We start from the raw sequence: 112829 nt of genomic DNA, 5'->3' as shown, positions 1-112829 counted from the left end.
CATGCGGCATGGCCCTCACCCCGTCCCGGATGCCACCCTTCGCCGGCCTGCTGGCCTTCGACGCGACGCTGCGGCACGGCAGCATGACGCTGGCGGGCGACGAACTCGGCCTGACGCAGAGTGCCGTCAGCCACCGGATCCGGGCGCTGGAGGAGTTCTTCGGCGCCGCCCTGCTCGAACGGCTGAACCCCGGCCTGCGCGCGACCGAAGCCGGCACGCGGCTCGCCCGCGAGCTCGCTCCGCTGCTCGGCACGCTGGCTGGGATGCGCCGGCGGATCGCCGCCTCGCCGGAGCCGCGCGGCTTCCGGCTCGGTCTCGGCACGTCGCTGCTGGCGTGGTGGCTCTCGCCGCGCCTTCCCGCCCTGTGCGAAGCCTTTCCGGATCTGGTGATCGACGTCGTCACCTGGGACACGACGGCCGAGGCCGCACGGTCGGAGGTCGACCTGTCGCTCCTCTGGCTGCCGCAGGAGAGCGGCACCGCCGGCGCGGGCGAGGTGACGTTCCCGGTCGAACACGTCTTTCCGGTCGCCTCGCCGACGCTGTTGCGGACGATGCGCCCGGGGTCGGACTGGCGGACGCTGCCGCTGCTCGCGAAGGGGCGTCGCGGCGAGGAGACCGGGCGGGAATGGTCCTGGGCGACGTGGCGGGCGCCCGGGCGGGAAGCCATGCGCTTTCGCGACATCGGCAGTTCGCTCCAGGCGGCGATGGACGGCAACGGCGTGGCCCTGGCGCGCTCCCTCCTCGTCGCCGACGCCCTGCGCCAGCGACGCCTGGTCAGGCTGGCGGGAGAGAACGAGGCGTTCGCCTGCACCAAGTCGCAGGTCGCGCGCTGGCACGACCTCCATGATGGAACAGCCGCGCGCATGGCGGCGTGGCTCGTGTCGTCCGCCGGTCGGGAGGGGGCGAGCGAAGGCGTGGCGACCGTCGCGGACTCGTCGAGAGATTAGGCGTAAACGGCGCGCTGGCGGCCCCCGCCCGTGGTCTTCCGCACGATCAAGCCGGTCGGGCTGGAACCACCGGATCCACCGGGCGCTCCGCCACATAAACGACATGCCGCCGCAACGGGTGCCCGTCCGGAAACCGCGGGTGGTCGAAATCGAGGTCCGGCCGGCGCACCATGCCGAGGCGGACCATCAGCCCCCACGACGCGCGATTGGCCGGCACCGTCCAGGCGCTGATGCGCGGGCGCGTGGTGTTCGCCCATCCCCAGCGCAGGCAGGCCGCGGCCGCCTCGCGGGCGAGGCCGCGGCCCCAGAAAGCCTCGCCGAAGCGCCAGCCGATCTCCAGTTCGTCCGCGACCCCGGTGCCGGGATGGCCGCCGAGGCGCAGGCCGCACAGGCCGGCCAGAGCCCGGTCCTCCAGGCTCTCGACCGCCCAGAACGACAGCCCGTGCCGGGCCTGCATCGCCCTGTGGGCGTCGATCATCGCCTCGAAGGTCTGCCGATCCTTCACCCCGTCGAGATGCACCGTCGCGGCGGGCGTGTTGAGGAGCGCGGCGGCCGCCGGCTTGTCGTCCTCGCGCCAGGGGCGCAGGTGCAGGCGGGGCGTGCGGATCACGGCGCGCTACCCGACCCGCTCCAGCACCTCCGGCGAGGGTGCCACCGCCGCGTCGCCGATCCGGTAGGCCGCCTGCACCGCCGCGACCGCCGCCTGCGCCGCTGCCTCCTCGCGGGCATGGACCCGGGCGAGGGGCGCGCCGGGCCCGACCGCGGCGCCGAGGGACGCGAGGCCGGTGAGCCCGACCGCGTGGTCGATGCCGTCCTGCGGCCGGGTGCGGCCGCCGCCGAGGCCGATCACCGCCAGACCGAGGTCGCGCGTCGCGATTCCCGCAACGGTGCCGGAGCGCGGCGCCGGCACGTCGCAGACCACCGGTGCGGCCGCGAGGTGGCGTTCCGGCGCCTCGATCAGGTCGGAGGGGCCACCGAGGGCGGCGACCATCCGTGAAAAAATCTCGGCCGCCCGGCCGGAGGCGAGGGCGTCCTCGACCCGCGCGGCGGCGTCGGTCGCGTCGGGGCTCAGCCTGCCGAGCACCAGCATCTCGGCGGCCAGCGCCGTCGTGACGGCGTGGAAGCGCGGCTCGCGCCGGGCGCCCGTGAGGTAGTCGATGGCGTAGACCACCTCGACGGCGTTGCCGGCGGCCGAGGCGAGCGGCTGGTCCATGTCGGTGAGCAGCGCCCGGGTCGGCAACCCGGCGCCGTTCGCCACCGTGACGAGGCTGTCGGCGAGCGCCCGGGCGCCCTCGCGCTGCGTCATGAACGCGCCCGAACCGCACTTGACGTCCATCACGAGGCCGCCGAGCCCGGCGGCGAGCTTCTTCGACAGGATCGACGAGGTGAGCAGGTCGAGGGATTCGACCGTGCCGGTCACGTCCCGGATCGCGTAGAGGCGGCGGTCGGCCGGGGCGAGGTCGGCGGTCTGCCCGATGATGGCGCAACCGACCGATCGGGTGACGGCCCGGAACTCGTCGAGGCCCGGCGTGGTGCGGTAGCCCGGAATGCTGTCGAGCTTGTCGAAGGTGCCGCCGGTATGGCCGAGGCCGCGGCCGGAGATCATCGGCACGTAGCCGCCGCAGGCAGCCACCAGGGGGGCGAGCGGCAGGCTCACGGTGTCGCCGATGCCACCGGTCGAGTGCTTGTCGAGCACCGGGCCGGGCAGGTCCCACGCGAGCATCGCGCCGGATTCCGCCATCGCCCGGGTCAGCGCCACCCGCTCGGGCAGCGACAGGCCGCGGAAGAACACCGCCATCGCGAAGGCCGCCACCTGCCCCTCGGTGACCCGCCCGTCGGTGAGGCCGGCGATGAAGTCGGCGATCGTCTCGGGCGCCAGCTCGGCGCCGTCGCGCTTGGCCCGGATCGTCTCCTGCGGCAGCGGCATCATGCGGGGTCTCCGGTGTCGAGGGCCGCCAGCAGGGCGGCGTGCAGGCTGCTCGCGCCGAGGCGGACGGTGGCGGGCGCGGCCCGGTCCGGCCCCATCGCCCGGCCGGCGGGGGCGCGGAGCGGCAGGGCCCGGCGGGCGGCCGCGGCGAGGGAGGCGGGGGACATCACGGGCTGGGGGCGAAGCCGGGATCGGCCAGGAGGGCGGCGAGGAGGCGGGCGACGTCCTGCGCCGCCAGGGCGGCGACGCGCTGCGTCTCGCCGTGGCTCGGGGTGCCGTCGGAAAACCCCTCGGCGTGGTTGGTGACGAGGGACAGGGCCGCGACCCGCAGGCCGAGGAAGCGAGCCAGGATCACCTCCGGCGCCGTCGACATGCCGACGAGGTCGGCGCCCAGCCGATGCGCCATCCGCACCTCGGCCGGGGTCTCGAAGCTCGGCCCCGAGAACCACGCATAGACGCCCTCGTGCAGGACGACGCCGCTTCGCCCGGCCGCCGCCGCCAGGGCGGTGCGCAGGGCCGGGTCGTAGGCGTCGCGCATCGGCACGAAGCGGGCGTCGGACGGCTCGCCGATCAGCGGGTTGAGGCCCGACAGGTTGATGTGGTCGGTGATGAGCGCGAGGCTGCCGGGACCCGCCGCCGGCAGCATCGAGCCGGCGGCGTTGGTGAGGAGCAGCGGCGGCGCGCCGAGCGCCCGCACCACCCCGAGCGGCACCCGCATCGCCGCCGCGTCGCCGTGCTCGTAGGCGTGGGCGCGGCCCTGGAACAGCAGCACCGGCCGCCCGGCGAGGTGCCCGGCGACGAGGCGGCCGGCATGGCCCGACACGCCCGCCGCCGGAAAATGCGGGATTTCGCCGTAGGGGACGATGCGGGGCGCCTCGATCGCCTCGGCGAGGCCGCCGAGCCCGGTGCCGGCGACGAGCGCGAGGGCGAAAGGCCCTTCGACGCCGCGCGCCCGCAGAACGGCCGCCGCCGCGACGACGCGGGGATCGTCGGGCGCGCTCACGCGAGGTTGTCCGGGCCGAACGAGGCCGGCAGCAGTTCGTCGAGGGTGAAACTGCGGCGCAGTCCGCCGGGGCCGGCGACGTGGACCGGCGTGTCCGGCGCGGCGAATTCGCGGATGCGCTGGCGGCAGGCGCCGCAGGGCGTCACCAGGGCGTCGCCGTCGCCGAGGACCAGGATCGCGGCGATCCGGCGCCCGCCCGCCGCGACCATCGCGGCGATCGCCCCGGCCTCGGCGCAGGTGCCGACCGGGTAGGCGGCATTCTCGACGTTGCAGCCGGCATGGACCGCCCCGGCCTCGTCCAGGATCGCGCTGCCGACCCGGAACCGGGAATAGGGCGCGTGGGCGCGGGCCTGGGCGGCGCGCGCCGCGTCGAGCAGCGAATCGAGGACGGTCATGCCGGGACCGGGTGCGGGATCATCACCGGACTGTGCGGCCTCGCTCGTGGCCTGTCGAGCCCTGTCGCAGCCAGGGCCATCGCTTCAGAGCGGTGTCCCTTGCTTCCTGCTTGGCCTCGGAGAGTGTTTGACTCCCGATCGAAAGAACAACCGCCCCTCTCCCGGGCGTATGCAGCGTCAGCGGAATGCGACCCGGGATCCAGCACAAGAAGTCGCGAAGCGTCATTGCCCATCGACAGTGCTGGCACACGGAGCCGCTCCGCGGCACATCTGACGTCTGGATCCCGGATCTCCTTCCGCTGACGCTCTAGTCGTCCGGGAAAGGGTGCTTCGCGCGGTCAACACTGTGGATAGCGACGCGAACAGTCTCTCAGGCGCCGGTGGCGGTGCGCGACACGCAGTGTCGCCAGCGGCCTTGGCTCCCACTCCTCGCGCCCGGCATCAAGCGTCGCCCGCAAGGCCGTGTCGACAAGCCGGCACCGGGCCCGTAGACCGGCCGCACGACAGCGGCGACGGGGTGGAGCGATGCTCGGGCGTTACGATCGGGGCGGCAACGGCGGCGAGGCGGTGGTGGAGTACGGCGACAGCAACCTGCGGGTGGTGCGGCCGGGCCGGTTCGTGCGCTGCGGCGTCACCGGCGCCGAGATTCCCCTCGACGAGCTGCGCTACTGGAGCGTCGCCCGCCAGGAGGCCTATGCCAATCCCGAGGCCGTGATGGTGCGCCTGCGCGAGGGATCAGGCGCCCAGGGCTGAGTCGGACAGGCACGCCCGCAGGCGGTCCGGCTCGGCGAAGGCGAGGGTGACGGGCAGCGCCGCCACGGCGAGATCCGCCGGCAGGCGCACCCGGTCCTTCTCGGTGGTGACGAGAGCGAGCCCGTCGCGCCGGGCCTCGGCCACGAGGCCGGCGATCTCGGGCGCGGTGAAGCGATGGTGGTCCGCGAAGGCGCGGGTCCGCCGCAGGTCCGCCCCGGCCTCCGCCAGCGTCGCGAAGAATTTTTCCGGGCGGCCGATCCCCGCGAAAGCCAGCACCGGGCGCCCGCGCAGGGCCGCAGCCGCCTCCAGGTCGGGCACCAGGGCGGCGCGCAGCACCGGCAGGCCGCGGCCCGCCGCCTCCCGCGCCAGCCGCTCGCCGGGCTCGCCGTCGCCGATCACCACCAGCGCCGAGACGTGCGGCCATTGCGCGGGAAGCGGCGCCCGCAGCGGCCCGGCCGGAAAGCTCAGCCGGTTGCCGGCGCCGGTCGCGGCATCGACGACCGCGAGGACGAGGTCCTTGCGCAGTGCCGGGTTCTGCAACCCGTCGTCCATCACGACGACATCGGCGCCGAGCGCCGCGCACAGGGCCGCCCCCGCCACCCGGTCGCGGGCGACCACCGCCGGCCCGGCCCGGGCGAGGAGCAGCGGCTCGTCCCCGACCGCGTCGGGCCCGTGCCGGGCCGGATCGACCGCCACCGGGCCGGGCAGGCGCCCGCCGTAGCCCCGGCTGAGGAAGGCCGGGTTCTGGCCCATCGCGCGCAGCATCGCCGCCACCGCGAGGGCGGTCGGGGTCTTTCCGGCGCCGCCGAGGGTGAAGTTTCCGATGCACACCACCGGCACCGGACCGATCACGCCGGGACGGCCCATGCGGCGGGCGACGCGGCCGCCGTAGAGCCGGCCCAGGGGGGCGAGGAGGCGCGCGGCGGGGCCGGGGGTGTCGTGCCACCAGAAGCCGGGCGGGCGCAGGCTCATACGAAATCCGACTGATTGCTTCGCAATGCGGATTTCAGCTTCGCTCAAGCGCCGCGCGGGCTGGTGATATGAAATCCGGAAGGGATCTTCCGGATTTCATATCACGCGCCGAACCGCCCGGCGAGCTTCATCTGACAGATGAACGGCTCGATCGCCGCCAGCGCGCGCTCGACCGCGCCGGCCCCGGTCGCCACCGCCTCGGCGCCCGCCTGCGCCATCGCGCGCGCGCGGGCCGGGTCGGCGAGAAGCTCGCCGACCGTGCGGGCGAGGTCGGCGCCGTCGCGGACCCGGCGGGCGCCGCCGCCGCGCTCCAGCGCCGCGCAGACCGACGCGAAGTTGCGGACATGCGGGCCGTACAGCACCGCGCAGCCGAGGCGGGCCGGCTCGATCGGGTTCTGGCCGCCATGCGGCACCAGCGAGCCGCCCATGAACGCCACCGGGGCGAGGCGGAAGAACAGCCCGAGTTCGCCGATGGTGTCGGCGACGTAGACGTCGACCCGCTCGCCGGGCAGCCCGCCCGCCGCCCGGCGCGCCGGGCGCAGGCCGGCTGCCTCCGCCTGCTCGGCGATGCCGGCACCGCGGTCGGGATGGCGCGGCACCACGATGGTGAGAAGGCCGGGGATCCGCCCGGCGAGGCTGCGGTGCGCCGCGAACAGGGCCGCCTCCTCGCCCGGATGGGTGCTGGCGGCGAGCCAGAGCGGACGGGTGCCGACGAGGCCGGCGAGCTGGTCCAGGGCCTGCGGGTCGGCCGGGGGCGGCGCGGCGTCGAACTTGAGGTTGCCGCCGACCGAGACCCGCGGCGCCCCGAGCCGGGCGAAGCGCTCGGCCTCCTCGGCGGTCTGGGCGAGACAGACCGCGATCCGCGACAGCAGCGCCCCGGCGACGCCGGGCAGGCGGGCCCAGCCCCGGGCGGTGCGCTCCGACATCCGCCCGTTGACCAGGATCAGCGGCACCTCCCGCCGGTCGAGCGCCATGATGGTGTTGGGCCAGATCTCGGACTCGGCCACCACGGCGAAGTCCGGGCGCCAGTGGTCGAGGAAGCGGGCGAGGTAGCGCGGCGCGTCGAGGGGCACGAACTGGTGCAGGGCGCCCCGCGGCAGCCGCGGTGCCAGCATTTCGGCCGAGGTCCGGGTGCCGGAGGTGACCAGCACCGTGAAGCCGCGCCGGGTCAGGCCCTCGACGATGCCGAGCAGCGACAGCGCCTCGCCGATGCTGGCGCCGTGCGCCCAGACCAGCGGGCCGGCGGGCCGCGGGCGGCCGGGACGGCCGGTGCGCTCGCCGAGCCGACCCGGGTCCTCCTTGCCGCGCCGCCGGCGCCAGGCGAGCAGCCCGGCGAGCGCCGGCTCGGCGGCGATCAGCCCGTAATGGTAGGCGTGCAGCAGCGCCGGCAGCGGGCGGCGGCTCACCGCTGCGGCTCCACGGCCGGTCGCCGGCCCCGGACCGGATCCTCGCGCCCGACGCGGGCGAAGGCGCGGGCGTGGACCGCGTTCAGCCCGGCCTCGATCGCCAGCCGGACCGCCTCCAGCCCGTCGGCGTCGAGGTCGCGCGCGACGGTGATCGGTTCGCCGAACGCCATGACGCCGCGACCGAAGGGCAGGCCGAGGCTGGCCCGGTCCCAACTGTCGAATTGCAGGTAGCGGGTGGTCTGCACCGCCACCGGCACCACCGGCCGGCCGGAGATGCGCGCCAGCATCACGATGCCTTCGCCGCAGCGGCGCGACACCTTCGGCACGTCGGCGCTGAAGGCGACGTTCTCGCCGTCGGCCAGCGCCTTGATGCAGCCGCGCAGCGCCGGGATGCCGCCTTTCGACCAGACGTCGCTGGCGCGCCGGGCCCCTGAGCCGCGCATCACCCGCACGCCCATCCGGCGCAGGACCACCGTGTTGACCCCGCCATCGGCGGATCTCGACACCATCGTGGCGACGCGGTCCTGCGGCCGGCGCACGAACGGCACCATCAGGTGCTGGCCGTGCCACATCGCGGCGATGAAGGGACTGAGTGGGGAAACCCGCTCGTAGGCGTCGGGCGGGTCGAGATCGAAGCGGTTGGTGTGCCGCACGAGCTTGAGATAGCTCGCTCCGAGGAAGCCGAGGCTCTCCTGGGCCGCGCGGCTGCGGCCGATGCGTTTGAAGACGCTCATCGAAACTCTTGTCGTGATGGCCGGTCCCGAGCCGCGCCGGGCTCCGGCGGCGAGGCCCGGCCCGGCCGGGTCGCCCCCGTCCGACCGGCGGGCGTGGTCCGCGGATCCCGGCGCCTCATGCGCCGTCCGGGGGTGGGACGCAACTGTGGCCGGACGGGGGCCACCGGGTCTTGTTTGGAATCGTTCCAGATAATAGATTGGAACCATTCCAAGGAGATTGCCATGCCCGGACTGACCGATCTCGGCGAGCGCGAGGTGCTCGCCCTCGCCATCGCGAGCGAGGAAGAGGATTCGCGCATCTACCAGACCTTCGCCGACGACCTCGGGGCGGAGTTCCCGGGGTCGGCGGCCCTGTTCGCCGGGATGGCGGCCGAGGAGCGCGGACACCGCGACGCGCTGGCGGCGGCCTATCGCGCACGGTTCGGCGAGCACCTGCCGCCGATCCGCCGCGAGGACGTGAGCGGCTTCCCGCGCCGGCACTCGCTGTGGTGGGCGGGGCTCGACCTCGCAGGGATGCGCCGGGAGGCCGAGGCGATGGAGGCCCGCAACGCCGCCTTCTACGACCGGGCGGCCTCGCTCAGCCGCGACCTCGGCATCCGCGACCTGTATCTCGGCCTCGCGGCGGCCGAGCGCGACCATGGTCGCCGGGCCGGCGACCTCGCCGCCCTGCATCTCACCGAGGCGGCGACGGCCAGCGAGGCGCAGGCGCAGTCGCGGCTGTTCGTGCTGCGCTACGTCCAGCCCGGCCTCGCCGGACTGATCGACGGCTCGGTCTCGACCCTGGCGCCGCTCTTCGCCGCCGCCTTCGCCACCCACAACAACGGGCAGACCTTCCTGGTCGGCCTCGCCGCCTCGGTCGGCGCCGGCATCAGCATGGGCTTCACCGAGGCCTTGTCGGACGACGGCAGCATCACCGGGCGCGGATCGCCGGCGATGCGCGGGCTCGTCTGCGGTGCGATGACGGCGCTCGGCGGCCTCGGCCACACGTTGCCCTACCTCGTGCCCGATTCCTGGCCCAACGCCTTCTGGATCGCCACGGTGCTGGCGGCCCTGGTGGTGGCGGTGGAACTGCTGGTGATCTCGACCATCCGCACCCGCTACATGGAGACGCCGTTCTGGCGCGCGACCCTCCAGGTGGTGCTCGGCGGTGCCCTGGTGCTGCTCGCGGGCGTGGCGATCGGGAGCGCGTGAGGGTGGACTCGCCGCCGTCCCCGCCCGTAAGCCGGAGCGAGCGGCCGGCACCCGGCCCGCACAACCGGGGCGCTTCCCGCGCGTTGCCGATCCGATGTTCCGCCTCGCCCACCTCACCGACCCGCATGTCGGGCCGATCTCCCGCCCCCGCCTGCGCCAGCTCCTGAGCAAGCGCGCCACCGGCTGGGTCAACTGGAACCGCGGCCGGCGCCTCGGGCACGACATGGACGTGCTCGCGGCCCTGGTCTCCGACATGCAGGGGCTGGCGCCCGACCACGTCGCCTGCACCGGCGACCTGTGCAACATCGGCCTGCCGAGCGAGTGGGAGACCGCGCGGCTGTTCATGGAACTGCTCGGCGATCCCGGGCAGGTCAGCTTCGTGCCCGGCAACCACGACGCCTACGTGCGCGGCTCCCTCGACGGGCTGCTCCAGGCGGTCGGCGCCTGGACCCGGGACGACGCCGGCGCCTCGAAGGCGTTTCCGTACCTGCGCCGGCGCGGGCCGGTGGCGCTGGTCGGGCTGTCCTCGGCGATCCCGACCGCGCCCTTCGTCGCCACCGGGCGGCTCGGACGCCGGCAACTCGCCGCGGCGGAGCGGATGCTGGCCGGGCTCGCCGCCGAGTCCCCGGCACCGTGCCGGGTGGTGATGATCCACCACCCGCCCCATGTCGGCGGCGCCAAGCCCGGGCGCCAGCTCACCGACGCCGCCGCCTTCGAGGCGATGATCGGCCGGGCCGGCGCCGACCTCGTCCTGCACGGCCACAACCACGTCGGGTCGATCGCCTTCCTGATGGGACCGCGCGGGCGGCGCATCCCGGTGGTCGGCGCGCCCTCGGCCTCGGCCGCGGCGCATGGCCGCGCGTTCAAGCACGGCGCCGGCTACCACCTCTACACCGTGTCGCCGACCGACTCGGGCTATCGCATCGAGGCGCTGATGCGCGGCCTGACCCCGGACGGCACGATGGCGGATTTCGCCACCCTGACCCTCAGCGGCTGACCACGCCGCGGTGCAGCGCCTCGGTCTCGGCGGTGAAGCGGCCGTCCGGGCCGTGCAGCACCAGCGGCGCCTCCAGGCTGAAGCCGGCCCGGCTGCCCTTGACCGCGGCGATCATCACCCGGGTCGCCGGCGCCCCGGCCCGCGGCTGCACCGGCCGCACGCCGACCCCGCCGAAGCGGCGTTCCAGCCCGGCGAGGCAGGCCGGCAGCGCGTCGGCGCGGTGGATCAGCACCAGCCGGCCGCGCGGGCGCAGCACGTCGGCGCAGGTCCGCAGCCACGAATCGAGCCCGCCCGCCGGGAAGGTATGGGCCGACACCTTGGCGGCGACCGGCGAGGCCCGGTGCGTCCCGGCCTCGAAGAACGGCGGGTTGGTGAGGACGAGGTCGGCCGTCTCCGGCTCCAGGCCCCGCGCGCGCCGCGCGCGCCCCGGGGCGAGGATGTCGGCCTCGATCACCCGGCCGCGGTCGGCCAGTCCGTTGATCGCGAGGTTGGCGCGGGCGAGCGCCGCCGCCTCCGGGTCGCGTTCGACCAGCACGAGGCGGCAGCCGGGCCGGTCGAGGGCGGCGGCGAGGCCGGCCGCGCCGGTGCCGGCGCCGAGGTCGCAGATCGTCCCCTCGGCCGGCGGCCCCGCGAAGGCGGCGAGCAGCACGGCGTCGGTGCCGGCCCGGTGGCCGCCCCGGGCGGGCTGGCACAGGCGCAGGCGCCCGCCGAGCCAGGATTCGGCCGGCGGGTCCGCGTCAGGATGTCCGGGCATCGCGCAGCTCGTGCGCCAGCCCGGCCTCGGTGAGCAGGCGGCGGGCCTGCCGCTCGTGATCCGCCGGCACCAGGAGGCGGCGCGGGAAGGCGCCGGTCATGCCCTCCAGCCCGCTGATGTGGCGATCGGCCACGAGGACCGGAATGGCGGCGCCCTCGAGCAGCGACTCGACGAAGCCCATCAGCACGAGGTCGTTGGAGCGGATCAGCTCGATCATGGCTGCAACCTTAAAGCAGCGATCGGCGCAACTGTCACATGCAGGACCGCAGGGGGCCGCGGCGCCCCCCTTGCGGCAGCTTGCGTGTTGCCGCCGGGGGCGCTCGCGTGCCAAAGGGGGCCGGTGGGCTGGCGGGGGCCGCCGTCAAGGAGATTTCGCGCGCGTGGGCGTCGTTCTTCCCATCCAGGACCGGCCGGCGGACTCGGAGGCCAGCCTCACCGATCTCGTGGGCCTCGTGGCCGGCGGCATGGAGCGGGTGAACGCGATGATCCTGTCGCGCACGGGCTCCGACGTGACGATGATCCCGGAGGTGGCCAATCACCTGATCGCCTCGGGCGGCAAGCGCCTGCGGCCGATCCTGACGCTCGCCACCGCGCAGCTCTGCGGCTACGACGCGAACCGCGACGGCGATGTCAAGCTCGCCGCCAGCGTCGAGTTCATGCACACCGCGACGCTGCTGCACGACGACGTCGTCGACGAGAGCGACATGCGCCGCGGCCGTGTCGCCGCCCGCATCAAGTGGGGCAACCAGGCCAGCGTGCTGGTCGGCGACTTCCTGCTCGGGCAGGCGTTCAAGATGATGGTCGAGGTCGGCTCGCTGCGCGCCCTCGACATCCTGTCCTCGGCCGCCGCGGTGATCGCGGAAGGCGAGGTGATGCAGCTCACCGCCGCCAAGAACATCGAGACCCGCGAGGACGAGTACCTCGCGGTGATCCGCGCCAAGACCGCCGAGCTGTTCGCCGCCGCCTGCGAGGTCGGCCCGGTCCTCGCCGGCCGCCCCGACGCCGAGGTCGCGGCCTGCCGCGACTACGGCATGAATCTCGGCATCGCCTTCCAGCTCATCGACGACGCCCTCGATTACGGCGGCACCAGCGCCAGCCTCGGCAAGAACGTCGGCGACGATTTCCGCGAGGGCAAGATCACCCTGCCGGTGGTTCTGTCGGTGCGGCGCGGCAGCGAGGAGGAGCGGGCGTTCTGGCGCCGCTGCCTCGAGCGCGGCGAGATCGACGAGGCCGCCGGCGACCTCGAGACCGCCCGCGCCACCATGCGCCGCCACCGTGCCCTCGAGGACACGATCGCCCGCGCCCACCATTACGGCGATCTCGCCCGCCGCTCCCTCGACATCTTCCCGGCCTCGCCGATGCGGGATGCCCTGCTGCAGGCGGTGGAGTTCAGCATCGCGCGGGCCCACTGAAGCGGGAGCTCCCATCCGAACCCTCCCCCCTCTGCGGGGGAGGGTGGCGAACGCAGTGAGCCGGGAGAGGGGAACCACGCTGCCGGACGTGGCACCCGTCGGACCGCTCCCGAACTCTCTGGAAACGGCGTCCCCTCTCCCGCCCCGCATTCGCGGTGCACCCTCCCCCGCAAAGGGGGGAGGGCTGGGACGCAGCGGAGCCCGATGGACGCCCCGACCCGCTACCACGCCAAGTCAGGACTCCCGCCGTCCCACCGCTCCACCCGGCCTGAACTGCCGGTCGTAATCCGCAGAGTACAGCGCGCTCTCGCGAAAATCCTCGGCGCCCAGCGCCGGCCCGACCAGGATCAGGGCGGTGCGGCCGATGCCGGCCTGCGCCACCTGCCCGGCGATGTCGGCGAGCGTGCCCCGCAGCACCCGCTCGTCGGGCCAGGAGGCGCGGTAGACCACCGCGGCCGGGCATTCCGCGCCGTAGAACGGCAGCAGGTCTGCGACCACCCGCTCGACGACGTGGATCGACAGGTGGACCGCCAGCGTCGCGCCGGTCGCCGCGAAGGCGGCGAGGCGCTCGCGCTCCGGCATCGCCGAGGCCCGGCCCGGCGTGCGGGTGAGCACCACCGACTGCGCCACCTCCGGCACCGTCAGCTCGCGCCGCAGCGCCGCCGCGGCCGCCGCGAAGGACGGCACCCCGGGCGTCACCGTGTAGGGGATGCCGAGCGCGTCGAGCCGCCGGGTCTGCTCGGCGAGCGCGCTCCACACCGAGAGGTCGCCGGAATGCAGCCGGGCGACGTCCTCGCCGCGGTCATGCGCCGCCGCGATCTCGGCGGTGATCGCGTCGAGGTCGAGCGGCGCGGTGTCGATGATCCGGGCGCCGGGCGGGCACCACGCCAGGATCTCGGGGGCGACGAGCGAGCCGGCATGGAGGCAGACCGGGCAGCGGGCGATGAGGTCGCGGCCCCGCACCGTGACGAGGTCCGGCGCGCCGGGCCCGGCGCCGATGAAGTGCACGGTCACGACGGATCTCCGGAGGCGGCGAGGGCGCAGGTGGCGCCGGGACTGGCGATGCGGGCGAGGACGAGACGGCCACCCGGGCCCGACGCCGCGAGCGCCGCCGCCTCGGCGAGGGAGCCGACGCCGCGCAGGGCCTCGATCCGGGCCGAGCGGGTGACGCCGCGGCGGCCGGCTTCGCGCAGGGCCTCGACCGCCACCGCGGCCAGCGGCACCCCGAGCTGCGCCGCGGCCGTGCGGATCGCCGGGTCGCCGGCGCGGTCGTCCGCGGTGGCGAGGAGGCCCAGGCGCCCGGCCGCGACGCCCGCCTCGTCGAGCGCCCGGCGCACCAGGGCGACGATCTCGTCCGCCCCGGTCGCGTGGCGAAAGCCGATCCCCGCCACCAGGGCAGGGCCGGACGCGGCGAGCGGGTCGCAGCCGGGTGCCGCCTCGCGGTCGCCGCCTGTTTCCGGGGCGGCGGTGCGGGCGAGCAACGGAGCGGGCCCCTCCATCACGGCTTGGTCAGCGCCCACTGCGTCACCGGCATCGCCGGGCGCCAGCCGTGCATCGTGCCGACCGGATCGGCCCGGGCGACGCTGAGCCGGCGCAGGGTGCCGCCGTGGCGGGCGTAGGCCGCGAGCAGCACCGCCTCGCTCTCCAGCGTCACCGCGTTGGCGACGAGGCGCCCGCCGGCGGGCAGGGCCGCGAGGACGTCTGCGAGGATCGCCGGGTCCGAGACGCCGCCGCCGACGAAGGCGGCGTCGGGGGTGGGCAGCCCCGCCAGTGCCTCCGGGGCGCGGCCGCGCACCACGGTCAGGTCCGGCACGCCGAGCGCGAGGGCGTTGCGGCCGATGCGTTCGGCCCTGACCTCCGAGGCTTCGACCGCCACGGCCCGGTTGGCCGGGTGACGCAGGCACCACTCGATCGAGACCGAGCCCGAGCCGGCGCCGACGTCCCACAGGGTCTGGCCGACCCGCGGCCGCAGGGCCGCGAGGGTGACGGCGCGGATCTCGGACTTGGTGAGCTGGCCATCGGTCTCGAACCAGTCGTCGTCGATGCCCGGCGCCAGCGGGACGACCCGCGCGCCCGGACCCGCCACCACCTCGACCGCGACGGTGTTGAGCGGATCGACCGCCTCGACGTCGAAGGCGGCGGCGACGGCGCCGCGGCGGCGCTCGCGCGGCCCGCCCATCGCTTCGAGTACGGTGAGGCGCGACTCCGGAAATCCGCGGGCGGCCAGCAGGGCGGCGAGCTGCCCCGGCGTGGTGCCGTCCCAGGACAGCGCCAGCAGCCGAGCGCCGGGCTGAAGATGCGGGATGATCCGCTCCAGCCGGCGCCCGTGCAGGGTGAGGCAGGCGCACTCCGCCAGCGGCCATCCGAGTCGCGACGCCGCGAGGCTGAAGGCGGAGGGTTGCGGGTAGCCGATGAACTCCTGTGCCGGCACCAGCCGGGCGAGGTCGGCGCCGACGCCGTAATGGAACGGGTCGCCGGTGGCGAGCACGCAGGTCGGCTGCCCGCGCCGCGCGAGGATCGTCGGGTAGGCTCCGTGCAGCGGGCTCGGCCAGGCCAGCGTCTCGGCGGCGAGCGGCCCGGCGAGGTCGAGATGGCGCCGGCCGCCGACCACCAGGGTCGCGGCATCGAGCGCCCGGGCGGCGGCCGGCGACAGGCCGGCGCGGCCGTCCTCGCCGATGCCGACGATCGCCAGCCACGGCGCCCTCGACACAGGCGGTCCGTCAGGGGAGAAGGCGGCCATGCGCATCCTCCTGCTTGGCGGCACCACCGAGGCGAGCGGCCTCGTACGCCGCCTCGCCGGCCGGCCAAGCTTCTCGCCGGTCCTGTCCCTCGCCGGCCGCACCGCTGCGCCGGTCGCGGCCCCGTTCGAGACCCGCATCGGCGGCTTCGGCGGCGCCGACGGACTCGCCGACTGGCTGCGGCGGGAGCGGGCGGAGGCCGTGATCGACGCCACCCACCCGTTCGCCAACCGCATCTCGCACAACGCCGCCGCGGCCTGCGCCGCCGCCGGGGTGCCGCTCCTGGCGCTCCGCCGCCCGGCCTGGGCGTGCGCGCCCGGCGATTGCTGGCACGAGGTCGAGACCGTGGCAGGGGCGGTGCCGGCTCTGGGCGACGACCCGCGCCGGGTTTTTCTCACCGTCGGCCGGCTCGAACTCGCCGCCTTCGCGGCGGCGCCCCAGCACGCCTACCTCGTGCGCACCATCGAGCCGGTCGGCGACGCGCTGCCGGTGCCCGACCTGACGACGCTCACCGCCCGCGGGCCCTTCGATGCCGAGGCCGAGGCCGCGCTGATGCGCCGGCACCGGGTCGAGGTGGTGGTAACCAAGAACTCCGGCGGCGCCGCGACCTACGGCAAGATCCTGGCGGCGCGGGCGCTCGGCCTGCCGGTCGTGATCGTGCGCCAGCCGCTCCCGCCGGCGGTCGCGACCGTGGCCGGGCCGGACGCGGCTCTCGATTGGCTGGAGGCTCACCGCGCCGCCTCGACGCTGCGCGGCGTGTAGACGTACGGCGTCGCGCCCTCGCGCGGGATCAGCCGGGTGCTCTCGGCCCCTATGATGACCAGGGTCGCCATGTCGGCCGGGGCGTCGGCGGCCTCGGCGAGCGGCAGCACGCGGACCGATTCGTCGTCGCGCCCGACCGCGCGGGCGAGGACCACCGGCGTCTCGGATCCGCGATGCTCCGCGGCGAGCCGCAGGGCGGCGCCGAGCTGCCACGGCCGCGCCCGCGAGATCGGGTTGTAGAGCGCGACGACGAGGCCGGCGCGCAGGACGGCCTCCAGCCGGGCGGTCACCACCTCCCACGGCTTGAGGTTGTCCGACAGCGAGATCGCGCAGAAATCGCCGCCGAGCGGCGCCCCGACCCGCGCCGCCGCGGCGAGCATCGCGGTGATGCCGGGCTCGACGGTGATCGTCAGCCGGCGCCACGCCGGGTCGCCGGCCTCCAACGCCTCGAACAGGGCCGCCGCCATGGCAAACACGCCGGGATCGCCCCCCGACACCACCGCGACCCGGCGGCCGGCGGCGGCGAGCGCGAGGGCGTGGGCGGCGCGCTCGACCTCGACCCGGTTGTCGGAGGCGTGGCGCACGAGGCCCGGCCGCTCCGGCACCCGGGCGACGTAGGGAAAGTAGCCGATCAGATCCTCGGCCTCGGCCAGGATCGCGGCAGCGGATGGCGTAAGGTAGCGCGGATCGCCGGGGCCGAGGCCGACCACCGCGACCCAGCCGCGGCCGGGAGCCGGTGCGTCGGTCACGGCCGGCGGCCTTCGCCGGGGATCAGCACCATGGAAAAATACGGCGCCGCGTCGTCGGGCTTGTCGGCCAGCATCACGACGTGCTCGCCCTTCATCGTGCCGCGCTCGACATAGACCGCGCGGGCGAGCAGGCCGGCCTCCTTGAGCGCCCCGCGCACCTTCGGCAGGTGGCGGCCGAGCTTCATCACCACGGCGGCGTCGGTGTCGCGCAGGCGCCGGGCGAGGTCGGCGGCGGGCAGCGTCGCGGGCAGCACCGTGAGCACGTCGTCGCCCCAGGTGATCGGCGTGCCGGCGCGGGTCCAGCAGCCCGACATGCCGGTGACCCCGGGCACGACCTCGACCGGGAAGCGGTCCTTGAGCCGGCGCCACAGATGCATGAACGAGCCGTAGAAGAACGGGTCGCCCTCCGACAGGATCGCGACGTCGCGCCCGGCGCCGAGCTCGTCGGCGAGCTTTTGGGCCGCGTCGTCGTAGAAGGCGGCGAGCGCCGCGAGGTATTCGGGCGAATCGGCCGGGATCTCGGTGGTGTAGGGATAGGCCAGCGGCCATTCCCGGGCCGGATCCCGCACCACCGCGTCCGCGATGGTGCGGGCGTTGCCGCGCCGGCCGGCCTTGCAGAAATGCACGAGGTGGTGGGCGCGCTCCAGCACCCGCACCGCCCGGACGGTCAGGTAGTCGGGATCGCCCGGCCCCATGCCGACGCCGTAGAGAGTGCCGGTGACGGCGGCGCGGTGTGGCGCGGGTGCCTCCTCGGCCAGCGGCGTGAAGTCGGGGGCGGCGTCCATCACTCGGCCTCGCTGGCGAGCGCGTTGATCGCCGCCGCCGCCATGGCGCTGCCGCCGCGGCGGCCGTGCACCACGACGAACGGCACCCGGCCGTCGGCGGCGAGCGCCTCCTTCGATTCCGCCGCGCCGACGAAGCCGACCGGCACGCCGATGACCGCGGCCGGCGGCGCCACGCCCTCGTCGAGGAGTTCGAGCAGGCGAAACAGCGCCGTGGGCGCGTTGCCGACCGCCACGACGGCGCCGGGCAGGCGCTCGCGCCACAATTCCATCGCGGCGGCGGTCCGCGTGGTGGCGAGGTCGCGGGCGAGGTCGGGCACCCGGGGATCGTGCAGGGTGCACACCACCTCGTTGCCGGCGGGCAGCCGGGCGCGGGTGACGCCGTCCGCCACCATGCGGGCGTCGCACAGGATCGGGGCGCCGCGGCGCAAGGCGGCCTCGCCGGCCTCGGCGAAGTCGGGCGACGCCACAACGTCGGCGGGCAGGTCGGTCATGCCGCAGGCATGGATCATCCGCACCACCACCCGCTCGGCGGGGCCGTGGAAGCGCGACAGGTCGGCCTCACTGCGGATGATCGCGAAGGACTTGGCGTAGATGGCCGCGCCGTCGCGGATGTAGTCGAGGCGCGTGCTCATGCGGGCTCCCGGAACCGCCCGCTCCACTCGTCGGGCTCGGCGCTGTGTAGCCGCTCCAGCACGTCCTCGAAAGGCAGCACCCGAGCGGGCGGATCCCCGGCACTGCCGCCGGGCACCACCCCATAGGCGCCCCCGGGCATCCCGACCAGGGTGAGGTCGGCCGCACCCGGATGGGCGCAGCCCTTCGGGCAGCCGGAGACGTGGACCCGCACGGGTCCGATCACCCCCGCGAGCGCGGCGGCGAGGCGGTGCGCGTCGGCCTGGGCCGGGACGCTGCCGGAGCCGCAGGCGGGCGCGCCGGGGCAGGCGGCGACGGCGCGGCGGGGGTCGCTCCCCGAGACGATCAGCCCGGCGGCGCCGGCCTCGGCGAGGAGGCGGTCGGCGTGGTCGGCGTCGCGCGCCGCCAGGACCACGCCGCGCGAGGGGGTGAGCCACGCCCGGCGGTCGCCGTGGCGCTCGCTCCAGCCGGCGAGGCGGTCGAGGAGGGCCGCGTCGCAGCGGCCGAAGGGGAATTCGGCGGCGAGAAGAGTAGTGCCGGGCGACCGGGGAGGCGCGGGATCGCTGCTCCCGAGAGGCGCAGTGGATCGATGCGACGGACTTCGTGCATCTCCTCGTCCCGCTTGCGGGGAGAGAGCTCCGGCGACCTTGCAGTCGACGGAGCGAGGCGGCGCATCGATCCCGGAGGGATCGACCCGATGGTGAGGGGGCGGTGCCGGATGAGGCTCCTCCGGAACCACCCCCTCACCCTCGCGACGATCCTGGTGGATCGCGCTCGCGCCGCCCCCGGCAAGGGGGGCGTCGCCCTCTCCCCGCCCGCGGGGAGAGGAGAGCCCGCGCGTCTCCTGCACCCTGTTCGCTGCATGAAGCCCCGGCACCAGCCCCAACCCGGCCGCTGGCGGATCGCTCGCCATCAGCCCGGCCGCCGCGACCAGCGCGTACCGCTGCCCAGATTCGAGCCCCCGCATCCGCCGAGCCCCACTCGCCGCGAGGCCGCGCAGCAGGACCGTCAGCGCCGGCTCCAACGCCGCCGCCCGGTGCCACGCCACGCCCGCCGCCGCCGCGAGCCCGAACCACAGGCCCTCCGGCCCGACCCGCAGCCGCAGATCCGCCTCGGTGTCGGGAAAACCGAGATCCGGCCCCTCGATCACCACCAGGGTCTTCGCCGGCAGGCCCGGCACCGCGAGCCCCGCCGCCTCGACGGCATCCGCCAGGGCGGCATGGGCCGGCCCCGACAGCGTCAGGCGCTGCGGACCGCCGTCGTGGCGGCGGTCGCCGAGGCCGGCGGCCATCAGCGGGGCGAGCAATCCGGCATGGCTCTCGGGCGTCACGCCGCGGATCTGGAGGTTCGCCCGCGCCGTCACGTCGACGAGGCCGTTGCCGCCCGCCCGCGCCGCCGTCGCGACCGCGCGCATCTGCGCGGCAGTGAGCCCGCCGCCCGGCGGATGCAGCCGCACCAGCAGCCCGTCGCCGGTCGGCATCGGCCGGGCGAGGCCGGGGCACCAGCCGCGGCGAGGCGCGGGAATCATTCCGCCGCCTCCCGGCTGACGCCGGAAGGTGCCTCCCGGCCCAGGTCGGAGGGTGCCATCCGCTCGTCCAGCGCTGCCAAAGAATTGCGCCGGCTGCGCCACAGGCCGCGGCGGCGCAGGTCGTCGAACCGGTCGAGGAGCGCCCGGGCGACGCCGGGATTGGCCGCTTCGATCGTCTCGAACACCGCGAGGTCGCCGATGCAGGCGCCGTAGAGCCGGTCGAGGTCGGCGTCGCTCACCGCGTCGCTCGCGGCGGCGAGCACGAACACCGCGTCGAGCCCCTGGGCCAGTTCCTGGGCCCCGCGCCAGCCGTGGCGCAGTTGCGCGGCGATCCAGCGCGGATGGGCGAGACGGCCGCGGACCAGCCGGGCCACGTCCTCGCGGGCGGTGCGGGCGCGGGGCGTCTCCGGCCGGCTGGTGTCGAGGGCGTAGAGAGCGGGCGCGCGGCCGGCGGAGTCCGCCGCGGCGGCGAAGCCCCCCATGGCGTCGGCGGCGGCGTCGCCGTCGAGGAGGTCGCGCTCGGCGGCGTCGAAGGCGTGGACGTAGGCATCGGCCGCCGCGACCCGGGCGGCGAAGTCGGCGCCCTCGTCGCCGGCCGCCTGGGCGGTGGCGTCGAGATAGGCGCGGGCGAGGTCGCCGCGGCGCTCCCACGCCCCGTCGAGGGCGAGGCCGGCGGTGCCGGCGCCGTAGCGGCCCGGCGCCGCGCCGAACACCCGTGCCACCGTCTCGCCGCGGCGGCGGGCGGCGGCGAGCGGGTTGTCGGCGTCCTCCTCCTCGCGGGAGGCGACCGCCCGGGCGGCGCGGTCGAGCAGCGCCAGGGCATCCGGGAAGGTATCGCGGAAGGCGCCCGAGACCCGCACCGTGACGTCGATTCGCGGCCGGTCGAGGAGGGCGAGCGGCAGCACCTCGAAGCCGGTGACCCGGGTCGAGGCGTGGTCCCAGGTCGGGCGCACGCCCATCAGGGCGAGGGCCTGGGCCAGATCCTCGCCGCCGGTGCGCAGGGTCGGGGAGGCCCACAGGTCCATCACGATGCGGGCCGGATACTCGCCCTCGTCCTGGAGGTAGCGCCGCACCACCTCCGCGGCGGCGCGCTCGCCGAGCAGGGCGGCGGCGCGGGTGGGCAGGGCGCGCGGGTCGAGGGTCGCGAGGTTGCGCCCGGTCGGCATCACGTCGCGGCGGCCGCGCGACGGCGAGCCGGACGGGCCGGGGGGCACGAAGCGGCCGTCGAGGGCGGCGACGAGCCCGGCGCGCTCGCCGGCGGCGCACGCCTCCGGCCCGGTCGTCCCGAAGACGTGCAGCCCGTCGCGTCCGGTCACCTCGGCGAGGTCGCACAGGTGGGCGTCGAGGGCGGTGAGCGCGTCCTCGACCGGGGCATCGCGAGACATGCCGGCCGACGCCAGCAGCCCGGCCTCCTCGGCGCGGGCGAGGATGCCCTCGGCGATCAGTCCGGCTCGGCGCGGGTCGAGCACGGTCGCGGCGGAATACTCTTCCACCAGTTCGCGCAGGGCGGCGGCGTCCGGGTCGAGCCCGGCGGCGGCGGTCTCGGGCGTCATGTGCCCGACCGTCACGGCGCCGAGGCGGCGCTTGGCCGGGGCCGCCTCGCCGGGATCGTCGACGATGAACGGGTAGATCACCGGCAGGGCGCCGACCGCCAGGGCCGGCCAGCAGCCGGGCGACAGCGCCACCGCCTTGCCGGGCAGCCACTCGGTGGTGCCGTGGGTGCCGAGATGGATCAGGGCGTCGGCCTCGGCCCGCAGGCCGAGATGGAAGGCGAGGTAGGCGTGGGCCGGCACCGCCTCGGCATCGTGGTAGCCCGCCTTGCGGTCGCCGCCGCGGCCGCGGTCGGGCTGGAGCGCCACCAGCACGGCGCCGGCCCGCACGGCCCGGAACCGGAAGGCGCCGTCGCGGCAGGCGGGATCGTCCTCCGGCGCGCCCCAGGCGGCGGCGAGGGCGTCGCGATGGGCCGCCGGCAGGCGGTCGAGCCAGTCGCGATAGGCGGCGAGCGGCACGGCAAAGCCGGGCTCGCCCCCGGTCAGCGCCCGCATCAGCGCCTCGGGTTCGGGCGCGTCGGCGACCGAAAAGCCCTCCGCCGCGAGGTGGTCGAGGATCGCCCGGGCGCTCGCCGGAGTGTCGAGGCCGACCGCGTAGCCGGCCCGGCCGCCACGGGCGGGATAGTCCGACAGCACCAGGGCGAGGCGGCGCTTGTCGCGGGGCTTGCCGGCGAGGCGGGCCCAGGCGGCGGCGCGGTCGGCGGTGGCGGCGAGGCCGGCGAAGTCCGGCACCGCCCGGCGCTCGGCGAAGCCGTCGCGGGTCGCGCCCTCCTCCTTGAACGCGACCGGGTGCCCGGAGAGCCGGCCGTCGAATTCCGGCAGCGCGACCTGCATCGCGAGGTCGGCCGCGCCGAGCCCCCGGGCGGAGGCGGCCCAGGCCGCCCGCGGGGCGCCGACGGAGAATGCTTGAATCACCGGGCAGCCGGCGGCGTCGAGGACGAAGCCGGCATCCTCGCGGGCCGAGAAGGCGGTGGCAGCGACGATCACGTCGGGCCGGTGGACCGCGACGGCCTCCCGCACCGCGGCCACCGCCTCCGGGTCCTTCAGGCTCGACACCGCGACGACGGCCGGCGCGAGGCCGCGCTCGTGCAGGGCGGCGACGAGGCCCGCGGCGGGCGCCGTGTCGCCACCGAGGACCGCCGAGCGGTAGACGAGGACCAGGGCGCGGGGCAGGGGTGCGGCCGCCGGGATCGCGCCGGCCGGGCCGCAGGCCGGGCACCAGACGAAGCCGCGCGGCAGCGCGCGGGGCGGCGCGGCGGTCAGCGGCCGGCCGGTCTCGGCGGCGATGCGGCGCAGGCACTGGCGCAGGTTGTCCGGCCCGCCGGCACGGAAATAGCCGTCGAGGGTCGCGAGCAGGTCGGGCGCCACCGTCGAGGCGGCGTCGAGGCGCGGATCCGGCCGATCGTCGCCGGGCAGCACCGCCAGCGGGATGGTGTGGCGTCGGCAGGTCTCGGCGAGGCGTTCGACGCCGTAGCGCCAGTAATCGAGCCCGCCGAGGCAGCGCACCAGCACGAAGCGGGCCCGCGCCACGACCTTGTCGGCGTAGAGGTCGACCGACATCGGATGGCGCAGCACCGCGAGCCGGGCGAGGCGCAGGCTCGGCAGGGCCTCGCCCTCGGCGGCATGGGCGGCGGCGAGCCCGGCGAGGTCGGAATCGGTGAACGATAGGGCCACGACGTCGCCGGGCGCCTGGTCGAGGTCGACCGCCGCCTCGCCCTCATCGAGGGACACCGCATCGACGCGCAGCAGGTGCATGGGGGAGGGTGGGTCCTTTCGGTGGGGTCAACCGGTTGGAGGGGCGGTGTGTTTCGTGCGCCACCCCAACCCTCCCCCCTCTGCGGGGGAAGGTGCCCGGCGGAGGCCGGGCGGGAGAGGGGAAGCCGCTTCCGGAAAAGGCGCGACAGTGACGAGGGGCGCTACCTTCTGAAGCGTCGCGTTCCCCTCTCCCGGCTCGCTGCACTCGCCACCCTCCCCCGCAGAGGGGGGAGGGTTCGTCGCGCGCCTACCCCCTCAGCGCCGTCGCCACCGCGTCGCGGTCGAAGCCCTTGAGCCCGATCACCACCAGCCGGCCGTCGCGGAACTCGCCCGGGCGCCAGGGGCGGTCGTAATGGTGGGCGATGCGCTGGCCGACGCCTTGCACGACGAGGCGCATCGGCTTGCCCTGCACCTCGCAGAACCCCTTGATCCGCAGCACTCCCGGCACCTCGGCGGCGCGGCCGACCCGGATCGCGAGGTCGTCGGGCGTGCCGGCGGTGCCGACGGAGAGCGCGACGCTGTCGAAGTCGTCGTGGTCGTGGCCGTCCTCGGAATCGTGGTGCGAGGGGCGGGCGGCGAGGTCGTCCTCGGCGGCGGCATTGATTCCGAGCAGCACCCGCGGGTCGAGGGCGCCGTGGGCGGTCTCGACCATCTTCACGGCGCGCGGCAGGTGGCCCTCGATCGTGGCGCGGACCGCGGCGCGGCCGGCCTCGTCGAGGCGGTCGGCCTTGTTGACCACCACGAGGTCGGCGCAGAGGAGCTGGTCCTCGAACACCTCCTCGAGCGGGTTGTCGTGGTCGACGCTGGCATCCTCGGCGCGCTGGGCGGCGAGGGCCTCGGGGTCGTCGGCGAACACGCCGGCCGCCACCGCCGGCCCGTCCACCACCGCCACGACGCCGTCGACCGTCACCCGCGAGCGGATCGCCGGCCAGTGAAACGCCTGGACCAGGGGCTTGGGCAGGGCGAGGCCCGAGGTCTCGATCAGGATGTGCTCGGGCGGTTCGGGCCGGTCGAGGAGCTTGTTGAGCGCCGGCACGAAGTCGTCGGCGACGGTGCAGCAGATGCAGCCGTTGGCCAGTTCCACCACCGCATCCTCGTCGCAGCCGGGCACGCCGCAGCTCGCCAGCAGCGAGCCGTCGAAGCCGACATCGCCGAACTCGTTGACGATGATCGCGAGGCGCCGGCCGTCGTTGTGCTCGACGGCGTGGCGCACGAGGGTGGTCTTGCCGGCCCCGAGGAAGCCGGTGACGATGGTGCAGGGGATCTTGCGCAGGAGGGTCATGCGGCGGGCTCCGGCGGCGGGGCCGCGGCGGGAGGGATGCGGGCGACGACGCCCTTGCGGAAGGCTTCGGGGCGGGCGCGCCAGGGCACGAGGCCGTCGGGCGCGTCGGCGTAGAGGCCGAGCCCGTCGAGGATCGTGCGGGCGGCGTCCGGCGCGGCGGCGAAGTCGCCGTAAACGTAGGTCCAGCGGCCCGGCGAGGCCACCGCGACCGTGCAGGGGCGCTTGCACACCGACAGGCACTCGACCGGTTCGAGCCGCACCGGGGCCGGCGCGGCGGCGAGCGCCTCGCCGAGGGCGTCGAACAGGCGCCGGCCGGCGCGCGGGCCGTCGGCCGGGTCGTCGGCCATCCGGCAGGTGGTGCAGACGTAGAGGGTGACGGGCTCCATCACGCGCTCCCCACGCCCGGGGCGGCCCGGCCGCGGGCGACCGCGTTCCAGGCCCAGCCGAAGCCGAGGCCGAGCACCGCCCAGAACACGAAGGCGATGGCGAGCGAGCGGGCGGCGAACTTCGCCGCGGTGGCGGCGGGAAGCAGGCTGACGCTATCGGGCGCCGGCGGCGCGCCCCAGACCTGCGGCGCGGCGATGAGCACGATTCCGGCGGCGACCGCGACCGGCGTGCGGCGCAGCGCGATCAGCCCGAGGCCGGCGGCGGTGGCGGCGGCGGTGGCGACCCACCAGAACTGGCGCGATTCCAGCGCGGCGGCCTCGATCCCCGGCAGTTCCGGCGGCAGGCCGATGGCGGGGGCGAGGCTCGCCGCCAGGAACCCGCCGATGCCGAAGCGCAGGGCCTCGCCGGCGCTGATGCCGCGGCCCGACGCCACCAGGGCGGCGCCGAGCAGCAGGGCGTAGCCGACGCCGCTGACCAGCGTCGCCAGCGCCGTGAAGGCGAGGCGCGGCAGGCCGGCGGCGGGCTGCCACTCGTCGCCGCCGCCGTGCCCGGCATGGGCCTGGACGATCAGCGGGTTGGCGCGCAAGGCGGCGTGGCCGCCGGGGGCGGGCAGGGCGGACTGGGTCTCGTAGGTTTCGGCTTCGCGGATCAGCGGCGAGGTCAGGGCGAGTTGCAGCCCCGACGCCACGCAGGCGGCCAGGAAGCCGGCGACCAGGGCGGCCGACAGCAGGCGGATCGTCATGAGGGGGTCCCTGCGGCAAGCGCCGAAAGGCCGCCGGGCCTCAGGCCGGGCGGCGCATCGCGGCGCATGAAGCGCGGCGGCGGCTCAGTGGCAGGGGAAGTTGTGGGTGTGGCGCCAGTCGTGGGCGGCGTTGTGCAGCGCCACGGTCGGGGCGAAGCCCGACACGAACAGCAGCCCGAGGCCGAGCAGACCGGCCATCAGCACGGCGCCGAGACGCTCGCCGGCGAGGGCGGGGGAGAGGGTACGGGTGAGGGCGACCATGGCGAACTCCTGCCGCCCCGCCGGCGGCGTCGAGGGATTGCGGGGGACGGCAGGTCTCCTGGCTCGCGGCGTTGGACGCACCCGCCGCCTTCCCGGATCGCTCCAGTGGCCGTTGGCAGGCGCCGCCGCTCACAGTTGCGGGGGCAGCCGCGGCTTCGGGGTCCGTCCCCGTCCCGCGTTCCCTTTTCACCTCGTTGCCGAGGCACCGTCGGGCGCGACCCTAGCGCCTCGCGGGCGGGGTTGCAAATGGACGTTCGCCCCGCGACACGGGCCGTCCCCGCCTTCTCACCGGATGTCCGCCCGTGCCCCCCGATCCTTCCCCGCCGCCGCGGCTGACCCTGGTGCTCGGCGGCGCCCGCTCGGGCAAGAGCGCCCATGCCGAGGCGCTGATCGAGCGGTCCCCCGGGCCCTGGACCTACATCGCCACCGCGCAGGCCTTCGACGACGAGATGCGCGAGCGGATCGCGCTCCACCGCGCCCGCCGCCCCGCCGGCTGGGAGACGATCGACGCCCCCAACGACCTCGCCGGCGCCGTCGCGGCGCTGCCCCCCGGCCGCCCGGCCCTGGTCGACTGCCTGACCCTGTGGCTGACCAACGTCATGCTGGCCGAGTCCGACCTGTCCGCCGAGGCCGCGGCGCTGGAGGCGGCCTGCGCGGCGGCGCCGGGGCCGCTGGTGCTGGTGTCGAACGAGGTCGGGCTCGGCATCGTGCCCGACAACGCCCTGGCGCGGCGCTTTCGCGACGAAGCCGGGCGCCTCAACCAGCGCCTCGCCGCCCGCGCCGACCGGGTGGTGATGATCGTGGCGGGACTACCCCTGACCCTGAAGGAGGAGACGCGATGAACCCGGACGAGACCGTCGGTCCCGAGGAGGCCGAGCGCCACCGCGCCAAGATGGCCAAGCGCAAGGCGGTGCAGGACGCCGAGGTGGCCGGCAAGACCATCGAGAAGGGCCTGCTCATCGTCCATACCGGCCCGGGCAAGGGCAAGTCGACGGCGGCGTTCGGGCTGATGCTGCGGGCGCTCGGCCGCGGCTGGCGGGTCGGCGTGGTGCAGTTCGTCAAGGGCGCGTGGGAGACCGGCGAGAAGCAGGCGCTCGCGGCGTTCGGCGACCGGGTGGTCTGGCACACGATGGGCGAGGGCTTCACCTGGGAGACCCAGGACCGCGCCCGCGACGTCGCCGCCGCCGGGCGGGCCTGGGACAAGACCCGGGAACTGATGGCCGATCCCTCGCTGCGGCTGCTGATCCTCGACGAACTGAACATCGCGCTGCGCTACGAGCAGCTGCCCCTGGCCGAGGTGGTGGCGGAACTGGCGGCGCGCCGGCCCGACCTGCACGTCGTGGTGACCGGACGCAACGCCAAGCCCGAGCTGATCGCGGCCGCCGACCTCGTCACCGAGATGGGGCAGGTCAAGCACCACTTCGCCGCCGGCGTGCGGGCGCAGGAGGGCATCGAGTTCTGAACCCGGGACGCGCTCGTCCTCTCGGCGGATCAGGACGACCGACCTCCTCAATAGCCGCGCCAGAGGCCCGGCGTGGCGAGTTCGACGAGGTGGCCGTCGGGATCGCGGAAGTACAGGCTGGTGCCGCCGCGGGGCCGGACCGTGCGGCCCTCGACGGCGATGCCGGCCTCGCCGAGGTGGTGCTCCCAGTCCGCCAGCCCGTCGGCCGGGATCGACAGGGCGAGGTGGAGCGGTCCGCTACCGTCGTGAGGCGGGATGGTGCCGCCGGGGGTCTCGATCGGGTGCAGCGAGCCGCCGCGGGGAAACAGCAGCAGCACGCCGCGGCCGGCGACGTCGTAGGCGCGCATCCGGTGGTCGGCGTGAAGGCAGGTCAGCCCCATCGGCCCGCCCCAGAACGCGGCCGCCCGGTCGAGGTCGTCCACGTACAGGACCGTTTCGAGAATGCCCGCGATCTCCGGCATGGTCGCTCTCCGTCATGCGATGTCCGATCGATCGCTTCTGGCGATCCCTGCGGGATCGCATTCGCGATCCGGACATCGGCTTCGCTCAAGTGCCGCGCGGGCTCGTGATGCGATTCCCGCAAGGAACCTTCCGGAAATCGCATCAGCCCGGAGCCAACGCCGGCCCGGGCGGGTTGATCCGGCGGAGGTGACGGGATGAGGGACGACCCGGACGGGGACGGCGAGGCCGCCCTGATGCGCCGGCTGCTCGCCGGGGCCCGCACGATCGCGGTGGTGGGGGCGAGCCCCGACCCGTGGCGCCCGAGCAGCGGAATCGCCCGCTTTCTTGTCCGCGCCGGCTACCGGGTGATCCCGGTCAACCCGACGGCGTTAGGTCGGGATCTCGACGGGATGCCGTTTCGGGCCGGCCTGCGCGACCTCGGCGAGAGGGTGGACCTCGTGAACGTCTTCCGCCGACCCGAGCACGTTCCGGCGGTGGTGGACGAGGCCATCGCGATCGGGGCGCCGGCCCTGTGGCTGCAACTCGGGATCCGGCATCCGCAGGCCACGCGCCGGGCCAGGGAGCACGGGATGGCGGTGGTCGCCGATCGCTGCATCAGCGTCGAGCACCGTCGCCTGTTCGGCTGAACGGCGCAGGCCTGCCCCGCCAGGGCAATCGGGTGAACCCGATTGCCCTGGGTTTGTTGCTTGGCCTCAAACGCCGGCAGTCACGCGCGACACGTCGTGTCGCCGTGACTTTGGCTTTCGCTCCGCTCTGCGTCCGAGAGGACATTCGTCCTCCCGGACCCGCTGCGCGGGACGCTCTTCGGGCGCAAAGCGCACCGCGCCCGCCGGATCGACAATCGGGTTTCACCCGATTGCCTTGCCTGCCCCGCAGGAGGGCCTTGACCGGAGCCTGATCCGCGGGCGTGCTGGCCCGCGCGCTTCCATGCGGAGCGAATCGCAGCGATTGCCCGGGCTCCGCCATGCCGTCTCCCGTCGATTCCCGCACCGTCCTCGCCCTGCTGCGCCGGGCCAACGAGAAGGTGCGCCTCTCGGTGTCCCGGGCGGACCGCGCGGAGGCGCGGGCGCGCGCGCTGGCGCTCCAGGCCCGGGGGATGCTCGAGCGGGTCGAGACGGCGCTCGGGGATTCGGCCTTGCGCGTCGAGACGGCCGAGCGGGAGCGGGACGATGCGGTCGTCCGCCTCGCCGGGGAGCAGGACCGGCTGCGCATCCTGGAGGACCGCCTCGCCGCCGCCCACGGCGCGGTCTCGGCGGCGGCCGAGCAGACCGCCCTGGCCGAGACCCGCGCCCGCGACGCAGAGGCGCGGCTCGCCCGCGTCCGCGCCGCCCTGTGGGACGGGGAGGAGGCCGCCGGCGAAGGCGCGGGCGCGCCTGCCGCGGCCGCACCGACGTCGCTGCACTGAGGCGCCGGACCTCCGCTCAGGGCGCCGACTGGAGGATGACGCCGGACCAGCCGAGGCCGCGATAGGTCTCGTAGCCGGGCGTGGCGTGGAACGCGACCGTGGCGCGCCGCTCGGCGTCGCGGTAGACGCCGCTCGGCGCCCCGTCGTGGCGCAGCGCGACGCGCTCGCTCAGCACCCCCGCTCCGTCGCTCGCGGCGATCACCCGCTGGGCGGCATCGAGCAGCAGGACGCGGGTGCGGCCGCGATCCTCGGGCGCCACCCGCACGCCCTGGACGATCGCCCGGGCCTGGGGCTCCCAGTCGAAATGGATCGCCAGGACGCCCAGGGGCGCGCCCGACGCCTCGCCGCCCGCCCGGACGCTGGCGCAATAGGTCGCCACCTGGGCGCCGCCGAGGCGCTCCTCGCGCCGGATGTCGCCCGCGACGTAGTCGTCGCCCGAGGCGAGCGCCGCCGCCTTGCGGAACCACGGCTCGTGCGCCACCGACCCGCCGCGCACGCCCGGGAACCGCTCGGGCCGGCCGTGGGCGAGGACGCGGCCGTCGAGGTCGCACAGCCACAGGTCGAGATAGACCGTGTAGGCCGACAGGATCACCCCGAGGCGGCGCGAGGCGTGGGCGGCCCGCTCCTCGGACGGGGCGGCGGCGCACTCGACCACGGCCGAGTCGGTCGCCCACCAGCGCACGTCGCAGGTCCGCTCGTAGAGGTTGCGGTCGATCAGCTCGATGGCGTTGAGCGCGAGATCGACGAGGCGGTCGCCCTGGGCCCGCTCGGCCATCCGGGCGACCTGATCCTGGAGATCGTTGATGCGGCCGCTCACGTCGGCCTCGAGCTCGCGGGCGAGCCCGGCGATGTGCTCGCCGACGGTGCCGACCTCGTTGGCCACCACCGTGAAGCCGCGCCCGAACTCGCCGGCCCGGCTGCTCTCGATCTTGGCGTTGAGGGCCAGCATCCTCACCTGTCCGGTGATCTGCTGGATCCGCCGGGCCTTGTCGTGGGCCGCCGCCTTCAGCGAGGCGGCCACCGCGGCGATGTCCGGCAGGGAGCCGCCGGCTCCGCCGTCCGGGATGGGAGGCGCATTCATGGTCGAAACCTGCTTCGGATGTGCCTGGAGGAGCCGAACTCCCGCAACCTTCCGGGGCGGGACCTTCCCCTCGACGTCGTTCGCCCCGGCGTCGGACGGGGTGAGAGGACAGGGTGCACTTCCATTCCTTTACAATGACTTTGGGTCCGCACCCGCGCGGGTCTTCCGCGGCCGCCACCCCCGCCGCGCGTTTCGCCCCCGGCCGGTCCGCCCAAGACGAGATCCTGCCGACCCATCCTGCTTTTATCGTAAATGAAAAGATAATCACAGATCTCGTGGTGGCCGATCCCCGGTGCTGACCCTGGGGCGGAAGCGGTCTCAAGTTCGATCCCGGTGGTCGTTGCCATTCGTCGTGGGGTTCGCAGTCGGCGGCAACGGATCCTAAACGCTCTGGCGCCATGGTCGGCCAACGCAGAGATCCTGCGGGGATCGACGAGTGCACGACATGGACGATTTGCTGCGGGAATTCCTGACCGAGACCGGTGAGCACCTCGACACGGTCGACCTCGAACTCGTGCGCTTCGAGCAGGATCCGAACAACCAGACGATCCTGCGCAACATCTTCCGGCTGGTCCACACCATCAAGGGGACCTGCGGGTTCCTCGGCCTGCCGCGCCTCGAGGCGCTGGCGCACGCCGCCGAGACCCTGATGGGCAAGTTCCGCGACGGGATGCCGGTGACGACCCCGGCGGTGAGCCTGATCCTCCAGACCCTCGACCGGATCAAGCTGATCGTTGCCGAGCTGGAGCGCACCGCCGCCGAGCCCGCCGGCATCGACGAGGATCTCATCGGCGCCCTGGAGCGGATGTCGGAGGGCGAGATTCCGGCGCCCGAGCCGGCGTCCGCGATCCCGGCGGCGGCCATCCCGGTCGAGCAGGTGCTGGAGCGCGCGCTGAAGCCCGGCGAGGTCTCCCTCGACGACCTCGAGCGCGCCTTCCGCGACACCCCCGGGCCGGAGGCCGAGCCCGAGCCGGAGGTGGTGGCCGCCCCGCCGGCCCCGCCGCCGGCGCCGGTGCGCGTCGCCGAGCCGGCCGCGAAGGCCGAGGCTCCCGCCGCGGAGGCCGACCACGCCGCGGTCAGCAAGGTCCAGACGATCCGGGTCAACGTCGAGACCCTCGAACACCTGATGACGATGGTCTCGGAGCTGGTGCTGACCCGCAACCAGCTCCTCGAGATCGCCCGCCGGCACGAGGACGGCAACTACAAGGTGCCGCTGCAGCGGCTGTCCAACGTCACCGCCGAGCTGCAGGAAGGGGTGATGAAGACCCGCATGCAGCCGATCGGCTCGGCGTGGCAGAAGCTGCCGCGGGTGGTGCGCGACCTGTCGTCGGAACTCGGCAAGAAGATCGACCTCGTGATGCTCGGCTCCGAGACCGAGCTCGACCGGCAGGTGCTGGAGGTCATCAAGGATCCGCTCACCCACATGGTGCGCAACTCGGCCGACCACGGCATCGAGTCGGGCGCCGAGCGCAAGGCGGCAGGCAAGCCCGAGAAGGGCACGATCCGCCTCAACGCCTTCCACGAGGGCGGCACGATCACGATCGAGATCGCCGACGACGGCAAGGGCCTCGACCTCGCGGTGATCCGCCGCAAGGCGGTCGAGCGCGGCATCGCCACCGAGGCCGAGGTCGAGCGGATGAGCGACGCGCAGGTCGCGAAGTTCATCTTCCACGCCGGCTTCTCGACCGCCAAGGCGATCACCTCGGTGTCGGGCCGCGGCGTCGGCATGGACGTGGTCAAGACCAACATCGAGCTGATCGGCGGCACCGTCGACATCCAGACCCAGTTCGGCCGCGGCACCACCTTCACGATCAAGATCCCGCTCACCCTCGCGATCGTCGCGGCGCTGATCGTCTCGGCCCGCGACCACCGCTTCGCGATCCCGCAGGTCTCGGTGCTGGAACTGGTTCGGGTGCAGCCGGGCACCGACCACGCGGTCGAGCGCATCAACGGCTCGCCGGTGCTGCGCCTGCGCGACCGGCTGCTGCCGATCGTGCCGATCGCCGGGATGCTCGGCCTCCCGGACGGCGAGAACACCTCGCCCGACGAGGGCTTCGTGGTGGTGAGCCAAGTCGGCCGCCAGAGCTTCGGCATCCTGGTCGACGGCGTCTTCCACACGGAAGAGATCGTCGTGAAGCCGATGTCGACCAAGCTGCGCCACATCCCGCTGTTCTCGGGCAACACCATCCTGGGCGACGGCGCGGTGGTGCTCATCATCGACCCGAACGGCGTCGCCCGCATGGTCGGGTCGGGCACCGCGAGCGGCCAGCAGATCGAGGCCGAGGACGAGGTCGCGGCGGCGGGCGCCGACCAGACCGTGACGCTCCTGGTGTTCAAGGGCGGCGGCGACGCCCTGAAGGCGGTGCCGCTGTCGCTGGTGACCCGCCTGGAGGAGATCGACGCGGCCAAGATCGAGTGGGTCGGCGGCCGGCCGCTGATCCAGTACCGCGGCCGGCTGATGCCGCTGGTCCCGGCCGACCCGCAATGCGAGCTCAAGCGCGAGGGCATGCAGGCGCTGGTGGTGTTCTCCGACGGCGAACGCTCGATGGGCCTCGTGGTCGACCAGATCGTCGACATCGTCGACGACGTGCTCGACATCGAGATGACGGCGGAGCGCTCCGACCTCATCGGCTCGGCGGTGGTGCGCGGGCGGGCGACCGAGATCGTCAACATCGCCCACTACCTGCCGCTCGCCTACGACGACTGGGGCCGGGCGCCGCGCCGCGACGTCGCGCGGCAGACCCCGAACCTCCTCCTCGTCGACGACTCGTCGTTCTTCCGCGAGATGCTGACCCCGGTGCTGAAGGCCGCCGGCTACCGGGTGACCGCGGTGCCGGGAGCCGACGAGGCCCTGCGCCTGCTCGCCGCCGAGACGCCGTTCGACGTCGTGGTCACCGACCTCGACATGCCCGGGCGCTCCGGCTTCGAGATGATCGAGGCGATCCGCAAGTCGGCGAGCCGCGCCGCCGGCCTGCCGGTGGTGGCGCTGTCGGCCGCCGTGGCGCCCGACGTGATCGAGCGGGCGCGCAGCCTCGGGGTCGCCGACTTCGTGGCGAAGTTCGACCGCAGCGGCCTCGTCGCGGCGCTCAACGAGATCACCGCGCCGGCCCTCGACGCCGCCGCCTGAGCCGGCGGGCGGGCCGTCCCGGCCCGCCGCCTCGTCCCTTCCGCACCCGTCCTCGCGAGCTTCGACCATGATGGCCGCCAACAGCAACGCCGCGCATCCCGGTGGGCCCGGCTCGGCCCCGTCCGGGGAAACCATCGACTACGTCACCATCGTGCTCGGCAAGGAGATGTTCGGCCTGCCGATCGACCGGGTCCACGACGTCTTCATCGCCACCAACCTCACCGACGTCCCGCTGGCGCCGCCGGAGATCAAGGGCCTGCTCAACCTGCGCGGCCGGGTCGTCACCGCGATCTGCCTGCGCCGCCGCCTCGGCCTGCCGGACAACCCGGCCGACGGGCGCAACATGGCGGTCGGGCTCGAACACGGCGGCGAGGCCTACGGCCTGCTCGTCGATCAGGTCGGCGAGGTGATGAAGCTCGCCGAGGACACCTACGAGCCGAACCCGGTCCACATGGACGCGCGCTGGCGCGGCGTGTCGAAGGGCGTCCACCGCCTCGACGGCCGGCTGCTCATCGTCCTCGACGTCGACGCGGTGCTCGCCTTCGGCGAGGACCGCGCCGCCAGCGCCGCCTGACGGTTCCGGGTAGGCGAGGGCACGATGGCCGAGGGGATGACCGCCGAGGGGATGATCGCGATGAGAACGTGCCTGATCGTCGACGACTCGGTCGTGATCCGCCGGGTCGCGCGCCGGATCCTGGAGGGCCTGGGCTTTCGGGTCGCCGAAGCCGTCGACGGCGAGCAGGCGATCGACCTGTGCCGCTCGACCATGCCCCAGGGCATCCTGCTCGACTGGCGGATGCCGAACATGGACGGCTACGAGTTCCTGCGCGCCCTGCGCCACCTGCCGGGCGGCGAGGAGCCGAAGGTGGTGTTCTGCACCACCGAGAACGACGTCGTCTCGATCGCCCGGGCGCTCCATGCCGGCGCCGACGAGTACATCATGAAGCCGTTCGACAAGGAGATCGTGACGGCCAAGCTCCAGGCGGTCGGGCTTGCCTGACCGCCCGGTCGGGCTCGCCTGACCGCGCCGTCGGGCTCGCCCGACCGCCGGCTCTCCCGGCCGTCCTCCACCGAAACCCGAACTCCGCCCCGATCCGGCCCGGCCCGCGGCCGCCGGACCGGCCGGACGACCAACGAGAGACCCCATGGCCGCTTCCGCTGCGCCCTCGTCCCCCCAGGCCTCCGCCGCAGCGCGCCTGCGCGTCCTCGTGGCCGACGATTCGGTCGTGGTCCGCGGCCTCGTCTCGAAATGGCTCCAGGAGGCCGGCTGCGAGGTGGTCGCCACCGCCTCCAACGGCCGCCTCGCGGTCGAGGCCCTCGATCGGGTCACCCCCGACGTCGTGCTGCTCGACATCGAGATGCCGGAACTCGACGGCACCCAGGCGCTGCCGCGGCTGCTGGCCAAGCGGCCGGGGCTGCAGGTCGTGATGATGTCGACCCTGACCCAGCGCAACGCCGAGATCTCCCTGCGCTGCCTCGCGCTCGGCGCGATCGACTACCTGCCCAAGCCCGAGGGCAACCGCGGCGTCACCACCTCGGCGAGCTTCCGCGACGACCTGATCCAGAAGCTGCGCATGCTCGGCGCGGCGATGCGCGGCCGGGTGCGCCCGGTGACGACCGAGCGGCCGGCCCCCGGCATCGAGCGCGCCCCGGCGGCGCCGGTCCGCCCGGCCGCCGCGGCGCCGACGACCCGGCCGCGGCCGGTGCGGACCCTGGTGCCGCGGGCGCTGCTCATCGGCGCGTCGACCGGCGGTCCCCGTGCGGTGGGGGAGGTGCTGGAGGGCATCGGCGCCGCCGCCCTGCGCCGCGTGCCGATCCTGATCGTGCAGCACATGCCGCCGGTCTTCACCGCGGTGTTCGCCGAGCATCTCGGCACCCGCATCCGCCTTCCGGCCGCCGAGGCCAAGCACGGCGAGGTGCTGCGGCCCGGCGTGGTCTACGTCGCCCCGGGCGGGCGCCACATGGGACTCGCCGCGTCGGGCTCCGAGGTGAGCGTGCGCCTCGACGACGGACCGCCGGTCAACTTCTGCCGCCCGGCGGTCGACGTGATGTTCCGCGACGCCGCCGACGTGTTCGGCTCCGCCACCGTCTCGGTGGTGCTGACCGGCATGGGGTCCGACGGCACCCAGGGCGCCAAGGCGCTGGTGGAGGCCGGCGGCACGATGCTGGCCCAGGACGAGGCGACCTCGACCGTCTGGGGGATGCCGGGCAGCCTCGCCAAGGCCGGCTACGCCCACGAGATCCTGCCGCTGCCGGCGATCGGGCCGGCCCTGCGGACCCTCATCGCCGGCCCGGGGGCAGCCCTGTGACGCACGACCCCTCCCGCCTCGCCAGGAAGGGCGCGTGCCGATGACCGACAGCGAGTTCGAGTTCCTGCGCGGCTTCCTCAAGCAGCGGTCCGGCCTCGCCCTGACCGCCGAGAAGCACTACCTGCTGGAGAGCCGGCTGATGCCGGTGTGCCGGCGCTTCAAGCTCAACGGGCTCGGCGACCTCGTCACCGCCCTGCGGGCGGCCCGGGAGGGCGCGGTGGAGCGCGCGGTGGTCGAGGCGATGACCACCAACGAGACCTTCTTCTTCCGCGACCGGGCGCCGTTCGACCTGTTCCGCGACGTGCTGCTGCCCCAGGCGCTCGCCGCCCGGGCGGGGCAGCGGCGGCTGCGGATCTGGTGCGCGGCGGCCTCCAGCGGCCAGGAGCCGTACTCGCTCGCGATGCTGCTCGCCGAGGCGGCGCCGCGGCTCGCCGGCTGGCGGGTCGAGCTCGTCGCCACCGACCTCTCGACCGAGGTGCTGGAGAAGGCCAGGCTCGGCCTCTACAACCAGTTCGAGATCCAGCGCGGCCTGCCGGTGCAGCTCATGCTGAAGCATTTCGAGCAGGTCGGCGAGATGTGGCGGATCAGCCAGGCCCTGCGCCAGATGGTGGATTTCCGGCCGCTCAACCTGCTGCAGCCGTTCGACCACCTCGGCAGCTTCGACATCGTGTATTGCCGCAACGTGCTGATCTATTTCGACACGGCGACCAAGGCCGACGTCCTGCGCCGGATCGCCGACCAGCTCGCGCCCGACGGCGCGGTCCTGCTCGGCGCCGCCGAGACCGTGATCGGCATCACCGAGGCCCTCGCGCCCGACGCCGAGAATCGCGGCCTCTATCGCCGCGGCCGTCCGGTCGCCGCGCCGGCGGCCATCGCTGCGCCGGCGGCCATCGCCGCCGCCCCGGCCCAGCCGCTGTTTCCCCGGGTCGCCGCCGCCCGCTGAGGTGGGCGGCCGACGCCCGATCGTCTCGCCGACGGGCGCGGAGCGCGGCTCCGCGCCCGTCGGCCCGTGCCCGTCCTCCTGCGCTCCCGCACCCGCCCAACAAAAAACCCCGCCGGAGCGGGGGTGTTTGGCATCGGGGGGCGGTCCCGGTCAGACCGCGATCCGGTCCTCGTCCTCGGTCGCCTCGCGCAGCACGTAGCCGCGGCCCCAGACGGTCTCGATGTAGTTCTTGCCCTGGCTGGCGTTGGCGAGCTTCTTGCGCAGCTTGCAGATGAACACGTCGATGATCTTGAGTTCCGGCTCGTCCATGCCGCCGTAGAGATGGTTGAGGAACATCTCCTTGGTCAGGGTCGTCCCCTTGCGGAGCGAGAGCAGCTCCAGCATCTGGTACTCCTTGCCGGTCAGATGGACCCGGGCGCCGGAGACCTCGACGGTCTTCTGGTCGAGGTTCACGATCAGGTCGCCGGTGGTGATGACCGACTGCGCATGGCCCTTCGACCGGCGCACGATCGCGTGAATTCTCGCGACCAGTTCATCCTTGTGGAAAGGTTTGGTGAGGTAGTCATCGGCTCCGAAGCCGAGGCCCTTCACCTTGTCCTCGATGCCGGCCATGCCGGAGAGGATCAGGATCGGCGTCTTGACCTTCGCCACGCGCAGGCTGCGCAGCACCTCGTAGCCCGACATGTCGGGCAGGTTCAGGTCGAGGAGGATGATGTCGTAATCGTACAGCTTCCCGAGGTCGACGCCCTCTTCGCCGAGGTCGGTCGTGTAGGTGTTGAAATTCTCGGACTTCAGCATCAGCTCGATGCTCTGCGCTGTCGCGCTGTCGTCCTCGATCAGAAGTACGCGCATCTCAGGTCCCCAAGCCCCGGCCCTCAAGGGTTAGGCAAGCCCCCGCCGCCCATCCGCCACCGGCCCGTGGCGAACGCCCGTCTCTCTTCGACTCGCGACGCTATGCGCAGAGCGTTAACAAACTCTCATTTCGTCCCGCAAGCTCGCCGATTTCGGCCAGGATGGCCAGACCGTTGAGCGTTGTCGTTCCGTTCCGCTCTGCCCCGCGCCGCGCCGGTCACGAGCCCGCCGGGACGCCGCCTAAGCGACTCCGGGCACTGGCAACTCTCCTGGCTGTTGCATCCGCATCACTCCGGCGGGGAACCGCAGGAGGTCGACCGCGGACCTCGCAGGGTCCAATGTTAAGGAGAGGGGTAAACGGAAGGTTGATGGGACGGGGCATGATTCACGCTTCGCACAGGCGGACCGTGGCCTGCGAGGATGTCGCACCATGAGCTTGCGCGGGCCTGACCTGCCGGGGGAGCGATTCGCCGCCGCCCGGGCCGCCCTCGACGGCGTCGAGACCCTGGAGGTCTACGGGCGGGTGGTGGCGATCCGCGGCCTCCTGGTCGAGGTGGCCGGCCCGCTCGCCGCGATGCGGCTCGGCGGCCGCCTCGACGTGGTGGTGGAGGCCCGCGGCGGGCCGGCCGGCGAGGTGCCGTGCGAGATCATCGGCTTCTCCGGCCCGCACGCCCTGGCGATGCCGTTCGGCTCGCTCCAGGGCGTGCGCCGGGGCTGCCCGGCACGGGTGCGGGGGGAGGGGGCCGGGACGATCCGCCCGGGTCCGGGCTGGCTCGGGCGGGTGGTCGACGCCCTCGGGCGGCCGATCGACGGCCTCGGGCCGCTGCCGCCGGGGCCGCGGCCGTACCCGCTCCAGGCCGACCCGCCGCCCGCCCATGCCCGCCAGAGGGTCGGCGCGCCGCTCGATCTCGGCGTGCGCTGCCTCAACACCTTCCTGACCATGTGCCGGGGCCAGCGCATGGGCATCTTCGCCGGTTCCGGCGTCGGCAAGTCGGTGCTGCTGTCGATGCTCGCCCGCTACACCGCCGCCGACGTGGCGGTGATCGGCCTCGTCGGCGAGCGCGGGCGGGAGGTCCAGGAATTCCTCCAGGACGACCTCGGGCCCGAGGGCCTCGCCCGCTCGGTCGTGGTGGTGGCGACCTCGGACGAGCCGGCGCTGATGCGCCGCAACGCCGCCTACGTCACCCTGGCGCTGGCCGAGCATTTTCGCGATGCCGGCGCCCAGGTGCTGTGCATGATCGATTCGATCACCCGCTTCGCCATGGCCCAGCGCGACATCGGGCTCGCCGCCGGCGAGCCCCCGACCGCCAAGGGCTACACGCCGACCGTGTTCGGCGAGTTGCCGCGGCTCCTGGAGCGGGCCGGGCCCGGCACGGGGGAGGGGGCGATCTCGGGCCTGTTCACCGTGCTGGTCGAGGGCGACGACCACAACGAGCCGGTGGCCGACGCGGTGCGCGGCATCCTCGACGGCCACATCGTGATGGAGCGCGCCATCGCCGAGCGCGGGCGCTACCCGGCGGTCAACGTACTGCGCTCGGTCTCGCGCACCATGCCGCGGGCCTGCGACCCGGCCGCCCTGCCGTGGGTGCGCCGGGCCCGCCGGGTGCTCGCCACCTACGCCGACATGGAGGAGCTGATCCGGCTCGGTGCCTACCGTCCGGGGGCCTCGGCCGAGGTCGACGAGGCCATCGCGCTCATGCCGGATCTTGAGGCTTTTCTGGGGCAAGGTAAGGAAGAAGCAACCTCCATCGCCGATGGTTACCAGCGTCTCGCCGCGATCCTCGGTGAGGCCTGAGCGGAGTTGCACGGGCAGCTCCGCTTGGATCCCTGTTCCTGCCTCATTCGCCGAAACGGTGACCGGTTCGGCGAATGATGCTTGAGGCCCGCGCCGTCACCCGGCGCAGCCGCGACGCGGCCGGTCCGGCAGGCTGCCGGCGGCGCCCTCGCGAGGCTGCGCCGTGGCGGTTCCGGCCTCGCCACCGTTGCGATGGCGTGGAGTGACGACGATGAAATCGCGGGATACGCTCATCCGGCTGCGCCGCTTCCAGGTCGACGAGAAGCGGCGGCGCGTCGCCCAGATCGAGTCGATGGTGGCGGATTTCGCCCGGATGGGCGCCGACCTCGACCGCGAGATCGGCCAGGAGGAGCAGCGCGCCGGCATCTCGGACCCGGCCCACTTCGCCTACCCGACCTACGCCCGCGCCGCCGCCCAGCGCCGCGACAACCTGCGCCGCTCCGCCGCCGAACTCGAGACCCAGCTCGAGGAGGCCAAGGCCGCCCTCGCGGACGCCTTCGAGGAACTGAAGAAGGTCGAGATCCTCGAGGATCGCGAGCGCAGCGCCGAGCGCGCCGCCGAGACCGCCCGCGATCAGGCCGGCATGGACGCGATCGGGCTCGGCCGCGCCCGCGCCTGATCCCTCACCCCGCCGCCCGGGTGCGGCGGTGGAGCACGAGGACCAGCACGGCGATGCCCGCCACCGTGGCGGCACCGGCCGCCGCGAGGATCCGGCGGATCAGCGGCGTGTAGACGCCCTGTTTCGGATCGAAGCCGTAGCACAGCAGCACGAGGCGGTCGGCGAGGCTGCCGACCCGGCCCTCGCCGGCCTCGACCAGGGCGAGGCGCAGGTCCCGCGGCGTCATCGCGAGCGGCGAGATCACCCGGGCGACCCGTCCGTCCGGCGTCAGCACCACGCCGCCGGCGGGATGGGCGTAGCTCCCGGTTTCCGGGTCGTGGCGGTAGCGGTAGCCGATCGCCCCCGTCACCGCCGCCACGGCCTCGCCGCCGCCGGTCAGCACCGCGGTCGCGTCGAGCAATCCCGTCGCGCCGACCTGCTCCGACACCATCGTGCGTGCGGTCGCGCTCTCGTCGACGGGAGCGAGGCCGAGAGTGACGAGGCGGAACTCCGTCCCCGGCGCCAGACCGGACGCGACGAGCGCGGCCGCGCCCACCGACAGCATCGGATCGCAGACGTTGCGGCAGGCATAATCCACCGGCAGCAGCAGCGACGGCCGGCCGGCGACGGCCTCGGCCAGGGTCGCGCCGCGCCCGCCGAGCGCCTCGGTGAAACGGGCCCCGAGCGGTGCCCTGGCGGCCGGGCCGGGCGCGAGGCCGACGCCCGACAGGTCGTTGCGGGTCAGGGCGCCCGCCGGGCCGAGGCCGCCGAGCATCATCGGCATCAGCAGCCCGGCGACGACGGCCATGTCCCGCCGAACACCCATCGTCGCGTCTCCACCGGCACCGGATCGGCCGGCCCGACCCGGTCCGGCTCAGCAGATTTCGCGAAAGTGGTAGCCGGTTCCGCGACAAAAATCTGCGGCGAAACAAGCCTCTGAGCGGCGGCTCGGGTGGGACGTTCTAACTTTGCGCCTACACCCGCGATTCGCATAAGATGTCTTATGGAACCTTGCCGTGGGGTCGGCCCCCGGGCCGGATCGTCGGTCGGGCCGGCGGCCGGGCGCTTCCGCCCGGCCGCCGTCGGCCATCGTCTCTACTGGATGACCTTCAGCAGCGCGCGGCCCTTCTTCGAGGACAGCTCCTTGGCGTCGACGGTGCCGTCGTTGTCCGGGTCGGCGGCCTGGAAGCGGGCCTCGACGATCGCCAGGAACTCGGGCTGGTCGATCGTGCCGTCCTTGTCCGGATCGGCGGCCTTCAGCTCCTTGGCCGAGACGCGGCCCTTCAGCTCCTTGGCGTCGAGGGTGCCGTCCTTGTCGGGGTCGAGGCTCGCGAACAGCGCGGTGGCCGCGGCCTTGACCTCGGCGAGGTCGAGGGTGCCGTCCTTGTCCGGGTCGTTGGCCTGGATCGCCGCGGCGGCGCCCTTCGGGGCCGCGAGCGCCTGACCGGCCGGAAGAACACCCAGAACGCCCATGCCGGCCACCAGGGCCGCGGCGGCGCCGATCCGCGAGAGGGTCATGTGATTGGCTCCTGTCGTCGATGGCCGGAAACCGCCGGCCTCGGGGAGAGGTCGCTCGACCGGAACCGGGTCCGGACCGGGAAGGACGCCCCGGCTTAGTGGATCGACCGCGGCTTGACCACTGGCGTTTGCCAGATTGTCCCAAATCCGTCCGGCCGCCACCGCGGCGGAGGCGGACGGCCCTTCCGGCGGCGGCCGCCATCGGCTACCGCGGGGCCGGTGCGAGGAACGCGGATGATCGGAATCGACTGGGGCACCAGTTCTGCCAGGGCCTACCGCCTGGACCCCGACGGCACGGTGCGGGAGCGCCGCGAGGGCGCCGGCGGCATCCTGCACGTCGCCCCCGGCGGGTTTCCCGACGCCCTGCGGGCGATGGCGGGCGACTGGATCGCGGCGGGCGAGCGGCGGATCCTGCTCTCCGGCATGGTCGGCAGCCGCCAGGGCTGGCAGGAGGCGCCGTACCTGCCCTGCCCGGCCGGCCTCGGCGACCTCGCCCTCGGCGTGGTCCCGATCCCGTTCGAGGGCGCCGAGCTGCGCCTCGTTCCCGGCCTCAGCGCCCACGACGCCGCCGGAATCCCGGAAGTGATGCGCGGGGAGGAGGTGCAGGTGTTCGGAGGCCTCGACGGGGCGCAGGACGCCCTGGTCTGCCTGCCCGGCAGCCACGCCAAGTGGGTGCGGGTCGAGGGCGGGCGAATCGCCGGCTTCACCACCAGCCTGACCGGCGAGGCCTTCGCGGCCCTGCGCGGCCACACCATCCTGGCGCGGATGATCGAGGGCGAGGCCGCGCCGGGTGCGGCCTTCGACGACGGCGTCGCCCGGGCCCGCGATCCCGGCGGATTGCTGCACCACCTGTTCGGCGCCCGCGCCCTCGCGCTGTTCGGCCGCCTCGCGCCGGCGGACGGCGCGGGTTACCTCTCGGGCCTGCTGATCGGGCACGAGGTGGCGGCCTCGCTGCCGCCGGGGGCCGGCCCGGTGCATCTCGTCGGCAGCGGCCCGCTGATGGCGCTCTACGGCCGGGCGATCGCGCTCGCCGGCGCCGAGGCGGTGGCGGGCGACGCCGACGCGGCGGCGAAGGGTCTGGCGCGGATCGGGGAGAGAATCGCATGGGCCTGACGGACACGGGCGTGACGGACATGGGCGTGACGGAATGGCTCGGGCGCTGCCCGCTGGTGGCGATCCTGCGCGGCGTGCGGCCGGACGAGGTCGAGGCGGTCGGCGACGCGCTGGTCGGGGCCGGCATCGCGATCCTCGAAGTGCCGCTCAACTCGCCGGAGCCGTTCGAGAGCGTGCGCCGCCTCGCCGCCCGGTTCGGCGACCGGGCGCTGGTCGGCGCCGGCACGGTGCGGCGCGAATCCGAGGTCGCGGCCCTCGCCGAGGCCGGCGGGCGGGTGATGGTCACGCCCCACGCCGATCCGGCCCTGGTGCGGGCCGCCCGGGCGCGCGGGCTCGTGACGATGCCGGGCTTCCTCACCCCGGCGGAGGCCTTCGCCCTGCTCGATGCCGGCGCCGACGCGCTCAAGCTGTTTCCCGCCGAGGCCGGCGGGCCGCCGATGCTGCGCGCCCTGAAGGCGGTGCTGCCGGCGGGCACGCCGCTGCTGCCGGTCGGCGGGGTCGATGCCGCGAGCCTGCCGGCCTGGCGCGCCGCCGGGGCCGCCGGCTACGGCTGCGGCTCGTCGCTGTACCGGCCCGGCGACACCCCGGAGGTGGTCCTGGCCAAGGCGCGGGCGCTGCTCGCGGCGCTCTGATACGGCTTTTGGACGATTCGTTCAAAGGCCGTATCAGTTGCACACCGGCTTCGCCGTCCCTTGCGGATGAAACGGGGCGTCGGTTTTTTGCTCCCGTTGCAGCCGTGGAAGGCGGTCTTCGCCCTAACGCGGGTCCCCCTCTCCCGAGTGGGAGAGGGGACAGGGGTGAGGGTGGCTCGGGTTCCGCAATGATTCTGAACCGTCGAGTTGCGCACCTCGACCGTTGTGGCCTGATCCGGCACCGTCTCCACCCTCGCGCGATCTTCGATCGCCCCTACCCCTCTCCCACTCGGGAGAGGGGATCCCGCGCTCAAAACTTTGGCCGCAAAATCAACCGCTTGGAGCCAGTTTCTATTTAGAAGCCCGCGCGGCGCGTGAGCGAAGCCGATTTTCGCATCGCGAAGCGATCGATCGAAAATCGTATGAGGTCCCGGCATTCGCCGAACGTTAACCTTAACGCGGTGGGATCGGGCATTCCGTCGAAGTCGCCCGATGCCCGCTTCCCTCGCCCCTCCCCCGTCCTGCTGGACCGTCAGCCGCGCCACGATCGTCGCGGCCGGCCTGCTCTTCGCGTTCCTGTCCGCCTGGGCCGGCGCCGCGACGTGGTTCATCGTCTTCCACGACGAGGCGCTCGCCCGGTTCGTCGCGCGCCAGAGCGCGGCGCAATACGCCTACGAGGAGCGCGTCAGCGCCCTGCGCGCCCGCCTCGACCGGGTCGCGACCCAGAAGCTCCTCGAACAGGACGGCATCGAGCACCGCGTCGCCGACCTCGCCAGCCGGCAGGTCGAACTGGAGAACCGGCAGGAGATGCTGCTCGGGCTGGCCGAACCCGCCGGCGAGGCGCCGCCCACGCCCCTGCCCGGCCCTTCCCGGTCCGCCGAGCCGAAGCCGGTTCCGGTCCCGTCGTCCGAGCCGCTCGGCCTGCGCGGCGATGCCGGCGACGAGCGCGGCGCGCCGTCGGGCCTGTCGCTGCGGATCGCCGGCCTCGAAGGCGCGATCGCCGACAGCGCCGCCCGCCAGACCCGCACCCTCGACCGCCTGCGCTGGCGCAACCGCGGCGAGCTCGCCCGGCTGCGCGAGGTGGTGGCGGAGACCGGGATCGATCCGGGCCGCTTCGCGCCGCGGCCGGGCGGCGTCGGCGGTCCGCTGGTCGCGGTCGGCACCGGCCCGTTCGAGGCCGCGGTCGCCGCGGCGCAGGTGGATCTCGGCGCCCTCGACGCCCTGCGCCGGGCGGTCCGGGCGCTGCCGCTCCGGCGCCCGACCGACGGCGATGCCGGCCTCTCGAGCCTGTACGGCTACCGCACCGACCCGTTCACCCGGGCGCTCGCGCTCCATACCGGGGTCGACCTGCGCGCCGAGCACGGCGCCGCCGCCCGCGCGGCCGCCGCCGGCACCGTCGTCGCGGCGGAGTATTCCGGCGGCTACGGCAACATGGTCGAGGTCGATCACGGCCACGGGATCAGCACCCGCTACGCCCATCTCTCGGCGATCGGCGTCGCCCCCGGCCAGGGCGTTGCCGCCGGGCAGGTCGTCGGGCGGGTCGGCTCGACCGGCCGCTCGACCGCCCCGCACCTGCACTACGAGACCCGCATCGACGGAGATCCCGTCGATCCGGTGCGTTTCCTGCGCGCCAGCGCCCGTTTCGCCCGGGGATCGCCGGGATCCGCCGCGGAAAACCTGGAACGGCCGTGACGCTCCCCTAGGTGACCGTACCATCGGGCATCGGGTGACGGCATGGCGCTACGGATCGAGGATTACGCGCTGATCGGCGACGGGCGCAGCGCCGCGCTCGTCGGGATCGACGGCAGCATCGACTGGCTGTGCTGGCCACGCTTCGATTCTCCGGCCTGCTTCGCCGCCCTGCTCGGCCGCGAGGAGCACGGGCGCTGGCGCCTCGCCCCGGCCGAGGCCGAGGGCGTGCGCGCCCACCGCCGCTACCGCGACGGCACGCTGGTGCTGGAGACCACCCACGAGACCGCGACGGGGACGGTCCGGGTCGTCGACGCGATGCCGGCCGACGACGGCACCCACCTGATCCGGCTGGTCGAGGGGGTGAGCGGCAGCGTGGCGATGCGGATGGATCTGGTGGTCCGCTTCGACTACGGCTCGGCGGTGCCGTGGGTGTCGCGCAACGAGAACGGCGACCTGCGGGCGATCGCCGGCCCGCACAAGCTCGTGCTGCGCACCAGGGCGCCGACCCACGGTGCCGGGCGCTCCACGGTCTCCGAGTTCACGGTCGCTGCGGGCGAGAGCATCGCCTTCGTGATGAGCCACGGGCTGTCGCACGAGGACGACCCGCCGCCGATCGAGCCGCGCAAGGTGATCCGCGAGACGACCGAGTACTGGCGCTCGTGGTCGCGGCGCTGCCAGGGCGGCACGCCGTGGGACGATGCCCTCGGCCGCTCGCTCCTGACCCTCAAGGCCCTCATCTACCGCCCGACCGGCGGTATCGTGGCGGCACCCACCACCTCGCTGCCCGAGGCGCTCGGCGGCGTGCGCAACTGGGACTACCGGTTCTGCTGGCTGCGCGACTCGACCTTCACGCTGCTCGCGCTCATGGATGCCGGCTATCTCGACGAGGCGCGGGCGTGGCGCGACTGGCTGATGCGCGCGGTCGCCGGCAGCCCGGAACAGGCCCACATCCTCTACGGCATCGCCGGCGAGCGCCTGCTGCCCGAGATCGAGATCGACTGGCTGCCGGGCTACGAGGGATCGCGCCCGGTGCGCGTCGGCAACGCCGCCTCGCAGCAATTCCAGCTCGACGTCTACGGCGAGATCTTCGACGCGCTCTACCAGGCCCATGAGCGCGGCATGGAGGGCGACGAGGTCGGCCGGCGCGTCGGCCTCGCCCTGCTCGACCACCTGGAGCGGACTTGGCGCGAGCCCGACGAGGGCATCTGGGAGGTGCGCGGCGGCCGCAAGCCGTTCGTCCATTCCAAGGTGATGGCCTGGGTCGCCTTCGACCGGGCGATCCGCCTCTACGACGGCGCCGAGACCGACGAGATCGTGGTCCGCTGGTGCAAGGTCCGCGACGAGATCCACCGCGAGGTCTGCGAGAAGGGCTTCGACCCCGAGCTCAACAGCTTCGTGCAGTATTACGGCTCCAAGCGCCTCGACGCGAGCGTGCTGCTGATCGCCCATATGGGCTTCCTGCCCCAGGACGACCCGCGGGTCGTCGGCACCGTCGAGGCGGTCGGCCGCCACCTCATGCGCGACGGCTTCGTGCTGCGCTACGAGACCGAGGACCAGAGCACCGACGGCCTGCCCGAGGGCGAGGGCGCGTTCCTGCCGTGCAGCTTCTGGTACGCCGACAACCTCATCGGCCTCGGGCGCTGCGCCGAGGCGAAGGCGATCATCGAGCGCCTGCTGGCGATCTGCAACGACGTCGGGCTGCTGGCGGAGGAATACGACGTCGCGCGCAAGCGTCAGGTCGGCAACTTCCCCCAGGCATTCAGCCACGTCGCCCTCGTCAACACGCTTCTGAACTTCAGTCGCGCGGTCGGACCCGCTAAGGAGCGCGGCGGAGAGCGGGACGCGGACGGGCACGCCGAGGGGCGGCCCTCCCTCGTCCCGGCGGCGGCGCACGGCGCCCCGATGTTGTGATGCCTGCATTGACGACGAGGCCCCGGACATGAGCGCAGCAGACACCAAGGCGAAGGCCGGCATCAGCGAGATCGACCAGCGCAGCATCGACACGATCCGCACGCTGACGATCGACGCCGTCCAGAAGGCGAATTCCGGCCATGCCGGCGCCCCGATGGCCCTCGCCCCGGTCGCCTTCACCCTGTGGAACCGTTACCTGCGCTACGACCCGGCGCATCCGCACTGGCCCAACCGCGACCGCTTCGTGCTCTCGGTCGGCCACGCCTCGATGCTGCTCTACAGCCTGCTCCACCTCGCCGGGGTGGCCCGCGAGGACGGCGGCAACGAGCCCGCGGTCAGCCTCGACGACATCAAGCAGTTCCGCCAGCTCGACAGCCGCACCCCCGGCCACCCCGAGTACCACTTCACCACCGGCGTCGAGGTCACGACCGGGCCCCTCGGCCAGGGCGTCGCCAACTCGGTCGGCATGGCGATGGGCGGCCGCTTCCTCAACGAGCGCCTCGCCTACGGCGACCAGCCGCTGTTCGACTTCAACGTCTACGCCCTGTGCAGCGACGGCGACCTGATGGAGGGCGTCTCCGCCGAGGCGGCCTCGATCGCCGGCCACCTGCGGCTGTCGAACCTGTGCTGGATCTACGACAGCAACACCGTCACCATCGAGGGCCACACCGACCTCGCCTTCAGCGAGGAGGTCGCAACCCGCTTCCTCGCCTATGGCTGGCAGGTGCTGCGCGTCGCCGACGCCAATGACGTCGCGGCGGTGGCCCATTCCATCGAGACCTTCCTGCAATCGCACGACCGGCCGACGCTCATCATCGTCAACTCGGTGATCGGCTACGGCGCGCCGACCAAGCAGGGCACGCCGAAGGCCCATTCCGACGCGCTGGGTCCCGACGAGGTCAAGGGCGCCAAGCGCGCCTATGGCTGGCCGGAGGACGCGCAGTTCCTGGTGCCGGACGGCGTCTACGAGAATTTCCGCGAGGGCATCGGCGCCCGCGGCGCGGCGCTGCGCGCCGAGTGGCAGGCGCTGATGGACGAGGCTAAGGCGGGCGATCCGGACCTCGCGACCGAGGTCGAGTCCTACCTCGCCGGCGAACTGCCGCCGGGCTGGGATTCGGACATCCCGACCTTCCCGGCCGACGCGAAGGGACTCGCCACCCGCGAATCCTCCGGCAAGGTGCTCAACGCCGTCGCCGCCAAGGTGCCGTGGCTGCTCGGCGGCTCGGCCGACCTCGCGCCCTCGAACAAGACCAAGCTCGACGGCGAGGAGGCGCTCGGGCCGTTCACGCCCGGCGGCCGCAACCTGCATTTCGGCGTCCGCGAGCACGCGATGGGGTCGATCGTCAACGGGCTCGGCCTCGTCGGGCTGCGGGCCTACGGGGCGACCTTCCTGGTCTTCTCCGACTACATGCGGCCGCCGATCCGCCTCGCGGCGCTGATGGAGCTGCCGGTCTTCCACGTCTTCACCCACGACTCGATCGGCGTCGGCGAGGACGGGCCGACCCACCAGCCGGTCGAGCACCTGCTGGCCCTGCGCGCCATCCCGGGCCTTGTCACCCTGCGCCCGGGCGACGCCAACGAGGTTGCCGAGGCCTACCGGGTGGTGATGACGCTCAAGCACCAGCCGGCGGTGCTGGCCCTGTCGCGCCAGCCGCTGCCGACCCTCGACCGGAGCAAGTTCGCCCCGGCCTCGGGCGTGGCGAAGGGCGCCTACGTGCTGGCCGACGCCGAGGGCGGCAAGCCCGACGTGATCCTGATCGGCACCGGCAGCGAGGTGCAGCTCTGCGTCGGCGCCTACGAGGCCCTGACCGCCGAGGGGGTCAAGGCCCGGGTGGTGTCGATGCCGTCCTGGGACCTGTTCGAGCAGCAGGACGAGGCCTACCGCAACAGCGTGCTGCCGCCCGAGGTGACCGCCCGGGTCGCCGTGGAGCAGGGCACGGTGATGGGCTGGGACCGCTATGCGGGCAGCGCCGGCACGATCCTCGGCATGCACACCTTCGGCTCGTCGGCGCCGATCAAGGATCTCCAGACCAAGTTCGGCTTCACGCCCGAGAAGGTGCTGGAGGCGGCCCGCGCCCAGCTCGCCCGGGCGACGAAGGGCTGAGGACCGTCAGTCCCGCCCTCCCCGGTTGTCCGCACGGCCGTCCGGGGAGACGACGTGACGCGTCTCCCCTCTCCCGAGCGGGCTGGCAGAAGCCCCATCCACGGTGAGGGCGTGCATTGTCCCCTCCCCGGCCGGTCTCGGGCAAGCCCGGGACCGGCCGGGGAGGAGAGGCGCAAGTCCTTCAAAGGTGAGCGCGTCCAGGGCGAGTTGTGGGAATGCGTTGTGCCGATGGCCCGATGCGTCGGCATCTTGGGCCATCGGTCTCATACGATTTCCGATGGATCGCTTCGCGATGCGGAGATCGGCTTCGCTCAGGTGCGCGCAGAGCTTTGCTCTGCGCCGCGCGGGCTGATGATACGGAATCCGGAAGCAATCTTCCGGATTCCGTATCACTCGTACATCGCCCGCAGGTCGAGCGTGCCGCGCACGCCGACATCGGCGAAATGTGCGTCGAGCCACGCCTTGCCGGCCTCGCGGCCGGCGTCGCGCAGGCGCAGGAAGAACGGCCAGTGCGCCTTGAGCTTCGTCGAGGCGCCGTACTCGTCGAGCAGGCCGGTTCCGTCGATGCGGTGCAGGTAGATCTGCTTGTAGCGGTTGGCGCCGAGCGCCAGGATGCCGTCGGCGATCAGCCCGTCGACGTAGTCGATCGCCCGCAATTCGCGCAGCAGGTTGCCGTTGAAGGTGATCTCGTTGAGCCGGTCGCGGATCTCGGACGGCGTGCGCGGGGTCGTGCGCCGCTCGACCGGGTTGACCTGGATCAGCAGGATGTCGGGGGTCTCGGTCTCGCGGTAGAGCGGATAGAGCGGCGGGTTGCCGAGATAGCCGCCGTCCCAGTGCGGCACGCCGTCGATCTCGACCGCCTGGAACACCGTCGGCAGGCAGGCCGAGGCCATGACGTGGTCGGGGGTGAGGTCGGGCCGGTCGAACACCGCGATCTTGCCGGTCCAGACGTTGGTCGCCGAGATGTAGACGTGGGCGGCGTCGGCCCGCCGCAGAGCCTCGAAATCGACCGTCTGCACCAGGGCGCGACGCAGCGGGTTGATGTTGAGCGGATTGGTGTCGTAGGGGCTCGCCACCGCGTTGAGGAAGGCGCCGAACGGGGTGTGCTTCCAGAATTGCAGCACGACGCTGACCAGCGCCTGCTGCGGCTCCGACAGGTCGCTATCGAGGCTGACCTCGCGCCAGAACGCCTCGAGTTGGCTGCGGGCGCCGTCCGGCCCGCCCTTGATCCAGCCGTCGGCGAGGACGACGGCGTTCATCGCCCCCGCGCTGGCGCCGGTCAGCGCCTCGAAGGCGAGGCGGCCGTCCTCCAGCAGGGCGTCGAGGACGCCCCAGGTGAAGGCGCCGTGGGCGCCGCCGCCCTGGAGCGCCAGGGAGACGGTCCGCTCGGCCCGCGGGCCGACGAAGCCGCTGCGGCCGAGCGGGGCGGGCATCGCACCCGGGTTGCCCCGGGTGAGGGTCGGCCCGTCGAGGGCCGGCGCGATCGGGTCGATCATCGGGAATTGGACGGAATCGCTCATGCCGGCACATCTGGGGTGCCGCAGCGCGATATCCAATGTTGCAGCGCGAAGACGCGGCGGGGCTTCAGGGCGCGAATTCGGGCCAGGGGGCTTGAGGCCGGGCGCAAATCCGGGCAAGCGGTTCCTTAAGCGTTCCTCTCGACAGTGCTGTCGCGTGCTTGACGTGGAACGCACGCAGGATCAGCTACGACGGCGCGAGGCCGGGTCCAGTCCGCCGCGACCGTCCGTTCTTCAAGGTGCCCGATGCAAGCCATGGAAGCCTCCGCCCCCGAGATCGCCGGTCCCGCCCCCCGGCACCGCACCGTCGGCGTCCGCGTCGGCGAGGGCGAGGGCGCGGTGACGATCGGCGGCGGCGCCCCGGTCGTCGTCCAGTCGATGACCAACACCGACACCGCCGACATCGACGGCACGGTCGCCCAGGTCGCGGCGCTGGCCCGCGCCGGGTCCGAGGTCGTGCGCATCACCGTCGACCGCGACGAGGCCGCCGCCGCCGTGCCGCGCATCCGCGAGCGCCTCGACCGCATCGGCGTCCACGTGCCGCTGGTCGGCGACTTCCACTACATCGGCCACAAGCTCCTCACCGACCACCCGGCCTGCGCCGAGGCGCTGGCGAAGTACCGCATCAACCCGGGCAACGTCGGCTTCAAGGAGAAGAAGGACCTCCAGTTCTCGACCATCGTCGAGCAGGCGGCCAGGCACGGCAAGGCGATCCGCATCGGGGCCAACTGGGGCTCCCTCGACGACGCGCTGCTCACCCACATGATGGACGAGAACGCGCGCCTGCCGCGGCCCCTCGACGCCCGCGCGGTGATGCGCGAGGCGATGGTGCAGTCGGCGCTGATGTCGGCCGATCGCGCCGTCGAGATCGGCCTGCCGAAGGACCGGATCGTGCTCTCGGCCAAGGTCTCGGCGGTGCAGGACCTGATCGCGGTCTACCGCGAGGTCGCCCGCCGCTCGGACTACGCGATCCATCTCGGCCTGACCGAGGCCGGCATGGGCTCGAAGGGCATCGTCGCCGCCTCGGCCGCCATCGGCGTGCTGCTGCAGGAGGGCATCGGCGACACCATCCGCTACTCGCTGACGCCCGAGCCCGGCGGCGACCGCACCCTCGAGGTCAAGGTCAGCCAGGAACTCCTTCAGACGATGGGCTTCCGCACCTTCGTGCCCCTCGTCGCCGCCTGCCCGGGCTGCGGCCGCACCACCTCGACGGTGTTCCAGGAACTCGCCCGCGACATCCAGAACTGGATCACCACCTCGATGCCCGAATGGCGCCGGACCTATCCCGGCGTCGAGGGGCTGAACGTCGCGGTGATGGGCTGCATCGTCAACGGCCCGGGCGAGTCGAAGCATGCCGATATCGGCATCTCGCTGCCCGGCACCGGCGAGACCCCGACCGCGCCGGTCTTCATCGACGGCAAGAAGGCGATGACCCTGCGCGGCGCGACGCTGGCCAAGGACTTCGAGGCGATCGTGATCGACTACATCGAGCGCCGCTTCGGCCAGGGCAACCGCAACGCGGCCGAGTAGGCCGGCTCGCCCGGTCCGTCCGGGCGAGCCCGGCATGACCCCTGCCCTCGCGCCCCGCCGCGGTGGCGCAAGGGCATGGCCTTGCGCGCCCACCCGCGCGTGCTACAATCCCGCCACAATTCGCTCAGGCCGCGGCATGCGCCCGACCGCCCGCCCGGCCCGCGATCGCGCGGCCACCGATTCCGTAGCTCGAGCGGCAGCTCCGCGGGGGGCCTTCCCGGCACCCGGCGCGCCCATCCCTGACCGGACATGACCCAGTTCACCGTTCCCCCGAGCGGACCCGCGGTGCCGCCTGCCTCCCTGCCGCCGACCCAAGGCGGACCGCCGGTTCCCGCCGGGGCCGTCGACGAGCCCGACGGCCATGGCCATGCCAAGGTCGGATTCGGCACCCTCGTGCTCGGCGCCGTCGGCGTCGTCTACGGCGACATCGGCACCAGTCCGCTCTACGCCTTCCGCGAGGCGCTGGCGCCCGGGCGCGGCGACGGCATCCTCACCCACGACGAGATCCTAGGCACGGTCTCGCTGCTGGTCTGGGCGCTCGTGCTGATCGTCACCATCAAGTACGTCCTGCTGCTGCTGCAGATGGACAACAAGGGCGAGGGCGGGATCCTCTCGCTGATGGCGCTCGCCCGCAAGGCGCTCGGCGGCTCGCACACCGTGTTCATGCTCGGCCTGCTCGGCGCCGCCCTGTTCTACGGCGACGCCATCATCACCCCGGCGATCTCGGTTCTGTCGGCGGTGGAGGGCCTGAAGCTCGTCACCCCGGCCTTCGACCACTACGTGCTGCCGATCACCGTCGCGATCATCCTGCCGCTGTTCTTCGTGCAGAGCCGCGGCACCAGCCGCATGGCGACCTTCTTCGGCCCGATCATGCTGGTGTGGTTCGTCGCCATGATGGTGGCGGCGCTGCCCCACATCCTCCACCGGCCCGACGTGCTGTGGGCGCTCAACCCCTGGTACGCGCTCGAATACCTGATCGGGCACGGCGCCGGGGCGCTGATCGTGCTCGGCGCGGTGTTCCTGGCGGTGACCGGCGCCGAGGCGCTGTTCGCCGATCTCGGCCATTTCGGGCGCCGCCCGATCCAGGTGGCGTGGATCGGCCTCGTCGGCCCGGCCCTGTCGGTGAACTACCTCGGGCAGGCCGCCCTGGTGCTCGCCAAGCCCGAGACCCACGACCCGTTCTTCCAGCTCGTTCCGGACTGGGCGCTGCTGCCGATGGTGCTGCTCGCCACCGCCGCGACCGTCATCGCCAGTCAGGCGGTCATCACCGGCGCGTTCTCGCTGTCGCGGCAGGCGGTGCAGCTCGGCCTGCTGCCGCGGCTGGAGATCCGCCACACCTCGGAATCGCATTCCGGGCAGATCTACCTGCCGCAGATCAACACCCTGCTGATGCTCGGGGTCGTCGTCCTGGTGGTGGTGTTCCGCTCGTCGAGTTCCCTCGCCTCGGCCTACGGCATCGCCGTCACGGGAACGATGCTCATCACCGCGAGCCTCGCCTTCCTGGTGCTGTGGCGGACCTGGAAGTGGTCGCCCTACGCCGCCGCCGCCGTGATGATCCCGTTCATCGCCATCGAGCTGATGTTCCTGGTCTCGAACCTGCTCAAGGTGTTCGACGGCGGCTACGTCCCGCTGCTGCTGGCCGGCGGCCTCGTCCTGCTGATGTGGACCTGGGTGCGCGGCGTCACGATCCTGTTCAACAAGACCCGCAAGACCGACGTGCCGCTGACCGAGCTGGTGGCGATGCTGGAGAAGAGCCCGCCGCACCACGTCCGCGGCACGGCGGTGTTCCTCACCAGCGATCCCGAGACCGCCCCGGCGGCGATGCTGCACAACCTCAAGCACAACAAGGTGTTGCACGAGAAGAACGTCGTCCTGACGGTCAAGACCACCGACTTCCCGCGCCTGTCGGACGCCGACCGGGTCCGGATCGAGCCGCTGGGGCCGCATTTCTGGAAGGTGGTGATGAAGTTCGGGTACATGGAATCGCCGAACATCCCCCGCGGGCTGGCGCTGCTGCGCAAGCAGGGCTTCAAGTTCGACATCATGTCGACCTCGTTCTTCCTGTCGCGGCGCTCGATCCGGCCGGCGGCGCAGTCGGGCATGCCGCTGTGGCAGGACCGGGTGTTCATCACGCTCGCCCGCAACGCCAACGACGCCACCGACTTCTTCCAGATCCCGACCGGGCGCGTGGTTGAGGTCGGAACGCAGGTCACGGTGTGAACGGCGGGTGTCGCGCGTGCGGCGCCCGCATCTGCAACTTCGGGTCGCATCGGCGGTGATAGTCCCGTAGTCCGGGCCCGGTGCGGCGCCGTCCGCACGAGGAGACACCCCGCATGCCCCTGGATCCCGCCCTCACCGAGCGCATCACCGCCGCGGTCGCCGACGGCTTCGCCGAGCAGGTCGCCCACACCCAGGCGCTGGTGCGCTTCCCCTCGACCCGGGGCAACGAGCAGGCGATCCAGGACTTCGTGTTCCGGTCCTTCCGCGACCGCGGCTACGCCATGGACCGCTTCGCCATGGACCGCGACGTGATCGCGGCCCATCCGGGCGGCGGACCGGTCTCGGCCGAGCATTCCGAGGCGCCGATCGTCGTCGGCATCCACCGGCCGAAGCAGGAGGCCGGGCGCTCGCTGATTCTCCAGGCCCATGTCGACGTGGTGCCCCCCGGCCCGGGCGACCTGTGGACCCGGCCCCCCTTCGAGCCGGCGGTGGAAGGCGACTGGCTCTACGGCCGCGGCGGCGCCGACATGAAGGCCGGCCACGCCGCCAACCTGTTCGCCCTCGACGCCCTGCGGCGGATCGGCCTGCAACCCGCCGCGACCGTGACGCTGCAATCGGTGGTCGAGGAGGAATCGACCGGCAACGGCGCGCTGATGACCCATCTGCGCGGCTACCGCGCCGACGCGGTGCTGATCCCCGAGCCCGAGGACGAGAAGCTGGTGCGGGCCAACACCGGCGTGCTGTGGTTCCAGGTCGAGGTGCGCGGCCAGCCGGTCCACGTCCGCGAGATGGGAACCGGCGCCAACGCCATTGACGCGACCTACCGGGTGATCGGCGCCCTGCGGCAACTCGAGGAAAGCTGGAACGCCGACAAGGCCGGCCGGCCGCACTTCGAGGGCGAGGCCCACCCGATCAACCTCAACATCGGCAGGATCGAGGGCGGCGACTGGGCTTCCTCGGTGCCGGCGTGGTGCCGGATCGACTGCCGGATCGCGCTCTATCCCGGGGTGAGCGCGACCCAGGCCGCCCGCGAGATCGAGGCGGCGGTGGCCGACTTCGCCCGCGGCGACCGCTTCCTGTCGAACACGCCCCCGAAGGTCACCTTCAACGGGTTCTGGGCCGAGGGCTACGTGCTCGACGCCGGCTCGGAGGCCGAGGCGGTGCTCGGCCGCGCCCACCGGTCGGCGACCGGCGCCGACCTCCAGAGCTTCATGACCGCCGGCTACCTCGATACCCGCGTCCACGCCCTCTACGACCGGGTCCCGGCGCTGTGCTACGGCCCGTTCAGCGAGAACATCCACGGCTTCGACGAGCGCGTCAGCCTGTCCTCGCTCCAGCGCATCACCACCACGATGGCGCTGTTCGTCGCCGAATGGTGCGGGGCTGAGGCGGCCTGAGTCACGTCGCGCTGAACGGCAGCAGCAGCACCTGCCGGCCGTCGAGATCGTGGACGGTCACGCTCCATTGCGACCAGTCGCCGGCGCCGAGCCGGCGCATCAGCCGCTCGGCGACCTGACGCGCCTGCCGCAGGACCGGCTCGCCGGGCGCGACCTCGCGGCCGTGCAGGTCGAAGACGCATTCGAGACCGTTGGTGCAGTGGAAGCGGTGGCGGGCCATCGCCGTGATCCTCTCCGGTGGCCGCTGGTCGCGCCACGCTCGTTCATGATTTGTTCCTAAGTTAACGCTTCGGGTGGAACGCGGCAGGCGACCGACCGCCGCAGCCCGGGTTCGGGCGCGTCGCCGGATCGGCTATGATGCGGGCGATGCGTCCCCTGATTCGACACGCCCTCGCACCCGCGCTGCTCGTCTCGCTGGCGGGCCCCGCCGGTGCCGCCGAGGATCTCACGGATCTGGAGCGGCGCTGGCACGATTGCGTGCGCCGGCACTTCGACGGCCTGCCGGCGGGCACCGAGCGCCACGCCGGTCAGCGCGCGGCGCTCAATGCCTGCAAGGCGGACGAGGACGCCTATGTCGGCCGATTGATGGCCCAGCGCGAGGCCGACTCGCGGCTGCGCGAGGGGTGGACTCTCGTCGGCCGGGCCAAGGCGCTGGCCGGGTCGGCGGCCGGCATGGTGCTCGACCCGGTCCGGGGTCTGATCGAGCGGTTCTGGCCGTGATGCCCTACTCCGCCGCGAGCGGCGTGAGGTCGGCGGCGACCCGACGCGGCGCCGAGGTCTGGGCGACCGGGATCGCGACGCCGTCCTGAAGCGCGACAAACTTGGCCGCCTGTCCGTCGAAGGCGTAGAGCTGCCCGGTCTCGATCTCGAAGAACCAGCCGTGCAGGGTGAGCTGGCCGGTGGCGAGCCCGGCGGCGACGGAAGGGTGGGTGCGCAGGTTGTTGAGCTGCACCACGACGTTCTCCATCGCCAGCGCGTGGTGGCGCTGCTTGTCGTCGAGGGTGTCGGGATAGGCCTCGCACACGATGGTGTGGGCGGCGTGGCTGTGGCGCAGCCAGGCGGCGACGTTGGGCATCCTGTCGAGGGCGCCGGGCTGCAGCAGGCCCTTCATGGCGCCGCAATCGGAATGGCCGCAGACCACGATGTCGCGCACGCCCAGCGCCATGACCGCGTACTCGATCGCGGCCGAGACGCCGCCGGTCACGGTGGCGATCGGCGGCACGATGTTGCCGGCGTTGCGGCACACGAACAGCTCGCCGGGGCCGACCTGGGTGATCTGCTCGGGCACCACCCGCGAATCCGCGCACGAGATCACCAGCGCCTTCGGCTGCTGGCCGTTGCGGCCGAGATGCTCGTAGACGCCCTTCTGGTGCGGGAAGACCTCGCCGCGGAACGCCGAAATGCCCTGGATGATGTTGTCCATGCAAGGATCCTCTGTCGGTGGGTGGACGAAGCGGATGGCGGGACGTCGCGCTCAGGCGCCGTCCCCGTCATCGTCAGTCCAGGATCGCCGGGGCTCGCCATCCGGCCTGTTGCGCCCAACTTATCCAGGAGATTTCCGCAGGATGTGCGGCGCCGCACCCCTGCGCCGCCGCGCGGTTAATCCATCGGCATCGGAGAAAAATCGCGAGACGGGCCGACTGCACCGGTCGATGAACCGGGATGCACCTTCGCTCGACACTGCAATCCGGGATTTCGCCGGCTGCGAGGTCAGACGCCGACGGCCCGCCGCTCCTCGGCCGGGGTCGCGACGATGCCGCGGGTCCCGTCGACCATCAGGCGGGTGACGAGGTCGGCGTAGTCGGCCCGGGTCAGGCCGCCGTTGCCGCGGAACCAGAGATAGTGCCAGTTGACCATGCCGAAGAACGACATCGTCACCGGCTTGAGCAGCGGCGTGCCGGCGAGATGCGGTGCCACCCCTGCCAGCGCCCCGGAAAACACCCCGACGAGAGCGCGCTCGATCGCCTTCAGCGCCGCCTGCCGCTCGGGCGCCAGCAGGGCGAGGCCGTTGAGCTGGACCTGATGCTGGGCGTCGGCGTCGCGGTAGGCTTCCAGCAGGGCCCCGGTGAGGGCGCGCAGGCGCGGCTCGGGGGGCAGCGCCGGGTCGTCGGCGGCCTCCACCGCTTCCAGCAGGGCGTCGAGGTGATCGCGGATCACGTCGAACAGGATCTCGTCCTTGTCGCGGTAGTAGTGGTACAGGTTGGCCTTCGAGACCCCGCAGGCATCGGCGATCCGGCTCATCGAGGCGCGGTCGTAGCCGTTGGCGGCAAAGAGCTCCGCCGAGCGGGCGAGGATCGCCCGGCGCTTGTCGTCGTAGTCGGTGGCGCGGGTGCGGGCCATGCGCGGCGTCAGTCCCTCGGGCGGCGGTCGATCACCCGGCGCGCCTTGCCGAGCGAGCGCTCGATCCCGTCCGGCGCCAGCACCTCGACACCGGCCGAGATCCCGATCGTGTCCTTGATGATCGCGCCGAGCCGCTCGGCCGCCGCCTCGCGGATGTCCGGCGCGTCGGCCTCGGGCCGGATCTCGACCCGCACGGTCATGTCGTCGAGCCGGCCCTCGCGGGTGAGCACGACCTGATAATGCGCCGACAGCGCCGGGACGGCGAGGATCTTCTCCTCGATCTGGGTCGGAAATACGTTGACCCCGCGCACGATCATCATGTCGTCGCTGCGCCCGGTGATCTTCTCCATCCGCCGCATCGTCCGGGCGGTGCCGGGCAACAGCCGCGTCAGGTCGCGGGTGCGGTAGCGGATCACCGGCATCGCCTCCTTGGTCAGCGAGGTGAAGACCAGTTCGCCCTCCTCCCCGTCGGGCAGGACGGCGCCGGTGCGCGGGTCGACGATCTCGGGATAGAAGTGGTCCTCCCAGACGTGCAGCCCGTCCTTGGTCTCGACGCACTCGCTGGCGACGCCCGGGCCCATCACCTCGGACAGGCCGTAGATGTCGACGGCGTGGAGGTCGAACGCCTCCTCGATCTCCTCGCGCATCGCGTTGGTCCACGGCTCGGCGCCGAAGATGCCGACCTTCAGCGACGAGCGCCGGGGATCGAGGCCCTGGCGGCGGAACTCGTCGAGGATCGCCAGCATGTAGGACGGCGTCACCATGATGACGTCGGGCGAGAAGTCCTGGATGAGCTGGACCTGCCGCTCGGTCATGCCGCCGGACATCGGCACCACGGTGCAGCCGAGGCGCTCGGCGCCGTAATGGGCGCCGAGCCCGCCGGTGAACAGGCCGTAGCCGTAAGCGACGTGGACCAGCATGCCCGGCCGGGCGCCGGCGGCGCGGATCGAGCGGGCGACGACCCCCGCCCAGGTGTCGATGTCGCCGGCGGTGTAGCCGACCACCGTCGGCTTGCCGGTGGTGCCCGACGAGGCGTGCAGCCGCGCCACCTGCGGACGGGGCACCGCGAACATCCCGAACGGGTAGTTGGCGCGCAGGTCGGCCTTGCCGGTGAACGGGAAGCGGGCGAGGTCGGGCAGATCGCGGAACTCGTCGGGATGGACGCCGGCGGCGTCGAAGGCGGCCCGGTAATGCGGGACGTTGTCGTAAGCGTGCCGCAGCGTCCAGGCGAGGCGGTCGCGCTGCCACGCCGCGAGTTCGTCGCGGGAGGCGGTCTCCATCCGGTCGAGGCTCGCCGGGGCGGGCACCAGTTCGGCGAGCTTGCGGGCGTTGACGGTCACGGCGGCCTCCCGGGTTGGTCGTTATCGGTGTGGCGTTAGTAGCGCTCTCCTAGCCCTCCCCCCTCTGCGGGGGAGGGTGCCCTGCGAAGCAGGGCGGGAGAGGGGAACACGACGGTGCCGGATGGGACGGCCTGCACGGCTGCCGAGCCACTTCCGGCGGCGTGGTTCCCCTCTCGGCGGGACTTCGTCCCGCTGCGCTCACTCCGTTCGCCACCCTCCCCCGCAGAGGAGGGAGGGTTCGGGCCCCGCGCCCTTCGTTGCCCGGACGGCTCAGCGCGCCTCCGCGCCGCCCTCCGCCAGCACCGTCCCGGCGACGGTCCGCGACAGGCCGCGGAACTCGGCCACCACCCGCCCCTCCCCGTCCCGGACGGTCACGTCGCAGATCCCCGAGCGCCCCTCCCGCACCCGCTCGACCGCGGTCGCGACGAGGCGGTCGCCGCGCCGGCCCGGCTGCAGGAAGGTGACGCTGCAATGCTGCGCCACCGCGCGCTGGTCGTGCGAGTTGCACGCGAAGGCGAAGGCCGAATCCGCGAGCATGAAGATGAATCCGCCGTGGCAGGTGCCGTGGCCGTTGGTCATGTCGTCGCGGACGGTCATCGACAGCACCGCCTCGCCCGGGCCGACCCGCTCGATGCGCAGGCCGAGTCCCTGGCTCGCCCGGTCGCCGGCCCACAACGCCGCGGCACAGGCGCGGGCGAGGTCGTCGGCCGCCGTCACGACGCCCCCCCGGTGAAGCGCGGCGGCCGCTTCTCCAGGAAGGCGGCGACGCCCTCGCGGTAGTCGGGCGTGCGGCCGGCCCGTCCCTGGAGGTCGCGTTCGAGGTCGAGCTGCCGGTCGAGGTCGTTGGTCTCGGAGGCGTCGAGGGCGTCGCGGATCAGCCGCAGGCCGGCGGTCGGCTGGGTGGCGAGGCGGGCGGCGAGGCGGTGAGCCTCGTCCATCAGCACGGCGTCGTCGTGGACGCGCCAGATCATCCCCCAGGCCTCCGCGGTCTCGGCCGCCAGCGGCTCGGCGAGGAGCGCGAGGCCGCGCGCCCGCGCCCGGCCGACGAGGCGCGGCAGGACCCAGGTGCCGCCGGCATCCGGCACGAGGCCGAGCCTGGCGAAGGCCTGGAGGAAGGTCGCGGAGCGGGCCGCCAGCACGATGTCGCAGGCCAGCGCGAGGTTCGCCCCCGCCCCGGCCGCGACGCCGTTGACGGCGCAGACCACCGGCATCGGCAGGTCGCGCAGCCGGCGGATCAGCGGATTGTAGTATTGATCCAAGGTCTGCGAGAGGTCGACCGCCCGCCCCTCGCCGCCGCGGCGCTCGGACAGGTCCTGGCCGGCGCAGAAACCACGGCCGGCGCCGGTCAGCAGCAGCGCCCGGCAGGTCTCGTCGGCCACCGCGTCGTCGAGGGCGGCGCGCAGCGCCTCGTGCATCGCGCCCGTGAAGGCGTTGAGCCGGTCGGGCCGGTTGAGGGTGAGGACGCGGTAGCCCTCGCGCCGCTCGCTGAGGACGAGGTCCGTCGGTTCGCCAGCCATGTCGCCTCCCGGGGTCGCCCGGGTCGCCTTCTTGCGGGCGCCCGGCCTTCGATCGACCAACCGTCCGGTAAATTAATCGGGCGGCGGGGGCTGTCAATCGGACGCGGTTCAAGCGTCGCCGCTTCCCCCGGGCGAGGCCCGACCGGGACGCGGCGGCGCGACCCGGTGTCCGGCAACGGAGCAATCCGCGGCGCCGGCCGGCGCCTATTCCACCGTCACGGACTTGGCGAGGTTCCTGGGCTGGTCGACGTCCTTCCCCAGCACCACGGCGGTGTGGTAGGCGAGCAGCTGGATCGGCACCGCGTAGACGATCGGCGCCACCACCGGGTCGAGATCCGGCATGGTCAGCGTCGCCATCGTGTCGAGCCCCGCCGCCTCGGCGCCGCGGGCATCGCCGATCAGCACGATCCGGCCGCCGCGCGCCGCCACCTCCTGCATGTTCGACACGGTCTTCTCGAAGATCGCGTCGTGCGGCGCGATCACGATGACCGGAACGGCGTCGTCGATCAGTGCGATCGGGCCGTGCTTCAGCTCGCCGGCCGCGTAGCCCTCGGCGTGGATGTAGGAGATTTCCTTGAGCTTGAGCGCGCCTTCCATCGCCATCGGGTAGGCGGTGCCGCGGCCGAGATAGAGCACGTCGCGGGCCTTGGCGATCTCGCGCGCCAGCACCTCGATCTCCTCCTCGCGCTTGCCCGCCTCGGCCATCAGGCCCGGCACGGTGATGAGCGCGTCGACCAGCGCCCGCTCGCGGGCCTCGTCGAGGGTGCCCCGCGCCCGGCCCGCCGCGATGGCGAGGCTGAGCAGCACGGTGAGCTGGCACGAGAACGCCTTGGTCGAGGCGACGCCGATCTCCGGCCCGGCGAGGGTCGGCACGACCACGCTCGCCTCGCGGGCGATGGTCGAGGTCGGCACGTTGACCACCGCGAGCGTGTGCTGGCCCTGGGACTTGGCGTAGCGCAGGGAGGCGAGCGTGTCGGCGGTCTCGCCCGATTGCGAGATGACCAGCGTCAGCCCGCCCGTCTCCAGCGGCGGCTCGCGGTAGCGGGTCTCGGAGGCGACGTCGATCTCGACCGGCAGCCGCGCGAGCTGCTCGAACCAGTACTTCGCCACGAGGCCGGCGTAGTAGGCGGTGCCGCAGGCGGTGATGGACAGCCGCGACAGCTTGGCGAAATCGAACGGCAGCGCCTCCGGCAGGTTGATGCGGCCGGCGGCGAGGTCGACGTAGTGGGCGAGCGTGCGGCCGACCACCTCGGGCTGCTCGTAGATCTCCTTGAGCATGAAGTGGCGGTAATTGCCCTTGTCGATGAGGAGCGCCTGGGTGGCGATCTTCTGGCGCGGGCGGGCGACGACGCTGCCGGAGGCGTCGCGGATCTCGGCGCCGTCGCGGGTCAGCACCGCCCAGTCACCCTCGTCGAGATAGGTGATCTCGTCGGTGAACGGGGCGAGCGCCAGGGCGTCGGAGCCGAGATAGGTCTCGCCGTCGCCGAAGCCGATCGCCAGCGGCGCGCCGTGGCGGGCGCCGATCAGAAAGTCCTCCTCGCCCGCGAACAGGAACGCGAGGGCGAAGGCGCCGCGCAGGCGCGGCAGCGTCGCCTCGACCGCCGCGCGGGCCGTCAGCCCGCCCTTCATGGCGTGGCTGACCGCCTGGGCGACGACCTCGGTGTCGGTCTCGGTCTCGAATACCGCTCCCTGAGCCTGCAGCTCGGCCTTCAGCTCGCGGAAATTCTCGATGATGCCGTTATGGACCACCGCGAGCCGGTCGGTGGCGTGCGGGTGGGCGTTGGTCTCGTTGGGGCGGCCATGGGTGGCCCAGCGGGTGTGGCCGATGCCGATGGCGCCGGAGAGCGGGTTCTGGAGCAGCTTGAGCTGGAGGTTCGACAGCTTGCCCTCGGCGCGCCGGCGCTCCAGGCGGCCGTCCTCCAGGGTCGCGATGCCGGCGGAATCATAACCCCGGTATTCGAGCCGCCGCAGGGCGTCGACCACCTGACCCGCGACGGCGTTGCGCCCGACGATACCCACGATGCCGCACATGCCAACGCCTCACTCGTTCGATCCGACCGTCCCGATCCGGGACGTCCGTGCCCTCGCGGCGGTCCGGGCGCAAGTCTCCGGCCGCCCGGATGGCCCGCCGCGCTGGCCGCTGCCACGCTTGTCACCCTTACAGGTGGCGTGGGGGCCCGAGCCAATCAACTCACCTTGCCGAGTGTGACGCACCGGGCTGAACGAAGGGTATCTGGCGGCCGGTATCGGGCGGCACCAGGGAGGCGACCTCATCCTCCGGTGGAAGACGAGAACCCGGCTTCATCGCGTTGATGCCGCTGGGATCTAGTCCTTCCGCGCCTTCGGTCCGTTCCGTTCCGCCCAGCCGGGTTTGGTCACCTGCCGGCCGCGGCCGAGGGCGAGCGCGCCGTCCGGCACGTCCTCGGTCACGACCGAGCCCGAGCCGACATAGGCCCCGGCCCCGACCGTCACGGGGGCAACGAGCGAGGAATTGGAGCCGACGAAGGCGCCGGCGCCGATCGTGGTGCGGTGCTTGTTCACGCCGTCGTAGTTGCAAGTGATCGTGCCGGCACCGAGATTCGCGCCCGCCCCGACCTCGGCGTCGCCGACATAGGTCAGGTGGTTGAGCTTGGCGCCGGCTCCGATGGCGGCGTTCTTGACCTCGACGAAGTTGCCGATGCGGGCGCCGGCGGCGAGCCGCGCCCCGGGCCGCAGGCGGGCATAGGGGCCGACCTGCACCCCCGCCTCCAGCCGCGCCTGCTCCAGGTGCGAGAAGGCGTGGATGACGCAGCCGTCGCCGACGACGACGCCGGGCCCGAACACGACGTGGGGCTCCACCGTGACGTCGCGGCCCAGCATCGTGTCGTGGCTGAGGAAGACCGTCTCGGGCGCGATCAGCGTCGCGCCGGCGAGCATCGCGTCGCGGCGCAGCCGGGCCTGGATCTCGGCCTCGGCGGCGGCGAGTTGGACCCGGTCGTTGATGCCCCGCGCCTCGGCCTCGTCGACCGTGACCACCGCCACGTCGAGGCCCGCCGCCGCCGCGAGGCCGGCCGCATCGGTGAGGTAGTATTCGCCGGCGGCGTTGTCGGCGCGGATCGCGTCGAGCAGGGCGAGCGCCCGGGATCCGGCCAGCGCCATCAGCCCGGCATTGCACAGCCGCACCGCGCGCTCGGCCTCGCTCGCGTCCTTGTGCTCGCGGATCGCCACGACGCGGCCGTCCTCGACCAGCACCCGGCCGTAGCCGGTCGGATCGGCGGCCTCGAAGGCCAGCACGACCACGGCGGCGCCCCCGGCGAGCGGTGCGCGCAGGCGCTCCAGGGTTCCGGCGGTGACGAGCGGCGTGTCCCCGAACGCCACCACGACGTCGTCGGCGCCCTCGGCGAGCGCCGCCCGCGCCGCCAGCACGGCGTGGGCGGTGCCGAGGCGCTCGGCCTGCGGGTAGACGGCGGCCTCCGGCAGCGCCTCTGCCACCGCCTTCGCCACGTCGTCCCGACCCGGCTCGGCGACGACCGCGACCCGCGTCGCCCCGGCCGCCTCCACCGCCGCCAGCACGTGCCCGAGCATCGGCCGCCCGGCGAGCGGGTGCAGAACCTTCGGCCGCTCGGAGCGCATCCGCGTGCCCTTGCCGGCCGCCAGGACGACGGCGAGGAGGGAGCGGGCCGTGGAGGGGGCGGAGGAGGTCATCGCGGGGTCCGGGCTCTGTCGAGCCCGGGCTCTAGCCGATCCGCCCGGCGCGGCCAATGCGGGCCGAGCTTGGCCAGGGCAATCGCTTCAGAGCGATTGCCCTGGCCATTTTTGTTCGGCCTCAAGCGCCGGCGGCCGCCTCCGCGGCCTTGGCTTTCGCTCCGCTCTGCGTTCGGGAGGACATGTGTCCTCCCGAACCCGCTCCGCGGGGCGCTCTTCGCGCCCGCCGGACAGCGTCGCCCTGCGAGCTTGGCAGGCCGAGCTTGACCTTGCCGCCGGGGCACGGTCTTAACCCGCGGTTCAGCAGTCCACATGGTAAACGGCAAGTCTCCCGGCATCCGCATGGTCACCCGCTCCGCATGACGCCCCCCCGCCCCGTCCCACCCCGCCCGTCCCGAACCGGGCAGCCGGGCCGTCGCGAGGTCCTGGCCCTCGCCGCCGGCCTCGCCGGCGCGGGCCTGTCCGGGCCGAGCCTCGCCTGGACCGGCGGGATCGGCGCCGCCTTCGCGCAGGACCCGGCCCCCGCCGGCCCGAGCCTCGGCGACGGCGACCGCTTCGAGGCCGGGTTCGTGGTCGAGCTCGCCCGCGCGCTGGCGAAGAAGCCGTTCGCGGCCCCCGCCACCGACCTGCCCGATCCGCTCAACAATCTGACCTACGAGCAATACGTCGCGATCCGGCCGCAGAGTTCGGCGCTGGTCTGGGCCGACGAGGGCCGCGGCTTCGTGGTCGAGCCGCTGCATCGCGGCTTCGTCTTCACCACGCCGGTCGCCCTGCACGTCGTCGAGGACGGCACCGTGCGGCGCATCGCCTACGACCGCAACCGGTACACCTTCGGCAAGCTCAAGGCTCCCGAGGAGGGACGCGACCTCGGCTTCTCGGGCTTCCGACTCTATGCGAGCTTCGGCGGCAACCCGCCCGCCGACTGCGCGATCTTCCAGGGCGCCTCGTTCTTCCGGGCGCTCGCCGCCGGCCAGAGCTACGGCGTCACCGCCCGGGCCCTGACCCTGCGCCCCGCCGAGGCGAAGGGCGAGGAATTCCCGCTCTTCCGCGCCTTCTGGATCGAGCGCCCGAACCCCGGCAGCGGCCACATCGCCATTCATGCGCTCGTCGATTCCGAATCGGCCACCGCCGCCCTGCACATGACCCTGCGGCCCGGCGACGCCACCATCGTCGACGTCGAGGCGACGGTGTGCCCGCGCACGACGCTGGAGCATGTCGGCATCGCCGGCATCACCGGCGCCTACCTGTTCGGTCCCAACGACCGCCGCAACATCGACGACGCCCGCGCCGCCGCCCACGAGACCGGCGCGCTCCAGATCCGCAACGGCTGGGGCGAGGCCCTGTGGCGGCCGATCCAGAACCCCGAGACGCTCCAGATCTCGGCCTTCATGGACCAGGACCCGAAGGGCTTCGGGCTGGTGCAGCGCGACCGCGACTACGCCGCCTTCGAGGACGACGTGCAGCGCTGGGAGCGCCGGCCGAGCCTGTGGGTCGAGCCGCTGAGCACCTGGGGGCCGGGCGTCGCCCAGCGGCCCTGGGGCGCCGGCGCGGTGCAGCTCATCGAGATCCCGAGCGAATCCGAGGTCAACGAGAACATCCTGTCGTACTGGCGGCCCAAGGAGCCGATCGCGAAGGAGACCGCGTTCAGCTACCGCCAGTTCTGGTGCTGGACCGCGCCCGGGGAGCCGCCGCTCGCCCGCTGCACCGGCACCCGGGTCGGCAAGGGCACCTCCGGCAAGCGCCGGCTGTTCCTCGTCGACTTCGGCGGCGAGGGCCTGTCCGCCCCGGGCCTCCAGCCCGACGCCCTTTCGGCGGTGCTCGGCACCAGCCCGGGCACGATCGTCCGGCAGGTCGTCTACCCCTATCCCGAGCGCAAGACCGTCCGGGTTCTGTTCGAGCTCGACCCCGGCAACGACACTGCCTGCGAACTGCGCCTGACCCTCAAGGCCGCCGACCAACCGCTCAGCGAGACATGGCTCTACCGGTGGACACCCTGACGACCGCCCCCGCCCGGAATCCCGGCGCCCCGGATCTCGGCGCCCGGGCGCCCGCGGCCTTCGCCCCGGCCGTGCCGCCGGAGGCGCCCCTCGCCATGCCGGTGCAGGACCTGCGCCGCTGGGACCCGGCGCGCGCCCGCGCGGTGCCGTCCCGGCGCGCGCCGGTCGCCGCGCGGCTGTTCGTGTTCGGCGGCGCCCTGGCGCTCACCGTCTACGGCGCCGTGCAGATGTACGAGGTCGTCTCGGTCGCCGGCAGCACCACCTGGCTGCAATGGCTGCTGCTGGTGCTGTTCACGCTCAACTTCTCGTGGATCGCGCTGGCCTTCGCGTCGGGCCTGCTCGGCTTCGTCTCGCTGCTGCGCCGGCGCGGCCAGGCGCACCCGTCCGGCCCGCTGACCCGGCGCACCGCCGTGGTGATGCCGGTCTACAACGAGGCCACGGCCCGCACCTTCGCGGCGGTGGAGGCGATCCGCGCCTCGATCGAGGCCACCGGCGAGGGTGCCCGGTTCGACTACTGGATCCTGTCCGACTCGACGCAGAGCGACGCCTGGGTCGCCGAGGAGCGCGCCTTCCTGGCGCTGCGGGCCCGGCTCGGCGACGGCGCCCGCCTGTACTACCGCCACCGGCCGAAGAACCACCACCGCAAGGCCGGCAACATCGCCGACTTCGTCACCCGCTGGGGCGGGCACTACGACCACATGCTGGTGCTCGACGCCGACAGCCTGATGAGCGGCGACTGCGTCGTGCGCCTCGCCGCCGCGATGGAGGCCGACCCCGATGCCGGCATCATCCAGTCGCTGCCGCTCATCATCAACCGCAACACCCTGTTCGCCCGCCTCCAGCAATTCGCCGCCCGCATCTACGGCCCGGTGATCGCCACCGGCCTCGCCCTGTGGTCGGGCCGCGACGGCAATTACTGGGGCCACAACGCGATCATCCGCACCCGCGCCTTCGCCGAGCAGTGCGGCCTGCCCGACCTCAAGGGCAAGCCGCCCTTCGGCGGCCACGTGCTCAGCCACGACTTCGTCGAGGCGGCGCTGATCCGCCGCGGCGGCTGGAGCGTGTACATGCTCCCCGACCTCGCCGGCTCCTACGAGGAGAGCCCGCCCTCGCTGATCGACGTCGCGATCCGCGACCGGCGCTGGGCCCAGGGCAACCTCCAGCACTCGCGCATCATCGGCGCGGCCGGGCTGACGCTGGCGACCCGGCAGCACTTCGCCACCGGTATCGCCGGCTACGTCGCCTCGCCGCTCTGGGCGGCGCAGCTCGTGGTCGGCATCGCGCTGGCGCTGCAGACCGCCTATATCCGCCCCGAATACTTCTCCACCGAGTTCCGCCTCTACCCGGTCTGGCCGCGCTTCGATCCCGTCCGCGCGCTCCAGCTCTTCGGGATCACCATGGGCATCCTGCTCGCCCCGAAGCTGTTCGGGCTGATCCTCGCCCTCCTCGACGGCCCGGTGCGGCGGGCGAGCGGCGGGGCGCTGCGGCTCGTCGCCTCGGCGCTGATCGAGACCCTGGCCTCGGCGCTGCTCGCCCCGATCGCGATGCTGATCCAGTCCGGCTCGGTGCTGCAGATCCTGCTCGGGCGCGACACCGGCTGGAACCCGCAGCGGCGCGACGACGGCTCGATCCCGATGCGCGACATCGTCCGTCGCCATCGCTGGCACACGATCCTCGGCCTCGTCGCCGGCATCGCCGCCTTCGCCATCGCCACGTCGCTGTTCCTGTGGATGTCGCCGACGATCCTCGGCCTCGTCCTGGCGATCCCGATCTCGTGGGCGAGCGGCCAGCTCGCGATCGGGCTCGCGCTCAAGCGCCTCGGCCTGCTGATGACGCCCGAGGAGCGCGAGCCGCCCGCCGTCGCCCTCGACGCCAAGGCGATCGAGGCGTGCAACGCGGCGGACGGCTTCGACGACGCCGACGCCCTGTGCGCCCTCCACGCCGATCCGGCGCTCCAGACCGGGCACGTCGCGATGCTGCCCGCGTCCGCGCCCCGGCCGCGGGGCGCCATCGATCCCGATCATGCCATGGCGCAGGCCAAGGTGGTCGAGGCCGAGACGATCGGCGAGGCGGCCGACTGGCTCAAGCCGAAGGAGCGGATGGCGCTGCTGCACGACCGCGCCCTGCTCGACCGGCTGACGCAGTTGCGGGGCTGATCCGGGATCCGGATTAGGGTTAACGAAAGGTTTGCGTGGCGGGGCGGGGCCGGACGGCCTACCCCTTCGTTAACGCTTCGTTCACCCTTTCCGGATGCCGCCCGTGATCCCGGTCGATCCCTCCCCGCTCCGTGCCCAGGTCCCGTCCGCCGCCGGCGGCTGGGTCGCCCTCGATGCGGCCGGCGGCCTGTCGCCGCTGCGCGGCCGCCTGCCCCCGGCCGCCGGCCGCTTTCCCGCGGCGGCGCCGGTCGCGACCCGGCGCAGACGGGTGCCGGCCGGCGCCTTCGTCACCGTCACCCGGCTCGGTCCGCGCCGCCCGCCGGACACCCGGGCGGGATCGGCCGCGATCGTGCCGCTCGCGCCGCGGCGCCTGGAGCGCAAGCACAAGCTGATGCTGGCGCTCGCCGCGATGGTCCTGGTGCTCGGCGCCTCCAACGCCCGGCGCACCTGGCGCCCGCCGGCGGTGCTGGTCGAGGAGCCGGCCCGGTCCGGGCACGCGCTGGCGACCGCCCCGGGCGTTGCGGCGCCGCAAAACCCTCTGCTATAGCCCCGGCGCGGGCCCGACGGCTCGCCCGGAGCACGGTTCGATCACGTCGTGATCGAACCGTGCTCCAGTTCATTGATTTTGCCGCAGTGTCGATGCCGAAGCGGCTTCCGCTTCGGCATCGACACTGTTCCAGCATCAGCCAGCGGGGTTTCATGTCGGTCGACGCGCAGACGGTTCGCCGCATCGCGCATCTGGCGCGGATCGCGGTCGGCGACGAGGACGTGCCGCCGCTCCAGGGCGAGCTGAACGCGATCCTGTCCTTCGTCGAGCAGCTCGGCGCGGTCGATGTGGACGGCGTCGAGCCGATGACCTCGGTCACCCCGATGGCGATGAAGAAGCGCGCCGACGCGATCACCGACGGCGGCTATGCCGGGGACATCGTGTTCAACGCGCCGCTGACCGAGGACCACTACTTTCTGGTGCCGAAGGTCGTCGAGTGAGCCGCCTCGGGCGGAACTGACGACGAGGGCGCGACGCCTCCGGCCGGCGGGGCCGGAGCGACGAGGATGACGGACTTGAGCAAGACGCCGGCAGAGCTGACCGACCTCACCCTGGCCGAGGCCCGTGACGGGCTGCGGCGCAAGGACTTTTCCGCCCGCGAGCTGGCGCAGGCCCATGTCGACGCGGTGGCGGGGGCCCGGGCGCTCAACGCCTTCCTGCTCGAGACGCCCGAGCGCGCCCTCGCCATGGCCGAGGTCGCCGACCGCAAGCTCGCCGCCGGCGAGGCGCGGCCGCTCGAGGGCATCCCGCTCGGGATCAAGGACCTGTTCTGCACCCACGGCGTCGCCACGACCGCCGGGTCGCGCATCCTCGAAGGTTTCCAGCCGCATTACGAATCGACCGTCACCCACAACCTGTGGCGCGACGGCGCGGTGATGCTCGGCAAGCTCAACCTCGACGAGTTCGCCATGGGCTCCTCGAACGAGACCAGCGCCTACGGCCCGGTCGTGTCGCCCTGGCGCCGCCGGGACTCGCAGACGCCGCTGGTGCCGGGCGGGTCGTCGGGCGGCTCGGCGGCGGCGGTCGCCGCGCGGCTGTGCCTCGGCGCCACCGCGACCGACACCGGCGGCTCGATCCGCCAGCCCGCGGCCTTCACCGGCACGGTCGGCATCAAGCCGACCTACGGCCGCTGCTCGCGCTGGGGCACCGTCGCCTTCGCGTCCTCCCTCGATCAGGCCGGGCCGATCACCCGCACGGTGCTGGACGCCGCGATCATGCTGACCTCGATGGCCGGCGCCGACCCGAAGGACACCACCTGCGCCGATCTGCCCGTGCCGAATTTCGAGGCGGCGGTCTCGCGCGGGGTGAAGGGCCTGACCATCGGCATCCCGAAGGAGTACCGGGTCGACGGCATGCCGGCCGAGATCGAGCGACTGTGGCAGCAGGGCGCCGAGTGGCTGCGGTCTGCCGGCGCCAGGGTGGTCGAGGTCTCGCTGCCGCACACCCGCCACGCCCTGCCGGCCTACTACATCGTCGCCCCGGCGGAAGCCTCCTCGAACCTCGCCCGCTACGACGGCGTGCGCTACGGCCTGCGGGTGCCCGGCAAGGACATCGCCGGGATGTACGAGAACACCCGCGCCGCCGGGTTCGGCCGCGAGGTCAAGCGCCGGATCATGATCGGCACCTACGTGCTCTCGGCCGGCTATTACGATGCCTACTACGTGCGGGCGCAGAAGATCCGCACTCTCATCAAGCGCGACTTCGAGGAGGTCTACGCCGCCGGGATCGACGCGATCCTGACGCCGGCGACCCCGACCGCGGCCTTCGGGATCGGCGAGAAGGCCGATGCCGACCCGGTCGAGATGTACCTCAACGACGTGTTCACCGTCACGGTCAACATGGCGGGTCTCCCCGGCATCGCGGTGCCGGCGGGACTGGACGCGCAGGGGTTGCCGCTCGGGCTCCAGCTCGTCGGGCGTCCCTTCGACGAGGAGACGCTGTTTTCCGCCGCCCAGGTGATCGAGGATGCCGCCGGGCGCACGGTGCTGCCGCCGCGGTGGTGGTAGGCGGTCGTTCGGAGACGAGATGCCCTCCCGAACCCTCCCCCCTCTGCGGGGGAGGGTGGCGAACGGAGTGAGCCGGGAGAGGGGACGCCGCTTCCGGATATGTCGAGACCGGTCTGACCGGCGCCACCTCCGGCACCGTCGCGCTCCCCTCTCCCGCCCCGCATCCGCGGGGCACCCTCCCCCGCAGAGGGGGGAGGGGTTGGACGCCAAGCCCCGTCGCCGTTTCTCCCGGATCCCCCCATGACCGTCCCCTACTACCCGCCCTCGGTCTGGATCTGGGCCGGCCTCGACCCGGTGCTGATCGCGGTCGCCGTGTATCTCGGCTGGAAGGCCAACCAGTTCGGCAAGATCTTCCTCGTCGCGATGATCGCCCTCGTCGCCTCGGTGCTGACCTCCTGGGTGCTCACCGGGATCGGGGTGCCGTGGCCGGCGCCGGTCGGGCACGACCTGCCGACCTTCTTCCCGGTCCGCACTGGGGGCGCGCTGATCTGGGCGATGCTCGCCTACGGGGCGCGGCGGCTGAGCCGCGGGCGCGGCGCTTGACCGGGCCGCGACGGCCTCCCTACTAGCACCACGAACCCCTCTCCCCTCTGGGAGACCGCCATTCTCGGAGTCCCGATCCCATGAACGCTCCCGTCAACGCCAAGAAGCTGATCAAGGGCGCGGAGGGCGACTGGGAGGTGGTGATCGGCATGGAGATCCACGCCCAGGTCACCAGCCGCTCGAAGCTTTTTTCCGGCGCGGCCACCGCCTTCGGGGCCGAGCCGAACGACCACGTCTCGCTGGTCGATGCCGCCATGCCGGGCATGCTGCCGGTCATCAACGAGGAATGCGTCGCCCAGGCGGTGCGCACCGGGCTCGGCCTCAAGGCGCAGATCAACCACCGGTCGGTGTTCGACCGAAAGAACTACTTCTACCCGGACCTGCCGCAGGGCTACCAGATCAGCCAGTACAAGAGCCCGATCGTCGGCGAGGGCGAGGTGCTGGTCGACCTGCCCGACGGCGACAGCATCACGGTCGGGATCGAGCGCCTGCACCTGGAGCAGGATGCCGGCAAGTCGCTGCACGACCAGCACCCGAACCTCAGCTTCGTCGATCTCAACCGGTCGGGCGTGGCGCTGATGGAGATCGTGTCGAAGCCGGACCTGCGCTCGTCGGAGGAGGCCAAGGCCTACGTGACGAAGCTGCGCACGATCCTGCGCTATCTCGGCACCTGCGACGGCGACATGGAGAAGGGGAACCTGCGCGCCGACGTGAACGTCTCGGTGCGCAAACCCGGCGATCCGCTCGGCACCCGCTGCGAGATCAAGAACGTCAACTCGATCCGCTTCATCGGTCAGGCGATCGAGGTCGAGGCGCGGCGCCAGATCGGCATCATCGAGGATGGCGGTACGATCGAGCAGGAGACCCGGCTGTTCGACCCCAACAAGGGCGAGACCCGCTCGATGCGCTCCAAGGAGGAGGCGCACGACTACCGCTACTTCCCCGATCCCGACCTGCTGCCGCTGGAATTCGACCAGGCCTTCGTGGACGCCTTGGCGGCCGGCCTGCCGGAACTGCCCGATGCCAAGAAGGCCCGCTTCGTCAAGGATTACGGCCTGTCGCCCTACGACGCCACGGTGCTGGTCGCCGAACGCGCCTCGGCCGACTACTTCGAGGCGGTGGCCAAGGGCCGCGACGGCAAGGCGGCGGCGAACTGGGTCATCAACGAGCTGTTCGGCCGCCTGAACAAGGAGGGCAAGGGTATCGAGGACAGCCCGGTCTCGGCGAGCCAGCTCGGCGCGATCGTCGATCTGATCGGCGACGGCACCATCTCGGGCAAGATCGCCAAGGACCTGTTCGAGATCGTCTGGACCGAGGGCGGCGATCCCCGCGACCTCGTCGAGAGCCGGGGCCTCAGGCAGGTCACCGATACCGGCGCGATCGAGGCGGCGATCGATGGGATCATCGCCGCCAACCCCGACAAGGTCGAGCAGGCCAAGGCCAAGCCGACCCTGCTCGGCTGGTTCGTCGGCCAGACCATGAAGGCGACCGGCGGCAAGGCCAACCCGGCGGCGGTCAACGCCTTGCTGAAGGCCAAGCTCGGGATCGAGTGAGCGGCCCGCGTATCAGTTGTTCACCGGCTTCGCGGTCTCCAGCGGCTTAAACGGGGCGGTTCTCGTCTGCACCCGCTACCCCGGTCGAAAGCGGCTCTCGGTGTGGCGCGACTCCCCTCTCCCGAGTGGGAGAGGGGCCGGGGGTGAGGGTGGCTCGGGTTCCGCAATGACCCTGAACCGCCGAGTTGCGCAGCTCAACCGTCGGTACTCTATCCTGTGGCTGAGGCACCCTCACCCCTACCCCTCTCCCACTCGGGAGAGGGGATCCCGCGCTCAAAAATCTGACTGCAAACTCAATCGTTTGGAATCGGCTTCCATTCAGGTCCGGTAGCGGCCGTGCCGCTTGACCATCACGGTGGTCCCCACCGGCACGCGGTTGTAGAGGTCGACCACGTCCTCGTTGAGCATCCGCACGCAGCCCGACGACATCTGCTCGCCGATGCTCCACGGCTCGTTGGTGCCGTGGATGCGGAACAGCGTGTCGCGGCTGCCCTGGTAGAGGTACAGCGCCCGGGCGCCGAGGGGGTTGTCGACGCCGCCCTTGCGCGAGCGCGGCAGGTCGGGGTTGAGGCTCACCATCGTGGCGGTCGGCCCCCAATCGGGCCAGACGCCCTTGCGGCCGACCGAGGCGACGCCCTTCCACGAGAATCCCTGGCGGCCGACGCCGACGCCGTATCGGACCGCCTCGCCGTTCTCCTGCACGAGGTAGAGCAGGCGCTCGTCGATATCGACCACGATGGTGCCCGGCTTCTCCGGCCCGGCATAGGCCACCACCTGCCGGCGGTACTTCGGGTCGATCCGACTGCGGTCGACCAGCGGCACGTCGTAGGGCTGGTCGGGCATCGTGCCGACGTACCACGCCGCGTCGGGATCGACCGCCGCGACCTGCGCCGGCCCCCGGGCATTGCAGGCCGCGAGCGGCGCCCCGGCGAGGAGGAGAAGGACGTGGCGGCGCGGCAGCATCGGGGAACCTCGGGCGATGGTCGGCAGAGCTCGACCCTGCCTACCCGGTCGCGACCCCGACTTGTGTGTCTTCCGGGCGTCAGGCGGTGCCGAAGCGTATCCGGCCTCAGAGCGCCACCTCGATCAGCGCCGGCCCGCGTTGCTTCAGCGCATCGCGGAAAGCGGCGATGAAATCCGGCAGGGTCTCGACCCGGCGCGCGCCGACGCCGTAGCCGCGGGCGAGGCTGATCCAGTCGATCGGCGGATCGTCGAGAGTCAGCATGTCGATCGCCTTGCGGCCCGGATTGGCGCCGACATTGGCCAGTTCCGCCCGCAGGATCGCGTAGGAGCGGTTCGACCAGATCAGCGTCACCACGTCGAGGCGCTCGCGCGCCTGGGTCCACAGGGCCTGCGCGGTGTAGAGCGCGCTGCCGTCGGCCTGGAGGCCGATCACCTTGCGGTCCGGGCAGGCCACGGCGGCGCCGGTCGCCATCGGGATGCCGAGCCCGATCGAGCCGCCGGTGAGCTGGAGCCAGGTATGGGGCGCGGCGCCGTGGGTCGCGGGAAAGAAGTTGCGGCCGGTGGTGACCGACTCGTCGCAGACGATCGCGCCCTCGGGGATCAGCGCGCCGAGGACGAGGCCGACCGCGTCGGGATCGAGCCGGTCCGAGGTCGGCAGCTCGGGCCGGCGTGCCGGGGCGACCTCCGGCTCCGCCTCGGCCCCGACGGCGGCGGCGAGCCGCTCCAGCGCGTCGATCTGGTCCTGCTCCGGCGTCGCCAGGGCGAAGACGTCGGCGGTCGGCGCGGCGAGGGCGCTCGGCTTGCCAGGATAGGCGAAGAACGCCACCGGCAGGGTCGCGCCGACCAGGATGACGTGCCTGAACTCCGCCAGGGTCTCCCGGGCCGGGTCGACCGGGTAGGGCAGCCGCTCGATCGGCACCGTGCCGGCGCCGCGGTCGATGCGGGCGTTCGAGGTCATGGCGAGGAGCTTCGCGCCGGTCTTCCGCGCGATGCGGGCGGCGATCCGCCGGCCCTCCCCCCGCACCGCCCGGTCGCCGAGGTGCAGCACCGCCGGTTCGCCGCTGCGCAGGGCGGCGGCCGCATGGGCGATCGCCTCGTCGTCGGCGCGGGCGCGCTCCGGGATCGCCGGGGTCGGCGCGATGCCGGTCCCCTCCTCCCAGGCGGTGTCGGCCGGCAGGATCAGCGTCGCGACGCCGCCCGGCGCCGTGCGGGCGGCGACGATGGCGTCGGCGCCGTCCCGGGCCACGTCGCGGGCGCTCAGCCCGGTGCGGACCCAGGCCGAGACCGGCCGGGCCAGCCCCTCGATGTCGGAGGTCAGCGGCGCGTCGAAGGCGCGGTGGTAGGTGGCGTGCTCGCCGACGATGTTGACCAGAGGTGAGCGGGCGCGCCGCGCGTTGTGCAGGTTGGCGATGCCGTTGCCGAGGCCGGGGCCGAGATGCAGCAGGGTCGAGGCCGGCTTGTCGGCCATCCGGGCGTAGCCGTCCGCCGCGCCGGTCGCCCCGCCCTCGAACAGGCACAGCACCGCCCGCATGCCCTCGACCCGGTCGAGGGCGGCGACGAAGTGCATCTCCGAGGTGCCCGGATTGGTGAAGCAGACCTCGACGCCGCCCGCCACCAGCGTGCGCACGAGGCTCTCGGCTCCGTTCATCGCCATGGTCCCGCTTCCTCCCGCTCCCGTGTCGTTGACGCCGATCGAAGGGCAGCGCCGCCCTCCGCGCAAGCCCCGCGCCGGCAACCCAGTCATGACGCCGCAACCCGGGCCAGCCTTGGCCGTTGTCGTCGCGCCAGCCCGGTCCTTGCATGGCCCCCATGGCCCGGCGCGGAGATCCCCCATGAAGCTGTTCCAGTGCCAGTCCTGCGGCAACATCCTGTATTTCGAGAACCGGACGTGCGAGCGCTGCGGGCACCGTCTCGCCTACCTGCCCGAGACCGGCATGCTGTCCGCCCTCGAACCGGCCGGCGGCACGTCCTGGACGCCCCTTGCCGCGTCCGACCGGCCGGGCCTGTTCTGCACCAACGCGGACCACGATGCCTGCAACTGGCTGGTTCCCCCGGGCACCAGCGACGCCTTCTGCCTCGCCTGCCGCCACAACGGCACGATCCCCGACGTGTCGAACCCGACCTATCTCGAAGCCTGGCGTCAGCTCGAATTCGCCAAGCACCGGCTGTTCTACACCCTGCTGCGCTGGAACCTGCCGCTCAAGACCCGTGCGGAGGACCCGGAGCACGGGCTGATCTTCCACTTCCTCGCCGACCCGCCCGAGAACCAGGGCCCGAAGGTGATGACGGGGCACGACAACGGCGTCATCACCATCGCGCTCGTCGAGGCCGACGACGCCGAGCGCGAGAAGCGCCGCAGCCAGATGGGCGAGCCCTACCGCACCCTGCTCGGCCATTTCCGGCACGAGGTCGGGCACCATTACTGGGACGTGCTGGTGCGCGACGCCGGCAGGCTCGACGCCTGCCGGGCGGTGTTCGGCGACGATTCGCAGGACTACAACGCCGCGCTCCAGCGGCACTACGACCAGGGACCGCCGCCGAACTGGCAGGACAGCTTCGTCTCGGCCTACGCCACCACCCATCCGTGGGAGGACTTCGCCGAGACCTGGGCGCATTACCTGCACATCGTCGACACGCTCGAGATGGCGAGCGCCTTCGGGATGCAGGTCAATCCGCTCGTCGACGCCAGCGGCAACCTCGCCGGGCGGATCGACTTCGATCCCTACCGGGCCGAGAGCATCGGGCAGATCGTCGATGCGTGGCTCCCCGTGGTCTTCGCCCTCAACAGCGTCAACCGGGCGATGGGCCATGCCGACCTCTACCCGTTCGTCCTCGCCCCGCCGGTGGTGACGAAGCTCGGCTTCATCCATGATCTCGTGCACGGGAAGGTGTGAGGATCGGGAATCCCCGGCCCCCGTCCCAGGGAGAGCGCGATGCCCGAGACCGAGACCGAGGTGGAGCCCGTGGCCGCGGCGCCGGTGGTGGACCTGCGCCCGGCGATCTACCTCGACCATTGCGTGATCCACGTCTCCGACTGGGACCGCTCGACCGCGTTCTACCGCGACGTCCTCGACGCCGAGGTGATCCCGGTCGGGCGCGGCTTCGCCTACCGGTTCGGCGGCGTGCAGCTCAACTGCCACGGCCCGGGCCAGATCGGTCATCCGCGGGCGCTGCTGCCGGTCGAGCCCGGCAACAGCGACCTGTGCTTCCGCTGGTCGGGGCCGATCGAGGAGGCGGTCGCCCATCTGGAGCGCCACGGCGTCGCGGTCGAGCTCGGGCCGGTCGAGCGCCACGGCGCCGCCGGGCAGGGAATCAGCGTCTATTTCCGCGATCCGGACGGCTCGCTGATGGAGTTCATCACCTACCCGCCGGCCTGACGCGCGGAGGGGCGGATTATTCCGCGAATTTTTTCGTGCAAGGTCGGGGTTTCGGCCACAAGTCCGATTGCCGGCCGTTAAGCTTTCGTTAAGGTATCGGCGTTGCAGCCACCCATGCCGGGAACGCCGATGCCCGCCCTTCGCGTCACGCCCACCCAGGACGGTACCTACACGGTCTATCGCGGCACTCAGGTCGTGATGTCCGGGCTCACCCGGGGGCAGGCGCAGGCCTACCTCGACCAGGCCAAGGGCAGTCGCCCGCAAAACTGACCGCCCGGCGGTCTCGCCAGCCCACGGCGCCGGATCCCGTCGGACCCGGCGCCTTTTTCATGCGCGTCAGGTCCGCTTGATCGCGAGCGGGCCGAAGGTCTGCATCGTCGGCATCACCTGGAGCCGGTTGATGTTGACGTGCGCCGGCAGCGTGCAGCTCCAGAAGATCGTCTCGGCGATGTCCTCGGAGGTGAGCGAGGTGACGCCGGCATAGGGCTGCGCCGCCTTGGCGGTGTCGCCGGCGAAGCGCACGAGCGAGAACTCGGTCTCGGCCAGACCCGGCTCGATGTTGGTGACCCGGACGTTGGCGCCGATGAGATCGGCCCGCAGGTTGAGGGCGAACTGCTTCACGAACGCCTTGGTGGCGCCGTAGACGTTGCCGCCCGGATACGGGTAGTCGCCGGCGATCGAGCCGACCAGCACGACGTGGCCGCGGTCGCGCGCGACCATGCCGGGCAGCACCGCCCGCACCGTCGCGACGAGGCCGGTGACGTTGGTGTCGATCATCCGGCTCCAGTCGGCCATCGACGCCTCCTGGGCCGGCGACAGGCCGAGGGCGAGCCCGGCATTGGCGACGCAGACGTCGATCTCGCGAAACTCCGCCGGCAGGGTATCGGGCAGCGCCGCGACGGCGTCGAGGTCGGAGACGTCCAGCGTCACCGTGTGGCAGCGCTCGCCGAGGTCGCGGGCCAGGGCCTCCAGCCGGTCGGCCCGCCGGCCAGTGGCGATGACGCGGGCGCCGGCGGCGTGGAAGCGGCGGCAGGTCGCGTCGCCGAAGCCGGAGGTGGCTCCGGTCACGAGAACGGTGAGGGTCGCGGCGTCGATCATCGGCGGGTTCCTGTCGCTCGAAGCGCAACCGGCGCGGTGCGGTGCGCAGCCCTGAGTTAGAGCCCCGCACCCGCTCCGGGCAGGGCCCGGCCCGAGACTCCTGTGGACCCGCCCGCCCGGCCGGGATCGCCGCCCCTGCTCCCCGTGTTAGCTGTGCGGTTCGGGTTCGCGTGGAGTCACGATGACGATCAGCGTCGGGATGGGGAGTGCGGCCGGCAACGTGCCGGCGGCGCTGGACCTGGAGGAACTGCTCGCGACCCGTCTCCTCGTCCAGGGCAATTCCGGCTCGGGCAAGTCGCACCTCCTGCGACGGCTGCTGGAGCAGAGCGCCGGGCAGGTGCAGCAGGTGGTGATCGATCCCGAGGGCGACTTCGTCACGCTGGCCGACCGCTACGGCCACGTCGTCGTCGACGGCACCCACGGCGAGGCCGACCTGCACCGCATCGCCGCCCGGGTGCGCGCCCACCGGGTCTCGGTGGTGCTGACCCTGGAGGCCCTCGACGCCGAGGCGCAGATGCGCGCCGCCGCCGCCTTCCTGGGCGGCCTGTTCGATGCCGAGCGCGACCACTGGTACCCGGTTCTCGTCGTGGTCGACGAGGCGCAGCTCTTCGCGCCGGCGGCGGCCGGCGAGGTCTCGGACGAGGCCCGCAAGGCGTCCCTCGGCGCGATGACCAACCTGATGTGCCGCGGCCGCAAGCGCGGGCTCGCCGGCGTCATCGCCACCCAGCGCCTCGCCAAGCTCGCCAAGAACGTCGCCGCGGAGGCGTCGAACTTCCTGATGGGCCGCACCTTCCTCGACATCGACATGGCTCGGGCCGCCGACCTGCTCGGCCTGGAGCGGCGGCAGGCGGAGAGTTTTCGCGATCTGGAGCGCGGCCAGTTCGTGGCGCTCGGCCCGGCCCTGTCGCGCCGGCCGCTGACCCTGCGCATCGGCCCCGTCGAGACCTCGCCGCGCTCGACCAGCCCGAAGCTGGTGCCGCTGCCGGAGCCCGCGAGCGGCGAGGCGTTGCGCGACCTGATCCTCGCCCCCGGCGAGGAGGAGCCGTCGTGGATGCCGGCGCCGCGTCCCGCACCGCCGCGGCCGCCCTCCCCGACCGACCTGCTGCACCAGCTCGCCCAGTACCGCCCGACCGAACCGGCGGCCGAGGAGGCGCCGGCGATGCCGGCCGAGGAGCGCGAGGCCGCCCTCGCGGCGATCCTGCGCGAGATCGCCGCCGACCCGGACGCCGCCCACCACCCGGTCGCGGTGCAGTACCAGGACTTCCTCGTGCGCTGCCGGATGCGCCGGCTCGGCGGCGAGCCGCCGAACCTCGCCGCCTTCCGCCGCCGGCTCGCCATCGCGCGCGCCGGGATCGACGAGGCGGGGCCCGAGTCCCGCTCGGCCGACGACGTGCTCGCCGCCTGCGCCGCCCTGCCCGACGAGGTCCAGGGGCTTTTTCTGCTCCTCGCCCGCGCCGCCCGCGAAGGCGCGCCCTGCCCGACCGACGACGCCCTCGCCCGCGCCATCGGCTCGCGCTCGCCCGGTCGGGCGCGGCGGCTGCTCGGCTATCTGGAGACCCGCGGCACGGTGGTGTGCCGCACCGATTTCCGCGGCAACCGCATCGTGGCGCTGCCGGCCCTGTCCTGCGAGACCGGACCGGGCGACCCGAAGGCGGCGCCGGTCGCCGCGACGCCGGGGCTGTTCGCCGCCGAGTGATACGATTTCCGGACGATTCGTTCCGGAAATCGTATCACCAGCCCGCGCGGCGGAGCCTTCGGCTCCCCACACCTGAGCGAAGCCGATTTTTCGCATCGCGAACGCGATCCGGCAGGATCCCGCAGGAATCGCCGAGCGATCAAGCGGATGCCGTATGACCGCCGGTCCGCCTCAGCGGCCCGGAACGGCCTCCTTGTAGGCCTTGATGAGGGCCGGGATCTGGCTCTGCCACGACAGGTCGCGGGTGACGCGCTCGCGGCCGTACTCGCCCATCCGGGCGCGCGTGTCGGGATCGGCCAGCAGCGCCAGGATCTTGTCGGCGAAGTCGACCGGGTCGTTCTTGGCCGCGTAGAGCGAGGCTTCGAGGGCCGAGTGGCGGCCCTCGGTGACGTCGAACTGCACGATCGGCTTGCCGACCGCCATGTACTCCATGATCTTGTTCATCGTGGAGAGGTCGTTCATCGCGTTGACCCGGTCGGGGTTGACGCAGACATCGGCGGTGGAGAGCGCCTCCAGGAGGTCGCGGTCGGGCACCCGGCCGAGGAAGGTAACGTAGTCGGTGACGCCGAGTTCCTGCGCCATCACCTTCAGCTTGTCGAGGCTCGGTCCGCCGCCGACGAGGCAGAACTGGATGTCGGTGCGCTTGGCGGTGAACACGATGTGGCGGACCGATTCGAGCAGGAGGTCGATGCCCTCCTGGTCGCCCATGACGCCGACATAGCCGACAAGGAACCGGCGGCCCTTCTTCAGCGCCTCGACCGGCGGTACCGGCTTGATCTTCGCGACGTCGGGTCCGCTGCGGACCACGAAGACCTTGTCGGCCTTCATCTTGCCGCGGGTCATCGCGATGCGGCGGTAGCTCTCGTTGGTGGCGATCGACACGTTCGCCGCCATGAAGGTGAGCCGCTCGAACAGCACCATCAGCCGCCAGAAGAACCCGCGGCGGTTGAACTTGGCCTCGTAGAGCTCCGGGTTCACGTCGTGGTGGTCGAAGATGAACTTCTTGCCGAGCAGCTTGAACGGCAGCGCGACGAGGAAGATCAGATCCGGCGGGTTGCAGGCGTGGATGACGTCGAAGCCGCGGCCGAAATAGATCTTCCAGGCGAGCTTGGTCTCGGCGTAGAGGGCGGCCGAGTACTCCCGCAGGTAGCCGATGGCGTTGCCGGCATCGAGCGGCAGCGGGTGCCGGTGGATGTGGATGCCCTGCAATTCCTCGTAGGCGGTCTCGTAGCCCTTCCCGGTCGGGCAGATGATCGAGACCGTGGCCCCGGCGGCCCGCAGGGTGCGGGCTTCCTGCCAGACGCGCCGGTCGAACGGGAGCGGCAGGTTCTCGACGATGATCAGCACCTTGAGACCGGCGAGGGCACCCTTGGGCACGGCGTGCTCGAAGGCGTCGTCGGGCAGCGGGGCTGCCGGCTTCGGCTGGGTCACCTGGAGGCCGCCGGACGCATCAGTCATGGGGTACGCTCTCGATCGCGAAGGTCCGGAACGGACCGCTCCCGGATCCGCGCGCCGCGACCGGCGGCACGGTCCGCATACTCGGCTTGCCGGGTTCCGGCCGGGGCATGGCCGGCCGGAACCCGGAACGCATCTCGGCCGGTCAGGCGAGCCGGCTGACGTTGACGACGTTCGTCGACGACAGGTTGAGCTTCTTGATCAGGTTGTCGGTATCGATCACGAGGTCGTAGCGGCCGCTCTCGGCCGCCTCGCTCGTCACCAGGATCCGCTGCAACTGGGGCAGTTGCGAGAAGCTGTAGCCGAGGTTCTGGCCGACGAGCTTGTTCACGGTGATGAACGGGTCGTAGATCGACAGCTTGTAGCCGGCCTGGAGCAGCTTGCGGGCGAGGTCGACCTTCGGGCTCTCGCGCAGGTCGTCGCTGCCCGACTTGAAGGCGATGCCGAGCATCAGCACCGAGGCGCCCGGCTCGAGGTCGCGCTTCACGTACTCGAACAGGAAGTGCTTGTGCGAGTCGTTGGAGCGGATGAGCGAGTCGATGAGGTGGGTCTGCCCGCCGACATCCGACGAGATGTGCTGGAGCGCGCGCACGTCCTTGGGCAGGCACGAGCCGCCGAAGGCGCCGCCCGGGCGCAGGTAGTAGGGCGAGATGTTCAGCTTGGTGTCGGAGACGAAGATCTCGTGCACCTTGGCGGCGCTGATCCCGAGCTGGACGCAGACCCGGCCGATCTCGTTGGCGAAGGCGACCTTCACCGCGTGGAAGGTGTTGTCCACGAACTTGGTGAACTCGGCCTCGCCGTACTGGGTGTAGAACACCGGCGCGTCGAGATCCTTGTACATCTCCTCCATGCGGGCGTTCGGCTGGCCGTCCGCCGTGCCGATGACGATCTTGGGCGGATGGAAGTAGTCCGAGATCGCGGTGGCCTCGCGCAGGAACTCCGGATTGTAGACCAGTTCGACCGCGCCGAGGTCGTCGCCGAGCGACGCCTTGAAGATCGGGGCGATCAGGTTGTCGATCGTGCCCGGGCGGATCGTGCTGCGGTAGACGACGGTGAGGGGAACGGCGCGGTTGCGATCGACCGCGCTCGCGATCTGGCGCGAGACCTCGGCGATGAAGGTCATGTTGTGCGAACCGTCCGGCCCGCTCGGCGTCCCGACGCAGACGATCGCGATGTCGCAGCTGTTGAGCTCGGACCTCGGATCGGTTGTGCAGCGCAACAAGCCTTTCTGGACGGCGTCCAGGAGCAGATCGCCCAGTCCCGGCTCCTCGATCGGAGACCGGCCTTCGTTGGTTTCTCTGACCTTCTGCTCGCTGACGTCGACGCCGAGAACCGAGTGTCCTTCCTTCGTCAAACATCCAGCGGCAGTTAAGCCGACGTAACCAAGGCCGTACACTGCGATTTTCATCGAAGTCCTCCGTCGGTCAAAGACCAATTGACACGGCTCCCTGAGCCTGCGCACCCCCGCTGTAGAGCACAGCGCATACCGGATTTCAACGTCAGGAATCTGCGGAGCAACACGGTGGAATCTGTCCGGCGCAAGACGTCGTCGGTGAGGCGCCGGGATGCCGGATGTCTGGGTGCGGTGCAAAATACTTCCGCCGTTCCGGTGCCGGTTCCCGCTTGCGGTCGAGCCTCGCGCGGGGTAGCGGACCGGGCGCGACTTTCGGACACCCACGGCCCGGAGCACCGCTCCCGCGTCCTGCCGGCCGCAGGTCGAACCGGCACAGGGACCCGTCGATGCGCCAGATCCGATCTCTCCTGCGCAATCCGCGCGTGCTGTCGTTTCTCGATCAGGTCAGCTTCTCCCTCGGAAACTTCGTCGTCCTGATGGCCTTCGCCCGCGGCTTCACCGCCGTGGAGTTCGCGGGCTACGGCATCGGCTTCGCGGTCGTGATCCTGCTGCAATCGGTCTACCGGGTCGCGTTCGTGGTACCGATGGCGCTGGTGCCGGACGCGGCCTTCGAGGCCGACCGCAAGGCTTATGCCGGCCAGCACCTCCTGATCGTCGGCGGCCTGATCGCGCTCGCGGCGGTCGCCTGGGGCGCGACGCTCGTGCTGCCGGTCCCGCCCCTCGCCGTCGCCTCGGCCGTCGCCGCCTTCTCGCTGCTGTCATCGTTCCTGCCGCAGGATTTCGAGCGCACCTTCCTGCTGCGCACCGGGCACCAGTTGCAGGCGCTGCTCGCCTCGCTGACCTTCCTGGCGCTGACCCTGGTCTCGGCCGGGCTCGTCGCCCTGCACGCCGCGCCCTTCACCGGGGTGATGCTGCTGTTCTGGCTGTTCGGCGTCGTGCGGACCGCTCTCGCGGTGCGGCGAGCCCCGCGCCCGGATCTGGCCGGTGGGCGCGCCCTCCTCGCGAGCGCGGTCCGGGCGGGCTCGGCGAGTTGGAACATGCTCGGCACCGTCGCGTCGGCCGGCTTCTCGCACGTTCCTCTCTTCATCCTCAGCTTCTTCGCTCCGGCGATCAACGTCGCGGCCTACACCGCCGTGCGGGCGCCGATGCAGCCGTTGCAGATCGTCGTGCGCAGCCTCGACCTCGTCGACAAGGTCGTGTTCGGCCGCATCGACGCCGACGACCGGGTGGCGCGGCATCGCCATCTGCGCCGGACGTACGTTCTCTATCTCGCGGTCGGCCTCGTCGGGGCGACGCTGATCGGAACCTTCGCGGGCCCGCTGATCGGCCTGATGTTCGGCGCCAAGTATGCCGGCTTCGAGGGAACGATGCGGCTGTGGGGGGCGATGTTCGTCATCATCTCCTCGTCGCTGCCGCTCGAAACCGCAATCCTGTCCGCCGGGCATTACCGTGGCTATGCCCTGATGCAGTGCGCCGGCGGCGCCCTCGCCATCGTCCTCGCTTTCCCGCTCAGCCACCTGTTCTACGATTTCGGCGCGGTGCTGGCCTGCCTGATCGGCTGGAGCCTGACCTACGCGATGCTGGCGATCCGGGTCTATCTCATCATCGCCCGCAACGAGGACCGGGACCACCCGATCGGTTGACTCACGCCACCGGCACGGCCCCGATCCGCTCGCCGATCAGGCTGACGCGGAGCGTCTCGGACCGCCCCTCGACCGCGACCTCGCGGGAGGCCGGGACCGGCAGGCCGGCGGCGGCGTAGACCGCCTCCGACACGACCGCGACGCAGTCGAGCCGCTTGGTCAGCCCCTGGAGGCGCGCCGCGACGTTCACGGTGTCGCCGAGCGCGGTGTAGCGCGAATCGGTGTGGTCGCCGAGTTCGCCGAGGATCGCCGTGCCGGCATGCAGACCGATGCCGTAGCGCAGGGTCTGGCCGAGATCGGCCGCGACGAGCCGGTTGAGGCCGGCGACCTGGGCGGCGATGCCCTCGACCGCCTCCAGGGCCGCGCGGGCGCCGGTGCGGGCGTCGGTCTCCAGCGCGAACAGCGCCAGCATGCCGTCCCCGAGCAGCTGGTTGACCGATCCGCCCGCCGCCCGCACCGCGTCGCCGACCGTTCCGAGGAAGCGGTTGATGATGAACACCGTGTCGTAGGGCAGCCGGTCCTCGGCCAGCCGGGTCGAGCCGCGCAGGTCGACGAACATCGCGACGACGAAGCGCTCCTCGCCGGACTGGGCCCGCTCCCACGGGCGACGCGACGGCAGGTGAGACCGCGGCGGAAACAGCGGCGCCACCGCCATGTCGGCCCGGGGATGGAGCTGGCAGGCGAGCCGGATCCCCGGATCGGCGCCGATGCGGTCGAGGACCGCCCGCTCCTCCGGGCTCGGCGCCGGCAGGACCCGCCCGCCTCCGCTCGCCGCGACGCGCACCCGGCAGGTCGAGCAGCGGCCGCGGCCGCCGCAGATCGCCGCGTGCGGGATGTTGTGGCGCCGGCTCGCCTCCAGCACGCTCACGCCCCGCGGCACCCGCGCCACCCGCCCGTCGGGATAGGTGAGCCGGATCGTGCCGTGCCGCGTCTCCCGCCACGTCCGCTGGCCGCGGGCCGCGACGACCGCGGCGACGAGGACCGCGTAGGCGACGAGCAGCCCGTCGCGTAGCGCGGCAAGGCGGTCGAGCTGATCCGGCGTCCCGAGACGGCCCGGCGTCGTCGTCCGCTCGTGCCAGGCCGGATCCAGCGCCAGCGCCGCCACGGCCCGGCCGCCCTGGACGAAGCCGAGCAGCGCGAGCACCGGCACCAGCACCGCGGCGGTGAGCAGCCACGGCGCCGCGGCCGCGAAGCCGCGGCGCACCCGCAGCCACAGGTACAGCCCGAGGCAGCCGTGCAGCCAGATCGTGACCAGGGCCAGCGCCTGCCGCAGGCCGTCCCCCGGCGAGGCGACGAAGAGCAGGTACAGCACCTCCTCGTAGCCCTTGCCGAGACCCTCGGCGAGGGCGGCGATGCGGGTGGCGACGAGGTGCCCGACGAGCAGCGGCGGCACCGCGAGGCCGAGGGCGAGCTGGGCGACCTCGACCGGCCGCGGCCGGAAGAACCGGCGCTCGTAGAGCGCGACCAGACCGAGCCCGAGATGCAGCGCCAGCGCCCCGTACAGGAGCGCGAGGCCGATGGGGTTGAGCCAGATCGCGGCGGCCGCGTCGAGCCCCGTCTCCATCGCGTCGAGCGACAGGTTGCCGAGGGCGTGGTTGACGAGGTGGGTCAGGACGTAGCCGAACAGCACGAGGCCGCTGGCGAGGCGCAGCCGCCGGAGGCTCGGGCGCCGCAGGTGGCGCGGCCGGATCGGGGCGGGCACGGGGGGAGACTCCAGAGACGCGGCTTTCGCCGGGCGGCGACGGGTCGATCCTACGCAGGTTTCGCGCGCGAGGTCACCGGCCGCGCGACGGACGCTCCAGGGCAATCGGGTGAACCCGATTGCCCTGGGTTTGTTGCTTGGCCTCAGGCGCCGGCAGTCACGCGCGACACGACGTGTCGCCGTGACTTTGGCTTTCGCTCCGCTCTGCGTCCGAGAGGACAGTCGTCCTCCCGGACCCGCTGCGCGGGGCGCTCTTCGGGCGCAGAGCGCACCGCACCCGCCGGATCGACGATCGGGTGAAACCCGATTGCCCTGACGGACGCCCCCTCCGGGCCGGCGCCCTCGCCGGATGCCGCGGCGGCGTCTATGCTGGCGGCCTTCCGATCGTCCGACGTTCCGTTCTCCCGAGACTCCCCTTGCGCCTGACCCAGATCACACACCACGACCTCGACGGCTACGGCGCCGCGACCGTCGTGGCGGCCCATGCCGACCCGGCCTGCATCGTCCACGTCCCGCGCTACTCCGATGTCGGGCCGGTCGTCGACGACGAGCTGAAGCGGCTCGGCCGGGCGGCGGCGGGCGAGACCCTGCTCGTCACCGACCTCGCCCTCGAGGAGCCGACCATCGCTTTCCTGCGCCGGTTCGTCGCGATGAACCGGCGCCGCGAGCCCGCCGCCGCCCACCGGCTGATCGTGCTCGACCACCATGCCTCCTCGACCGACCAGCTCCGCCGGCAGGGCCTGGAGCCGAAGCCCGAGCCCGACCATCCCGGCCTCAGCCGCCTCGATCTCGGCGATCCCGCGGTCGTCGTGCTGCTCGACGAGGGCCGCAGCGCGACCTGGATGACCCACGCGCACCGCGCCCTGTTCGCGACCCGCGAGGCCGATCCCGACCGCGCCGCCGACCTCGCCGTCATGGTCGAGGCGGTGGACGCCCTCGACCTGTGGCGCAAGGACGACCCGCGCTTCTCGAGCGGGCTCGCCCTCGACGAGATGTTCTGGGACAACGTCTCGACCCTGGTGCCGGTCGGGCACCCGGCCCACGACCCGTTCGTGGCCCGCCTGCTGCTCGACGCCAGCCGGGCCCTGCGCGGGGGCGCGACCCCGGCCGACCTCGAACAGAGGGTGCCGGCGATCCGCCGGGCGATCGTCGACGACCTGATGCGCGACGAGCCCGGCGACGACCCGGCGCTGACGACGCGGATGCGCATGGCCCGGGCGCTCGCCCGCTCCGACGTGCTGTTCCGCCCCCTCGCCGACGGCACGCTGCTGTCCTTCGCCCTCGATGCCGGCACGTTCCAGCGCGTCTCCGACCTCGTCATGGCCGGCGGACGGGCCAGGCGCGTCGTCAACGTGCAGCGGGCCGGCACGATGTCGTTCCGCTCGGTCGACGGCACGGCGCTCGCCGGGGCGCGGCTGTTTCGCGGCGGCGGGCACCAGGACGCCGCCGGCGGCAAGCTGCCGAGCGGCTCGGCCTTCTCGCTGGCCGACGCGGTGGCGCAGGTCGAGCCGGTGCTGAACCCGCCCCAGACCGCCGCCGAGAACAGCCCGTTCGCGGCCCTGCGCAACTGGAAAGGCTGAGGCCCGCGCTATCTCTCCGGGCCAACGCTCCCCGGAGACCGTCATGACAGCCGAGATCCTGAAGCTGCGCACCGTGCACGAGGGCTGGAACCGGTTCAGCCTCGCGACCGTGCGGCTCGCCGACGGGGCCGAGGTCGAGCGCGCGGTCGAGGACCACGGCGATTCGGTCGGCGTGCTGCCCTACGATCCGGTGCGGCGGGTGGCGGCCCTGGTGCGCGAACTCCGCGTGCCGGTGCTGCTCGCCTCCGGGGCGCCGTCGCAGCTCGAAGCCCCGGCCGGGCTCATCGACGGGGGCGACCCCGCGGACAACGCCCGGCGCGAGGTGCTGGAGGAGACCGGGATCCGCCTGCACGCCCTCGAACCGGTCGGCGCCGCCTATTCCTGCGCCGGCGTCTCGACCGAGCGCATCCACCTGTTCCTGGCTCCCTACGGCGCCGGCGACCGCGAGGGGCCGGGCGGCGGCGCGGAGGGCGAGCACGAGAACATCCGGGTGGTGGAGATGACGTTCGCCGACCTCGCGGCCCTGGCCGACACCGGCGGCCTCACCGACCTCAAGACGCTGACCCTGGTGCTCGCCCTGCGGGCGCGCCATCCGGACCTGTTCGCGGCCTGATCCGTCATTCCGCCGGCGCCTCGGCCGCCCGGCCGAGGGCGACGTGGGGCGTCAGCACCGCCGCGACCACCGCCAGCAGCGCGATGACGAACACCGCCCAGAAGGTCTGGTGCAGGGCGCCGTCCAGCAGCGCCTGCACCCCCGCGAGGTCGGGCGGCAGCGCGCCGGGGGCCAGCACCCGTTGCAGGTCCTCGGAACTGGCGGGCGCACCCCGGCCGGCGAGGCCGTGGTTGAGCACCGCCCCGAACACCGTGGCGCCGAGGGTGCTGCCGAGGTTGCGCGCGAACACGTTCGAGGCGGTGGCACTGCCGCGCTGCGACCACGGCACGATCTCCTGGATCAGAACCAGGGCGGCGGTGCTGAGCAGCCCCATCCCGAACCCCATGACCAGCGAGCCGGCGCCCGCCACCGCCGGGTGGCTGCCGTGGCCGAGGGTCAGCAGGACCGCCGCGCCCGTCGGCAGGAGCAGGCTGCCGGCGATCATGATCCGGCGCAGGGAGAAGCGGCCGATGCTGCGCGCCGCCAGCGTCGCGCCGATCGGCCAGCCGAGCACCATCACGGTCAGCGCCATGCCGGCGACGATCGGGCTCTGCCGCAGCACGCCCTGGACGTACATCGGCAGGAAGGTGGTGAGCCCGATCAGCGCCATCCCGGCCAGCAGCCCGCTGGCATTCGCCGCCGCGATCGGGCGCCGGCCCCACAGGCCGAAGGCCAGGATCGGCTCGGGCGCCCGGCGCTCCTGCCAGACGAGCAGCGCGGCGCTGGCCGCGAACACCGCCGCCGCCGCGCTGGCCGCGCCCCAGCGCCCCTCCCCGATTTCGGTCAGCCCGACCATCATCGCGGCGACGGCGGCGGTGAACAGGGCGGCGCCCGGCACGTCGATGCTGCGGCGCTCCCGCGCCACGCCCTCGTGCAGGAACAGCACGAAGAACGTCACCGCCACGACGCCGATCGGCAGGTTGATCCAGAAGATCCACGCCCAGGAGGCGTGCTGGATGATGAAGCCGCCGGCCATCGGGCCGATCACCGCCGAGACCGCCCACACGCTCGCGAGGAAGCCCTGTATGCGCCCGCGCTCCCGTGCGGTGTAGAGGTCGCCGACGATGGTCAGCGCCACCGGCTGGATCGCCCCGGCGCCGATCCCCTGGAAGAGCCGGAACGCGATCATCTCCGGCATCGTCCGGGCGAAGCCGCACAGGAGCGAGCCGGCGAGGAAGAGGCCGATCCCGGCGAGCAGCACCCTCCGGCGGCCGTAGACGTCGGAGAGCTTGCCGAACACCACCGTGGCGGCGGTCTGGGTCAGCAGGAAGGCCGAGAACACCCAACTGTAGAGCGACAGCCCGCCGAGGTCGCCGACGATCTGCGGCATCGCCGTCGAGACGATCGTCGCCTCGATGGCGACCATGAACATCGACGCCATCACGGCGGCGATCACGAAGGGCCGGCGGGTGGTGCGCGTGGCGGTCATGGGGACCCGGTGATCGAGGCAGCCGCGACGGCGCGGCGATCCGGCGCGGCCGGTCGACGGATGCCGAACTAGGCCCCGTCCGTGCTCCCGGCAAGCCTTCCCGGTCGCCACGTCCCGCAACGACGCGGCCCGGAACGATGACTGGGCGTCGAATGCCGGAGCGGAAGATCGGATGAACTCGGAAAAACTCTCGTCTCGACCCTGATCGCCATGCTGCTACAGTCTTCGCGCGGTCCCGGCCGCCGAATTATCATGCGGCGACCGCCGAGGCCGAGCGGCTGGGGCGACGCGTGGCAGCGGGGCGCGTGCCCGAAGGCTTCCGACCGTGAGCGATCCGATCGTGTCGTATTTGTCGCGGATGCCTGGTGCGAGCCGGTGCAAGGGCGCGCACGACGGGGGCGGGCGAATAATCCCGCTCCCGGAACGAACCGTCACCGCTCAGGTTGGTCCGGGTCACCAGCCGGGTCACCAGCGATGAGTTCGCCGATGGATCGTCCGCACGATGCCGCCCGGTTCCAGGAGCCCGAGACGATGGGGCGAGACGCCGGGACGCAGGGACCCGGGGAGCAGGATCCCGGCGATCGGGAACCTGGCGAGCAGGATCCCGGCGACGACGTCGTTCTCGCTCCGCTGGCCGACTTCCCGCATATCGACCTGCGCCAGAGCGGCGAGCCCTGGAACCGCCGTCGGCTCGCCGGCAAGGCGATGCGCGGCGAGGTGCCCCACGCCGCCCACGGCGACTGGAACCCGGCCGACGACCGACCCGACCCGATCGCCCTGATCGAGGCCACCCACGAGGGGCGCCAGCCGCACCTGGTCCCGCTGCGGGTCGCCCGGATGGCGAGTTCGCCCTTCGCCTTCCTGCGCGGCGCGGCGGCCGTGATGGCGTGGGACCTCGCCCGCACCCCGCGCAGCGGCATCGCGGTGGTGATGAACGGCGACGCCCACATCTCGAATTTCGGCCTGTTCGGCACGCCGCAGCGCGACGTCGTCCTCGACCTCAACGATTTCGACGAGGTGACGGTCGGACCGTGGGAATGGGACCTCAAGCGCCTCGTCGTCAGCATCGAGGTCGCGGCGCGGGACGAGACCGTTGCGGCCCAAGAGCGCCACGAGGCGGTGATGGCGGCGGTCGGCGGCTATCAGGCCACGATGGCCGAACTGGCGCCGCAGGGGCCCCTCGACGTCTGGCATCAGGCGGCGCGGGCCGACCAGCTCGACTTCTCCGGGATCCGGATCGACGCGCATTCGCAGTCGGTGGTCGAGCGGGCGGTCGCCAAGGCGCGCAAGCGCCACAACCGCAGCCTGCTCGACCGGGTCGGCGAGCGGCAGGTCAACGGCGGCTGGCGCTTCCGCGAGGAGCCGCCGATCCTCACCCGGGTCGACGACGACATCCGCGAGGCGGTGACCGCCGGGCTGGAGCGCTACGCCGAGACCCTGCCGCGGGAGCGCCGGTTCATGCTCAGCCGCTACCACGTCGTCGACGTCGCCCACCGGGTGGTCGGCGTCGGCAGCGTCGGCACCCGCGCCTACGTCGCGCTCCTGTGCGGCAATTCCGACCACGACGCGCTGTTCCTCCAGGTCAAGGAGGCGGTGCGCCCGGCCCACGCCCCCTACCTGCCGGGCATGCCCGAGCCCTATGCCTCGCACGAGGGCGAGCGGGTGATCTACGGCCAGCGCCTGCTCCAGGCGGTCGGCGACCCGCTGCTCGGCTGGACCAGCATCGGCGGGCGGCCGTTCTACGTCCGTCAGATGAAGAACATGAAGGGCGAGATCCCGGTCGGCTGCCTCAGCGGGCAGCCGCTGGTGTACTTCTCCTGGGCCTACGGCGCCCTGCTCGCCCGGGCGCACGCCCGCACCGGCGACGCCGCCGCGATCACCGGCTATTGCGGCCGGCGCCCCGACCTGCGCGAGGCGCTCGCCGCCTGGGCCCGCGCCTACGGCGACCGCAACGCCGCCGACCACCGGCTGCTGCTCGACGCGGTCGCGCAGGGCCGGCTCGAGGCGGCCGACGACCCGCAGATGTGATCGTCCTCCCGAGACCGCCGAATTCCGGGGATGACGGATCCGCCGCGGGACCCGGCACCCGGACCGGAACGTTCTCCGCACCTGACCAGGGACGGAACGCGGATCGGCGATGGCCAAGCGGAAGACACGGACGCACAGCGAGGTCGAGACCGGGGACCGGGTCGCGCCCCTCGTGCCCCTCGGGGCGCTGGCGGTGGCCCTGCTCGGGCTGCGGGAGACCGGCCGTCCGCTGGTCCACGTCGCCCGCGACGCCCGCCGCCTCGACGCCCTCGCGGGCCTGCTGCGCGGGCTCGATCCGGAATGCCGGGTCGCGGTCTATCCCGAATGGGACTGCCTGCCCTTCGACCGGGCCTCGCCGTCGCGCGGGGTCATGGGCGCCCGGGCCGGGGTGCTGCGCTGGCTCACCGACGAGGCCGCCCTGCCGGACTTCCTCCTCACCACCGCCCCGGCGCTGATCCAGCGGGTGCCGCCGCCGGAGACCTGGGGACCAGCCCATCTCGAACTCTCGCCGGGCGATCCCCTCGATCCCGAGGCGGTCACCGCCTTCCTGCGCCGGCTCGGCTACATCCAGGACGACCGCATCGACGAGCCCGGCGAGGTCGCGGTGCGCGGCCGGACCATCGAGGTGTTTCCCGCCGCCGCGCCGCGGCCGTGCCGCATCGAGCACGACGGCGCCCGGGTCACAGCGATCCGCAGCTACGACCCGGTGTCGCAGCGTTCCCTCGGCGAGGTCGACCGCCTCGTCGTCGATCCGGCGACCGAGGTGATCCTGGCGCCGGAGTCCGGCATCGCCTTCGCGCCGTTCACCGGGCAGGAGCACCGCCTCGCCGGATTCTACCCGCGCCTCGCCGGGCCGCTCGACGCGGTCGCGGGGGCCCGGCTGGTGGTCGAGGACGGCGCCGAGGCGCGGGCCGAGGCGTTCTTCGAGCAGATCGAGGAGGGCCGGTCCGGCCGCCGCGGCGGGGCCGAGGACGGCCTCTACCTGACCCGCACCGAATGGGACGCCTTCCGCCGCGCCCGCGAGGTCGCGGCGGCGAACGACAGCGAGGACGTGTCGGTCCCGGTCTTTGCCCGCGAGCGGCGGCCCAGGCCGGCCTTCGGCGAGGCGATGTCGCGCCGGCTCAAGGCCGGCGACCGCATTCTCCTCGCCGGCCCGGCCCAGGCCCTCAAGCGCCTCGTGCGCAGCGCCGAGCGGGCGGCCGCCCGCAAGGTCCGTCCGGCCGCGTCCTGGGCCGACCTCGCTCGCGCCAAGCCCGGCGAGATCCTGTCGCTCCCCGCTCCCGTCGAGGCCGGGTTCCGCGTGCCGCGCGAGGGTGCGACGGTCTTCGCCGCCGCCGACCTGCTCGGCGCTGCCGGAACCGTGGCCGAGGAACGCCCCGCCGCCCTGCCGATGGGCGAGGTCGAACTGCGCGTCGGCGACGTGGCGGTGGACCGCGATCACGGACTGTGCGTGTTCGAGGGTCTCGAATCCCTCGATGCCGGAGACGGCGACAGCGCCGAGGCGTTGCGCCTGCGCTTCCACGGCGACGCCACCCTGCTGGTCCCGGTCGCCCAGGCCGACCGGATCTGGCGCTACGGCTCGGACGAGGAGGCCGTGACCCTCGACCGTCTCGAAGGCGGCACCTGGGAGCGGCGCCAGCTCGAAGCCGAGGCGAGCCTCGCCAAGATGGCGCGCCGGCTCCTCGCCGAGGCCGGGGAACGCCGCGGCCGGTCGGCCCCGATCCTGGCGCCGCCGGCGCGCGAGATGGAGCGCTTCGCCGCCGGGTTCGGCTTCCCTCTCACCGCCGATCAGGCGGCGGCGTTGGACGCGGTGGCGGCCGACCTCGCCTCGGGCCGGCCGATGGACCGGCTGGTGTGCGGCGATGTCGGGTTCGGCAAGACCGAGGTGGCGCTGCGGGCCGCCGCCGCGGCCGTGCTCGCCGGGCGGCAGGTCGCGGTGGTGGCGCCCACCACGGTGCTGGTGCGCCAGCACGTCCGCACCTTCGCCCGCCGCTTCGCCCGGTTCGGCATCGAGGTCGCGCACCTGTCGCGCCTCGTCGCCCCGGCGGAGGCCAAGCGCGTCAGGGCCGGCCTCGCCGACGGCTCGATCCGCCTCGTCGTCGGCACCCATGCGCTCGCCGGGCGCGGAGTGACCTTCCACGACCTCGGCCTCGTCGTCATCGACGAGGAGCAGCGCTTCGGCGCGAAGGACAAGGCGGCCCTGCGCGAGGCCGCCGGCGACGGCCACATCCTGACCCTGACCGCGACGCCGATACCCCGCACCCTGCAATCGGCGCTCGCCGGGCTCCAGAGCCTCAGCGTGATCGCGACGCCGCCGGCGGTGCGCCAGCCGATCCGCACGGTGCTTATTCCGTTCGATCCCGACACCGTGCGGGCGGCGCTGCTGCGCGAGCGCGCCCGCGGCGGCCAGAGCTTCGTCGTCTGCCCGCGGATCGAGGATCTTCCGGCGGTCGAGGCGCGGCTGCGCGGCCTCGTCCCGGACCTGACCCTCGCGGTGGCGCACGGCGGCCTCAAGCCGGCCGAGATGGACGAGATCATGGTCCGCTTCGCCGACGGCGAGGGCGACGTGCTGCTCGCCACCAGCATCATCGAGAGCGGCCTCGACGTGCCGCGGGCCAACACGATGATCGTGTTCGACGCCGAGCGCTTCGGGCTGGCGCAGCTGCACCAGCTCCGCGGCCGGGTCGGGCGCGGCCAGCGCCGGGGCGTCACCTACCTCCTCGCCCGGCCGGACAAGCCGCTGGCGCCGGCCGCCGAGAAGCGCCTGCGCACGCTGGAGGCCCTCGACCGGCTGGGCGCCGGCTTCGCGATCTCGGCCCGCGACCTCGACCTGCGCGGGGCGGGCGACCTCGTCGGCGAGAGCCAGGCCGGGCACGTCAAGCTGATCGGGCTCGGCCTGTACCAGCACCTGCTCCACCTCGCCCTGCGGGCGGCCAAGGGCGAGCCGGCGGAGGACTGGACGCCGGAGATCCGCCTCGGCCTCGCCGGCCGCGTCCCGCCCGACTACATCCCGGAGCCCGAGATCCGCCTCGGCCTCTACACCCGCCTGCTGCGCCTGCGCGATCCGGGCGAGGTCGAGGCGCTGCGGCGCGAGGTCGAGGACCGCTTCGGCCCGCTGCCCGAGCCGGTCGAGGCGCTCATCACCCTGGCGCGCCTGCGCACCGGCTGCTTCGGCCTCGGGATCGCGCGTCTCAACGGCGGGCCCCAGGGCGTCGCGGCCGACCTGCGGCCCGGGCTGTCGTTCCCGGTCCTGGACGGACTCGTGGTCAAGCCGGGCCGGGTCGTGCTCGCCCGGGCGAGCGAGGATCCCACCGGCCGCGCCGCCCTCGCGGCCGAGCTGCTGCAGCGGCTTCAGGAGGCGTGGGAGATGTGAGGTTGGCTAAGCAGACTTGCGTTGGCAGGCCAACGCAAGTCTTCTTGAATTCTTGATTTTTCGCAGATTTTTGTCGCAAAACCGGATACCACTCTTGCGAAATCGGCTCAGGCCGGCGCGACCGGGGCGGTCGCCGCGACCGTGATGGTCGCCCGGTGCTCGACCGGGAAGTTGACGGAGCGGGCGATGAAGCACATCGCGTGCGCCTGCCTGTGCAGGGCCTCCGCCCGGTCGCGATCGGATCCGGCCGCGACCACGACCCGGGGCCGCAGGACGACGCCGGTGAACTGGCCGGCGCCGCCCGGTTCCTCGACCATGGTGCCCTCGGCCTCGTCCTCGTAGGAGACGACGACGAGGCCGGCCTCTGCGCACAGGCCGAGGTACCACAGCTTGTGGCAGGCCGAGAGCGAGGCCAGCAGCAGCTCCTCCGGATTCCAGCGGTCCGCATCGCCGCGAAAGCTCGGGTCGGACGAGCCCGGAATGTCGGGCTTGCCCGGCACCGAGATCCGGTGGTCCCGGCCGTAGCCGCGATAGGAGGCCGTTCCCTCGCCCCGGTTGCCGGTCCAGGTCACGGTGACCCGGTAGCCGTGCCGCCTGTCCGCCATCGCGTCCCTCCTGTCGGTGTTGCGGACCAACGGGATGCCCGTTCGACCCGGGATCCGGGCGGGTGCCGGATCGACAGGATGTCCCGCGAGGCGATCCGCCCCCGGCCCGGAACCAAGCATCATTCGCCGAAATGATCACCGTCTCGGCGGCGAAAATGATGCAGGGACAAGGACCCGAGCAGAGCTGCCTGGGGCAACTCTGCTTGGGCGAGGAGCGGACCGACGCGAAGCGCGGGCACGCCCGGTGCGGCGGCTCACGCGCCCTCGAAGCGCCCGCTGGCATGGGCCAGCATGGTGTAGACCTTACCGGATTCGGAGGTGAGGTAGGCGTTGGCCCGGCGCGGGTCCTTGTCGGTGCGCGAGACCTCGCCGAGCAGGCGCTCGAACTCGCGCACGTAGCGGTCGACCGTGCGGCGGAACTCGGGCTCGCCCTCGTAGCGCCGGCGGATCTCGTCGAAGGTCTGCTGGCCCTGCGCCGTGTAGAGGCGCCGGTCGAACAGGTTCGACTCCCCGCGGCGGTACCGGTCCCACAGGTCCACCGCCGCCTGATGGTCGATCATCCGGGCGATGTTGCTGGTGATCGAGTCGATCGTCCCGGCGCCCTCGTCGCGGCCCGGCTTGTCGCGGCCGCCCTTGTCGGCGGCCGGCTTGCCCGGAGCCCTGGCGGGGGTCGCCCCGTTGGCGGCCGGCTTGGCCGGGGCCTTGGCGGCCTCGGCGCCGTCCTCGTCCTGCGACGCGCGGCTCAGGAGGTCGGAGATCCAGCCGGTCCCGGCCTTGCCCGCGGGGGCGTCGCGCCGGGGCTCGACCGGGCCGGGCCTCACCGGGACCGGGCGCGGCTGGACTGGCTCCGGCGCGGGCGCGCCGCGGGCCGGGGCGGCGGCGCGGCCGGCCTCGGCGACCCGGGCGGGTTCCGCCTTCGGCTGGGCGACGTCGACCGAGCGGTTGGAGCGCGCGACCAGGGCCGACAGCTCGTTGAGGGCGCTGATCTGCTCGGCGACCACCCGCCGCATCTCGCTCGTCGCGTCCTGGGTCTCCTGCGGGATCGCGCTGACGCCCCGTTCGAGGTCGCGGCGGATCTCGTCCAGCGTGCGGCGGATCTCCGCGGCCATCCCGGTCAGGGTCTCGACCGTGCCCTGGAAGCGGGTCGCCGCATCGCCGAACGCACCCGACAGCTCGCCGGACGCTCCCTCGACCGCCTTGCGCACCGTCTCGGCGGTGCGGGCGCCCTGCCCGTCCGCCTCGGCCCGCAGGCGCTCGAACGCCGCGGCGACCGCCTCGCTCGCCGCCTTCGCGCGCTCGGCGACGCTGGCGCCGATCGCCCCGGTCCGGGCCTCGATCGACGCGAGCGTCTCCTCGATGCGGGCGCCGAAGCCCGCCGTGGCGCCGGTCAGGTCCCCGGCCCGCTCCTCGATCCGGGCGAGGAGCGCGTCGATCGCCTCGCGGCGCTCGGCGAGCGCCCCGGCCATCCGGTTCTCGGCCCCGTCGAGGGCGTTGGCGGCGTCGGTCAGGGTGCCGAGATGGCTGCGCGCGGTCTCGGCGAGGGTGCGCGCCCTCGCGTCGAGGCTGCTAGCGAGGCTGCCGGCCTGCCGCAGGGCGCCGTTGGCGGCGTCCTGAAGCGCGGCGACCTGCTCCGACACCCCGGTCGAGGCCCGGCCGGTCTGGGTCGCGATCTCGCCCAGCACCGCCTGGATCTGCGCGATGCGCTCGGCGAGGCCGCCCTCGACGGCGCCGAGGTTCTCGCCGGCCTCCCCGGCGATCTCCCGCAGGGCCGCCGAGGCCGCCTCGACCCGGCCGAGCAGGGCGCCGAGGTCTGTGCCGAGGCGGCCATGGGCCTCGTTCATCGCCTCGACCGCCTTGAGCGAGCCCTGGTCGACCGCCCGGCGCATCTCGTCGGCGGCGCGGGCCGACAGGGTCGCGAGTTCCCGGCTGCGGTGGTGCATCGCCTCCAGCACGGCGCCGACGCCCTCAGTCAGCGCCCGCTCCAGGGTCGCGCCGCGCTCGCCGATCGCCGAGACCAGCTCGCCGGCCGGGCCGTCGATCAGCTCGCGCAGTTGCGCGATCTGCCGGTCGAGGCCGCCGACCACCCGCTCGCCGCTGGCGTCCAGCGCCGCCACGAGGGCGGTGCCGCGCTCGTCCACCGCCTGCCGCAGGCTCTGCGCCGTCGCGTCGAGGCGGCGGCTGAGGTCGGGACCGCGGGTCTCGACCAATTCGGCCAGCGCCTCGGCCTGGGCGCCGAGGGTGCGGGCGAGGTCCGCGCCGCGGCCGTCGATCGCCTGGGTCAGTTCCCGCGCCGCCTCGGCGAGGCTGCGGGCGAGCAGCGCGCTGCGCTGGTCGATGAGGGCCGCGAAGGCCGCCGCCCGGCGGTCGAAGCCGGACGTCAGCAGCGCGTTGCGCTCGTCGACCGAGTCGCGCAGGGCGGTCAGCCGCTCGTCGAGGGCCGAGGTCAGGGCCGTGGTGCGGGCGTCGACCAGGGCGGCGTAGGCGTCGCTGCGGTCGTCGAACGCGTCGGCGAGCGCCTCGCCGCGGGCGGCGACCAGGGCCGCGAAGGCCCGCATCCGGCCGTCGATCCGTGCCGTAAAGGCGGCGCTGCGCTCGTCGACGCTGCCCGCCAGGGCGTCGGTCCGGGCCTGCATCAGCGCCGCGAGTTCCTCGCCGCGGGCTTCGACGAGCGCACCGAACGCCTCGGCACGCTGGTCGAGCACGCTCTCGACGGTCGCGATCCGGTCCTGGATCCGGGCGGTGATCGCCTCGCTGCGGTCGTCAAGCAGGCGGCCGAGGGCCTCCATGCGGTCGCCGGCGAGCCCGGCGAAGTCGCCCGACAGGCTCGCGAACTCGCCGACCAGCCCGGCCAGCGCCGCGCTGCCGCGCTCCACCGCGCCGGACAGTTCGGCGGTCCGGGTCTCCAGCATGCCGCCGAGCGCCTGCCCGCTGCGGTCGATCGCCTCGGCGAGCGCGCCGCCGCGGCGGTCGAACAGGGTGCCGAGCGCCCGGCTGCGGTCGTCCACCAGCGCGCCGAGGGCCTGGCTGCGATCCTCGACGACGTGGCCGAGGGCGTCGATGCGGGCCTGGAGCGCCTCGACCAGGGCGGTGCCCCGGGTCTCGATCGTCGCGGCCAGCTCGCGGCTCGGGCCGTCGACGAGGCCCGACAGGGTCTCGCCGGCCTGCGCCATCGTGTCGGCGAGCGCGGCGACGCGCTCCGCCAGTTCGCGGTTCAGCGCCGCGCCGGCCTCGACCGCCGCCGCGAGGTCGCGGGTGCGCCCGTCGAGGCCCGCGGTGAGCGCGTCGCCGCCGGTCTCGACGAGGCGGGCGATCTCCGCCCGGCGCTCGTCCACCAGCCGCACCATCGCGAGGGTCCGCGCCTCGAGGTCGCGGCCGAGCCCGGCCCGGCGCTCGTCGAGCAGACCGGCGAGGCTGCGGCGGCCCGCGTCCAGGGTGCCGTCGACCTGCGCGATCCGCTCCTGGATCAGCGCCGCGATCTCCTCGCCGCGCTCGCCGAGCAGCCGCGCGAGGTCGTCGCGCCGGCCGTCCACCAGGGCGGCGACCGCCTCGGTGTGCAGGCCGACCGCCGCGTCGAAGCCGTCGACCTGCTGCTGCAGGCGCCGCGCCAGGGCCTCGGCCCCGGCCTCGACGTGGCGGGCGAAGGCGTCGCCGCGGTCCTCGACCACGCTGGCGAGGGTGCCGGCGCGGGCGTCGAGGGTCTCGGCGAGGGCCGCGCCGCGGCTCTCGACCAGCCGGTCGAGGGCGTCGATCCGGCCGTCGAAGGCGGCGGCGATGGCCGCGGTGCCGCGCTCGACCGCGCCCTCGACGGCGCCGGCGCGCTCGTCGAGTACGCCGCGCAGGGCCTCGGCCTGGGCGTCGAGCAGGCCGTGCATCGCGCCGGTGCGCTGGTCGAGGATCTCGCGCAGCAGGTTGAGGCGGTGGTCGAACCCGGCCTGCATCCGGCCGGCGCGCTCGTCGAGCAGGCCGCGGATCGTCTCGGCCTGGGCATCCACGAGGCCGCGCAGGGCGGCCATGCGCTCGCCGAACTGGCGCTCGACGGCGGCGTCGCGGGCGTCGAGCATCGTCACCAGGGCGGTGCTGCGCGCCTCGGCGGTCTCGGCGATGCGGCCGGTGCCGGCCTCGATGGTGCGGTCGGCCTCGGCCACCACCTCGCGCAGGGTGCCGACCAGGGTCTCGCCGCGGGCCTGGAGCAGCTCGGCGAGCGAGGCGCCGCCGCGGTCGAACAGGCGCGCGATCTCGGTGATGCGCCCGCCGAGCGTGCCGAACAGGGCGCGGCCGCGCTCGTCGATCTCCGCCGTCATCGCGGCGGTGCGCTCCTCGACCAGCCGGGCCAGGGCCTCGGACCGGCCCTCGAAGGCCGTCCGGATCGCCTCGGCGTGGACCGCGAGGTCGCGGCCGGCCTCGCCGCCGTGGTTCTCGACGAAGCCGACCAGCTCGCGGGCGCGGCTGCCGAGTTCCTCGTCGATGGTGCGGGTGCGCTCCTCGATCAGGCGCAGGGCCTCCAGGGCCTTGGTGCCGAACGCCTCGTCGATGATGCGGCTGCGCTCGTCGAGGGCCGCGCCGACCGCGTCGAGGCGGGCGAGCACGCGCTCGTCGTAATGCGCCGCGTTGGCGTCGAGGCGGCGGGCGAGGTCCTCGGTGCGGCGCCCGAGCTCATCGCCGATCTCGCCGGCGCGGGCGGCGAGCGCGTCGCTCATCTGCTGGCTGCGGGCGGTGATCGCCCGGGCGAGCTCGTCGGCCCGGGCGTCGAGGGCCTGGGCGACCTCGCGGCCGCCCTCGGCCATGACGCGGGCCATCTCGCCGGCCCGCACGATCAGCGCCTCGTTGAGGGCGGTGGCGCGCGCGCCGAGATGCTGGTCGATATGGCCGACGAGGGTGCTGAAGGTCGCGCCGATCTCGGCGCTGCGCCGGGCCGAGCGCTCCTCGAGGGCACCGAGCTGGGTCTCGACCACCTCGCGCGCCTCGCGGGTCCGCTCAGCGATGCTCTCGGCGACGGCGCGGCCCTGGACGGTGATGAGCCGGTCCATCTCCTCCAGGCGGCCGCCGACCGCCTCGGTGAGGTGGCCGGTATCGCGAGAAATCCGCTCGGCCAGGATGTCGCCGCGGGCGATCACGTCCTGGAGCGCCGCGAGGCGGTTGGACAGGACCTCGTCGATCACCCGGCCGCTCGTCGCGGCGGTGTCGGTGAGCGCCTCGCTGGTACGCACCAGGGCGTCGTTGACCCGGGCGCCCTGGCTCGCGACCGCCACGACGATGTCGCGGCCGACCGTGGCGAGCTGCATCCGGGCCTCGTCGGCCTGCTGGCCGATCAGCGCGGTGACGCTGCGGCCGTGCTCGCCGAACGACGACTCGACCTCGATCAGGCGGGTCGCGAGCGCACCGCCGACATCCTCGCCCGAGCGGGCGATGGCGGCCACAGCCTCCTCGGCCCGCGCCGACAGCCGCTCGACCGCCGCCTGCAAGGCCGCATCGGTCTCCTCGGTCCGGGTCCCGATCGTGCCGCTGGCCTGCGCCGCCGCCCGCTCGAACCGCTCCGCCGCCTCGCCGCTGCGCGCGTCGAGGGCCCCGGTCACCGTCGCGGCCGAGCCGTCGATCCGGGCCGCCGCGGCCTCGGCGGCGCGCACGAAGCGCTCGACCGCCTCCTGGCTGCGCGCGTCCAGCGCACCGCCCACCGTCTCGGCCGAGCCGGCGATCGCCGACGCCGCCTCCTCCGCCCGCGACGCCAGACGACCGATCGACGCCCGCAGCGCCGCGTCCGCCTCCTCCGTCCGCAGACCGATCAGCCCCGCCGCCTCCTCCGCCAGACGACCGAACGTCGCCGCGATGTCCTGCGTGCGAAGATCCAGCGCCCCCCGCACCGTCTCGGCCGAGCCCGCGATCACCGACGCCGCCTCTTCCGCCCGCGCCGCGAGCTGGCCCAGCGACGCGTTCAGCGCCGCATCCGCCTCGCCCGCCCGCAGGCTCAGCGTCCCCGCGGCCTCCTCGCTGCGGCTCACCAGCCCCAGCAGCGCCTCGCGCAAGGACGCGCCCGCCGCCGCCGTGCGCTCGCCCAGCGACGCGCCCGCCTCGTCGGCCGCCGACACCAGCGCCAGCGCGGCTTCCGCGCCGCGCGCCCGCACCGCCTCGGCCGCCGCCTCGGTGGCGAGGCGGAACGCCTCGACGCTCTCGGCCGTGCGGGCACCCACCGCCTCCTGCGCCTCGCCGGAAGCGGCGCGCAGCACCGCCGCGACCTCCGCCGTGCGCGCGCCGAGTTCGCTCGTCGCCCTCTCGGCGACCTGCCGCAGTTGCGCGGCGGCCTCGCCGGCGCGGCTTTCCAGTTCGCTGCCCGACGCCTCGACGGTGCGGCGGAAGACGTGCGCCACTTCCACCGTGCGCGCGCTCATCGCGCCGGTCGCCTCCTCGCTCGCACGGCGCAACACCGCCGCCGCCTCTGAGGCGCGGCCGTCGAGTTCGTGGTTCAGGCCCTCGAACGCCTTCCTGACCTCCTCGACCGCGCCGGCGCCGGAGGCCGACGCCGCGTGGGCGCTGTCCTCGGCCGCGCGCCGGAACGCCGCCACCGCCTCGGCGGCCTGGGCCGCGAGAGTCTCGGCAGTGGTCGCGCCGGCGGCGCGGATCGCCTCGGAGGCTTCTGCCGTGCGGGCCCCGACCGCGCCGGTCGCCGCCTCGGTGGCGAGGCGGAACGCCTCGGCGGCTTCCGCCGCGCGCAGGCCGACATCGCCGCCCGCGGTCTCCGACGCCTGCCGGAACAGGGCCGCGACCTCGGCGGCGCGCCGGTCGAGATCCTGGCCGACCGCCTCGGCGGTGCCGCGCAGGGCCGCGACCGCGGCCTCGGCCCGCGCGTCGAGCACGCCCTGCAGCGTCTCGGCGGCGGCCCCGAAGGCGGCGCCGGCGGCGGCGGAGCGGGCGGTGAGGCCGTCGAGCAGCCCGGCGGTGCGGGTCTCGAACGCCGCGCCGAGTTCGGCGAGCGAGCGGTCGAGGGTGCCGGCGGCCTCCTGGCCGCGGGTGCCGATGAGCGTCGCGACGCGCTCGCCGGTCTCGGCGAGACCCTGCTCCAGGGCGCCGCCGCGCACGGTCAGCGTCTCCTCGATGCGGCCGATCGTGCCTTCGAGCTGGCTCGACAGGTCGGCGCCGCGGATGCCGATGACCTGGGCGGCCTCCTCCAGCACGGTGACGAGATCGTCGCGCAAGGCCACCGCCTTGCCGGAGAACGCCTCCAGCACGCCGTCGCTGGCGCGGGTGAGCGAGGTCTCGGCGTCGCGGGCGCGGGTCTCGAGCGTCGCGACGACCTCGGTGCCGGCGGTCTCGATCTCCTCGCGCAGGGCGCGGCTGCGGTCGGCGATGTGGGCCGCCACGGCGCTGCCCGAAGCGGCGAAGCGCTCGGTGATCTGGGCGCCGGTCTCGGCGAAGCGCTCGGTCAGGTCGCCGCCGCGGGCGAGGAAGTTCTCCTCCAGGGTGCGGGCCGAGCGCTCGAACGACTCGCGGGTCTGCTCGCCCTGGCTGTTGAGGGCCTCGACCACCTCGGCGCCGGTCGCGGCGAGGGAGCGCGACAGGGCGCCGGCATTCTCGGCCAGCGTCGCGGTCAGCAGGCCGCCGGTGCGCTCGAACGCCTCCGTCACCTCCCGGGCGCGGTTCTCCAGCGAGGCGGTCACGCCGTCCCCGATGCCGGTCAGGCCCGACCGCACGCCTTCGCTGGTGGCGAGCAGCCGCTGGACGAGGTCGTCGCCGCGCTCCGACACGCCGGCGACCACCCGGTCGCCGGCGGTTTCGAGCGAACGGGTGATCTCGTCGCCCTGCCGCGCGAGGGCGGCGGTGATCTCCTCGCCGCGGCCGCCGAGGGAGGCGGTGACGCGCTCGCCGGCGCCGCTCACCGCGGTGACGATGCGGTCGGCGGCGGTGTCGAGTTCCTGGGTCAGGCTCTGGTGCGAGCCCTGGATCGCGCCGCGGACCCGCTCGGCGTTGGCGACGATCGATTCGCGCTGCGCCACCAGTTCGTCGACGAGGGTGCGGATGCGGATCTCGTTGTCGGAATAGGCCCGCTCCAGGGTCGAGATCTCGCCGCGGACCAGGGTCTCGAGTTCGCCGGCCCGGGCGAGCGCCCGCTCGACGCCGTCGCCGACCGCCGCGACCTCGCGCCGGACCGCCTGCGACATGGTGAGGACGGCATCGGTGGAGAAGCCCTCCGGCTCGGCGAGCCGGATCGCCACCTCGCCGACCGCGCGGGCGACGAGGCGCATCTCCTGGGCGCGCACCGCCAGCATCGCGGCGATGAAGAACAGCAGCACCGGCGCCAGCACCGCGGCGGCGCCGACCGCCGCCTGGAGACCGCCGAGCGCGGCGACGAAGCCCGCGACGTCGCCGACGGACTGGCGCCAGACCAGCACGCCGAACCCGGCGAGCCAGAGGAGCGAGGCGACGAGGGCCACCAGGTAAGGCGCCCGCGAGGGCTGCACCCTAAGGGTCTGCTGCAGGGCGCCGACGCTGCGGCGGTCGTCGTTGGCGACGAGGGAGCGGTCGGGAGGCAGCAGCCCGCCCTCGCGGCGGGGCTCGCGGCCGAATTCCGGCAGCGCGCTGCCGTCGAAGCCGGGCTCGCCCGGGCGGCGGGCGGCGTCGGTCAGCGGGTCGGAATCGTCGACGTCGGGCAGGCGCGGCTCGGTCCGGCCGCCCGCCCGGGACTCGGTGGAGGGATCCAGGTTGAGGGCCTGCTCAATCGCCGACAGCGCCGCTTCCGTCGGATCCTTGAGCTTCTTGTCCGTCGCCATCGAACGCCTCGTACGCCTGAACTGATCCGGCGGCTCCGCCGGGGGTGCCGGACCACCCCCCTCGGTCGCGCCGCCCACGGGCCGCGCAACCCCGCCATCATCGTTGAGCAAACCTTAGACCCAAGGAGTAGCAGGGGGATACCCGAACCGCGCGAACCCCACCGAAATCCTTAACCGAATGGTTACCATGCCACGCCGGGCGTGCCCGTCTCGGAGCTATCCCGCGGTGCCGGCACCGGATTCCGGACCCGGCCGCGGCCGGAGCGCCTGTGAACCCGCCTGTGGACAGCGACCGGACGGGACGGCACCGGACCCGCCGCCCGCCCCGGGCCCGACCCCGGCCGGTGGTCATCGCCAATGGTTACGCTTAGAACAGAGCCCCGACAGCAAGGTCACGGCGCCGTCGCGGCGTCGTCGTCCACAGCATGGGGGCCGGATGACGGCATGGACGTGAACGACATCCTGCTCGACCGCGAACACCTCGCCCGCCAGACCTTCGGCGACGAGGCGCTGGCGCGCGAACTCCTCGACCTCTTCGCCGAGCAGTGCCGCCGCCTCGGCCCGGCCATCGCCGACGAGGCCCGCGGCCCCGACGACCGGGCCGACCTCGCCCACACCCTCAAGGGATCGGCCCTCGGTGTCGGGGCGAACCGCATCGCGGTGCTCGCGAGCCGGATCGAGGCGGCGTTGCGCAACGGCGACCGGCCGCAGGCGGCGGATCTCACCGGCACCCTCGCCGGCGTCATCGGCGAGACCGTCGCGGTGCTGTGACCGACGACCCGCCGGTCATACGATGTCCGATCATCGCTTCGCGATGCGGACATCGGCTTCGCTCAGAGCCTGTTTGACTCTCGATTTAAAGAACAAGCTCCCCCCTTTCCCGGACGACTGGAACGCAGTGGAAGGAGATCCGGGATCCAGCACAACAATGCGCGAAGCGTCCATACTCAGCGACAGTGCTGTCAGGCTGAGCCGCTTCGCGGCACATCTGACGTCTGGTTCCCGGATCTCCTTCCGCTATCGCTTCAGTCGTCCGGGAAAGTGGTGCTTCGCGCGATAAATACGATGGACCATCGCTCAAAAAGGCTCTCATGTGCCGCGCGGGCTCGTGACAAGAATTTCGGAACGAATCGTCCCGAGATTCTTGTCAGATCTTGGCCGGGTCGAACCAGATGCAGCTGCGGGCGATCACCGCGAACACGACTTCCGCGCCGGCCGGCTGCGGCAGCACCTGTCCGTCGACCGCGACCGTGGTCTGTTTCGAGGTCGTGCCGTCGCCGAAGGTCTGCGGCCGCGAGACGTAGCAGTACTGCCGCTCGGGCTTGGCCTCGTCGCCCTTGAAGTTCCAGCCGGTGACGATCGAGCCGTCGAGATACGGCACGGTCTTGAACACCGTGAAGTCGGTGCGCACGGCGGCACCGGCCGCCGCCTCGGACTTGCCCTGGTTCTTGATCGCCGCGACGTCGGGCCGGCCGGCCGGCGCCGGCGGCGCGCCCTCCAGCTTCAGCGTCCGGTCGGTCAGCGTGACCTCGCCCTTGGTCTTCAGCGTCACGTCGCTGAGCGCGGTGGTGAGCGCGGCGGCGAGCTTGTCGGCGGCGCCGCGCACGTCGTTCATCGCGGCGTAGCCGTAGAAGGCGGCCCCCAGGCCGATTCCGCCGAGCGCCAGCAGCAGGCCGAGGCCGCCGGCCCGGAACAGGAACGCCCGGGCGGCGATGATGCGGGCCTCGGCGCGCAGCCGCCCGTTGACGTGCTGGGCCAAAGCCACGTTCTCGGGGGTGCCCGGGGCGAGATAGCTCATCGTGAGGGGTCTTCCGTCATACGAAATCCGATTGATCGCTTCGCAATGGGAATTTCGGTTTCGCTCAGGCGCCGCGCGGGCTGGTGATATGGTTTTCGAACGATTCGTCCAAAAACCGTATCAGGCCGGGGCGCTGCCGCCGGCCGGGGGCACGCGGCGCTGGTCGAGGGGGATCGCCGCGCCCGACGCGATGGCGTCGCGCACCGAGCGGTGCAGCGAGGCGTTGACGCCGCTGACGATGCTCTCGGCGAACGGCGCCAGGATGTATTGGGCGCCCTCCGCGTCCATCGCCGCGCCGAGGTCGTCCTCGTCGCCGTAGGTGCGGCGCAACTGCACCGAGCACAGGGCGAGCAGCGTCGACGCGAAGGCGGCGCAGAGCGCGGGGACGAACACGAAGATGCGCAGGAAGGCGTGGACCTGCTGATCGGTCACGTCGACCGGGTCGACGCCGTAGACCATCGCGGTGAAGGAGTGGAGCTGGGAGCGGCGCACCGCGTCGCGGTAGCGCGCATCCGCCTCGGCCACCCGGCGGTCGGACTCGCCGCGGTCCAGCTGCGCCCGGGCGGTGCGGGCCTCGGCGAGGTTTCTCGTCACCGCCGCCCGCTCGTCGTTGACCGATTTGAGGCTCCCGGCGATCGTCGCGGTGCGCGGGTCGGTGACGCAGCGCAGGTAGTTGTAGCGCTGGCCCTTGCTGTTGGTCCCGGACACCCGCTCGCAGCGCTGGCCGGGCAGGCCGGCGAGCTGGGCCGAGGCCTCGGAGGTGCGCTTGTCGAGGGATTCCGACTGGGCGGTGTACTGGGCCACGCGGGCGTCGGCCTGGACGATGCGGGTGTCGAGGCTGGCGCGGTCGGCCTCGGCCTCCTTCAGGACGGAGCGGGCCTTGCTCGCCTCGGCGAGGCGGGGATGGAACATCATCTCGCCGAGCTGCGACACCGACTTGGTGGTGACGCCCGCCGCCATGACGATGCCGACGATCGCGAGGCCCTTGATCCACCAGTCGCGCTGCACCCGGATCAGGATGCCGAGCGGGACCCGGCACAGCTCGATCGCCGCGTAGACGATCGGCGCCAGCAGCATGAACCAGAAGCTCTGATCGCCAGGCGTGGCGTAGGTCTCGGCGAAGAACCACGCCCCGGCGAGGGAGGCGGCGATCACCAGGAACTCGACGAGGTAGGCGATGGAGACGTAGCCCCAGCGGATGCGATAGCCCTTCTGCACCGCGCGCGCCTGCCTCCAGGCGTCGGTCTCGTCGGTCCAGGCGCGGCGCTCGCGGGCGACGACGCGGTCGGGCGGTTGTCTCATCGGCGGTCCCCGCGCGGCTCGCGAAGGCCGCGTAACGGAATCTCAATCGGTCCCCGTTGCAGGCTTTTGCGCCGAAAATGCGCCACGGGCGAGTCCTTCGCGCCTCGGGCGGGTTCCGGCGCTCCCGAACCGCGCCATCGCCAGCCCGCGCGGCGCTCGAGCGAAGGCGAAATCCGCATCGCGAAGCGATCCCGGAGGATCGCCGAGCGATCGATCGGATTTCGTATGACACTGGTGCCCGGCCGGCACGCGGCTCGTTCGGAAGGGCCCGACGGCGCCCCCCGGTCCCGGAGGCGTGCGGCCGTCACGGCCGGAAGCCGGCAGCGTCCGGGGGCAGGTGCCTCAGCCGACGCCGCGCTGGGTCGGCGCCGCCAGGGTGGTGACGAGGCGGATCAGCTCGCCCTGGCGCTCGGTCCCGGTCTTGAGGAAGATCCGCTGCAGGTGGGTCCGGGCCGTGGTGGGCGCGATGGCGAGTTCCTCGGCGGCGGCGCCGAGGCCGTCGCCGACCACCAGCGCCGAGAGCAGGCGCGATTCGGTCGGGGTGAGGTGGTGGGTGCCGGCGACGACCGCGACGCCGTTGCGGCACTGCGCCTCCGGGCTGCCGATCAGCACGAGGGCGGCGCCGTGGACGGGCGAGGCCGGCCGCCGCCCGCGGGCGAGCGGCAGCACCGTGGCGGCCACCGCCATTCCGGTCGGCCGCGCGATCGCGACGTCGGTCGCGGTCCCACCCTCCCCTGCGGCCGCGACGGCGGCCGCTAGGGCGCGCTGGAGGCAGGCATCGGAGCCGGATTCGCGCGCGAGCAGGGTGCCGCCCTGGATCGTCAGGGCATCCCCGTGGCGCACCAGCGCCTCGGCCGCCGGGTTGAGGAAGATCACCTGCCGGCCCTCGTTGAGCACCAGGACCGCGCTCGACAGCGCGCCGAGGCAGGTTTCGAGGAGTTGCTGGCGTTGACGGCCGAGCCACACCTCCTGGCCGAGGCGAAGGGCGCGGATCATGTGGGGCATGAGCCGGCGCAGCAATGCGAGGCCGTCGTCGGCGACGTCGGCGCCCGGCGCGCATCGCATCGCGGCGTGACGGTCCGGGCCGGGCCGGGACCCGTCCAGTGCGGCGAGGAGCGAATCGCGCAAGCCGGCCGGCACGGCCCGGTCGCCGAGGACGTCGGACCGGGCTTGCCCCTCGGCCGGCAGGATCGTCGAGTGCGCGTCGGCGAAGCCGGCCCGCAGAGACGGGCCGGAATCGGGGAACGGCGCGACCCGGACGAGGTCGCCGTAGAGGCGCTCGATCCAGTGCGGGTCGGGCTGGCTGCGGGGGATCGGCCGCTCGCCGGTCCGCCCGGCCCCACCGGACGCACCGGGACCGGCGAGTTGCGAGAAGCGGGCGCAGACCCGGTCCCACCCGCCGGGATCGAAGGCCGCCTCGTAGATCGCATCCACCACGCCGAGGTAGTCATCCAGTCCGATCTCGGCCATGGTGCCTCCCCGGCGAACGACACCTCGTTGCCTCGGGGTCAGCCTCGGCCAGGGCCGCGCTCCCGTCATCCTCCATTCGGGTGAGATCGCCGGGGGTGGACCACGTACATTCGGAGGTGACCCGTTGGAGAACGCATCGCGGCAGTCGGACCCGTTCGAGATCCGGCCGGGCGAGGAGACCATCCTCCTCCCGGAGGCGTTCGACGCCGGGCTCTACTACATCGGCCGGATCCGCACGCCGTGGACCCAGCGCGAGGAGTGTCCGAAGAACGCCGCGCAGTCGCCGGCCGTGTGCAGGCTCGAACTCGACCCGCGCTACGCGCCGGGCCTGCGCGATCTCGCCGGCACCAGCCACCTGATCGTGCTGTACTGGATGGACCGCGCCCCGCGCCATCTCGTCGCCCAGCGGCCCCGGCACGCCCCGGCGAGCCGCGGCACCTTCGCGCTGCGTTCGCCGGCCCGTCCGAACCCGATCGCGGTTTCGGTGGCGGACCTGCTGGAGATCGGCCCCGACTGGCTCCGGGTCCGCGGCCTCGACTGCCTCGACGGCACGCCGCTCCTCGACATCAAGCCGTACTTCGCCTCGACCGACGCGAAGCCCGGGGCGACGGTCGGCTGGCGGGAGGCCCGGTGAGGCCGGCGCCTCACGGCCTGCGTCGCTTGCCGACCCAGTCGCGGGCGAGATGGCGCCAGCGGATCGCCGCGGCGACCGCCTCCGGCGGCTGCCACGCGCCGGGCGGCGCCAGGACCCACTCGGCGACGGTCTCGCGGTCCGGGTAGAGGTCGGCGAGCACCGGGCTGTCGAGGGTCGCCGAATCGAGGATGTCGGCAAAGGCGGTGTCGTGGACCGCCCGCACGATCGCGTGTTCGAGCAGCACGCCGGGTGCGAGGTCGGACCGGGTCTCGTCGTAGGCGGTCTTCAGCAGCACCGCGGTGCCGCCGCCGACGAGCGACAGGCTCGCGGCGATCGGCCTGCCGTCGAGCCGCAGCAGGTCGGCCCGCGGCACCACCGGGTCGTCGGCGGGCCGGAACAGCGCCCGGGCGAAGGCGGCGGTGTCGGGCCGGCAGGCCAGGGCGGTCCCGGCCCGGCCCTTCCACCCCGCGCGCTCCAGGGCGAGGAACGCCTCGACCGCCGCGGCGAGGTCGCCGTCCGGCCCGACGCTCTCGACCGCGACCTCGCCGGCCTCGGCGAGGCGGCGCTCGCGGCGGCGCAGGTCCTTGAGGCGGCCCTTGCGCGGATGCCCGGCGGCGAAGGCCGCGAAGCTGGCGCGCCGGTGCAGCACTGGGCGCGCGAAGGCGCCGACCGCCACCCGGCGCCAGCCGCGCTCCTCCAGGACCGCGAGCAGGCCCGGCCCGACCGGCGCCCGGTCGGGCAGCAGCGGCCACCACCACGAGCGCCCGCCGCCCGCCCGGGCCAGCCCGTCGGCGAGGGCGGCGAGGATCTCGGGTCCGTCGCTCGCGGCGACGAGGGGCAGCGTCGCGGTCACGTAGGGCGAGGTGAAGGGCGAGGCGACGCCGAGGGGACCCGGCCGGACGCGGAACGGCAGCAGGGCGACGAGGTCGCCGCCGCGCCGAACCGTCACGCAGGCGAGATCGGCCGGAGCGAGGCCGTGGGCGCGGTGCGCCTCGACCATCCTCCGGCCGGCCTCGACCGAGGGCGCGGCGGCGCGGCGGGCGAGGTCGTCCCAGGCCTCGGGCCGTTGCGCCAGAGCGGCGGCCGAGACGATCTCTGAGCGAAGGATGGTGGCCCGGGCAGGCCTCGTCTCGGCGGCGGTCATCGGATGCGCCTCGCGAGGGCCGGGGTGGCGAGGCCGTGGATGCGCCGGGCGAGGAGCGCGAGGATCGCCCCGCGGGCGACCGCGATCCCGCCGGCGGCGATTGCCGCGCCCATCACCCCGAGGAATGGGACCAGCGCCAGGACGAGGACCGCCGCGACCGCGACGAGGCCGAGGGTGACCGCAGCGCAGGCCCCCTCCCCGCCGAGCATGGTCAGCACGTCTTCCGCCGGGCCGAACGCCGCCGCGCCGATCTGCCCGGCGACCAGCACCGCGAGGAGGCCGGCGCTGGCCCGGAACTCCGGGCCGAACAGGCCGAGCAGGACCGGCCCCGCGGCGGCCAGCGCGAGGCCGGTGGCGAGGGTGGCGAGCAGCGTCAGGCGCGACCAGCGCCGCACCAGCGCGGCGAGGCGGGCGCGGTCGCCGCGGGCGGCCGCCTCGGCGTAGCGCTGTGCCGTGACCGCCGAGGCGGCGAAGGACACGAAGACGAGGAATTGCAGCAGACGTGTCGCGGCGAAGTACAGCCCGACCTGCTCGGGCGACAGCAGGAAGCCGAGGATCAGCACGTCGACGAAGTTGAAGCCCGAGCCGGCGAGGTCGACCAGCGCCAGCGGCAGGGCGGTGCGCATCCAGGTGCGGCCCCGGTAGGCGCGGGGGCCCGGCCAGAGCCGGCGCAGGCGCCAGCCGAGGAGCCCGGCCTGGACCGCGAGCGCGACCGCGGTGGCGGCGAGGGTGGCGGCGACCGCGACCCGGGCGTCCGCCGGGGCGCCGGCGGCCACCGCCGCCAGCATCGCCGCCATGATGAGGCCCTGCCGCAGCAGGTAGGGCGGCACGATCGCCGCGAGCGTCCAGTTCCGGCTGCGGGCGACGCCCTCGCAGAAATCCTGGAGCGCGAACAGCGGCAGGATCAGCGCGGCGAGGAGCGCCGGGGCGAGGTAGGTGTCGGGCAGGAGGCGCGGCCACACCATGACGGCCCCCGCCCCTGCGGCCGCGAGCGCCGCGGCGGCGCCGAGGGAGAGAGCGGCCCCGAAGACCAGGAAGGCGCGCTCGGAAGCCGTCTCGCCGCCGACCCGATAGGCCGGCAGGAAGCGGCAGGCGGCCTGCGACAGGCCCCAGGTCGAGGCGTGGCCGAGCAGCGCGGTCCAGATCCAGATCGTCGCGAAGATCCCGTACTCGGTCCCGCCCATCAGGCGGGCCATCAGCACCTGGGCCGCGAAGGCGCAGGCGGCCGCGCCGATCCGCACGCCGAACACCACCACTGCGGTCCGGGCGAGCCCCGCCTCCGGCGAAGGCGCCTCGTCGATCGTCAGTCCCGCCGCCATCGTGTCCCCGGATCGCCGTTCCCGGGAGCTTGGGGGCTGGCGGCTTGCGGGGCCGTTAAGGCGATCGGGTGGGATCGCGGCATCCCGCGCATCGGACGGGGCGTCGTTGGGGAGGCCGATTCAAGCGGGCACGCCGAACCCTCCTCCCTCTGCGGGCAGGGTGATCGCGCAGGAGAATTTCGTTCTCATTTCTCGGCGATGAGCTCGATCGCTTCCCGTGTCGGCCGGCCGGTCAGGAGGCGGCGCCCTCGCTCCGTCGGCGGGAACGGTTCGCGACCGACCGGTGGGCGGCTTCGCGCCGGCCGGCCGGTCAGGTGCGCTCCCGGGCGAGGGCGTCGAGGGCGGGCGCGAGGCCGCGCCACGAGAGCGGGATCGTCACCTCCTGGCCGCCGGCATCCCGGATCAGGATCCGGCCGGGCTGCTCGGTGCCGCGCCAG

Annotated in this window: 94 protein-coding genes and 1 riboswitch; of the genes, 44 read left to right on the top strand and 50 right to left on the bottom strand. The window is 73.4% G+C overall.

Annotated elements, in window-relative coordinates; translation table 11 throughout:
- Window positions 1-8 precede the first annotated feature (8 nt).
- Complete coding sequence (locus EOE48_RS16355; protein ID WP_127730994.1) at window positions 9-947, top strand: LysR family transcriptional regulator; 939 nt, start codon at window positions 9-11, stop codon at window positions 945-947.
- Window positions 948-993: 46 nt separating this feature from the next.
- On the opposite strand, the gene EOE48_RS16350 is transcribed toward EOE48_RS16355, so the two are convergent.
- Genes EOE48_RS16350 through cdd form a run of 5 tightly spaced genes read right to left on the bottom strand, consistent with a single transcriptional unit; the run spans window position 994 to window position 4272 of the window.
- Entirely contained in the window at window positions 994-1557 is a 564-nt protein-coding gene (locus EOE48_RS16350; protein WP_127730992.1) for a GNAT family N-acetyltransferase, read from the bottom strand.
- A gap of 6 nt (window positions 1558-1563) precedes the next feature.
- On the bottom strand, window positions 1564-2874 hold the full coding sequence (deoA, locus tag EOE48_RS16345; protein ID WP_127731101.1) for a thymidine phosphorylase: 1311 nt from the start codon (window positions 2872-2874) through the stop codon (window positions 1564-1566).
- On the bottom strand, window positions 2874-3041 hold the full coding sequence (locus EOE48_RS29235; RefSeq protein ID WP_187371437.1) for a hypothetical protein: 168 nt from the start codon (window positions 3039-3041) through the stop codon (window positions 2874-2876). Before EOE48_RS29235 ends, deoA begins: the two co-directional genes overlap by 1 nt.
- On the bottom strand, window positions 3041-3877 hold the full coding sequence (locus EOE48_RS16340) for a purine-nucleoside phosphorylase (RefSeq protein ID WP_127730990.1): 837 nt from the start codon (window positions 3875-3877) through the stop codon (window positions 3041-3043). Before EOE48_RS16340 ends, EOE48_RS29235 begins: the two co-directional genes overlap by 1 nt.
- Window positions 3874-4272, bottom strand: a complete 399-nt coding sequence (gene cdd / locus EOE48_RS16335) for a cytidine deaminase (protein ID WP_127730988.1) — start codon at window positions 4270-4272, stop codon at window positions 3874-3876. Before cdd ends, EOE48_RS16340 begins: the two co-directional genes overlap by 4 nt.
- A 525-nt stretch (window positions 4273-4797) precedes the next feature.
- Here cdd and EOE48_RS16330 point away from each other — a divergent pair.
- A complete protein-coding gene (locus tag EOE48_RS16330; protein WP_127730986.1) occupies window positions 4798-5025 on the top strand; it encodes a DUF2093 domain-containing protein in 228 nt (75 codons plus the stop codon).
- Here EOE48_RS16330 and lpxK read toward each other — a convergent pair.
- The 3 genes from lpxK to EOE48_RS16315 all read right to left on the bottom strand — a co-directional run bounded on the left by lpxK (window position 5008) and on the right by EOE48_RS16315 (window position 8137).
- On the bottom strand, window positions 5008-5991 hold the full coding sequence (gene lpxK, locus EOE48_RS16325) for a tetraacyldisaccharide 4'-kinase (RefSeq protein WP_127731099.1): 984 nt from the start codon (window positions 5989-5991) through the stop codon (window positions 5008-5010). The genes EOE48_RS16330 and lpxK overlap by 18 nt on opposite strands.
- Before the next feature lie 107 nt (window positions 5992-6098).
- Window positions 6099-7403, bottom strand: coding sequence for a 3-deoxy-D-manno-octulosonic acid transferase (locus tag EOE48_RS16320; RefSeq protein ID WP_127730984.1), 1305 nt, complete (start codon window positions 7401-7403; stop codon window positions 6099-6101).
- A complete protein-coding gene (locus EOE48_RS16315) occupies window positions 7400-8137 on the bottom strand; it encodes a lysophospholipid acyltransferase family protein (protein ID WP_127730982.1) in 738 nt (245 codons plus the stop codon). Before EOE48_RS16315 ends, EOE48_RS16320 begins: the two co-directional genes overlap by 4 nt.
- Before the next feature lie 222 nt (window positions 8138-8359).
- Between EOE48_RS16315 and mbfA the strand changes: the two genes are divergently transcribed.
- Complete coding sequence (mbfA, locus tag EOE48_RS16310; protein WP_127730980.1) at window positions 8360-9328, top strand: iron exporter MbfA; 969 nt, start codon at window positions 8360-8362, stop codon at window positions 9326-9328.
- 94 nt (window positions 9329-9422) lie between these two features.
- Entirely contained in the window at window positions 9423-10325 is a 903-nt protein-coding gene (locus tag EOE48_RS16305; protein WP_127730978.1) for a metallophosphoesterase family protein, read from the top strand.
- Here EOE48_RS16305 and EOE48_RS16300 read toward each other — a convergent pair.
- A complete protein-coding gene (locus EOE48_RS16300; RefSeq protein WP_127730976.1) occupies window positions 10315-11079 on the bottom strand; it encodes a tRNA1(Val) (adenine(37)-N6)-methyltransferase in 765 nt (254 codons plus the stop codon). The genes EOE48_RS16305 and EOE48_RS16300 overlap by 11 nt on opposite strands.
- Window positions 11063-11296 carry a putative signal transducing protein gene (locus EOE48_RS16295; RefSeq protein ID WP_127730974.1) on the bottom strand — a complete coding sequence of 78 codons (234 nt, stop codon included), beginning with the start codon at window positions 11294-11296 and terminating at the stop codon, window positions 11063-11065. The genes EOE48_RS16300 and EOE48_RS16295 overlap by 17 nt, the downstream gene beginning before the upstream one ends.
- A gap of 163 nt (window positions 11297-11459) precedes the next feature.
- Between EOE48_RS16295 and EOE48_RS16290 the strand changes: the two genes are divergently transcribed.
- Window positions 11460-12491 (top strand): polyprenyl synthetase family protein, encoded by a 1032-nt coding sequence (locus EOE48_RS16290; protein WP_127730972.1) that lies wholly within the window; start codon window positions 11460-11462, stop codon window positions 12489-12491.
- A 234-nt stretch (window positions 12492-12725) separates the two neighbouring features.
- On the opposite strand, the gene cobM is transcribed toward EOE48_RS16290, so the two are convergent.
- The 3 genes from cobM to cbiE form a co-directional block, all read right to left on the bottom strand.
- On the bottom strand, window positions 12726-13505 hold the full coding sequence (gene cobM, locus EOE48_RS16285) for a precorrin-4 C(11)-methyltransferase (protein WP_127730970.1): 780 nt from the start codon (window positions 13503-13505) through the stop codon (window positions 12726-12728).
- Window positions 13502-13885: a cobalamin biosynthesis protein gene (locus EOE48_RS16280; RefSeq protein WP_246154513.1), complete on the bottom strand. Its 384-nt coding sequence runs from the start codon at window positions 13883-13885 to the stop codon at window positions 13502-13504. Before EOE48_RS16280 ends, cobM begins: the two co-directional genes overlap by 4 nt.
- A 104-nt stretch (window positions 13886-13989) precedes the next feature.
- Window positions 13990-15231, bottom strand: a complete 1242-nt coding sequence (cbiE, locus tag EOE48_RS16275) for a precorrin-6y C5,15-methyltransferase (decarboxylating) subunit CbiE (protein WP_127730966.1) — start codon at window positions 15229-15231, stop codon at window positions 13990-13992.
- Here cbiE and EOE48_RS16270 point away from each other — a divergent pair.
- Window positions 15230-15991 (top strand): cobalt-precorrin-6A reductase, encoded by a 762-nt coding sequence (locus EOE48_RS16270; protein ID WP_127730964.1) that lies wholly within the window; start codon window positions 15230-15232, stop codon window positions 15989-15991. The genes cbiE and EOE48_RS16270 overlap by 2 nt on opposite strands.
- Here the strand turns inward: EOE48_RS16270 and cobJ are convergent.
- From cobJ to EOE48_RS16225, 9 genes are all read right to left on the bottom strand, one after another.
- Window positions 15958-16740, bottom strand: coding sequence for a precorrin-3B C(17)-methyltransferase (gene cobJ / locus EOE48_RS16265; protein ID WP_127730962.1), 783 nt, complete (start codon window positions 16738-16740; stop codon window positions 15958-15960). The two genes, EOE48_RS16270 and cobJ, sit on opposite strands and share 34 nt — an antisense overlap.
- A complete protein-coding gene (locus EOE48_RS16260; RefSeq protein ID WP_127730961.1) occupies window positions 16737-17525 on the bottom strand; it encodes a precorrin-2 C(20)-methyltransferase in 789 nt (262 codons plus the stop codon). The genes cobJ and EOE48_RS16260 overlap by 4 nt, the downstream gene beginning before the upstream one ends.
- Window positions 17525-18157: a precorrin-8X methylmutase gene (locus EOE48_RS16255; protein WP_127730960.1), complete on the bottom strand. Its 633-nt coding sequence runs from the start codon at window positions 18155-18157 to the stop codon at window positions 17525-17527. Before EOE48_RS16255 ends, EOE48_RS16260 begins: the two co-directional genes overlap by 1 nt.
- Window positions 18154-19683 carry a nitrite reductase gene (locus tag EOE48_RS16250; protein WP_127730958.1) on the bottom strand — a complete coding sequence of 510 codons (1530 nt, stop codon included), beginning with the start codon at window positions 19681-19683 and terminating at the stop codon, window positions 18154-18156. The genes EOE48_RS16255 and EOE48_RS16250 overlap by 4 nt, the downstream gene beginning before the upstream one ends.
- The gene (gene cobN / locus EOE48_RS16245; RefSeq protein WP_127730956.1) at window positions 19680-22988 is read right to left on the bottom strand and encodes a cobaltochelatase subunit CobN; all 3309 of its coding nucleotides are present in this window, start codon (window positions 22986-22988) and stop codon (window positions 19680-19682) included. Before cobN ends, EOE48_RS16250 begins: the two co-directional genes overlap by 4 nt.
- Window positions 22989-23235: 247 nt before the next feature.
- Window positions 23236-24270, bottom strand: a complete 1035-nt coding sequence (cobW, locus tag EOE48_RS16240) for a cobalamin biosynthesis protein CobW (RefSeq protein WP_127730954.1) — start codon at window positions 24268-24270, stop codon at window positions 23236-23238.
- A complete protein-coding gene (locus EOE48_RS16235) occupies window positions 24267-24656 on the bottom strand; it encodes a DUF1636 family protein (RefSeq protein ID WP_127730952.1) in 390 nt (129 codons plus the stop codon). The genes cobW and EOE48_RS16235 overlap by 4 nt, the downstream gene beginning before the upstream one ends.
- Entirely contained in the window at window positions 24656-25399 is a 744-nt protein-coding gene (locus EOE48_RS16230) for a CbtA family protein (RefSeq protein WP_127730950.1), read from the bottom strand. The genes EOE48_RS16235 and EOE48_RS16230 overlap by 1 nt, the downstream gene beginning before the upstream one ends.
- A gap of 84 nt (window positions 25400-25483) precedes the next feature.
- Window positions 25484-25660: a CbtB domain-containing protein gene (locus tag EOE48_RS16225; protein WP_127730948.1), complete on the bottom strand. Its 177-nt coding sequence runs from the start codon at window positions 25658-25660 to the stop codon at window positions 25484-25486.
- 31 nt (window positions 25661-25691) lie between these two features.
- Window positions 25692-25885: riboswitch (cobalamin riboswitch) on the bottom strand.
- Between the two features lie 77 nt (window positions 25886-25962).
- Here EOE48_RS16225 and cobU point away from each other — a divergent pair.
- Together cobU and cobO are read left to right on the top strand one after the other, a co-directional pair.
- Window positions 25963-26502 (top strand): bifunctional adenosylcobinamide kinase/adenosylcobinamide-phosphate guanylyltransferase, encoded by a 540-nt coding sequence (cobU, locus tag EOE48_RS16220; RefSeq protein WP_246154491.1) that lies wholly within the window; start codon window positions 25963-25965, stop codon window positions 26500-26502.
- Entirely contained in the window at window positions 26499-27122 is a 624-nt protein-coding gene (gene cobO, locus EOE48_RS16215) for a cob(I)yrinic acid a,c-diamide adenosyltransferase (protein ID WP_127730946.1), read from the top strand. Before cobU ends, cobO begins: the two co-directional genes overlap by 4 nt.
- 47 nt (window positions 27123-27169) lie before the next feature.
- Here cobO and EOE48_RS16210 read toward each other — a convergent pair whose 3' ends face one another.
- The gene (locus EOE48_RS16210; protein WP_127730944.1) at window positions 27170-27583 is read right to left on the bottom strand and encodes a VOC family protein; all 414 of its coding nucleotides are present in this window, start codon (window positions 27581-27583) and stop codon (window positions 27170-27172) included.
- Between the two features lie 195 nt (window positions 27584-27778).
- Between EOE48_RS16210 and EOE48_RS16205 the strand changes: the two genes are divergently transcribed.
- Together EOE48_RS16205 and EOE48_RS16200 are read left to right on the top strand one after the other, a co-directional pair.
- Window positions 27779-28210 carry a CoA-binding protein gene (locus EOE48_RS16205; protein WP_127730942.1) on the top strand — a complete coding sequence of 144 codons (432 nt, stop codon included), beginning with the start codon at window positions 27779-27781 and terminating at the stop codon, window positions 28208-28210.
- A gap of 338 nt (window positions 28211-28548) precedes the next feature.
- Entirely contained in the window at window positions 28549-28989 is a 441-nt protein-coding gene (locus EOE48_RS16200; RefSeq protein WP_127730940.1) for a hypothetical protein, read from the top strand.
- Between the two features lie 16 nt (window positions 28990-29005).
- Here EOE48_RS16200 and EOE48_RS16195 read toward each other — a convergent pair whose 3' ends face one another.
- Window positions 29006-30070 (bottom strand): methyl-accepting chemotaxis protein, encoded by a 1065-nt coding sequence (locus tag EOE48_RS16195; protein WP_127730938.1) that lies wholly within the window; start codon window positions 30068-30070, stop codon window positions 29006-29008.
- A 445-nt stretch (window positions 30071-30515) separates the two neighbouring features.
- On the opposite strand from EOE48_RS16195, the gene EOE48_RS16190 reads away from it, so the two are divergent.
- From EOE48_RS16190 to EOE48_RS16170, 5 genes are all read left to right on the top strand, one after another.
- A complete protein-coding gene (locus EOE48_RS16190; protein WP_127730936.1) occupies window positions 30516-33197 on the top strand; it encodes a hybrid sensor histidine kinase/response regulator in 2682 nt (893 codons plus the stop codon).
- A gap of 67 nt (window positions 33198-33264) precedes the next feature.
- Window positions 33265-33771: a chemotaxis protein CheW gene (locus tag EOE48_RS16185; RefSeq protein ID WP_127730934.1), complete on the top strand. Its 507-nt coding sequence runs from the start codon at window positions 33265-33267 to the stop codon at window positions 33769-33771.
- 60 nt (window positions 33772-33831) lie between these two features.
- On the top strand, window positions 33832-34197 hold the full coding sequence (locus EOE48_RS16180) for a response regulator (protein ID WP_127731095.1): 366 nt from the start codon (window positions 33832-33834) through the stop codon (window positions 34195-34197).
- A gap of 145 nt (window positions 34198-34342) precedes the next feature.
- On the top strand, window positions 34343-35506 hold the full coding sequence (locus tag EOE48_RS16175) for a protein-glutamate methylesterase/protein-glutamine glutaminase (protein ID WP_127730932.1): 1164 nt from the start codon (window positions 34343-34345) through the stop codon (window positions 35504-35506).
- Between the two features lie 40 nt (window positions 35507-35546).
- Entirely contained in the window at window positions 35547-36449 is a 903-nt protein-coding gene (locus tag EOE48_RS16170; protein WP_127731092.1) for a CheR family methyltransferase, read from the top strand.
- A gap of 150 nt (window positions 36450-36599) precedes the next feature.
- On the opposite strand, the gene ctrA is transcribed toward EOE48_RS16170, so the two are convergent.
- Window positions 36600-37301: a response regulator transcription factor CtrA gene (gene ctrA / locus EOE48_RS16165; RefSeq protein ID WP_127730930.1), complete on the bottom strand. Its 702-nt coding sequence runs from the start codon at window positions 37299-37301 to the stop codon at window positions 36600-36602.
- Window positions 37302-37731: 430 nt separating this feature from the next.
- On the opposite strand from ctrA, the gene fliI reads away from it, so the two are divergent.
- On the top strand, window positions 37732-39096 hold the full coding sequence (gene fliI, locus EOE48_RS16160) for a flagellar protein export ATPase FliI (RefSeq protein WP_127730928.1): 1365 nt from the start codon (window positions 37732-37734) through the stop codon (window positions 39094-39096).
- Between the two features lie 211 nt (window positions 39097-39307).
- Window positions 39308-39715: a flagellar export protein FliJ gene (gene fliJ / locus EOE48_RS16155; protein WP_127730927.1), complete on the top strand. Its 408-nt coding sequence runs from the start codon at window positions 39308-39310 to the stop codon at window positions 39713-39715.
- A gap of 4 nt (window positions 39716-39719) precedes the next feature.
- Here fliJ and EOE48_RS16150 read toward each other — a convergent pair whose 3' ends face one another.
- Together EOE48_RS16150 and lanM are read right to left on the bottom strand one after the other, a co-directional pair.
- The gene (locus EOE48_RS16150) at window positions 39720-40520 is read right to left on the bottom strand and encodes a thioredoxin domain-containing protein (protein WP_246154489.1); all 801 of its coding nucleotides are present in this window, start codon (window positions 40518-40520) and stop codon (window positions 39720-39722) included.
- A gap of 269 nt (window positions 40521-40789) precedes the next feature.
- On the bottom strand, window positions 40790-41212 hold the full coding sequence (gene lanM / locus EOE48_RS16145; protein WP_127730925.1) for a lanmodulin LanM: 423 nt from the start codon (window positions 41210-41212) through the stop codon (window positions 40790-40792).
- Between the two features lie 234 nt (window positions 41213-41446).
- Here lanM and EOE48_RS16140 point away from each other — a divergent pair, with 234 nt between their 5' ends.
- From EOE48_RS16140 to tkt, 5 genes are all read left to right on the top strand, one after another.
- A complete protein-coding gene (locus tag EOE48_RS16140; protein ID WP_127730924.1) occupies window positions 41447-42325 on the top strand; it encodes a 2-dehydro-3-deoxygalactonokinase in 879 nt (292 codons plus the stop codon).
- A 20-nt stretch (window positions 42326-42345) separates the two neighbouring features.
- Window positions 42346-42957, top strand: a complete 612-nt coding sequence (locus tag EOE48_RS16135; RefSeq protein ID WP_127731084.1) for a 2-dehydro-3-deoxy-6-phosphogalactonate aldolase — start codon at window positions 42346-42348, stop codon at window positions 42955-42957.
- Between the two features lie 492 nt (window positions 42958-43449).
- The gene (locus EOE48_RS16130; RefSeq protein ID WP_127730922.1) at window positions 43450-44649 is read left to right on the top strand and encodes a M23 family metallopeptidase; all 1200 of its coding nucleotides are present in this window, start codon (window positions 43450-43452) and stop codon (window positions 44647-44649) included.
- A 42-nt stretch (window positions 44650-44691) separates the two neighbouring features.
- Window positions 44692-46560, top strand: coding sequence for a glycoside hydrolase family 15 protein (locus EOE48_RS16125; RefSeq protein ID WP_127730921.1), 1869 nt, complete (start codon window positions 44692-44694; stop codon window positions 46558-46560).
- Between the two features lie 28 nt (window positions 46561-46588).
- Window positions 46589-48664, top strand: a complete 2076-nt coding sequence (gene tkt / locus EOE48_RS16120; protein ID WP_127730919.1) for a transketolase — start codon at window positions 46589-46591, stop codon at window positions 48662-48664.
- Window positions 48665-49053: 389 nt separating this feature from the next.
- Here the strand turns inward: tkt and EOE48_RS16115 are convergent, their stop codons facing one another.
- Window positions 49054-50184: a patatin-like phospholipase family protein gene (locus tag EOE48_RS16115; RefSeq protein ID WP_246154483.1), complete on the bottom strand. Its 1131-nt coding sequence runs from the start codon at window positions 50182-50184 to the stop codon at window positions 49054-49056.
- 243 nt (window positions 50185-50427) lie between these two features.
- Between EOE48_RS16115 and ispG the strand changes: the two genes are divergently transcribed.
- From ispG to EOE48_RS16100, 3 genes are all read left to right on the top strand, one after another.
- Window positions 50428-51711 (top strand): flavodoxin-dependent (E)-4-hydroxy-3-methylbut-2-enyl-diphosphate synthase, encoded by a 1284-nt coding sequence (ispG, locus tag EOE48_RS16110; RefSeq protein ID WP_127730917.1) that lies wholly within the window; start codon window positions 50428-50430, stop codon window positions 51709-51711.
- A gap of 249 nt (window positions 51712-51960) precedes the next feature.
- On the top strand, window positions 51961-53931 hold the full coding sequence (locus EOE48_RS16105) for a potassium transporter Kup (protein ID WP_127730915.1): 1971 nt from the start codon (window positions 51961-51963) through the stop codon (window positions 53929-53931).
- Window positions 53932-54044: 113 nt separating this feature from the next.
- Entirely contained in the window at window positions 54045-55328 is a 1284-nt protein-coding gene (locus EOE48_RS16100; protein ID WP_127730913.1) for an ArgE/DapE family deacylase, read from the top strand.
- A 1-nt stretch (window position 55329) separates the two neighbouring features.
- Here the strand turns inward: EOE48_RS16100 and EOE48_RS16095 are convergent, their stop codons facing one another.
- Window positions 55330-55548: a DUF6894 family protein gene (locus EOE48_RS16095; RefSeq protein ID WP_127730912.1), complete on the bottom strand. Its 219-nt coding sequence runs from the start codon at window positions 55546-55548 to the stop codon at window positions 55330-55332.
- Window positions 55549-55694: 146 nt separating this feature from the next.
- Here EOE48_RS16095 and EOE48_RS16090 point away from each other — a divergent pair, with 146 nt between their 5' ends.
- Entirely contained in the window at window positions 55695-56048 is a 354-nt protein-coding gene (locus tag EOE48_RS16090; protein WP_127730910.1) for a hypothetical protein, read from the top strand.
- A 4-nt stretch (window positions 56049-56052) separates the two neighbouring features.
- Here EOE48_RS16090 and EOE48_RS16085 read toward each other — a convergent pair whose 3' ends face one another.
- From EOE48_RS16085 to glmU, 7 genes are all read right to left on the bottom strand, one after another.
- Entirely contained in the window at window positions 56053-56751 is a 699-nt protein-coding gene (locus tag EOE48_RS16085; protein WP_127730908.1) for a carbonic anhydrase, read from the bottom strand.
- 287 nt (window positions 56752-57038) lie between these two features.
- Window positions 57039-57668 carry a TetR/AcrR family transcriptional regulator gene (locus tag EOE48_RS16080; RefSeq protein ID WP_127730906.1) on the bottom strand — a complete coding sequence of 210 codons (630 nt, stop codon included), beginning with the start codon at window positions 57666-57668 and terminating at the stop codon, window positions 57039-57041.
- Between the two features lie 8 nt (window positions 57669-57676).
- Window positions 57677-58948, bottom strand: a complete 1272-nt coding sequence (gene paaK / locus EOE48_RS16075) for a phenylacetate--CoA ligase PaaK (RefSeq protein ID WP_127731080.1) — start codon at window positions 58946-58948, stop codon at window positions 57677-57679.
- Between the two features lie 330 nt (window positions 58949-59278).
- Window positions 59279-59725 carry a hydroxyphenylacetyl-CoA thioesterase PaaI gene (paaI, locus tag EOE48_RS16070; protein ID WP_246154480.1) on the bottom strand — a complete coding sequence of 149 codons (447 nt, stop codon included), beginning with the start codon at window positions 59723-59725 and terminating at the stop codon, window positions 59279-59281.
- Complete coding sequence (gene paaG, locus EOE48_RS16065; RefSeq protein ID WP_127730904.1) at window positions 59722-60525, bottom strand: 2-(1,2-epoxy-1,2-dihydrophenyl)acetyl-CoA isomerase PaaG; 804 nt, start codon at window positions 60523-60525, stop codon at window positions 59722-59724. The genes paaI and paaG overlap by 4 nt, the downstream gene beginning before the upstream one ends.
- Window positions 60526-60729: 204 nt before the next feature.
- Window positions 60730-62556: a glutamine--fructose-6-phosphate transaminase (isomerizing) gene (gene glmS / locus EOE48_RS16060; protein WP_127730903.1), complete on the bottom strand. Its 1827-nt coding sequence runs from the start codon at window positions 62554-62556 to the stop codon at window positions 60730-60732.
- A gap of 294 nt (window positions 62557-62850) precedes the next feature.
- Window positions 62851-64209, bottom strand: a complete 1359-nt coding sequence (gene glmU, locus EOE48_RS16055) for a bifunctional UDP-N-acetylglucosamine diphosphorylase/glucosamine-1-phosphate N-acetyltransferase GlmU (RefSeq protein WP_127730901.1) — start codon at window positions 64207-64209, stop codon at window positions 62851-62853.
- A gap of 359 nt (window positions 64210-64568) precedes the next feature.
- Between glmU and EOE48_RS16050 the strand changes: the two genes are divergently transcribed.
- The 7 genes from EOE48_RS16050 (at window position 64569) to gatB (ending at window position 73011) form a co-directional block, all read left to right on the top strand.
- On the top strand, window positions 64569-66206 hold the full coding sequence (locus tag EOE48_RS16050; protein ID WP_127730899.1) for an OpgD/OpgG family glucan biosynthesis protein: 1638 nt from the start codon (window positions 64569-64571) through the stop codon (window positions 66204-66206).
- Window positions 66182-68362: a glucans biosynthesis glucosyltransferase MdoH gene (gene mdoH, locus EOE48_RS16045; protein WP_127730897.1), complete on the top strand. Its 2181-nt coding sequence runs from the start codon at window positions 66182-66184 to the stop codon at window positions 68360-68362. The genes EOE48_RS16050 and mdoH overlap by 25 nt, the downstream gene beginning before the upstream one ends.
- A 103-nt stretch (window positions 68363-68465) precedes the next feature.
- The gene (locus EOE48_RS16040) at window positions 68466-68909 is read left to right on the top strand and encodes a hypothetical protein (protein ID WP_127730895.1); all 444 of its coding nucleotides are present in this window, start codon (window positions 68466-68468) and stop codon (window positions 68907-68909) included.
- A 152-nt stretch (window positions 68910-69061) separates the two neighbouring features.
- The gene (gatC, locus tag EOE48_RS16035; protein ID WP_127730893.1) at window positions 69062-69349 is read left to right on the top strand and encodes an Asp-tRNA(Asn)/Glu-tRNA(Gln) amidotransferase subunit GatC; all 288 of its coding nucleotides are present in this window, start codon (window positions 69062-69064) and stop codon (window positions 69347-69349) included.
- Between the two features lie 66 nt (window positions 69350-69415).
- Window positions 69416-70915, top strand: a complete 1500-nt coding sequence (gene gatA / locus EOE48_RS16030; protein ID WP_187371436.1) for an Asp-tRNA(Asn)/Glu-tRNA(Gln) amidotransferase subunit GatA — start codon at window positions 69416-69418, stop codon at window positions 70913-70915.
- Window positions 70916-71155: 240 nt separating this feature from the next.
- Window positions 71156-71458 carry a hypothetical protein gene (locus EOE48_RS16025; protein ID WP_127730891.1) on the top strand — a complete coding sequence of 101 codons (303 nt, stop codon included), beginning with the start codon at window positions 71156-71158 and terminating at the stop codon, window positions 71456-71458.
- An 80-nt stretch (window positions 71459-71538) separates the two neighbouring features.
- Complete coding sequence (gene gatB, locus EOE48_RS16020; RefSeq protein WP_127730889.1) at window positions 71539-73011, top strand: Asp-tRNA(Asn)/Glu-tRNA(Gln) amidotransferase subunit GatB; 1473 nt, start codon at window positions 71539-71541, stop codon at window positions 73009-73011.
- Window positions 73012-73329: 318 nt separating this feature from the next.
- Here the strand turns inward: gatB and EOE48_RS16015 are convergent, their stop codons facing one another.
- Both EOE48_RS16015 and EOE48_RS16010 read right to left on the bottom strand, forming a co-directional pair.
- Window positions 73330-73974 (bottom strand): L,D-transpeptidase, encoded by a 645-nt coding sequence (locus tag EOE48_RS16015; protein WP_127730887.1) that lies wholly within the window; start codon window positions 73972-73974, stop codon window positions 73330-73332.
- Window positions 73975-74080: 106 nt separating this feature from the next.
- The gene (locus EOE48_RS16010) at window positions 74081-75628 is read right to left on the bottom strand and encodes an acetolactate synthase large subunit (protein WP_127730885.1); all 1548 of its coding nucleotides are present in this window, start codon (window positions 75626-75628) and stop codon (window positions 74081-74083) included.
- A 178-nt stretch (window positions 75629-75806) separates the two neighbouring features.
- Between EOE48_RS16010 and EOE48_RS16005 the strand changes: the two genes are divergently transcribed.
- The 3 genes from EOE48_RS16005 to EOE48_RS29230 all read left to right on the top strand — a co-directional run bounded on the left by EOE48_RS16005 (window position 75807) and on the right by EOE48_RS29230 (window position 77621).
- Entirely contained in the window at window positions 75807-76868 is a 1062-nt protein-coding gene (locus tag EOE48_RS16005) for a zinc-binding metallopeptidase family protein (RefSeq protein WP_127730884.1), read from the top strand.
- A 39-nt stretch (window positions 76869-76907) separates the two neighbouring features.
- Window positions 76908-77351, top strand: a complete 444-nt coding sequence (locus EOE48_RS16000; RefSeq protein ID WP_127730882.1) for a VOC family protein — start codon at window positions 76908-76910, stop codon at window positions 77349-77351.
- Window positions 77352-77480: 129 nt separating this feature from the next.
- Window positions 77481-77621 carry a hypothetical protein gene (locus EOE48_RS29230; protein ID WP_187371435.1) on the top strand — a complete coding sequence of 47 codons (141 nt, stop codon included), beginning with the start codon at window positions 77481-77483 and terminating at the stop codon, window positions 77619-77621.
- A gap of 66 nt (window positions 77622-77687) precedes the next feature.
- Here the strand turns inward: EOE48_RS29230 and EOE48_RS15995 are convergent, their stop codons facing one another.
- Complete coding sequence (locus EOE48_RS15995) at window positions 77688-78449, bottom strand: SDR family NAD(P)-dependent oxidoreductase (RefSeq protein ID WP_127730881.1); 762 nt, start codon at window positions 78447-78449, stop codon at window positions 77688-77690.
- A 181-nt stretch (window positions 78450-78630) separates the two neighbouring features.
- Between EOE48_RS15995 and EOE48_RS15990 the strand changes: the two genes are divergently transcribed.
- Window positions 78631-80145 carry a helicase HerA domain-containing protein gene (locus tag EOE48_RS15990; RefSeq protein ID WP_127730879.1) on the top strand — a complete coding sequence of 505 codons (1515 nt, stop codon included), beginning with the start codon at window positions 78631-78633 and terminating at the stop codon, window positions 80143-80145.
- A 171-nt stretch (window positions 80146-80316) separates the two neighbouring features.
- On the opposite strand, the gene EOE48_RS15985 is transcribed toward EOE48_RS15990, so the two are convergent.
- A complete protein-coding gene (locus EOE48_RS15985) occupies window positions 80317-81603 on the bottom strand; it encodes a glycosyltransferase family 4 protein (protein ID WP_127730877.1) in 1287 nt (428 codons plus the stop codon).
- 142 nt (window positions 81604-81745) lie between these two features.
- Window positions 81746-83008: a nucleotide sugar dehydrogenase gene (locus EOE48_RS15980; protein WP_127730876.1), complete on the bottom strand. Its 1263-nt coding sequence runs from the start codon at window positions 83006-83008 to the stop codon at window positions 81746-81748.
- A 332-nt stretch (window positions 83009-83340) separates the two neighbouring features.
- Between EOE48_RS15980 and EOE48_RS15975 the strand changes: the two genes are divergently transcribed.
- The gene (locus EOE48_RS15975) at window positions 83341-84597 is read left to right on the top strand and encodes a lipopolysaccharide biosynthesis protein (RefSeq protein ID WP_127730874.1); all 1257 of its coding nucleotides are present in this window, start codon (window positions 83341-83343) and stop codon (window positions 84595-84597) included.
- A gap of 1 nt (window position 84598) precedes the next feature.
- Here the strand turns inward: EOE48_RS15975 and EOE48_RS15970 are convergent, their stop codons facing one another.
- Window positions 84599-86299 (bottom strand): adenylate/guanylate cyclase domain-containing protein, encoded by a 1701-nt coding sequence (locus EOE48_RS15970; RefSeq protein WP_246154478.1) that lies wholly within the window; start codon window positions 86297-86299, stop codon window positions 84599-84601.
- 416 nt (window positions 86300-86715) lie between these two features.
- On the opposite strand from EOE48_RS15970, the gene EOE48_RS15965 reads away from it, so the two are divergent.
- On the top strand, window positions 86716-87879 hold the full coding sequence (locus EOE48_RS15965) for a dimethylmenaquinone methyltransferase (RefSeq protein WP_127730872.1): 1164 nt from the start codon (window positions 86716-86718) through the stop codon (window positions 87877-87879).
- 43 nt (window positions 87880-87922) lie between these two features.
- Window positions 87923-88492 carry an NUDIX domain-containing protein gene (locus EOE48_RS15960; RefSeq protein WP_127730870.1) on the top strand — a complete coding sequence of 190 codons (570 nt, stop codon included), beginning with the start codon at window positions 87923-87925 and terminating at the stop codon, window positions 88490-88492.
- Window positions 88493-88496: 4 nt separating this feature from the next.
- Here the strand turns inward: EOE48_RS15960 and EOE48_RS15955 are convergent, their stop codons facing one another.
- Window positions 88497-89960, bottom strand: coding sequence for an MDR family MFS transporter (locus EOE48_RS15955; RefSeq protein ID WP_127730868.1), 1464 nt, complete (start codon window positions 89958-89960; stop codon window positions 88497-88499).
- Window positions 89961-90446: 486 nt separating this feature from the next.
- Here EOE48_RS15955 and EOE48_RS15950 point away from each other — a divergent pair, with 486 nt between their 5' ends.
- Window positions 90447-91988, top strand: coding sequence for a DUF2252 domain-containing protein (locus tag EOE48_RS15950; protein WP_246154475.1), 1542 nt, complete (start codon window positions 90447-90449; stop codon window positions 91986-91988).
- Window positions 91989-92097: 109 nt separating this feature from the next.
- The gene (locus EOE48_RS15945) at window positions 92098-95361 is read left to right on the top strand and encodes a helicase-related protein (protein WP_127730866.1); all 3264 of its coding nucleotides are present in this window, start codon (window positions 92098-92100) and stop codon (window positions 95359-95361) included.
- A gap of 107 nt (window positions 95362-95468) precedes the next feature.
- Here the strand turns inward: EOE48_RS15945 and EOE48_RS15940 are convergent, their stop codons facing one another.
- Both EOE48_RS15940 and EOE48_RS15935 read right to left on the bottom strand, forming a co-directional pair.
- Window positions 95469-95966, bottom strand: coding sequence for an OsmC family protein (locus tag EOE48_RS15940; RefSeq protein ID WP_127730864.1), 498 nt, complete (start codon window positions 95964-95966; stop codon window positions 95469-95471).
- 254 nt (window positions 95967-96220) lie between these two features.
- Complete coding sequence (locus tag EOE48_RS15935; RefSeq protein ID WP_127730862.1) at window positions 96221-104725, bottom strand: apolipoprotein A-IV repeat region-like domain-containing protein; 8505 nt, start codon at window positions 104723-104725, stop codon at window positions 96221-96223.
- A gap of 444 nt (window positions 104726-105169) precedes the next feature.
- Here EOE48_RS15935 and EOE48_RS15930 point away from each other — a divergent pair, with 444 nt between their 5' ends.
- Complete coding sequence (locus EOE48_RS15930; RefSeq protein WP_127730860.1) at window positions 105170-105496, top strand: Hpt domain-containing protein; 327 nt, start codon at window positions 105170-105172, stop codon at window positions 105494-105496.
- Window positions 105497-105872: 376 nt separating this feature from the next.
- Here EOE48_RS15930 and EOE48_RS15925 read toward each other — a convergent pair whose 3' ends face one another.
- The 3 genes from EOE48_RS15925 to EOE48_RS15915 form a co-directional block, all read right to left on the bottom strand.
- The gene (locus EOE48_RS15925) at window positions 105873-106523 is read right to left on the bottom strand and encodes a hypothetical protein (protein ID WP_127730858.1); all 651 of its coding nucleotides are present in this window, start codon (window positions 106521-106523) and stop codon (window positions 105873-105875) included.
- 120 nt (window positions 106524-106643) lie between these two features.
- A complete protein-coding gene (locus EOE48_RS15920; RefSeq protein WP_127730856.1) occupies window positions 106644-107825 on the bottom strand; it encodes an ATPase in 1182 nt (393 codons plus the stop codon).
- A gap of 342 nt (window positions 107826-108167) precedes the next feature.
- Window positions 108168-109295: a helix-turn-helix transcriptional regulator gene (locus tag EOE48_RS15915; RefSeq protein ID WP_127730854.1), complete on the bottom strand. Its 1128-nt coding sequence runs from the start codon at window positions 109293-109295 to the stop codon at window positions 108168-108170.
- A 124-nt stretch (window positions 109296-109419) separates the two neighbouring features.
- Between EOE48_RS15915 and tsaA the strand changes: the two genes are divergently transcribed.
- Window positions 109420-109929 carry a tRNA (N6-threonylcarbamoyladenosine(37)-N6)-methyltransferase TrmO gene (tsaA, locus tag EOE48_RS15910; RefSeq protein ID WP_246154473.1) on the top strand — a complete coding sequence of 170 codons (510 nt, stop codon included), beginning with the start codon at window positions 109420-109422 and terminating at the stop codon, window positions 109927-109929.
- Window positions 109930-109939: 10 nt separating this feature from the next.
- Here the strand turns inward: tsaA and EOE48_RS15905 are convergent, their stop codons facing one another.
- Window positions 109940-111073 (bottom strand): GNAT family N-acetyltransferase, encoded by a 1134-nt coding sequence (locus EOE48_RS15905; protein WP_127730850.1) that lies wholly within the window; start codon window positions 111071-111073, stop codon window positions 109940-109942.
- The gene (locus EOE48_RS15900; protein WP_127730848.1) at window positions 111070-112392 is read right to left on the bottom strand and encodes a lipopolysaccharide biosynthesis protein; all 1323 of its coding nucleotides are present in this window, start codon (window positions 112390-112392) and stop codon (window positions 111070-111072) included. The genes EOE48_RS15905 and EOE48_RS15900 overlap by 4 nt, the downstream gene beginning before the upstream one ends.
- Window positions 112393-112829: the final 437 nt, after the last annotated feature.

The organism is Methylobacterium oryzihabitans, from assembly GCF_004004555.2.
GTDB lineage: Bacteria > Pseudomonadota > Alphaproteobacteria > Rhizobiales > Beijerinckiaceae > Methylobacterium > Methylobacterium oryzihabitans.
The sequence above is the reverse complement of the archived record's forward strand: the minus strand, read 5'-3'. Positions and strand labels throughout refer to the sequence as shown.

What these genes read in the sequence shown, in the direction of transcription:
- EOE48_RS16005 (WP_127730884.1), top strand. Translation starts at nt 75,807, where the DNA reads ATGAAGCTGTTCCAGTGCCAGTCCTGCGGCAACATCCTGTATTTCGAG.
- fliJ (WP_127730927.1), top strand. Translation starts at nt 39,308, where the DNA reads ATGAAATCGCGGGATACGCTCATCCGGCTGCGCCGCTTCCAGGTCGAC.
- EOE48_RS16185 (WP_127730934.1), top strand. Translation starts at nt 33,265, where the DNA reads ATGATGGCCGCCAACAGCAACGCCGCGCATCCCGGTGGGCCCGGCTCG.
- EOE48_RS16085 (WP_127730908.1), bottom strand. Translation starts at nt 56,751, where the DNA reads ATGGACAACATCATCCAGGGCATTTCGGCGTTCCGCGGCGAGGTCTTC.
- EOE48_RS16295 (WP_127730974.1), bottom strand. Translation starts at nt 11,296, where the DNA reads ATGATCGAGCTGATCCGCTCCAACGACCTCGTGCTGATGGGCTTCGTC.
- gatB (WP_127730889.1), top strand. Translation starts at nt 71,539, where the DNA reads ATGAACGCTCCCGTCAACGCCAAGAAGCTGATCAAGGGCGCGGAGGGC.
- mbfA (WP_127730980.1), top strand. Translation starts at nt 8,360, where the DNA reads ATGCCCGGACTGACCGATCTCGGCGAGCGCGAGGTGCTCGCCCTCGCC.
- EOE48_RS16300 (WP_127730976.1), bottom strand. Translation starts at nt 11,079, where the DNA reads ATGCCCGGACATCCTGACGCGGACCCGCCGGCCGAATCCTGGCTCGGC.
- EOE48_RS29235 (WP_187371437.1), bottom strand. Translation starts at nt 3,041, where the DNA reads ATGTCCCCCGCCTCCCTCGCCGCGGCCGCCCGCCGGGCCCTGCCGCTC.
- EOE48_RS16205 (WP_127730942.1), top strand. Translation starts at nt 27,779, where the DNA reads ATGAGGGACGACCCGGACGGGGACGGCGAGGCCGCCCTGATGCGCCGG.
- EOE48_RS16100 (WP_127730913.1), top strand. Translation starts at nt 54,045, where the DNA reads ATGCCCCTGGATCCCGCCCTCACCGAGCGCATCACCGCCGCGGTCGCC.
- EOE48_RS16315 (WP_127730982.1), bottom strand. Translation starts at nt 8,137, where the DNA reads ATGAGCGTCTTCAAACGCATCGGCCGCAGCCGCGCGGCCCAGGAGAGC.
- EOE48_RS16095 (WP_127730912.1), bottom strand. Translation starts at nt 55,548, where the DNA reads ATGGCCCGCCACCGCTTCCACTGCACCAACGGTCTCGAATGCGTCTTC.
- EOE48_RS15975 (WP_127730874.1), top strand. Translation starts at nt 83,341, where the DNA reads ATGCGCCAGATCCGATCTCTCCTGCGCAATCCGCGCGTGCTGTCGTTT.
- cdd (WP_127730988.1), bottom strand. Translation starts at nt 4,272, where the DNA reads ATGACCGTCCTCGATTCGCTGCTCGACGCGGCGCGCGCCGCCCAGGCC.
- EOE48_RS16115 (WP_246154483.1), bottom strand. Translation starts at nt 50,184, where the DNA reads ATGAGCGATTCCGTCCAATTCCCGATGATCGACCCGATCGCGCCGGCC.
- EOE48_RS16010 (WP_127730885.1), bottom strand. Translation starts at nt 75,628, where the DNA reads ATGGCGATGAACGGAGCCGAGAGCCTCGTGCGCACGCTGGTGGCGGGC.
- EOE48_RS15980 (WP_127730876.1), bottom strand. Translation starts at nt 83,008, where the DNA reads ATGAAAATCGCAGTGTACGGCCTTGGTTACGTCGGCTTAACTGCCGCT.
- ispG (WP_127730917.1), top strand. Translation starts at nt 50,428, where the DNA reads ATGCAAGCCATGGAAGCCTCCGCCCCCGAGATCGCCGGTCCCGCCCCC.
- EOE48_RS16305 (WP_127730978.1), top strand. Translation starts at nt 9,423, where the DNA reads ATGTTCCGCCTCGCCCACCTCACCGACCCGCATGTCGGGCCGATCTCC.
- EOE48_RS16230 (WP_127730950.1), bottom strand. Translation starts at nt 25,399, where the DNA reads ATGACGATCCGCCTGCTGTCGGCCGCCCTGGTCGCCGGCTTCCTGGCC.
- EOE48_RS16195 (WP_127730938.1), bottom strand. Translation starts at nt 30,070, where the DNA reads ATGAATGCGCCTCCCATCCCGGACGGCGGAGCCGGCGGCTCCCTGCCG.
- EOE48_RS16130 (WP_127730922.1), top strand. Translation starts at nt 43,450, where the DNA reads ATGCCCGCTTCCCTCGCCCCTCCCCCGTCCTGCTGGACCGTCAGCCGC.
- EOE48_RS16140 (WP_127730924.1), top strand. Translation starts at nt 41,447, where the DNA reads ATGATCGGAATCGACTGGGGCACCAGTTCTGCCAGGGCCTACCGCCTG.
- EOE48_RS15955 (WP_127730868.1), bottom strand. Translation starts at nt 89,960, where the DNA reads ATGACCGCCACGCGCACCACCCGCCGGCCCTTCGTGATCGCCGCCGTG.
- EOE48_RS16090 (WP_127730910.1), top strand. Translation starts at nt 55,695, where the DNA reads ATGCGTCCCCTGATTCGACACGCCCTCGCACCCGCGCTGCTCGTCTCG.
- EOE48_RS29230 (WP_187371435.1), top strand. Translation starts at nt 77,481, where the DNA reads ATGCCCGCCCTTCGCGTCACGCCCACCCAGGACGGTACCTACACGGTC.
- EOE48_RS16050 (WP_127730899.1), top strand. Translation starts at nt 64,569, where the DNA reads ATGACGCCCCCCCGCCCCGTCCCACCCCGCCCGTCCCGAACCGGGCAG.
- EOE48_RS16210 (WP_127730944.1), bottom strand. Translation starts at nt 27,583, where the DNA reads ATGCCGGAGATCGCGGGCATTCTCGAAACGGTCCTGTACGTGGACGAC.
- EOE48_RS16015 (WP_127730887.1), bottom strand. Translation starts at nt 73,974, where the DNA reads ATGCTGCCGCGCCGCCACGTCCTTCTCCTCCTCGCCGGGGCGCCGCTC.
- cobW (WP_127730954.1), bottom strand. Translation starts at nt 24,270, where the DNA reads ATGACCCTCCTGCGCAAGATCCCCTGCACCATCGTCACCGGCTTCCTC.
- mdoH (WP_127730897.1), top strand. Translation starts at nt 66,182, where the DNA reads ATGGCTCTACCGGTGGACACCCTGACGACCGCCCCCGCCCGGAATCCC.
- EOE48_RS15945 (WP_127730866.1), top strand. Translation starts at nt 92,098, where the DNA reads ATGGCCAAGCGGAAGACACGGACGCACAGCGAGGTCGAGACCGGGGAC.
- EOE48_RS16250 (WP_127730958.1), bottom strand. Translation starts at nt 19,683, where the DNA reads ATGATTCCCGCGCCTCGCCGCGGCTGGTGCCCCGGCCTCGCCCGGCCG.
- EOE48_RS16180 (WP_127731095.1), top strand. Translation starts at nt 33,832, where the DNA reads ATGAGAACGTGCCTGATCGTCGACGACTCGGTCGTGATCCGCCGGGTC.
- EOE48_RS16330 (WP_127730986.1), top strand. Translation starts at nt 4,798, where the DNA reads ATGCTCGGGCGTTACGATCGGGGCGGCAACGGCGGCGAGGCGGTGGTG.
- EOE48_RS16125 (WP_127730921.1), top strand. Translation starts at nt 44,692, where the DNA reads ATGGCGCTACGGATCGAGGATTACGCGCTGATCGGCGACGGGCGCAGC.
- EOE48_RS16270 (WP_127730964.1), top strand. Translation starts at nt 15,230, where the DNA reads ATGCGCATCCTCCTGCTTGGCGGCACCACCGAGGCGAGCGGCCTCGTA.
- gatC (WP_127730893.1), top strand. Translation starts at nt 69,062, where the DNA reads ATGTCGGTCGACGCGCAGACGGTTCGCCGCATCGCGCATCTGGCGCGG.
- EOE48_RS15900 (WP_127730848.1), bottom strand. Translation starts at nt 112,392, where the DNA reads ATGGCGGCGGGACTGACGATCGACGAGGCGCCTTCGCCGGAGGCGGGG.
- paaK (WP_127731080.1), bottom strand. Translation starts at nt 58,948, where the DNA reads ATGGAGACCGCCTCCCGCGACGAACTCGCGGCGTGGCAGCGCGACCGC.
- EOE48_RS15935 (WP_127730862.1), bottom strand. Translation starts at nt 104,725, where the DNA reads ATGGCGACGGACAAGAAGCTCAAGGATCCGACGGAAGCGGCGCTGTCG.
- paaG (WP_127730904.1), bottom strand. Translation starts at nt 60,525, where the DNA reads ATGGCTGGCGAACCGACGGACCTCGTCCTCAGCGAGCGGCGCGAGGGC.
- EOE48_RS15950 (WP_246154475.1), top strand. Translation starts at nt 90,447, where the DNA reads ATGGATCGTCCGCACGATGCCGCCCGGTTCCAGGAGCCCGAGACGATG.
- fliI (WP_127730928.1), top strand. Translation starts at nt 37,732, where the DNA reads ATGAGCTTGCGCGGGCCTGACCTGCCGGGGGAGCGATTCGCCGCCGCC.
- tkt (WP_127730919.1), top strand. Translation starts at nt 46,589, where the DNA reads ATGAGCGCAGCAGACACCAAGGCGAAGGCCGGCATCAGCGAGATCGAC.
- EOE48_RS15985 (WP_127730877.1), bottom strand. Translation starts at nt 81,603, where the DNA reads ATGACTGATGCGTCCGGCGGCCTCCAGGTGACCCAGCCGAAGCCGGCA.
- cobN (WP_127730956.1), bottom strand. Translation starts at nt 22,988, where the DNA reads ATGCACCTGCTGCGCGTCGATGCGGTGTCCCTCGATGAGGGCGAGGCG.
- EOE48_RS15925 (WP_127730858.1), bottom strand. Translation starts at nt 106,523, where the DNA reads ATGAGCTATCTCGCCCCGGGCACCCCCGAGAACGTGGCTTTGGCCCAG.
- EOE48_RS15905 (WP_127730850.1), bottom strand. Translation starts at nt 111,073, where the DNA reads ATGACCGCCGCCGAGACGAGGCCTGCCCGGGCCACCATCCTTCGCTCA.
- EOE48_RS16150 (WP_246154489.1), bottom strand. Translation starts at nt 40,520, where the DNA reads ATGGGTGTTCGGCGGGACATGGCCGTCGTCGCCGGGCTGCTGATGCCG.
- EOE48_RS16105 (WP_127730915.1), top strand. Translation starts at nt 51,961, where the DNA reads ATGACCCAGTTCACCGTTCCCCCGAGCGGACCCGCGGTGCCGCCTGCC.
- EOE48_RS15930 (WP_127730860.1), top strand. Translation starts at nt 105,170, where the DNA reads ATGGACGTGAACGACATCCTGCTCGACCGCGAACACCTCGCCCGCCAG.
- EOE48_RS16235 (WP_127730952.1), bottom strand. Translation starts at nt 24,656, where the DNA reads ATGGAGCCCGTCACCCTCTACGTCTGCACCACCTGCCGGATGGCCGAC.
- EOE48_RS16225 (WP_127730948.1), bottom strand. Translation starts at nt 25,660, where the DNA reads ATGGTCGCCCTCACCCGTACCCTCTCCCCCGCCCTCGCCGGCGAGCGT.
- EOE48_RS15915 (WP_127730854.1), bottom strand. Translation starts at nt 109,295, where the DNA reads ATGGCCGAGATCGGACTGGATGACTACCTCGGCGTGGTGGATGCGATC.
- EOE48_RS16355 (WP_127730994.1), top strand. Translation starts at nt 9, where the DNA reads ATGGCCCTCACCCCGTCCCGGATGCCACCCTTCGCCGGCCTGCTGGCC.
- EOE48_RS16175 (WP_127730932.1), top strand. Translation starts at nt 34,343, where the DNA reads ATGGCCGCTTCCGCTGCGCCCTCGTCCCCCCAGGCCTCCGCCGCAGCG.
- deoA (WP_127731101.1), bottom strand. Translation starts at nt 2,874, where the DNA reads ATGCCGCTGCCGCAGGAGACGATCCGGGCCAAGCGCGACGGCGCCGAG.
- EOE48_RS16025 (WP_127730891.1), top strand. Translation starts at nt 71,156, where the DNA reads ATGACCGTCCCCTACTACCCGCCCTCGGTCTGGATCTGGGCCGGCCTC.
- EOE48_RS15920 (WP_127730856.1), bottom strand. Translation starts at nt 107,825, where the DNA reads ATGAGACAACCGCCCGACCGCGTCGTCGCCCGCGAGCGCCGCGCCTGG.
- EOE48_RS16190 (WP_127730936.1), top strand. Translation starts at nt 30,516, where the DNA reads ATGGACGATTTGCTGCGGGAATTCCTGACCGAGACCGGTGAGCACCTC.
- EOE48_RS15995 (WP_127730881.1), bottom strand. Translation starts at nt 78,449, where the DNA reads ATGATCGACGCCGCGACCCTCACCGTTCTCGTGACCGGAGCCACCTCC.
- cobO (WP_127730946.1), top strand. Translation starts at nt 26,499, where the DNA reads ATGAACCCGGACGAGACCGTCGGTCCCGAGGAGGCCGAGCGCCACCGC.
- gatA (WP_187371436.1), top strand. Translation starts at nt 69,416, where the DNA reads ATGACGGACTTGAGCAAGACGCCGGCAGAGCTGACCGACCTCACCCTG.
- lanM (WP_127730925.1), bottom strand. Translation starts at nt 41,212, where the DNA reads ATGACCCTCTCGCGGATCGGCGCCGCCGCGGCCCTGGTGGCCGGCATG.
- EOE48_RS16000 (WP_127730882.1), top strand. Translation starts at nt 76,908, where the DNA reads ATGCCCGAGACCGAGACCGAGGTGGAGCCCGTGGCCGCGGCGCCGGTG.
- cbiE (WP_127730966.1), bottom strand. Translation starts at nt 15,231, where the DNA reads ATGGCCGCCTTCTCCCCTGACGGACCGCCTGTGTCGAGGGCGCCGTGG.
- EOE48_RS16135 (WP_127731084.1), top strand. Translation starts at nt 42,346, where the DNA reads ATGGGCGTGACGGAATGGCTCGGGCGCTGCCCGCTGGTGGCGATCCTG.
- glmU (WP_127730901.1), bottom strand. Translation starts at nt 64,209, where the DNA reads ATGACCTCCTCCGCCCCCTCCACGGCCCGCTCCCTCCTCGCCGTCGTC.
- EOE48_RS15940 (WP_127730864.1), bottom strand. Translation starts at nt 95,966, where the DNA reads ATGGCGGACAGGCGGCACGGCTACCGGGTCACCGTGACCTGGACCGGC.
- EOE48_RS16170 (WP_127731092.1), top strand. Translation starts at nt 35,547, where the DNA reads ATGACCGACAGCGAGTTCGAGTTCCTGCGCGGCTTCCTCAAGCAGCGG.
- EOE48_RS16080 (WP_127730906.1), bottom strand. Translation starts at nt 57,668, where the DNA reads ATGGCCCGCACCCGCGCCACCGACTACGACGACAAGCGCCGGGCGATC.
- EOE48_RS16260 (WP_127730961.1), bottom strand. Translation starts at nt 17,525, where the DNA reads ATGGACGCCGCCCCCGACTTCACGCCGCTGGCCGAGGAGGCACCCGCG.
- EOE48_RS16200 (WP_127730940.1), top strand. Translation starts at nt 28,549, where the DNA reads ATGCCGTCTCCCGTCGATTCCCGCACCGTCCTCGCCCTGCTGCGCCGG.
- ctrA (WP_127730930.1), bottom strand. Translation starts at nt 37,301, where the DNA reads ATGCGCGTACTTCTGATCGAGGACGACAGCGCGACAGCGCAGAGCATC.
- EOE48_RS16255 (WP_127730960.1), bottom strand. Translation starts at nt 18,157, where the DNA reads ATGAGCACGCGCCTCGACTACATCCGCGACGGCGCGGCCATCTACGCC.
- glmS (WP_127730903.1), bottom strand. Translation starts at nt 62,556, where the DNA reads ATGTGCGGCATCGTGGGTATCGTCGGGCGCAACGCCGTCGCGGGTCAG.
- EOE48_RS15990 (WP_127730879.1), top strand. Translation starts at nt 78,631, where the DNA reads ATGACGATCAGCGTCGGGATGGGGAGTGCGGCCGGCAACGTGCCGGCG.
- EOE48_RS15960 (WP_127730870.1), top strand. Translation starts at nt 87,923, where the DNA reads ATGACAGCCGAGATCCTGAAGCTGCGCACCGTGCACGAGGGCTGGAAC.